The sequence below is a fragment of the Pseudomonas sp. C321 genome (genome assembly GCF_055407105.1).
Map to the genome: position 1 here is coordinate 112,994 of NZ_JBUZRB010000005.1, position 113,343 is coordinate 226,336.

108 protein-coding genes, 1 tRNA gene and 3 pseudogenes (2 of these 112 only partly in view) are annotated in these 113,343 nt (G+C 58.6%); 65 read left to right on the forward strand and 47 right to left on the reverse strand.

All coding sequences use genetic code 11. The features are described from left to right. The 3 genes from uvrC to ACZRJ6_RS16260 all read right to left on the reverse strand — a co-directional run. Positions 1-75: the start of an excinuclease ABC subunit UvrC gene (gene uvrC, locus ACZRJ6_RS16250; RefSeq protein WP_463969531.1), read on the reverse strand. It extends 1,794 nt beyond the left edge of the window; only the first 75 of its 1,869 coding nucleotides appear in the window; the start codon lies at positions 73-75; the stop codon falls past the left edge of the window. A 16-nt stretch (positions 76-91) separates the two neighbouring features. Further along, positions 92-733, reverse strand: coding sequence for a response regulator transcription factor GacA (gene gacA / locus ACZRJ6_RS16255; protein WP_133100139.1), 642 nt, complete (start codon positions 731-733; stop codon positions 92-94). Positions 734-884: 151 nt separating this feature from the next. Then, the gene (locus ACZRJ6_RS16260; RefSeq protein WP_463969530.1) at positions 885-1,250 is read right to left on the reverse strand and encodes a helix-turn-helix domain-containing protein; all 366 of its coding nucleotides are present in this window, start codon (positions 1,248-1,250) and stop codon (positions 885-887) included. A gap of 81 nt (positions 1,251-1,331) precedes the next feature. On the opposite strand from ACZRJ6_RS16260, the pseudogene ACZRJ6_RS16265 reads away from it, so the two are divergent. After that, a pseudogene (locus ACZRJ6_RS16265) lies at positions 1,332-1,528 on the forward strand (helix-turn-helix domain-containing protein). Between the two features lie 64 nt (positions 1,529-1,592). Here ACZRJ6_RS16265 and ACZRJ6_RS16270 read toward each other — a convergent pair. Further along, positions 1,593-2,039 carry a GNAT family N-acetyltransferase gene (locus ACZRJ6_RS16270; protein ID WP_463969529.1) on the reverse strand — a complete coding sequence of 149 codons (447 nt, stop codon included), beginning with the start codon at positions 2,037-2,039 and terminating at the stop codon, positions 1,593-1,595. Between the two features lie 18 nt (positions 2,040-2,057). Next, positions 2,058-2,807, reverse strand: coding sequence for a carbon-nitrogen hydrolase family protein (locus ACZRJ6_RS16275; protein ID WP_463969528.1), 750 nt, complete (start codon positions 2,805-2,807; stop codon positions 2,058-2,060). Between the two features lie 148 nt (positions 2,808-2,955). On the opposite strand from ACZRJ6_RS16275, the gene ACZRJ6_RS16280 reads away from it, so the two are divergent. The 13 genes from ACZRJ6_RS16280 (at position 2,956) to ACZRJ6_RS16340 (ending at position 19,465) form a co-directional block, all read left to right on the forward strand. After that, complete coding sequence (locus tag ACZRJ6_RS16280) at positions 2,956-3,090, forward strand: hypothetical protein (protein WP_463969527.1); 135 nt, start codon at positions 2,956-2,958, stop codon at positions 3,088-3,090. 337 nt (positions 3,091-3,427) lie between these two features. Continuing rightward, positions 3,428-4,516, forward strand: a complete 1,089-nt coding sequence (locus tag ACZRJ6_RS16285; protein WP_463969526.1) for a 3-deoxy-7-phosphoheptulonate synthase — start codon at positions 3,428-3,430, stop codon at positions 4,514-4,516. Positions 4,517-4,565: 49 nt separating this feature from the next. Beyond that, positions 4,566-4,847 carry a peptidylprolyl isomerase gene (locus ACZRJ6_RS16290; protein ID WP_149413954.1) on the forward strand — a complete coding sequence of 94 codons (282 nt, stop codon included), beginning with the start codon at positions 4,566-4,568 and terminating at the stop codon, positions 4,845-4,847. 139 nt (positions 4,848-4,986) lie between these two features. Beyond that, positions 4,987-6,870 (forward strand): extracellular solute-binding protein, encoded by a 1,884-nt coding sequence (locus ACZRJ6_RS16295; RefSeq protein ID WP_463969525.1) that lies wholly within the window; start codon positions 4,987-4,989, stop codon positions 6,868-6,870. Further along, positions 6,870-7,931: a microcin C ABC transporter permease YejB gene (locus tag ACZRJ6_RS16300; protein ID WP_463969524.1), complete on the forward strand. Its 1,062-nt coding sequence runs from the start codon at positions 6,870-6,872 to the stop codon at positions 7,929-7,931. The genes ACZRJ6_RS16295 and ACZRJ6_RS16300 overlap by 1 nt, the downstream gene beginning before the upstream one ends. Beyond that, entirely contained in the window at positions 7,931-8,953 is a 1,023-nt protein-coding gene (locus ACZRJ6_RS16305) for an ABC transporter permease (protein WP_463969523.1), read from the forward strand. Before ACZRJ6_RS16300 ends, ACZRJ6_RS16305 begins: the two co-directional genes overlap by 1 nt. Positions 8,954-8,967: 14 nt before the next feature. Further along, positions 8,968-10,539: an ABC transporter ATP-binding protein gene (locus ACZRJ6_RS16310; RefSeq protein WP_463969522.1), complete on the forward strand. Its 1,572-nt coding sequence runs from the start codon at positions 8,968-8,970 to the stop codon at positions 10,537-10,539. 15 nt (positions 10,540-10,554) lie between these two features. Beyond that, positions 10,555-11,961 carry a sigma-54 interaction domain-containing protein gene (locus ACZRJ6_RS16315; protein ID WP_463969521.1) on the forward strand — a complete coding sequence of 469 codons (1,407 nt, stop codon included), beginning with the start codon at positions 10,555-10,557 and terminating at the stop codon, positions 11,959-11,961. A gap of 298 nt (positions 11,962-12,259) precedes the next feature. After that, on the forward strand, positions 12,260-13,651 hold the full coding sequence (locus ACZRJ6_RS16320) for a GntP family permease (protein ID WP_463969520.1): 1,392 nt from the start codon (positions 12,260-12,262) through the stop codon (positions 13,649-13,651). Between the two features lie 7 nt (positions 13,652-13,658). Then, positions 13,659-14,432 (forward strand): 3-hydroxybutyrate dehydrogenase, encoded by a 774-nt coding sequence (locus ACZRJ6_RS16325; protein WP_463969519.1) that lies wholly within the window; start codon positions 13,659-13,661, stop codon positions 14,430-14,432. A 52-nt stretch (positions 14,433-14,484) separates the two neighbouring features. Next, positions 14,485-16,440, forward strand: a complete 1,956-nt coding sequence (locus tag ACZRJ6_RS16330) for an acetoacetate--CoA ligase (RefSeq protein ID WP_463969518.1) — start codon at positions 14,485-14,487, stop codon at positions 16,438-16,440. Positions 16,441-16,592: 152 nt separating this feature from the next. Beyond that, on the forward strand, positions 16,593-19,130 hold the full coding sequence (locus ACZRJ6_RS16335; RefSeq protein ID WP_463969517.1) for a PAS domain-containing protein: 2,538 nt from the start codon (positions 16,593-16,595) through the stop codon (positions 19,128-19,130). A 59-nt stretch (positions 19,131-19,189) separates the two neighbouring features. Further along, positions 19,190-19,465 carry a peptidylprolyl isomerase gene (locus tag ACZRJ6_RS16340; RefSeq protein ID WP_149413944.1) on the forward strand — a complete coding sequence of 92 codons (276 nt, stop codon included), beginning with the start codon at positions 19,190-19,192 and terminating at the stop codon, positions 19,463-19,465. Positions 19,466-19,515: 50 nt separating this feature from the next. On the opposite strand, the gene ACZRJ6_RS16345 is transcribed toward ACZRJ6_RS16340, so the two are convergent. The 8 genes from ACZRJ6_RS16345 to ACZRJ6_RS16380 form a co-directional block, all read right to left on the reverse strand. Continuing rightward, complete coding sequence (locus tag ACZRJ6_RS16345; RefSeq protein ID WP_463969516.1) at positions 19,516-20,424, reverse strand: sugar kinase; 909 nt, start codon at positions 20,422-20,424, stop codon at positions 19,516-19,518. 150 nt (positions 20,425-20,574) lie between these two features. Further along, positions 20,575-21,783, reverse strand: a complete 1,209-nt coding sequence (locus tag ACZRJ6_RS16350; protein ID WP_463969515.1) for an amino acid deaminase — start codon at positions 21,781-21,783, stop codon at positions 20,575-20,577. A gap of 10 nt (positions 21,784-21,793) precedes the next feature. Further along, positions 21,794-22,558, reverse strand: coding sequence for an IclR family transcriptional regulator (locus tag ACZRJ6_RS16355; RefSeq protein WP_149413941.1), 765 nt, complete (start codon positions 22,556-22,558; stop codon positions 21,794-21,796). 117 nt (positions 22,559-22,675) lie between these two features. After that, positions 22,676-23,065, reverse strand: a complete 390-nt coding sequence (locus ACZRJ6_RS16360) for a RidA family protein (RefSeq protein WP_463969514.1) — start codon at positions 23,063-23,065, stop codon at positions 22,676-22,678. Between the two features lie 23 nt (positions 23,066-23,088). Next, positions 23,089-23,886 (reverse strand): amino acid ABC transporter ATP-binding protein, encoded by a 798-nt coding sequence (locus tag ACZRJ6_RS16365; RefSeq protein WP_463969513.1) that lies wholly within the window; start codon positions 23,884-23,886, stop codon positions 23,089-23,091. Next, a complete protein-coding gene (locus tag ACZRJ6_RS16370; protein ID WP_463969512.1) occupies positions 23,883-24,545 on the reverse strand; it encodes an amino acid ABC transporter permease in 663 nt (220 codons plus the stop codon). The genes ACZRJ6_RS16365 and ACZRJ6_RS16370 overlap by 4 nt, the downstream gene beginning before the upstream one ends. Positions 24,546-24,554: 9 nt before the next feature. Beyond that, entirely contained in the window at positions 24,555-25,217 is a 663-nt protein-coding gene (locus ACZRJ6_RS16375) for an amino acid ABC transporter permease (protein WP_463969511.1), read from the reverse strand. 51 nt (positions 25,218-25,268) lie between these two features. Further along, complete coding sequence (locus tag ACZRJ6_RS16380) at positions 25,269-26,117, reverse strand: transporter substrate-binding domain-containing protein (RefSeq protein WP_463969510.1); 849 nt, start codon at positions 26,115-26,117, stop codon at positions 25,269-25,271. 374 nt (positions 26,118-26,491) lie between these two features. Here ACZRJ6_RS16380 and ACZRJ6_RS16385 point away from each other — a divergent pair, with 374 nt between their 5' ends. After that, positions 26,492-26,833 carry a thioredoxin family protein gene (locus ACZRJ6_RS16385; protein WP_463969509.1) on the forward strand — a complete coding sequence of 114 codons (342 nt, stop codon included), beginning with the start codon at positions 26,492-26,494 and terminating at the stop codon, positions 26,831-26,833. Positions 26,834-26,885: 52 nt separating this feature from the next. Here the strand turns inward: ACZRJ6_RS16385 and ACZRJ6_RS16390 are convergent, their stop codons facing one another. Continuing rightward, positions 26,886-28,448 carry a TerC family protein gene (locus tag ACZRJ6_RS16390; RefSeq protein WP_463969508.1) on the reverse strand — a complete coding sequence of 521 codons (1,563 nt, stop codon included), beginning with the start codon at positions 28,446-28,448 and terminating at the stop codon, positions 26,886-26,888. A 331-nt stretch (positions 28,449-28,779) separates the two neighbouring features. Then, complete coding sequence (gene sohB, locus ACZRJ6_RS16395) at positions 28,780-29,802, reverse strand: protease SohB (RefSeq protein WP_463969507.1); 1,023 nt, start codon at positions 29,800-29,802, stop codon at positions 28,780-28,782. 205 nt (positions 29,803-30,007) lie between these two features. Here sohB and ACZRJ6_RS16400 point away from each other — a divergent pair, with 205 nt between their 5' ends. Then, positions 30,008-30,718: a histidine phosphatase family protein gene (locus tag ACZRJ6_RS16400; protein WP_463969506.1), complete on the forward strand. Its 711-nt coding sequence runs from the start codon at positions 30,008-30,010 to the stop codon at positions 30,716-30,718. Positions 30,719-30,774: 56 nt separating this feature from the next. Next, a complete protein-coding gene (locus ACZRJ6_RS16405; RefSeq protein ID WP_463969505.1) occupies positions 30,775-31,089 on the forward strand; it encodes an SCP2 sterol-binding domain-containing protein in 315 nt (104 codons plus the stop codon). A gap of 54 nt (positions 31,090-31,143) precedes the next feature. On the opposite strand, the gene ACZRJ6_RS16410 is transcribed toward ACZRJ6_RS16405, so the two are convergent. After that, positions 31,144-33,780, reverse strand: a complete 2,637-nt coding sequence (locus tag ACZRJ6_RS16410; RefSeq protein WP_463969504.1) for an MGH1-like glycoside hydrolase domain-containing protein — start codon at positions 33,778-33,780, stop codon at positions 31,144-31,146. A 207-nt stretch (positions 33,781-33,987) separates the two neighbouring features. Between ACZRJ6_RS16410 and hglS the strand changes: the two genes are divergently transcribed. Continuing rightward, positions 33,988-35,370, forward strand: coding sequence for a 2-oxoadipate dioxygenase/decarboxylase HglS (gene hglS, locus ACZRJ6_RS16415; RefSeq protein WP_463969503.1), 1,383 nt, complete (start codon positions 33,988-33,990; stop codon positions 35,368-35,370). A gap of 145 nt (positions 35,371-35,515) precedes the next feature. Here hglS and ACZRJ6_RS16420 read toward each other — a convergent pair whose 3' ends face one another. Then, the gene (locus tag ACZRJ6_RS16420) at positions 35,516-35,743 is read right to left on the reverse strand and encodes a DUF465 domain-containing protein (RefSeq protein ID WP_463969502.1); all 228 of its coding nucleotides are present in this window, start codon (positions 35,741-35,743) and stop codon (positions 35,516-35,518) included. 190 nt (positions 35,744-35,933) lie between these two features. Between ACZRJ6_RS16420 and tkt the strand changes: the two genes are divergently transcribed. Further along, positions 35,934-38,000, forward strand: coding sequence for a transketolase (gene tkt, locus ACZRJ6_RS16425; protein ID WP_463969501.1), 2,067 nt, complete (start codon positions 35,934-35,936; stop codon positions 37,998-38,000). A gap of 114 nt (positions 38,001-38,114) precedes the next feature. Here the strand turns inward: tkt and ACZRJ6_RS16430 are convergent, their stop codons facing one another. Further along, complete coding sequence (locus ACZRJ6_RS16430) at positions 38,115-39,086, reverse strand: Gfo/Idh/MocA family protein (RefSeq protein ID WP_463969500.1); 972 nt, start codon at positions 39,084-39,086, stop codon at positions 38,115-38,117. Positions 39,087-39,227: 141 nt separating this feature from the next. Between ACZRJ6_RS16430 and ACZRJ6_RS16435 the strand changes: the two genes are divergently transcribed. Then, positions 39,228-39,590 (forward strand): NUDIX hydrolase, encoded by a 363-nt coding sequence (locus ACZRJ6_RS16435; RefSeq protein WP_463969499.1) that lies wholly within the window; start codon positions 39,228-39,230, stop codon positions 39,588-39,590. Between the two features lie 52 nt (positions 39,591-39,642). On the opposite strand, the gene ACZRJ6_RS16440 is transcribed toward ACZRJ6_RS16435, so the two are convergent. From ACZRJ6_RS16440 to ACZRJ6_RS16450, 3 genes are all read right to left on the reverse strand, one after another. Next, positions 39,643-39,891 carry a DUF1652 domain-containing protein gene (locus ACZRJ6_RS16440; protein ID WP_463969498.1) on the reverse strand — a complete coding sequence of 83 codons (249 nt, stop codon included), beginning with the start codon at positions 39,889-39,891 and terminating at the stop codon, positions 39,643-39,645. Between the two features lie 245 nt (positions 39,892-40,136). Beyond that, positions 40,137-40,580, reverse strand: coding sequence for a GNAT family N-acetyltransferase (locus ACZRJ6_RS16445; protein WP_463969497.1), 444 nt, complete (start codon positions 40,578-40,580; stop codon positions 40,137-40,139). Between the two features lie 168 nt (positions 40,581-40,748). Next, entirely contained in the window at positions 40,749-41,078 is a 330-nt protein-coding gene (locus ACZRJ6_RS16450; RefSeq protein WP_463969496.1) for a hypothetical protein, read from the reverse strand. Between the two features lie 225 nt (positions 41,079-41,303). Between ACZRJ6_RS16450 and ACZRJ6_RS16455 the strand changes: the two genes are divergently transcribed. Beyond that, positions 41,304-41,849, forward strand: coding sequence for a hypothetical protein (locus ACZRJ6_RS16455; RefSeq protein WP_463969495.1), 546 nt, complete (start codon positions 41,304-41,306; stop codon positions 41,847-41,849). Between the two features lie 57 nt (positions 41,850-41,906). On the opposite strand, the gene ACZRJ6_RS16460 is transcribed toward ACZRJ6_RS16455, so the two are convergent. Next, the gene (locus ACZRJ6_RS16460) at positions 41,907-42,545 is read right to left on the reverse strand and encodes a hypothetical protein (protein ID WP_463969494.1); all 639 of its coding nucleotides are present in this window, start codon (positions 42,543-42,545) and stop codon (positions 41,907-41,909) included. A gap of 337 nt (positions 42,546-42,882) precedes the next feature. Next, complete coding sequence (locus ACZRJ6_RS16465; RefSeq protein WP_463969493.1) at positions 42,883-45,036, reverse strand: TonB-dependent receptor family protein; 2,154 nt, start codon at positions 45,034-45,036, stop codon at positions 42,883-42,885. A gap of 256 nt (positions 45,037-45,292) precedes the next feature. Here ACZRJ6_RS16465 and ACZRJ6_RS16470 point away from each other — a divergent pair, with 256 nt between their 5' ends. The 4 genes from ACZRJ6_RS16470 to ACZRJ6_RS16485 all read left to right on the forward strand — a co-directional run bounded on the left by ACZRJ6_RS16470 (position 45,293) and on the right by ACZRJ6_RS16485 (position 50,288). Next, positions 45,293-46,111, forward strand: coding sequence for a transporter substrate-binding domain-containing protein (locus ACZRJ6_RS16470; protein ID WP_463969492.1), 819 nt, complete (start codon positions 45,293-45,295; stop codon positions 46,109-46,111). Beyond that, positions 46,108-46,938: an amino acid ABC transporter permease gene (locus ACZRJ6_RS16475; protein WP_463969491.1), complete on the forward strand. Its 831-nt coding sequence runs from the start codon at positions 46,108-46,110 to the stop codon at positions 46,936-46,938. The genes ACZRJ6_RS16470 and ACZRJ6_RS16475 overlap by 4 nt, the downstream gene beginning before the upstream one ends. Positions 46,939-46,971: 33 nt before the next feature. After that, on the forward strand, positions 46,972-48,345 hold the full coding sequence (locus tag ACZRJ6_RS16480; RefSeq protein WP_463969490.1) for an LLM class flavin-dependent oxidoreductase: 1,374 nt from the start codon (positions 46,972-46,974) through the stop codon (positions 48,343-48,345). A gap of 395 nt (positions 48,346-48,740) precedes the next feature. After that, complete coding sequence (locus ACZRJ6_RS16485; protein ID WP_463969489.1) at positions 48,741-50,288, forward strand: sensor domain-containing diguanylate cyclase; 1,548 nt, start codon at positions 48,741-48,743, stop codon at positions 50,286-50,288. A 133-nt stretch (positions 50,289-50,421) separates the two neighbouring features. Here the strand turns inward: ACZRJ6_RS16485 and ACZRJ6_RS16490 are convergent. Further along, positions 50,422-50,964, reverse strand: a pseudogene (locus ACZRJ6_RS16490) (LysR substrate-binding domain-containing protein); the annotation flags it as partial. 111 nt (positions 50,965-51,075) lie between these two features. Between ACZRJ6_RS16490 and ACZRJ6_RS16495 the strand changes: the two are divergent. After that, a complete protein-coding gene (locus ACZRJ6_RS16495) occupies positions 51,076-51,627 on the forward strand; it encodes a chalcone isomerase family protein (RefSeq protein ID WP_463969488.1) in 552 nt (183 codons plus the stop codon). A gap of 19 nt (positions 51,628-51,646) precedes the next feature. Continuing rightward, positions 51,647-52,165 (forward strand): DUF3833 domain-containing protein, encoded by a 519-nt coding sequence (locus tag ACZRJ6_RS16500; RefSeq protein WP_463969487.1) that lies wholly within the window; start codon positions 51,647-51,649, stop codon positions 52,163-52,165. 100 nt (positions 52,166-52,265) lie between these two features. Here ACZRJ6_RS16500 and ACZRJ6_RS16505 read toward each other — a convergent pair whose 3' ends face one another. From ACZRJ6_RS16505 to ACZRJ6_RS16515, 3 genes are all read right to left on the reverse strand, one after another. Further along, positions 52,266-52,610, reverse strand: a complete 345-nt coding sequence (locus ACZRJ6_RS16505; protein ID WP_463969486.1) for a hypothetical protein — start codon at positions 52,608-52,610, stop codon at positions 52,266-52,268. A 221-nt stretch (positions 52,611-52,831) separates the two neighbouring features. Next, entirely contained in the window at positions 52,832-53,029 is a 198-nt protein-coding gene (locus tag ACZRJ6_RS16510; protein WP_463969485.1) for a hypothetical protein, read from the reverse strand. A gap of 132 nt (positions 53,030-53,161) precedes the next feature. Further along, positions 53,162-53,395, reverse strand: coding sequence for a hypothetical protein (locus ACZRJ6_RS16515; protein ID WP_463969484.1), 234 nt, complete (start codon positions 53,393-53,395; stop codon positions 53,162-53,164). 300 nt (positions 53,396-53,695) lie between these two features. Here ACZRJ6_RS16515 and ACZRJ6_RS16520 point away from each other — a divergent pair, with 300 nt between their 5' ends. After that, on the forward strand, positions 53,696-53,917 hold the full coding sequence (locus tag ACZRJ6_RS16520) for a hypothetical protein (protein WP_463969483.1): 222 nt from the start codon (positions 53,696-53,698) through the stop codon (positions 53,915-53,917). 109 nt (positions 53,918-54,026) lie between these two features. Then, a pseudogene (locus ACZRJ6_RS16525) lies at positions 54,027-54,710 on the forward strand (tyrosine-type recombinase/integrase); the annotation flags it as partial. Between the two features lie 115 nt (positions 54,711-54,825). Here the strand turns inward: ACZRJ6_RS16525 and ACZRJ6_RS16530 are convergent. Continuing rightward, a tRNA-Ser gene (locus tag ACZRJ6_RS16530) sits at positions 54,826-54,916 on the reverse strand. 152 nt (positions 54,917-55,068) lie between these two features. Between ACZRJ6_RS16530 and ACZRJ6_RS16535 the strand changes: the two genes are divergently transcribed. The 7 genes from ACZRJ6_RS16535 to ACZRJ6_RS16565 all read left to right on the forward strand — a co-directional run bounded on the left by ACZRJ6_RS16535 (position 55,069) and on the right by ACZRJ6_RS16565 (position 59,294). Then, on the forward strand, positions 55,069-55,740 hold the full coding sequence (locus tag ACZRJ6_RS16535) for a Bax inhibitor-1/YccA family protein (RefSeq protein ID WP_133100215.1): 672 nt from the start codon (positions 55,069-55,071) through the stop codon (positions 55,738-55,740). Between the two features lie 102 nt (positions 55,741-55,842). Beyond that, the gene (gene tusD / locus ACZRJ6_RS16540) at positions 55,843-56,235 is read left to right on the forward strand and encodes a sulfurtransferase complex subunit TusD (protein WP_463969482.1); all 393 of its coding nucleotides are present in this window, start codon (positions 55,843-55,845) and stop codon (positions 56,233-56,235) included. A gap of 1 nt (position 56,236) precedes the next feature. Further along, the gene (tusC, locus tag ACZRJ6_RS16545) at positions 56,237-56,587 is read left to right on the forward strand and encodes a sulfurtransferase complex subunit TusC (protein ID WP_463969481.1); all 351 of its coding nucleotides are present in this window, start codon (positions 56,237-56,239) and stop codon (positions 56,585-56,587) included. Next, positions 56,587-56,880 (forward strand): sulfurtransferase complex subunit TusB, encoded by a 294-nt coding sequence (gene tusB / locus ACZRJ6_RS16550; RefSeq protein ID WP_463969480.1) that lies wholly within the window; start codon positions 56,587-56,589, stop codon positions 56,878-56,880. Before tusC ends, tusB begins: the two co-directional genes overlap by 1 nt. Next, positions 56,877-57,212, forward strand: coding sequence for a TusE/DsrC/DsvC family sulfur relay protein (locus ACZRJ6_RS16555; protein WP_463969479.1), 336 nt, complete (start codon positions 56,877-56,879; stop codon positions 57,210-57,212). Before tusB ends, ACZRJ6_RS16555 begins: the two co-directional genes overlap by 4 nt. Continuing rightward, positions 57,209-58,210, forward strand: a complete 1,002-nt coding sequence (locus ACZRJ6_RS16560) for a glycosyl transferase family protein (RefSeq protein WP_463969478.1) — start codon at positions 57,209-57,211, stop codon at positions 58,208-58,210. The genes ACZRJ6_RS16555 and ACZRJ6_RS16560 overlap by 4 nt, the downstream gene beginning before the upstream one ends. 88 nt (positions 58,211-58,298) lie before the next feature. Further along, entirely contained in the window at positions 58,299-59,294 is a 996-nt protein-coding gene (locus ACZRJ6_RS16565) for a glutathione S-transferase family protein (RefSeq protein WP_463969477.1), read from the forward strand. A gap of 33 nt (positions 59,295-59,327) precedes the next feature. Here the strand turns inward: ACZRJ6_RS16565 and cysG are convergent, their stop codons facing one another. From cysG to ACZRJ6_RS16595, 6 genes are read right to left on the reverse strand one after another with little or no spacing between them, the layout of a single operon-like run. Beyond that, positions 59,328-60,722, reverse strand: a complete 1,395-nt coding sequence (gene cysG, locus ACZRJ6_RS16570; RefSeq protein ID WP_463969476.1) for a siroheme synthase CysG — start codon at positions 60,720-60,722, stop codon at positions 59,328-59,330. Beyond that, complete coding sequence (gene serS / locus ACZRJ6_RS16575) at positions 60,723-62,003, reverse strand: serine--tRNA ligase (RefSeq protein ID WP_463969475.1); 1,281 nt, start codon at positions 62,001-62,003, stop codon at positions 60,723-60,725. A gap of 16 nt (positions 62,004-62,019) precedes the next feature. Next, positions 62,020-62,394 carry a fluoride efflux transporter CrcB gene (gene crcB / locus ACZRJ6_RS16580; protein ID WP_463969474.1) on the reverse strand — a complete coding sequence of 125 codons (375 nt, stop codon included), beginning with the start codon at positions 62,392-62,394 and terminating at the stop codon, positions 62,020-62,022. Beyond that, a complete protein-coding gene (locus ACZRJ6_RS16585; RefSeq protein ID WP_463969473.1) occupies positions 62,394-63,716 on the reverse strand; it encodes a replication-associated recombination protein A in 1,323 nt (440 codons plus the stop codon). The genes crcB and ACZRJ6_RS16585 overlap by 1 nt, the downstream gene beginning before the upstream one ends. 27 nt (positions 63,717-63,743) lie before the next feature. After that, positions 63,744-64,367 carry an outer membrane lipoprotein periplasmic chaperone LolA gene (lolA, locus tag ACZRJ6_RS16590; RefSeq protein WP_133100226.1) on the reverse strand — a complete coding sequence of 208 codons (624 nt, stop codon included), beginning with the start codon at positions 64,365-64,367 and terminating at the stop codon, positions 63,744-63,746. Between the two features lie 57 nt (positions 64,368-64,424). Then, complete coding sequence (locus ACZRJ6_RS16595) at positions 64,425-66,830, reverse strand: DNA translocase FtsK (RefSeq protein ID WP_149414852.1); 2,406 nt, start codon at positions 66,828-66,830, stop codon at positions 64,425-64,427. 184 nt (positions 66,831-67,014) lie between these two features. Between ACZRJ6_RS16595 and ACZRJ6_RS16600 the strand changes: the two genes are divergently transcribed. The 4 genes from ACZRJ6_RS16600 (at position 67,015) to infA (ending at position 69,124) form a co-directional block, all read left to right on the forward strand. Continuing rightward, positions 67,015-67,323, forward strand: coding sequence for a hypothetical protein (locus ACZRJ6_RS16600; RefSeq protein WP_463969472.1), 309 nt, complete (start codon positions 67,015-67,017; stop codon positions 67,321-67,323). Between the two features lie 38 nt (positions 67,324-67,361). Beyond that, positions 67,362-68,042 carry a leucyl/phenylalanyl-tRNA--protein transferase gene (aat, locus tag ACZRJ6_RS16605; RefSeq protein WP_463969471.1) on the forward strand — a complete coding sequence of 227 codons (681 nt, stop codon included), beginning with the start codon at positions 67,362-67,364 and terminating at the stop codon, positions 68,040-68,042. A 55-nt stretch (positions 68,043-68,097) separates the two neighbouring features. Then, on the forward strand, positions 68,098-68,805 hold the full coding sequence (locus tag ACZRJ6_RS16610; RefSeq protein WP_149414855.1) for an arginyltransferase: 708 nt from the start codon (positions 68,098-68,100) through the stop codon (positions 68,803-68,805). 100 nt (positions 68,806-68,905) lie between these two features. Further along, positions 68,906-69,124 carry a translation initiation factor IF-1 gene (gene infA / locus ACZRJ6_RS16615; RefSeq protein ID WP_002553999.1) on the forward strand — a complete coding sequence of 73 codons (219 nt, stop codon included), beginning with the start codon at positions 68,906-68,908 and terminating at the stop codon, positions 69,122-69,124. A 223-nt stretch (positions 69,125-69,347) separates the two neighbouring features. On the opposite strand, the gene clpA is transcribed toward infA, so the two are convergent. Together clpA and clpS are read right to left on the reverse strand one after the other, a co-directional pair. Continuing rightward, positions 69,348-71,618, reverse strand: a complete 2,271-nt coding sequence (gene clpA / locus ACZRJ6_RS16620; RefSeq protein WP_463969470.1) for an ATP-dependent Clp protease ATP-binding subunit ClpA — start codon at positions 71,616-71,618, stop codon at positions 69,348-69,350. Between the two features lie 29 nt (positions 71,619-71,647). Then, positions 71,648-72,037, reverse strand: a complete 390-nt coding sequence (gene clpS / locus ACZRJ6_RS16625; protein WP_463969469.1) for an ATP-dependent Clp protease adapter ClpS — start codon at positions 72,035-72,037, stop codon at positions 71,648-71,650. Positions 72,038-72,255: 218 nt separating this feature from the next. Between clpS and cspD the strand changes: the two genes are divergently transcribed. Beyond that, positions 72,256-72,561: a cold shock domain-containing protein CspD gene (cspD, locus tag ACZRJ6_RS16630; RefSeq protein ID WP_463969468.1), complete on the forward strand. Its 306-nt coding sequence runs from the start codon at positions 72,256-72,258 to the stop codon at positions 72,559-72,561. Between the two features lie 85 nt (positions 72,562-72,646). Here cspD and icd read toward each other — a convergent pair whose 3' ends face one another. Then, complete coding sequence (gene icd, locus ACZRJ6_RS16635; protein ID WP_133100233.1) at positions 72,647-73,903, reverse strand: NADP-dependent isocitrate dehydrogenase; 1,257 nt, start codon at positions 73,901-73,903, stop codon at positions 72,647-72,649. Between the two features lie 494 nt (positions 73,904-74,397). On the opposite strand from icd, the gene ACZRJ6_RS16640 reads away from it, so the two are divergent. The 22 genes from ACZRJ6_RS16640 to nuoN all read left to right on the forward strand — a co-directional run bounded on the left by ACZRJ6_RS16640 (position 74,398) and on the right by nuoN (position 100,460). Continuing rightward, the gene (locus ACZRJ6_RS16640) at positions 74,398-76,623 is read left to right on the forward strand and encodes an NADP-dependent isocitrate dehydrogenase (protein ID WP_463969467.1); all 2,226 of its coding nucleotides are present in this window, start codon (positions 74,398-74,400) and stop codon (positions 76,621-76,623) included. 166 nt (positions 76,624-76,789) lie between these two features. Then, entirely contained in the window at positions 76,790-77,236 is a 447-nt protein-coding gene (locus ACZRJ6_RS16645; protein ID WP_463969466.1) for an NUDIX hydrolase, read from the forward strand. A 59-nt stretch (positions 77,237-77,295) separates the two neighbouring features. Further along, positions 77,296-78,420 (forward strand): tRNA 2-thiouridine(34) synthase MnmA, encoded by a 1,125-nt coding sequence (mnmA, locus tag ACZRJ6_RS16650; protein ID WP_463969465.1) that lies wholly within the window; start codon positions 77,296-77,298, stop codon positions 78,418-78,420. After that, the gene (gene hflD, locus ACZRJ6_RS16655; RefSeq protein WP_017137510.1) at positions 78,417-79,040 is read left to right on the forward strand and encodes a high frequency lysogenization protein HflD; all 624 of its coding nucleotides are present in this window, start codon (positions 78,417-78,419) and stop codon (positions 79,038-79,040) included. Before mnmA ends, hflD begins: the two co-directional genes overlap by 4 nt. Positions 79,041-79,166: 126 nt before the next feature. Beyond that, positions 79,167-80,537, forward strand: coding sequence for an adenylosuccinate lyase (gene purB / locus ACZRJ6_RS16660; RefSeq protein ID WP_463969464.1), 1,371 nt, complete (start codon positions 79,167-79,169; stop codon positions 80,535-80,537). An 83-nt stretch (positions 80,538-80,620) separates the two neighbouring features. Then, a complete protein-coding gene (locus ACZRJ6_RS16665; RefSeq protein ID WP_463969463.1) occupies positions 80,621-81,787 on the forward strand; it encodes a ribosomal protein uL16 3-hydroxylase in 1,167 nt (388 codons plus the stop codon). Further along, complete coding sequence (locus ACZRJ6_RS16670) at positions 81,780-82,202, forward strand: GNAT family N-acetyltransferase (protein ID WP_463969462.1); 423 nt, start codon at positions 81,780-81,782, stop codon at positions 82,200-82,202. The genes ACZRJ6_RS16665 and ACZRJ6_RS16670 overlap by 8 nt, the downstream gene beginning before the upstream one ends. A gap of 145 nt (positions 82,203-82,347) precedes the next feature. Next, the gene (locus tag ACZRJ6_RS16675) at positions 82,348-83,073 is read left to right on the forward strand and encodes a secretin N-terminal domain-containing protein (protein ID WP_463969461.1); all 726 of its coding nucleotides are present in this window, start codon (positions 82,348-82,350) and stop codon (positions 83,071-83,073) included. Between the two features lie 482 nt (positions 83,074-83,555). After that, a complete protein-coding gene (gene aceA / locus ACZRJ6_RS16680; protein WP_133100243.1) occupies positions 83,556-84,881 on the forward strand; it encodes an isocitrate lyase in 1,326 nt (441 codons plus the stop codon). A gap of 640 nt (positions 84,882-85,521) precedes the next feature. Next, positions 85,522-85,935 carry an NADH-quinone oxidoreductase subunit A gene (locus ACZRJ6_RS16685; protein WP_133100244.1) on the forward strand — a complete coding sequence of 138 codons (414 nt, stop codon included), beginning with the start codon at positions 85,522-85,524 and terminating at the stop codon, positions 85,933-85,935. 10 nt (positions 85,936-85,945) lie between these two features. After that, entirely contained in the window at positions 85,946-86,620 is a 675-nt protein-coding gene (locus tag ACZRJ6_RS16690; RefSeq protein ID WP_133100245.1) for a NuoB/complex I 20 kDa subunit family protein, read from the forward strand. A 72-nt stretch (positions 86,621-86,692) separates the two neighbouring features. Next, positions 86,693-88,477 carry an NADH-quinone oxidoreductase subunit C/D gene (gene nuoC / locus ACZRJ6_RS16695; RefSeq protein WP_133100246.1) on the forward strand — a complete coding sequence of 595 codons (1,785 nt, stop codon included), beginning with the start codon at positions 86,693-86,695 and terminating at the stop codon, positions 88,475-88,477. Positions 88,478-88,479: 2 nt separating this feature from the next. Then, positions 88,480-88,977, forward strand: a complete 498-nt coding sequence (gene nuoE, locus ACZRJ6_RS16700; protein ID WP_149414138.1) for an NADH-quinone oxidoreductase subunit NuoE — start codon at positions 88,480-88,482, stop codon at positions 88,975-88,977. Then, positions 88,974-90,329, forward strand: a complete 1,356-nt coding sequence (gene nuoF, locus ACZRJ6_RS16705) for an NADH-quinone oxidoreductase subunit NuoF (protein WP_463969460.1) — start codon at positions 88,974-88,976, stop codon at positions 90,327-90,329. The genes nuoE and nuoF overlap by 4 nt, the downstream gene beginning before the upstream one ends. Positions 90,330-90,464: 135 nt before the next feature. Then, entirely contained in the window at positions 90,465-93,179 is a 2,715-nt protein-coding gene (gene nuoG, locus ACZRJ6_RS16710) for an NADH-quinone oxidoreductase subunit NuoG (protein ID WP_463969459.1), read from the forward strand. Beyond that, complete coding sequence (gene nuoH / locus ACZRJ6_RS16715) at positions 93,176-94,183, forward strand: NADH-quinone oxidoreductase subunit NuoH (protein WP_463969458.1); 1,008 nt, start codon at positions 93,176-93,178, stop codon at positions 94,181-94,183. Before nuoG ends, nuoH begins: the two co-directional genes overlap by 4 nt. An 11-nt stretch (positions 94,184-94,194) precedes the next feature. Next, positions 94,195-94,743, forward strand: coding sequence for an NADH-quinone oxidoreductase subunit NuoI (gene nuoI, locus ACZRJ6_RS16720; protein WP_149414135.1), 549 nt, complete (start codon positions 94,195-94,197; stop codon positions 94,741-94,743). Positions 94,744-94,752: 9 nt separating this feature from the next. Further along, on the forward strand, positions 94,753-95,256 hold the full coding sequence (gene nuoJ, locus ACZRJ6_RS16725; protein WP_133100251.1) for an NADH-quinone oxidoreductase subunit J: 504 nt from the start codon (positions 94,753-94,755) through the stop codon (positions 95,254-95,256). A gap of 2 nt (positions 95,257-95,258) precedes the next feature. Then, on the forward strand, positions 95,259-95,567 hold the full coding sequence (nuoK, locus tag ACZRJ6_RS16730) for an NADH-quinone oxidoreductase subunit NuoK (RefSeq protein ID WP_003174727.1): 309 nt from the start codon (positions 95,259-95,261) through the stop codon (positions 95,565-95,567). Beyond that, positions 95,564-97,417 (forward strand): NADH-quinone oxidoreductase subunit L, encoded by a 1,854-nt coding sequence (nuoL, locus tag ACZRJ6_RS16735; protein ID WP_463969457.1) that lies wholly within the window; start codon positions 95,564-95,566, stop codon positions 97,415-97,417. Before nuoK ends, nuoL begins: the two co-directional genes overlap by 4 nt. A 39-nt stretch (positions 97,418-97,456) precedes the next feature. Continuing rightward, entirely contained in the window at positions 97,457-98,989 is a 1,533-nt protein-coding gene (gene nuoM / locus ACZRJ6_RS16740) for an NADH-quinone oxidoreductase subunit M (RefSeq protein WP_463969456.1), read from the forward strand. A gap of 7 nt (positions 98,990-98,996) precedes the next feature. Further along, positions 98,997-100,460, forward strand: a complete 1,464-nt coding sequence (gene nuoN, locus ACZRJ6_RS16745) for an NADH-quinone oxidoreductase subunit NuoN (RefSeq protein ID WP_463969455.1) — start codon at positions 98,997-98,999, stop codon at positions 100,458-100,460. Between the two features lie 178 nt (positions 100,461-100,638). On the opposite strand, the gene ACZRJ6_RS16750 is transcribed toward nuoN, so the two are convergent. The 6 genes from ACZRJ6_RS16750 to ACZRJ6_RS16775 are packed head-to-tail and all read right to left on the reverse strand — an operon-like array spanning position 100,639 to position 106,577. Further along, positions 100,639-102,381, reverse strand: coding sequence for an ABC transporter substrate-binding protein (locus ACZRJ6_RS16750; RefSeq protein ID WP_463969454.1), 1,743 nt, complete (start codon positions 102,379-102,381; stop codon positions 100,639-100,641). Positions 102,382-102,428: 47 nt separating this feature from the next. Further along, positions 102,429-102,701 carry a DUF2160 domain-containing protein gene (locus ACZRJ6_RS16755; protein ID WP_133100256.1) on the reverse strand — a complete coding sequence of 91 codons (273 nt, stop codon included), beginning with the start codon at positions 102,699-102,701 and terminating at the stop codon, positions 102,429-102,431. A 10-nt stretch (positions 102,702-102,711) separates the two neighbouring features. Further along, positions 102,712-103,512, reverse strand: coding sequence for a carbohydrate ABC transporter permease (locus tag ACZRJ6_RS16760; RefSeq protein WP_124387065.1), 801 nt, complete (start codon positions 103,510-103,512; stop codon positions 102,712-102,714). A 10-nt stretch (positions 103,513-103,522) separates the two neighbouring features. Then, on the reverse strand, positions 103,523-104,389 hold the full coding sequence (locus ACZRJ6_RS16765) for a carbohydrate ABC transporter permease (RefSeq protein WP_149414131.1): 867 nt from the start codon (positions 104,387-104,389) through the stop codon (positions 103,523-103,525). Then, the gene (locus ACZRJ6_RS16770; protein WP_463969453.1) at positions 104,386-105,483 is read right to left on the reverse strand and encodes an ABC transporter ATP-binding protein; all 1,098 of its coding nucleotides are present in this window, start codon (positions 105,481-105,483) and stop codon (positions 104,386-104,388) included. Before ACZRJ6_RS16770 ends, ACZRJ6_RS16765 begins: the two co-directional genes overlap by 4 nt. Beyond that, entirely contained in the window at positions 105,483-106,577 is a 1,095-nt protein-coding gene (locus tag ACZRJ6_RS16775) for an ABC transporter ATP-binding protein (RefSeq protein ID WP_463969452.1), read from the reverse strand. Before ACZRJ6_RS16775 ends, ACZRJ6_RS16770 begins: the two co-directional genes overlap by 1 nt. Before the next feature lie 287 nt (positions 106,578-106,864). Here ACZRJ6_RS16775 and ACZRJ6_RS16780 point away from each other — a divergent pair, with 287 nt between their 5' ends. Both ACZRJ6_RS16780 and ACZRJ6_RS16785 read left to right on the forward strand, forming a co-directional pair. After that, positions 106,865-108,691 carry a sigma-54-dependent Fis family transcriptional regulator gene (locus tag ACZRJ6_RS16780; RefSeq protein WP_463969451.1) on the forward strand — a complete coding sequence of 609 codons (1,827 nt, stop codon included), beginning with the start codon at positions 106,865-106,867 and terminating at the stop codon, positions 108,689-108,691. A gap of 388 nt (positions 108,692-109,079) precedes the next feature. Further along, positions 109,080-109,460 carry a hypothetical protein gene (locus tag ACZRJ6_RS16785; RefSeq protein WP_463969450.1) on the forward strand — a complete coding sequence of 127 codons (381 nt, stop codon included), beginning with the start codon at positions 109,080-109,082 and terminating at the stop codon, positions 109,458-109,460. Positions 109,461-109,530: 70 nt separating this feature from the next. On the opposite strand, the gene ACZRJ6_RS16790 is transcribed toward ACZRJ6_RS16785, so the two are convergent. From ACZRJ6_RS16790 to ACZRJ6_RS16805, 4 genes are all read right to left on the reverse strand, one after another. Further along, positions 109,531-110,334, reverse strand: coding sequence for a 2OG-Fe(II) oxygenase (locus tag ACZRJ6_RS16790; protein WP_463969449.1), 804 nt, complete (start codon positions 110,332-110,334; stop codon positions 109,531-109,533). A gap of 82 nt (positions 110,335-110,416) precedes the next feature. Continuing rightward, on the reverse strand, positions 110,417-111,226 hold the full coding sequence (locus ACZRJ6_RS16795; RefSeq protein ID WP_463969448.1) for a glycosyltransferase: 810 nt from the start codon (positions 111,224-111,226) through the stop codon (positions 110,417-110,419). Positions 111,227-111,680: 454 nt separating this feature from the next. Beyond that, positions 111,681-113,063, reverse strand: coding sequence for a cysteine--tRNA ligase (gene cysS, locus ACZRJ6_RS16800; protein ID WP_463969447.1), 1,383 nt, complete (start codon positions 113,061-113,063; stop codon positions 111,681-111,683). A gap of 43 nt (positions 113,064-113,106) precedes the next feature. After that, on the reverse strand, positions 113,107-113,343 hold the end of the coding sequence (locus tag ACZRJ6_RS16805) for a glutamine--tRNA ligase/YqeY domain fusion protein (RefSeq protein ID WP_463969446.1). It continues 1,461 nt past the right edge of the window; 237 of the gene's 1,698 nt are visible here — the last part of the coding sequence; its start codon lies beyond the right edge, outside the window; its stop codon occupies positions 113,107-113,109.

Genomic DNA, 113,343 nt, shown 5'->3' on the forward strand with positions numbered 1-113,343 from the left:
AAAGGCACTCGAATTAAACGGGACACTTATTTCAGAGCTTGGTATTTCAGAGCTTGGTATTTCAGCGCTTGGCATTTCAGATACCGACATTTCAGGCGCTGGCGTCCACCATGCCGTGGCGAACCGCCAGCAGGGTCAATTCAACATCGCTGCTAATAGACAGCTTCTCGAAAATTCGATAACGGTAGGTGTTCACGGTTTTCGGCGACAGGCACAGCTTGTCAGAAATCGACTGAACTTTCTGGCAGCCGACAATCATCAAGGCGATCTGGATCTCCCGCTCCGACAGCGCATCGAACGGCGAGTCACTGGTGGGCTGGAACGATTTGATAGCCAACTGTTGGGCAATCTGCGGGCTGATGTAACGCTGGCCGGCAAACACCAGGCGAATGGCCTGGACCATTTCTGCCAGACCCGCGCCTTTTGTCAGGTAGCCGGCGGCACCCGCTTGTAGAAGCCGCGTAGGAAATGGATCTTCCTCACACACAGTGACTACGACGACCTTGATGTCTGGATGGCTGCGCAACAGCTTGCAAGTGGCGCCAAGACCGCCAATACCGGGCATTTTGACGTCCATCAAAACCACATCAGGCTTCAACTCCCGGGCCTTGATCAGGGACTCCTCCCCTGACTCGGCCTGGCCGACTACTTGTAGGCCATCGATGTCAGCCAGCATTCGTGTAATGCCTGTACGAACGAGATCATGGTCATCGACTACTAGCACCCTAATCAAGCAGACACCTCGCGATATGGTCTTATAGGTTGCTGAACACCTTAGCAAAAAACCAAGGCACAGACCTAGCTGCAAGCGTCATATATATAGAGTTTCAATACACTACGAGCGTCTACCGAGCGGCAGACGGGGTTCTTTCCCAAGCAAAGGCTCAGGAATCCTGGGTCGCCGGCTTGGCTTTTCCATTAAACGCGAATGAATGCTCCGCCAGGGTAGCGGTCAATCGGCGGATTGCGTCCTGGTCTTCCTTGAACATTGCCCGATAGTTGCCCAGCACTTTCTCTTCGATCTGGCTCAAGTTATCCAACTGGATGGGCGTAGGGCTACCTGTCAACACGTACAGGATATCCACACCTCTTTCAGCCACACGGGACAAGTAGTCGGCTTTCGGCGCCCGATCACCGTTTTCATATTTACCTTGCGCGTTCGCTTCTACGCCTCCTATTTCGCCAAAGTTTTTTTGCGACAAGCCAAGTCGCTCTCTTTCCAGCCTTAACCGCGAACCGATTCCACTCATTTGGATGTAATATCCTGTTCTGCACACCCCTAGAGGTGACACACTCATCTCGATTTACACAAACCTGAACGGTTTTGAACTATGCCCGGTACTCGCACTGCTGCACACAAGCCACGGCCTGGCGGGAGCATCAAGGCAAGTCTATTCAAGCGTTCGCCGGGCGCAAAAAGGGATGGCGTGGGGGAGCCCATAAGGTTGTAGTCCTGCTGGGCATGAAAGACGGCATCATCGCGTCAGTGGATGAAACCCCGAAGTACGATCAGGAAGTCGTCTCGTAGAGTCAGTATGCGCTTATTAGAATCGAGTGCCTGTTTTGCTGAAATGAGTGGATTACCCACCTGCTCACCGCACGTTGACGGGCAAACAATCAAGCTCCATGCGCCAGAAACAGTCTTCCTCGCCCACGATAGCCAAGCCCATGCGCTGATAGAGTCTTTTCGCCGGATTGGTCTTGAATACCGTCAGCCGTAGCAGGCCAAGTCCTTCCGTGTGCGCCTTGAGCGTCATTTGCTCCAGGGCCCAGGCACCCGCCCCTTGCCGGCGAAAGGAGTCGAGGATGTGCAATTCGCGAATATAGAGTGCCTCGGCATCCCGACTCAGGCTGATAAAGCCCAATACGGTGTCGTCTCGGCAGATCAGCCAGTTTTCCCGGCCGACCCAGGCGGTATCGAAGCCCTTGTCGGACCACGACAAATCATAGTGACGGTAGTAATTGCCCATCGCCTGATGCGTCAGGGTTCGGGCGAACGCCAGGTACTGATCCGTCGCGACCCGCAGTTGAAACGCCATATGAGTGCGCTCCTTTAATCAAATCACCACCTGCTGCCCGCTCCACCGCCCGGCATTTCTGCGGGCGATCACCAAAACATCACCCACCCCAGGCGCCGCCGCGATCAAACTGCCATCTGCCGCCCAGATGGCGCTGCGCCCGGCACAAGTCCAGCCACCGGTAGGCCCGCCGTGATTGGCCATCAGCACCACCATCGAGTGCTCGGCCGCGTAGCCCTGGAGCAAAGCCGTGTCTGGCGCGTAACCGCCTTCGCTGATCAACACGCCGGCCGCGTAGACGTTGGCCCCAAGCGCGGCCGCCTGACGCGGATGGCTGGCGTGGGAAAAGTCTGCACACACCGCCAGTGCGACCCTGTCGTCACCCCACTCCAGCGCGGCGCCGCCCACTCCGGGGGCAAATGCCACTTCTTCACCGGGATGCAGGTGCTGCTTGCTGTACACCGCCAACGAACCATCCGCCGCCAATACCAGTGCGCCAATCAGCACCTCGGCGCCTGGTGCCAGCCGGATCGGCATGCCGACCACCGCCGTCATGTGCAGCTCACGGGCCATCTCACGCAGCGGCGCCAGCACTGCATCATCCGGGGCAATTGCCAGGTCAGCGGCGAGGGACGGCTCATAACCTGTCAAGGAAAGCTCTGGAAACACCAGCAACTGCACGCCTTGCTCGACTGCACGACGCATGAAGGTCAGATGGCGGGCGATGTTCGCTGGCACGTCACCAGCAATGGAGATGGATTGAGCAGCAGCAAGGGTCAAGGCAGTCATGTGGTCGCGTCCCAGCAATCATCGTGAAGTTTCATGCAGCATATCGGCAGTTGAGCCATAGCCGTAAGTACCCAAGCGCAATAGAAATTACTGATTGAATCCACCCGCACGCCTCAGTTAAGCTCCACCCATCATTTGGAGACACGCCATGTTGCAACTCACCCACACTCAGGTTCGCCCTACAGCCAACGCCCAGCGTTCGGTCGTGGCTACCCGCGTGAACGGTTTGAGCGCACTGGTCAGCTTTTATTTTGGTTATTGGTTTAGCCACTGGCGCGCCTGATACCTGAAATCGGCGCCCACGAATCAAGGGGTCGCCTACCAGAGAAATCTAACCCCCGGTCGGCTCCCCGACCGGGGGTTTTGTTTTTTCGGCCCCTCACTTTTTGCTTGATCCAGAATACTTAAAGGAATCGCAACATGAACTACATCACTTATTACCGCTACGACACTTGCACCGCCTGGCGATTTAGCAAGCTCCGCTCGGGACAGCCTGCCGCCTCCGATCGGTCACCTACAGGTGGCAAGCCAACACACGTAGCCAGTCTGGCCAATTGTCGAACACCCCAGTAGGGCCGAGCGTGCGGGAACAGCCCGCCGCTTGCCCAGGAAGCCCGAATATGAACTCGTCCATCGCCACCCTGCCTGCTTGCACCCTGTCCTGTGCCAATGAAACGCTGACCCAGCGTTTGCCCAGTTCCCTTGAACTCAAGCAGCAACTGCCCCTGAGCCCGTTCCTGACCGAGCAAGTCAGCGCCCATCGCCAGGCCGTGCGCGCCATTCTCGATGGCAAGGACTCGCGCCTGCTGGTCATCGTTGGCCCCTGCTCGATCCACGACCCGGAATCGGCCATGGAATACGCCCGCAACCTGAAGAAACTGGCCAATGAGGTCAGTGACCAGATGCTGCTGGTGATCCGCGCCTATGTCGAAAAACCCCGCACCACCATCGGCTGGAAGGGTCTTGCCTACGACCCGCGCCTGGATGGCAGCGACGACATGGCCGCCGGCCTGACCCTGTCCCGTGAATTGATGCGCGAAATGCTGCGCCTGGGCCTGCCCGTCGCCACCGAGTTACTGCAACCGATGGCTGCCGGCTACTTCGATGACCTGCTCAGTTGGGCCGCCATTGGCGCACGCACCACCGAATCGCAGATCCACCGGGAAATGGCCAGCGGCCTGGGCATCCCCGTCGGCTTCAAGAACGGCACCGACGGCGGCGTCGCCATCGCCTGCGACGCAATGCGCTCTGCCACTCATCCGCACCGCCACTTCGGTGTCGACAGCCAGGGACATCCGGCGATCATCCAGACCCAGGGCAACCCCGACACCCACCTGGTGTTGCGCGGCGGCCACCGTGGGCCGAACTACGACCGCCAGAGCGTGGCCCAGGTGAAAGACGACCTGGCGAAAACCAAGGTAGCCACGCGGATCATGGTCGATTGCAGCCACGCCAACAGTGGCAAGGACCCTTTACGCCAACCGGCAGTGTTCAATGAGGTGCTGGAGCAGCGCTTGCAAGGCGACACATCACTGATCGGCATGATGCTGGAAAGCCACCTGTTCGAAGGCTGTCAACCACTGGGCCCGTCGATGCGCTACGGGGTATCGGTGACAGACGGTTGCCTGGGTTGGAACGGGACAGACCAGTTGCTGCGCGACGCTGCCCATCGGCTGCGTGAACATCATCGGAACTTTGCCGGGAAATAACCGCCTGAATCCGGTACGCTCACCTTTTTTATTCAAGGAGTTACCCCTCATGGCCAAAGCCACCGCCCGCCACATCCTGGTTGCCACTGAAGACAAGTGCAACGAACTGAAGACCCAGATCGAAGGCGGCGCCGACTTCGCCGAAGTTGCCAAAGCCAACTCCTCTTGCCCATCCAGCCGTCAAGGTGGCGACCTGGGCTCGTTCGGTCCAGGCCAGATGGTCAAGGAGTTCGACGCCGTGGTCTTCAGCGCCCCGGTCAATACCGTGCAAGGCCCAGTGAAAACCCAGTTCGGTTATCACCTGCTGGAAGTGACCAGTCGCCAGGACTGATCCCTGTGCACTGATGCATAAAACAACGGCCCGCCTTTTGGTGGGCCGTTGTGTTTGTGCGACAGCATGGCGACTGGCGACGCGTGCGCGGTTAGCGTACAAATCCCCTTCCTTCTTCACCCGGCGCTCAAGGCTGATAATGCGACTGGACTTCTTCACCTTATTTGGCTCGACCCTGCTTTGCTCCACCCTGGCCCTGCTGATGGCGAGCGCGGCCGTTGTCGCCGCGCCGCAACAGGCATTGACCGTCTACGGAGAACCGGCGAAATACCCCGCCGACTTCAGCCACTTTGCCTACGCCAATCCCAAGGCCCCCAAGGGCGGTAGCCTGCGGCGCTCGGCCGTGGAGATCGGCCGTTTCGACCACGTCCTGCCGTATATCGATAAAGGCATCGGCGTCAGCCAACTCGACGGCTGGGTGTACTCGCCCCTGGCCCAGCGCTCCCTGGATGAGCCCTACACCGTCTATGGCCTGGTGGCGGAAAAAATGGAGCGGTCAGACGACGGTCTGTCCCTGCGTTTCTACCTCAACCCCAAAGCCAAGTTTGCCGATAACACGCCGATCACCGCCGAAGACGTGCGCTACACCTTCGACCTGCTGATGACCCAGGGCAGCCTGCGTTACCGAACCCTGTTCGCCGACGTCAAGCACGTCGAAGTGGAAGGCCCTCGGCAAGTGCGCTTCGACTTTTCCAGCAACGAAAACCGCACCCTGCCCCTGGACATCGCCACCCTGCCGGTCTTCCCCGAGCACTGGTGGAAAACCCGTGACTTCGCCAACGGCGGCGGCTACGAAGCGCCACTGGGCAGTGGCCCGTACCGCGTCAGCAAGGTCGATTCGGGCAACACCATCAGCTTCCAGCGCAACCCTGACTGGTGGGGCAAGGACCTCCCCGTCAGCCGTGGTCTGTACAACTTCGATCACCTGAGCCTGGAGTACTTCGGTGACACCGAAGTCGCGCGCCAAGTCCTGCGGGGCGGCGCCTACGATTTCAACCGCGAATTCTCCGCCACCGGCTACTCCATCGGCTACAACGGCCCAGCCCTGGACGACGGCCGCCTGCAACGAGCGCACCTGGCCAAGGACGCGCCGCAACCGGCCCAGGGCTACGTGTTCAACACGCAAAAACCGATATTCCAGGACCGCCGCGTGCGTCAGGCCCTGGCCATGCTCTGGGATTTCGAGTGGGCGAACCGGCAGATGATGCGCAATATGTACATCCGCCAGCAAAGCTATTTCTCCAACAGCCCGCTGGCGGCCACTCAGTTGCCGGACGCTCAGGAGCTGGCGATTCTCGAACCCCTGCGCGGGCAGATTCCCGACGAAGTCTTCACCAAAGTATTCAAGGCGCCGACCACCGACGGCACCGGCATGATCCGCGACAAACAACTGCAAGCCCTGGAACTGTTGGAACAGGCCGGCTGGAAGCCCGATGGCGACAAACTGGTCAACGCCGCCGGCGAACCGCTGGAGTTCACCTTCCTCAATGCCCAAGGCGGCCTTGAACGCCTGTTGTTGCCCTACAAGCGCAACCTGGCGCAGATCGGCATCACCCTCAATATCCGCCGTATCGACTCGTCGCAGTACGTCAATCGCCTGATGGCCCGGGACTACGACATGATCGTCACCGGCTTCCCGGTCACCACCTCGCCGGGGATGGAGCTGTACAACTACTTCGGCTCGTCCGCCGCCTTCGATCCCGGCGCCAACAACTACATAGTGTTGAAAAACCCGGCGGTGGATACTCTGATCACCGGGCTGGTCCGCGCTACCACCCAGGCGCAGATGCTCAGCTATGCCCACGCCCTGGACCGGGTGCTGCAATGGAATTACTACTGGATCCCCAATTACTACCCGCACGGCGCCTCGGCGGCATGGTGGAACCGCTTCGGTCGCCCGGCCGTGGCAGCCAGCAATGACGAAGCCCTGGAAACCTGGTGGGAAGTCAGCCACACACCGCTGACCAATGAGCAAATGGACGCCGAGCTGATCAAGCGCGGCCAGTCGGGAGGTGCCCACTGATGTTTACCTATATCGTGCGGCGCCTGCTGCTGATCATCCCCACCCTGGTGATCATCCTCTTGGTGAATTTCGTCATCGTCCAGGCCGCACCGGGCGGCCCGGTGGAGCAGGCCATCGCCCACCTGCAAGGGATTGGCGGCGGTGGCATTGGCGGCTCGTCCGGCGAAAGCATCAGCAGCGGTTCGCGGGCCAGTCGCGGGCTGGACCCAAAACTGATCAAGGACATCGAAAAACAGTACGGCTTCGACAAGCCAGCGCCGGAGCGCCTGTGGTTGATGCTCAAAAGCTACGCCCAACTGGATTTCGGCAACAGCTTCTTTCGCGGCTCGACGGTGATTGATCTGATTCTGGAAAAAATGCCCGTGACCATTTCCCTGGGCCTGTGGGCGACGCTGATCACCTACCTCGTATCAATTCCCCTGGGGATTCGCAAGGCGGTGCGCCATGGCAGCCAGTTCGACATATGGAGCAGCACGGCCATCGTCATCGGTTATGCAATGCCGGCGTTCCTGTTTGCGATGTTCCTGATCGTAGTCTTTGCCGGAGGCACCTCGCTGAACTGGTTCCCGGTGCGTGGCCTGGTCTCGGAAAACTTCGACCAGTTAAGCACTGTCGGCAAGATCGCCGACTACTTCTGGCACCTGGTGTTACCGGTCAGCGCCCTGGTGATCGGCGGCTTTGCCACCTTGACCATCCTCACCAAAAACTCGTTTCTCAATGAAATCACTCGCCAATACGTGGTCACCGCCCGCGCCAAGGGCCTGAGCGAACGCCGCGTGCTCTACGGCCATGTGTTTCGCAACGCGATGCTGCTGGTGATCGCCGGTATTCCCCAGGCGTTCATCAGCGTGTTCTTCGCAGGCTCCCTGCTGATCGAGGTGATCTTCTCCCTCGACGGCCTGGGCCGCATGAGCTACGAAGCCGCCGTCTCGCGGGATTACCCGGTGGTGTTCGGCTCGTTGTTTATCTTCACCTTGTTCGGCCTTTTGATAAAACTCATCGGTGACCTCTGCTACACCCTGGTGGACCCGCGCATCGACTTCGCCGCGAGGAACGCCTGATGCTCAGACTGTCTCCCGTGGCTCGCCGGCGCTTTGAACGCTTCAAGAAAAACCGTCGCGGCTGGTGGTCGCTGTGGCTGTTTATCGGTCTGTTCATCCTGACCCTGGGCGGCGAGTTGGTCGCCAATGACAAGCCCTTGGTACTCAGTTACCAGGACGAACTGTACTTCCCGGCCTTCAAGCGCTACACCGAACAACAGTTCGGCGGCCAACTGCCGTTCCAGGCTGACTACCGCAGCGACTACGTGCAAAAGCTGATCAAGAAAGACGGCGGCTGGATGCTGTTCCCGCCGATCCCCTTCAGCGACGACACCCCCAACTATGAACTGACCCGCCCTGCCCCAAGCCCACCGTCGACGGTGAACTGGCTGGGCACCGACGACCAGTCCCGCGACGTACTGGCGCGGGTGATCTTCGGTGCGCGGGTGTCAATCCTCTTCGCCCTGGCCCTGACTGTCATCAGCGGCGCCATCGGCATTGCCGCCGGGGCCTTGCAGGGTTACTACGGCGGCTGGGTAGACCTGCTCGGCCAACGAATACTGGAAGTGTGGTCGGGATTACCGGTGCTGTACCTGCTGATCATCCTCTCGGGGTTTGTCGAGCCCAACTTCTGGTGGCTGCTGGGGATCATGGCGCTGTTCTCGTGGCTGGCCCTGGTGGACGTGGTGCGCGCCGAATTCCTGCGTGGGCGCAATCTCGAATACGTCAAAGCCGCACGGGCGTTGGGCCTGAGCGACGGCAAGATCATCCGCCGGCATATCCTGCCCAACGCAATGAATGCCACCTTGAGCTATTTGCCATTCATTCTGACCGGGGCGATTTCAACCTTGAGCGCCCTGGACTTCCTCGGTTTCGGCATGCCGGCGGGCAGCGCCTCATTGGGTGAGCTGATCGCCCAAGGCAAACAAAACCTGCAAGCGCCCTGGCTGGGGCTGACGGCGTTTTTCACCCTGGCGCTGATTCTGTCGCTGCTGGTGTTTATCGGCGAGGCGTTGCGTGACGCCTTCGACCCACGATCATGAAAGGCAGCGAATGTATGACCGACAATCTGATCGAGATCCGCGACCTGTGCGTCGCCTTCAGCGGCCAGGCCGTGGTGCGCAAGCTGTGCCTGGATGTGCGCCCTGGCGAGTGCCTGGCGCTGGTGGGTGAATCTGGTTCCGGCAAGTCGGTGACCGCCCACTCGATCCTGCAACTGCTGCCCGAAGTCGACACTGAAACCACAGGCTCCGTGCGTTATCGCGGCCAGGAGTTGATTGGCGCATCCGCCTCCACCCTGCAAAAGCTGCGGGGCAACCGGATTGCGATGATCTTCCAGGAGCCGATGACCTCCCTCAACCCGCTGCACAGTATCGAAAAGCAGATCGGCGAAATCCTGCTGCTGCACAAGGGCCTGGGCGGCAAGGCGGCGCAAGCGCGCATCCTTGAGCTGCTGGAACTGGTAGGCATCCAGAAACCCCAGGAACGGCTCAAGGCCTATCCCCATCAACTGTCCGGCGGTCAGCGCCAGCGAGTGATGATCGCCATGGCTCTGGCCTGCGAACCGGAACTGTTGATCGCCGACGAACCCACCACGGCACTGGATGTGACGGTGCAGCGCAAGATCCTGGTGCTGCTCAAGTCCCTGCAACAACGCCTGGGCATGTCGCTGTTGCTGATCAGCCACGACCTCAATCTGGTGCGCAGTATTGCCCAGCGAGTCTGCGTGATGCGTGCCGGGGAAATCGTCGAGCAAGCCGACTGCCAAACCCTGTTCAGCGCCCCGCAACATCCCTACAGCCGCCTGTTGCTGGACGCCGAACCGGCTGGCGCCCCGTTGTGCCGCGACGAGTACGAGACCGTGCTGCAGGTCGATGACTTGAGCGTGCAGTTCCAGATCGGCGGCGGCCTATTTCGACGCAAGCAATACCTGCGGGCAGTGGACGGTATCAGCCTGAGCGTGCAGCGCGGCAAGACCCTCGGGATCGTTGGCGAATCCGGCTCCGGCAAGTCGACCCTCGGCCAGGCGATCCTGCGGTTGCTGGATTCCAGCGGCGGCATTCGCTTCCAGGGTGAAGCCCTAGACGGCCTGACCCACAAGCAAATGCGCCCCTGGCGCAAGCAAATGCAAGTGGTCTTCCAGGACCCCTTCGGCAGCCTCAGCCCGCGCATGTCGGTGGAGCAGATCATCAGCGAAGGCCTGGAAGTCCATGCCCCGTGCAGCCTCAAGGACCGCGAGGCGCAGGTGATTCAGGTGCTCGAAGACGTAGGCCTGGACCCCGCCAGCCGCCATCGCTACCCCCACGAATTCTCCGGCGGCCAGCGCCAACGCATCGCCATCGCCCGCGCCCTGGTGCTCAAGCCCGCGTTGATGCTGCTGGATGAACCGACCTCGGCACTTGACCGTACGGTGCAGAAACAAGTGGTCGCTCTGCTGCGCGAACTCCAGGAAAAATACGGCCTGACCTACCTGTTTATCAGCCATGACCTGGCGGTGGTGCGCGCCCTGGCCCATGACATGATCGTGATCAAGGACGGCAAGGTGGTGGAGCGCGGGCCGAGCCATGACGTATTTGAATCGCCACAGCATCCTTACACCCAAGAACTCCTCGCCGCTGCATGCGTGTAAAACGGATTGCCTGACATGAACACCACCGAAAGCCTCAAGGACTACCAACGCGTTCGCGCCCTGGCGATCCGCTCGTTGTTCAAGATCATCGAGCAGTCCAGCGAAGGCACGGTGATTGTCGACAGCGACGCCAATATCGTCTGGATGAACGAGCGCTACGCCAAGCGCTTCGGCCTCAAAAGCGCCGACCAGGCCATCGGTCAACCGTGCGAGCAGGTGATTTCCAACAGCCTGTTGCGCCAGGTGGTGCGCACAGACCTGCCCATCCTGCTGGATATCCAGGACACCCCCAAAGGCCCGCTGGTGGTGATGCGCCTGCCGATCCATGACGATGCCGGCGCGGTGATCGGCGCCATTGGTTTTGCCCTGTTCGATGAGCTGCGCAACCTGTCGCCGCTGATCGAACGTTACCTGAGCATGCAGCAGGAGCTGGCCTCCACCCGCTCGCTGCTGCGCTCACGCCAGAGCAAGTACAACTTCGCGCACTTTATCGGCACCAGCGCCGCCAGCCTGGAAGTCAAACGCCGCGCCCGACGCAGCGCCAGCGCCGAATCCCCGGTGTTGCTGCTGGGGGAAACCGGTACCGGCAAAGAATTGTTGGCCCAGGCCATTCACGGCGCCTCACCGCGCGCCCATAAGGCGTTCGTCAGCATCAACAGTGCGGCGATCCCCCATGACCTGCTGGAAGCCGAATTCTTCGGCACCGCCCCCGGCGCCTTCACCGGCGCCGACCGCAAGGGCCGCCCCGGCAAGTTGCAGATCGCCCAAGGCGGCACGTTGTTTCTCGATGAAATCGGCGACATGCCGCTGCCACTGCAAAGCAAATTGCTGCGGGTGTTGCAGGAGAAGGAGTTCGAGCCGGTGGGCTCCAACGAGATGATCCACAGCGACGTGCGGGTGATCGCCGCGACGTCCATGGACCTGGAAGCCGCGATCAAGCGCGGCGAGTTTCGGGCGGACTTGTATTACCGCCTTAACGTCCTGCCGATCCAGGTCCCGCCCTTGCGCGACCGCCTGGACGACCTGCCGGCGTTGAGTGAGGCAATCCTGGAGGAACTGCGCAGCGAGCATGAACTGGATCGCGAGGCCTTGGCGCTCCTGGCACAGCACGCCTGGCCGGGGAATATCCGCGAGTTGCGCAACGTGCTGGAGCGGGCGGCGCTGCTCAGTGATGACCTGGTGCTTGATGCCCGCGAGATTCGCGCGGCGATTGGCACGTTCAGTCCGGTGGAGCGCAGTGCCGTGGAGTCGGTTGAAGGTGAAACCTTCAGTGCGGCGCGGGAACGATTTGATCGGCAGGTGATTGGGGCGGCGCTTAAGGCGTGTGAGGGGAATGTGGTTGAGGCAGCGAAGCGGTTGGAGCTGGGCAGGTCGACGCTGTACAAGAAAATGGTGGCGTTGGGCATCGAACAATCTCAATAAAGAGATACAAATCCACAAATAGAGACACCCCTTGTAGGAGCGAGCTTGCTCGCGAAAAGCGCAAAGGCACCGCAGGCATCCTGGATGCCAGCGTTATCGTTGACGACCATCGCGAGCAAGCTCGCTCCTACAGTGGGTCAGTACTCGTCTCAAAACAGAGATAACTGCTGAATAAATTTTACTAAAATAAAATAATATTCATATATTTCAACAAGTTAACAACTTGGCACAAATCCCGCTATAGCCCCTTTCCACAGCTTCACCCCCACAAAAATAACAATCCGATTGGAGACACTCCATGAGTGTGATCATTGCCCTCGCAGCCCTCGCGCTGCTGATGCTGGCGGCCTACCGTGGCTACAGCGTCATCCTGTTTGCTCCCATTGCCGCCCTCGGCGCCGTATTGCTCACCGACCCCTCCGCCGTCGCGCCCGCCTTCACCGGGGTGTTCATGGAAAAAATGGTCGGCTTTATCAAACTGTACTTCCCGGTGTTCCTGCTGGGTGCGGTGTTCGGCAAGTTGATTGAGATTTCCGGCTTCTCGCGCTCCATCGTCGCCGCCGCCATTCGTTTGCTCGGCACTCGCCAGGCGATGCTGGTAATCGTGCTGGTCTGCGCCTTGCTGACCTACGGCGGCGTGTCGTTGTTTGTGGTGGTGTTCGCGGTGTACCCGTTTGCCGCCGAGATGTTCCGCCAGAGCAATATCCCCAAGCGCCTGATCCCCGCGACCATCGCCCTCGGTGCATTTTCATTCACCATGGACGCACTGCCTGGCACGCCGCAGATCCAGAACATCATCCCCAGCACCTTTTTCAACACCACCGCCTGGGCTGCCCCGTGGCTGGGCGTGATCGGCGCCATCTTCGTGTTCTGCGCCGGCATGCTCTACCTGGCCCGCCAGCGCAACAAGGCCCAGCGTGCCGGTGAAGGCTACGGCACCGAACTGCGCAACGAGCCGGAAACTGCTGAAGACATCAAGCTGCCCAACCCGTGGATCGCCCTGTCGCCGCTATTGCTGGTGGGGGTCATGAACCTGCTGTTCACCCACTGGATTCCCCTGTGGTACGGCAAAACCCACAGCCTCAGCCTGCCGGGCATGAGCGTGCCGGTGCAGACCGAGATCGCCAAGCTCACGGCAATCTGGGCAGTGCAAGCGGCGCTGTTGGTGGGGATCATCATGGTGCTGGTGTTCGGCTTTTCGGCGATCCGCAGCAAGCTGGCCGAAGGCAGTAAAAGCGCGGTCAGCGGTGCGCTGCTGGCGGCGATGAACACCGCTTCGGAATACGGCTTTGGCGCGGTGATCGCCTCCTTGCCGGGCTTCCTGGTGCTGGCAGACTGGCTCAAGGGCATCCCCGACCCGCTGGTCAACGAAGCGATTACCGTGACCCTGCTGGCCGGCATCACCGGTTCTGCATCCGGCGGCATGAGCATCGCCCTGGCGGCGATGTCCGAGAGCTTTATTTCGGCAGCACATGCGGCCAATATCCCCCTTGAAGTGCTGCACCGGGTCGCGGCCATGGCCAGCGGCGGCATGGACACCCTGCCCCACAACGGCGCCGTCATCACGCTGCTGGCGGTGACCGGGCTGACCCACCGCGAAGCCTATAAAGATATTTTCGGCATCACCATCATCAAGACCCTCGCGGTGTTCGTGGTGATCGGTACTTTCTATGCCACCGGCATTGTGTGAGGTTTTCATGACGACATTGAACGGCAAGACCGCCCTGGTCACCGGCTCCACCAGCGGTATCGGTCTGGGGATTGCCCTGAGCCTGGCCAAGGCCGGCGCTAACCTGATCCTCAATGGCTTCGGCGACGCCAGTGCGGTGATCGCCCAGGTGCAAGCGTTCGGCGGCAAGGTCGGCCATCACCCGGCGGATGTCAGTGACCCGGCGCAAATCGCCGAGATGATCGCCTATGCCGATCGCGAGTTCGGCGGCGTCGACATCCTGGTGAACAACGCCGGCATCCAGCACGTAGCCGCCGTGGAAGATTTCCCGGTGGAACGCTGGGATTCGATTATCGCCATCAACCTGTCCTCGGTGTTTCACAGCACACGCCTGAGCCTGCCGGGCATGAAGACCAAGTGCTGGGGACGGATCGTCAACATCGCCTCGGTGCACGGCCAGGTCGGCTCGGTGGGTAAGGCGGCTTACGTGGCCGCCAAGCACGGGGTAATCGGCCTGACCAAGGTGGTGGGCCTGGAAACCGCCACCAGCAACGTTACCTGCAACGCCATTTGCCCAGGCTGGGTACTGACCCCGCTGGTGCAGAAGCAGATTGATGATCGTATTACCGCCGGGGTTGATCCGCAGCAGGCGCAGCATGATTTGCTGGCCGAAAAGCAGCCGTCCCTGGAGTTTGTGACGCCGCCACAGTTGGGCGAGTTGGTGCTGTTCTTGTGCAGCGAAGCCGGCAGCCAGGTGCGTGGTGCGGCGTGGAATATTGATGGTGGTTGGCTGGCCCAGTAAAACCGGCCATGACAAAAGCACTGCACTATCAAAAAATAACAATAGGCCGATCATGTCCAACATCCTCTGGCAACCCAGCCCCGAACGCATCCGCACCACCCGAATGGACCAGTTCCGGCGCTTTATCAATGAGCGCCACGGCGTGCAGATCAATGACTATCCGGCCCTGCACCAATGGAGCATCGATGAGCGCCCGGACTTCTGGCGCGCGATTGTCGCATTCTTCGACGTGCAGTTCCGTACCCCGCCCAGCGCGGCACTGATCGAAGACGCACAAATGCCCAGCGCCCATTGGTTTCCCGGCGCCACCCTGAACTTCGCCGAGCACCTGCTGCGCCGTCGTGATGATCATCCGGCGGTGGTGGCCATCAGCGAAGATGGACAGCGCGAACAACTGACCTACGCCGAACTGGCCCAACACGTCGCCGGCCTGCAATACAGCCTGCGCGCGGCCGGTGTTGGCACCGGGGATCGGGTTGCCGCCTGCATGCCCAACACCTGGCAAACCCTGGTGGGCATGCTCGCCACTACCAGCCTGGGTGCGATCTGGTCCTGCTCTTCGCCGGACTTCGGCACTCAAGGGGTGATCGACCGCTTCGGCCAAATAGAACCCAAGGTGCTGATCACCTGCGCCGGTTACCGCTACGCCGGCAAGGTCATCGACCAGAGCGCCAAGCTCAATGAAATCCTCGAACGCCTGCCGTCCCTGCAACAACTGATCATCGTGCCTTACGCCCGGCCCGAGGCACGCGCTGAGGATTATCGGACCCAGGCCAAGGTTGCGCTGTGGGAGGAGTTCTACGCCGTCGGCGGCGAGCCCGAATTCGTCGCCGTACCCTTCGATCACCCGCTGTACATCCTCTATTCCAGCGGCACCACCGGCGTACCCAAGTGCATCATCCACGGCACCGGCGGCGTGCTGCTGACCCACCTCAAGGAACACGGCCTGCACGCCGACCTGTCCAGGGACGACTGCCTGTTCTACTACACCACCTGCGGCTGGATGATGTGGAACTGGCTGGTCTCGGTGCTGGCCATCGGCGCCACGGCAGTGCTGTATGACGGCTCGCCGTTTCATCCGGGGCCGGAGCGGTTGATTGACCTGATCGACCAGGAAAAAATCAGCGTCTTCGGCACCAGCCCGAAATACCTCGCGACCCTGGAAAAGGCCGGCCTCAAGCCGCGCCTGAGCCACGACCTGAGTAGCCTCAAGGGCCTGATTTCCACCGGTTCGCCACTGTCGCCCCAGAGCTACGACTACGTGTACCGCGAGGTCAAGGAAGAACTGTGCCTGTCATCCATGTCCGGCGGCACCGATATAGTCTCCTGCTTTGTGATTGGCAACCCTGTGCTGCCCGTACGGCGCGGCGAAATGCAGTGCAAAAGCCTGGGAATGTCCATCGAAGTGTGGGACGACCAGGGACGCCCCCTGATCGGTGAAAAGGGTGAACTGGTGTGCACCCGACACTTCCCGGCGATGCCCATCGGCCTGTGGAACGACCCGCACCAGGAAAAGCTGCGTGCCTCTTATTTCAGCCAGTTTCCCGGTGTCTGGGCGCAGGGCGACTATGCCGAGCAACGGCCCAACGGCAGCCTGCTGATCCATGGCCGCTCCGACGCAGTGCTCAACCCCGGCGGCGTGCGCATCGGCACGGCAGAGATTTACCGCCAGGTGGAGAAAGTACCCCAGGTACTGGAAAGCCTGGCCATCGGTCAGCGCTGGCAGGACGATGTGCGGGTGGTGCTGTTTGTCCGCCTCAATGACGGGATAGAGCTGGATGAGGCGCTGCAACAGCAGATCCGCGAGGTGATCCGCGCCAACACCACGCCCCGCCACGTGCCAACGAAGATCCTCGCAGTGACGGACATTCCGCGCACTATCAGCGGCAAAATCGTCGAACTGGCGGTGCGCAACGTGGTGCATGGCGAGGCGGTCAAGAACACCGACGCCCTGGCCAATCCTGAGGCGCTGGAGCAGTTTCGCAATCGCCAGGAGCTGACCACCTGACCTGACAGAAAGGTAAAACGCTTTAGCCTTGGCGCACTCATTTGAAGACAAACCCCTCAAGCATGCTATTTTTCGAGGGTAGAAAGCCTTTCCCGACTCGCGGGATAATCGGTTTTTGTCATTCTTCAAAGCGTTACGCACAGGGCTTTTACATGAGCGGATCACCCACCGGCAGCGAGGCCGCAGCACTGATTACCCGGCTGGATTGGGCCAAAAACCCCCTCGGTGATGCCAGCGATTGGCCACAAAGCCTGCGCACTGCCGTCGACATCGTGATCCACTCGCCCATGCCAATGCTGTTGCTATGGGGCCCGTCACTCACCCAGATCTACAACGACGGCTTCGCCCTGCTGGCCGGCAACAAGCACCCTGCTGCCTTCGGCCAGCCGGTGGACTTGGTCTGGCCGGAGATGAAACCGTTTACCGACCCGATCTACAGTGCGGTACTCGCCGGCCAGGTACGCGCGTTCACCGAGCAGCGCTTCGTCCTGCAACGCAACCACCGCGACACCGATATCTGGCTGGACCTGACCTATAGCCCGATCCGCGACGAGCGCGGCAACGTCGCCGGCATTTTGGTCACCGCTATCGAGACCAACGAGCGCCGGCGTATCGCCCTGGAGTTGCAACAACGCTCCGAAGAAAGCCTCAAGTCCCAGCACAACACCGAACAACGCCTGCAACTGGCCCTGGCGGCCACCGATGCCGTGGGCACCTGGGACTGGGACATCGGCGAAGACCGCTTCATCGCCGACGCCCACTTCGCGCAACTGCACGGGGTCGACCCCCATGAGGCGAGCCTGCTGCCCATCAGCGACTACCTGGACGGCGTACACCCTGAAGACCGCGGCATGGTCGCCCGCAGCATCAAGCATTGCATCACCCACGGCACCGAGTACGCCGAGGAATACCGCCTGCTGCAGGCCGACGGCCAGGTGCGCTGGGTGTTCGCCCGTGGCCGCTGCTACAAGGATCATCATGGCCGCCCGGCGCGTTTTCTCGGCGCCGCCCTGGACCTGACTGAACGCAAACACACCGAACAAGCGCTGCGCCAAAGTCAGACCGAGCTGCAACTGATCATCAACGCCATGCCGGTGCTGATTGGCTACGTCGACCACGAACAACGCTTTCGCCTGAACAACAGCGCCTACCTGGACTGGTACGGCAAAACCCCGCAAGAGCTGTATGGCAAGACCATTCGCGAAGTACTCGGTGAGGAGGTCTATGCCGGGCGCGCCGATAAAATTGCCGCCGCGCTCAAGGGCAAGGCCTGCAGCTTTGTCACCGTCACCCCCCATCGGGATGGCCGGCCACGGCATGCGCTGATGAAATATTTGCCGCGTTTCAGCGGCGACGGTTCGGTGAATGGCTTCTACATTTTTGTGATCGATGAAACCGAACGCAAACTCACCGAAGAGGCGTTGCGCCACCTCAACGATAACCTCGAAGAGCGGGTCAGCCAGCGCACCCAGGCCCTGGCCGAGGCCAACCAGCGCCTGCAAAACGAGATGTACGAACGCGAACGCGCCGAGGACGCCCTGCGCCATGCGCAAAAAATGGAAGCGGTCGGCCAGCTCACCGGCGGTATCGCCCATGACTTCAACAACATGCTCACCGGCATCATCGGCAGCCTGGACTTGATGCAGCGCTACATCGCCGCCGGGCGCAGCGATGAGATTGGCCGTTTCACCGACGCCGCCGTGTCCTCGGCCCATCGGGCGGCAGCGCTGACCCATCGCCTGCTGGCCTTCTCCCGGCGCCAATCGCTGGACCGACGGCCTATCGACCCCAACCAACTGGTCGCCTCCCTGGAAGAGCTATTTCGCCGCACCAAGGGCGCCCATATCGAACTCAAGGTGCGGCTGGGCACCGATATCTGGCCGGTCAATACCGATGCCAGCCAACTGGAAAACGCCCTGCTCAACCTGGTGATCAACGCTCGCGACGCCATGCCCGATGGCGGCGAACTGTGCATCGAGACCGCCAACAGCTACCTGGATGGCACCGACATTTCCACCCCGGAGCCAGTCAAGGCCGGTGACTACGTGATGCTCGGTGTCAGCGACAACGGCGCCGGCATGAGCGCGAAGATCCTGGCCAAGGCCTTCGATCCATTCTTCACCACCAAGCCCATCGGCCAGGGCACAGGCCTTGGGCTGTCGATGATTTATGGCTTTGCCCAGCAATCCGGCGGCCACGTAACGATTCAAAGCGAGCCAGGCCAGGGCACTTGCGTGCGCCTGTACATGCCGCGCCTGCATGGCACCGCGCTTGAAAAAACCGTGCCCACCAACCTCGGGGAAGCCCCAGTGGCCCTGGCTGGCGAAGCTGTGGTAGTGGTCGAGGACGATCCGGCGGTGCGCATGCTGGTGGTCAATGTGTTGGATGAACTGGGTTACACCGCCCACCAGGCCGCCGATGCGCGGGCGGCGTTGCCGTTGCTGGAATCCGACCTGCGGGTGGACTTACTGGTGACCGATGTCGGGTTACCGGGGATGAATGGCCGGCAATTGGCGGAGATCGCCCGTCAGCATCGCCCCGGGCTCAAGGTGCTGTTCATGACCGGTTATGCCGAGATGGCCGCCGAGCGCCAGGGCTTTCTGGAAGAAGGCATGGACATGGTGGCCAAGCCGTTCTCCATTGACCTGCTGGCCAATAAAATCCGCAGCATGATCAGCACCCATAAATGAGTTCAGGCATAATCGCGCGCCTTAAGCCTTACGACATAAGCAAGCCAGGTAATTGATCAATGAAAGCCCAAGCCCGTCACATCCTGGTGAAGACCAGCGAAGAAGCCGAACAGCTCAAGCAGCGTATTGCCAAGGGCGAAGCCTTTGATGTGCTGGCGAAGAAGTACTCCACCTGCCCGTCCGGCAAGCGCGGCGGCGACCTGGGTGAAGTGCAACCTGGGCAGATGGTCGGGGTGATTGATGCGGTGATCTTCAAAAAGCCTCTGCGGGTAGTGCATGGGCCGATCAAGAGCAAGTTTGGCTATCACCTGGTGCAGGTGTTTTACCGCGATTGATGAGCCTTTATGGCGAGCGGACTTGCCCGCTCGCCACAGGTCAGGTCGTTCTATTCCATTGGGATAAGCGCTCCAGGCACCTGAATCACCCGGCTCGCCAAGCGATGCCCGGCCAATGCTGCCTGCTGCGGCGTGCCGCCCTTGAGTCGACTGGCCAGATACGCCGCACTGAACGAATCCCCCGCCGCCGTGGTATCCACCACCTTCTCGACCACCAAGGCCGGGACGGTAAAACGCTCGCCGTCACAGCGAATCAGACACTCATCAGCGCCGCGCTTGAGCACCACTTCGCCAATCGCCGGGTAAGCGGCAAACACCTGCTCGCTGTCCTCATAGCCAAACAGTGCCCGCTCGTCATCCTCGGTCAACAAGGCGATATCTACCTGCGCCAACACCGGGTGATAAGCCGTTCTCGCCACCTCGGCACTGGCCCACAAGCGCGGCCGGTAGTTGTTGTCGAACACCACCTTGGCACCACGCTTGCGGGCCTCGATCAGGGTTTCCAACAGACGCTCGCGCCCCACTTCGCCCAATACCGCCAGGGTGATGCCGCTGAAATACAGCACATCGTAAGCCGGTAATGCGGCCAGAATAGGTTCCGCCGCCGCCGTGGTGAAACAGTCGCGCACCGCCGCTTCGTTGCGCCAGTAGAGAAACTTGCGCTCGCCGCGGGCGTCGGTCTGGATGCAGTACAAGCCCGGCAGACGACCCGGCAAGCGCTGGACCATGCCCAGCCCCAAGCCCTCTTCAGCCCACTGTTTGCACATGGCGTCGCTAAAGCTGTCATCGCCCAGGGCCGTGACGTAATCAACACTGGCGCCTTCGCCCAGTTCGCGTCGCAGGTAAACAGCGGCGTTCAGGGTGTCGCCCCCGAAGCTTTGTTGCAGGCTTCCGTCGGCGCGGTGTTGCAGTTCGATCATGCATTCGCCGATCAGGGCGATGCGAGGGGTTGTGTTCATGCCTTGGTTCTCATGGTGTGCTTTAGGCTGCTTTTCTGTAGGAGCGAGCTTGCTCGCGAAGAACTGGCAGGCGCCGAGTGCATTCAGGATGCCAGCGTTATCGTTAACGACCATCGTCGGAACGCCGCCCGGAGCAAGCTCGCGCCTACATTAGAAGCAGGTACGCAGGGACTCGATCACCTGCAATTGCTCATCCACCAGATTACCCACTTGCCATTTGTCGAAGGTCAGGCACGGATGGGAAGTGCCGAAGGAGATGATGTCGCCGATACGCAACTCAACCCCAGGCGCTACAGTCATGAACGCATGCTGGTCCATCACTGCCGTGACCTTGCAGGCGCTGACATCATCGCCCACCGCGGGTACCACGCCAGCTTTGTAACGCAGCAGCGGCACCGGCAACCCGGCGTCGTAGGCCACGTCGCGCTTGCCCAGGGCTATCACCGCAAAGCCTGGTTCCGGCAACGACTGCACGTGCGCCCAGACTTCCAGCGCCGGGCGCAGGCCTTCATTGAGGTCACTGCGACGGTCGAGCACGCAGCATTGCGCCTCTTTGTAGATGCCATGGTCGTGCGCCACGTAGCTGCCCGGACGCAGCACACTGAGGAAGCGACCGGCAGCGTTTTGCGCTTCGAATGATTCGGCAATCAGGTCGTACCAGGCCGAACCCGACGCGGTAATGATCGGCTTGCCGAGGTCGAAAGAACCACTGTTTTGCAGGTCCACCGCCAGGCGCACCAGCGAGGCGGCGAATTCACGGATGCCGCTGACAGCCTGGTCGCCGTGGATCACACCTTCATAGCCTTCAATACCGGTCAACGCCAGGGCTGGCTGCGCCTTGATCGCGCTGGCCAGGTTCAATACTTCCTGCTCGCTGCGGCAGCCACAACGCCCGCCGACCACGCCGTATTCGATCATCACGTTCAGGCGCAGGCCGCGTGCAGCGAAGAAGGCGCCCAGGTCGGCAACGTTGTCCGGGTGATCGACCATGCAGTGGAAGTCGAACTCAGGGTTGGCCAGCAACTCGGCGATCAGCGCCATGTTCGGCGCGCCCACCAATTGGTTGGCCATCAGCACCCGCCGCACGCCACCGGCATAGGCGGCGCGAGTCTGCACCGCAGTGGCCAGGGTGATACCCCAGGCGCCCTGCTCAAGCTGACGCTGGAACAGTGCCGGCATCATGCTGGTCTTGCCGTGTGGCGCCAGTTGCGCGCCACTGCTGCTGACGAATTCCTGCATCCAGCGAATGTTGTGCTCCAGGGCGTCGCGGTGCAGTACCAGGGCTGGCAGGCTGACGTCGCGCACCAGGTGGGCACCGATTTGAGCGGCGCCTTTTTCGACAGCATTGAAGGCAGTCATGGACAATCTCCTATTCATTGATGCGACGGGCCAGGTTGTTGGCGCTTTCAATCAACACCCGGCGATAGTCGTTGTAATTGTTCTTGGCATCGGCCCGCGGGGCAACGATGCACAGGGTCGCAATGCTGATGCCCTGCGCGTCCCGTACCGGGGCGGCAAAGCAATGGGTAAAGGTGTCGGCCACACTGTCGAAGGAGAAAAAACCATCGACGCTGGCCTGACGGATTTGCCCAAGGAAGGTCTCCAGGGGCAGGCGCTGACCGTCCGGCAAAATGAAGTCGTCATGGTCGATCAGGTCGATGATTTGCTGGTCACTCAGATGCCCCAGCAACAAACGTCCGGAGGCGGTCCAGGGGATCGGCGCGTTCTCGCCGATGTCCGAGGAAATGCGAAAATGCCGCTCGCCTTCACGCATCAGCGCCACGGTGTATTTGCGCCCGTTAAGCAGGCACATCTGCGCGGTTTCGTGGGTCTGGCTGACGATTTCCTGCAAGGCGTGATCGGCCTCGCGGGTCAGGTCGAAATGACGCAAATGCGCCTGGCCAAGGAAGTACAACTGACGGCCGAGGTAGACGTGACCGTCCTTGCCCACGGTTTCGAGAATCCGTCGTTCCAGCAGTGAAGCGACCAGTTCGTAGACCGTGGATTTCGGGCTGCCGATGCCGCTGGCAATATCGTTGGGGCGCAGGGGCTGGCCAACTTCCTTGAGAAAATCGAGGATATCGAACGCCCGGTCCAGGCCTTTGGCGCGGCGTTTGATGGTGTCTTCGGTCATGGCAGTGTCGGGTCCCGTCAGAGGCTTAATGTGTGCATGGGCATCTACACATCTTTGAAAACTGGCAAAACCTTGTGGGTAAGGGGCTTGCCCCCTGTCCACAGGTCAACCGGGCATTTAGCCTTTTTTCCTGTAGGCCACGCAATCAATCTCAACCTTGCAATCGACCATCATGTTCGCCTGCACACAGGCCCGTGCCGGGGCGTGTTCCGGGCTGAAGTACTCGCCGAACACCTTGTTGAAACTCCAGAAATCCCGTGGGTCTTCCAGCCACACACCAACACGCACCACATCCTTGAGCTCATAGCCGGCCTCTTCGAGAATGGCGACGACGTTGCGCATGGTCTGGCGAGTCTGTTCGATAATCCCGCCCTGGATGATTTCGCCATCCACCGCCGGCACCTGGCCCGACACATACAACCAGCCATCCGCTTCTACGGCGCGGGCGAAAGGGCGCGGCTGGCCACCGCCAGCGGTACTGCCGGCGCCGTAACGAGTAATGCTCATAATGGTTCTCCTGATTAAAACAATTAAAAACGAATGTTCTTGAGAAATTCCGCCAGGCGTGGCGATTGCGGGCGCTCAAAGATGTCCTTCGGCGGCCCCTGCTCTTCAATGCGGCCCTGGTTCATAAAGACGATCTTGTCTGAGACTTCATAGGCAAAACGCATTTCGTGGGTGACCAGCAACATGGTCATGCCCTCCTCCGCCAGGCCCTTGATGACGCTGAGCACTTCGCCAACCAATTCCGGATCGAGGGCCGAGGTCACTTCGTCGAACAGCATCAGGCTGGGATTCATGGCAATCGCTCGGGCAATCGCCACACGCTGTTGCTGGCCGCCAGATAACTGACCAGGAAAGTAGTTACGGCGTTCCAGAAGACCTACACGCTCCAGCCATTTTTCCGCCAGTGCCACCGCCTCGTCCTTGCCCATTTTCTTGACCTTGAGCAGTCCCAGGGTGACGTTTTGCAATGCGCTTAAATGCGGAAACAGGTTGAACTGCTGGAACGCCATGCCAGTCATCGCGCGATGCTGGGCGATGACTTTCTCGGCGTGGCGCACGCGCTTGCCGTTGACTTCGTTGTAACCGATGGACTCACCGTCGAGAGTGATCTGCCCACCCTGGAACTCTTCCAGCAGGTTGACGCAACGCAATAGCGTGGTCTTGCCCGAGCCACTGGAACCGATCAGTGTCACCACATTGCCACGGTCCATGGCCAGGTCGACGCCCTTGAGCACTTCCACTGGGCCGTATTGTTTACGCAGGCCGCGAATGTCCAGCAGCGGTTGGCTATTGTTTACTGCAGTTGTGTTAGAAGGAGTCATGGCAAGGCCACCCGCTTTTCAATGTAGCGCCCGAATAACTCGATGGCGTAGTTGATGACAAAGAACAGAAAACCGGCGAACAGGTAGAACTCCAGGGTCATGAAGGTCCGGGCGATTACCTGTTGCGTACTGAGCAGCAACTCGGCGACGCCGATCACCGACAGCAGTGTGGAGGCCTTGACGATTTCCGTGGACGAGTTGACCCAGGTCGGCAGGATCTGCCGCAATGCCTGGGGTAACAGCACATAACCGAGGGACTGGTAGAACGTCAGTCCGATGGCCTTGCCCGCTTCCAGTTGTCCACGAGGAATAGCCTGCAGCGAGCCACGGACGATTTCGGCAACGTGTGAACCGCAAAGCAGCGTCAGGCCCAATGCGCCGGCCTGGAACGCGCTGATCTGCCAACCCAGGGCCGGAGCCATGTAGAAGCAGGCCAATACCAGTACAAACACCGGCGTGCCACGGATCAGGTCGACATACAGACGAAACGGCGCGCGCATCCAGAACTTGCCGTAGGTCAGCACCAGCCCGGCGACGATGCCGATCAGCGTGCCAAAAATAATCGCCAGTACCGAGCAATAAACGCTGGTCTGGAACCCCGCCCAGAGGGTTTCCCGGGCGATCCACAACTCATGCAGCCAGCTGGGGGATTCGTACATGGGGCCTCCTTAGCGGCGAATTGCCAGACGCTGTTCCAGGTAACGGAGCAGCATGGCGATGAGGTAACAGGCGGCCACGTAGAGCGCGGTCGTGACCATCCAGGTTTCAATCACCCGGTAGCTTTCGACGTTGATCTTGCGGGCGTAATAGGTCAGCTCCGGCACCGCGATTGCGGCCGCCAGGGAGGTGTCCTTGAACAGCGAGATGAAGTTGTTCGACAGCGCCGGCAGCACGTTGCGCAGCATCACCGGCACGGTGATGTAGGCACGAATACGCCACTCGCCCAGGCCGATGGCCAACCCCGCTTCACGCAAACCCTTGGGAATATTCAACAGCCCGGCGCGGAACACTTCGGTCAGGTAGGCACCGGCGTACAGCGACAGGGTGATGATGAACGAGGGGATTTTATCCAGGCGAATCCCCAGGCTCGGCAAGGCAAAGTAGATCAACAGGATCAGCACCAGGATCGGCGTATTGCGGACCACCGTCACATACACCGACGCCAGGATTCGCAGCGCACGGTGTTTGGACAGCAGGGCAAAGGCCGCCAGCAGGCCGATCACGCAACCAATGGCAATCGACAGCAATGCCAGTTGAAGGCCCAAACCGAGCCCCACCAGCAAACTGTCAAAATCGCGCCATACGGCGGCAAAATTCAACTGATAATTCATGGTCAGCAGTACCTTAATCGGGGCGCCAGCAGCAGCGCCCCGCGCTCACGATCATTTGAATTCGACGGGAAAACCAATTGCTGGCGTTGGCAGGTCAACACCGAACCACTGCTTGAAAGACGCCGCGTACATCGGGAACTCGACGCCAGTCATGGCCTCATGCAGCGCGGTGTTGACGAAGTTCAGCCAGTCCTGGTCGCCACGCTTGACGGCACAGCCGTAGGTCTGCGGGCTCCAGGCGTAGGCTGGGCTGCGGTAGCGGCCGGGGTTCTGCACCATCAGGTACTTGACCGAAGACTGGTCGGTGGCGGCGGCGTCGGCACGACCGGAGTTCACGGCCTGGTACATCAGGTCGACGCTGTCGTACTGGTCGACCTTGGCCTTGGGCAGCGCCTGGTGCACCAGTTCTTCGGCGTAGACGTTTTGCAGCACGGCCACGGTGACGTCGTCGCCTGCGGCTTGCAGGTCTTCGATTTCCTTGTATTTGCTGTTGGTCGGCAGCAGCAGGGCGACGCCCTCGCGGTAGTACGGCAGGGTGAACGCCACTTGCTGCGCACGGCTGGCGGTGATGGTGATGAATTGGCAGCTCATGTCGACCTTGTCGGTCAGCAGGTTGGGAATCCGCGCGTCGGAGGACTGCACCACAAACTCGACCTTACTGGGGTCGTTGAACAACCCCTTGGCCACGATTCGGCCGATGTCGATATCAAAACCTTGCAACTTGCCATCCGCTCCCTGGAAGTGCCACGGCGCATTGGTACTGCCTGTACCCACGATCAGATGCCCACGGGAGAGCACGCTGTCGAGCTTGCTGTCCGCCGCTTGCACAACGTTTGCGAGGGAAGCCGATGCGGCGAAGAGAAAAGCACACGCTTTGAATACGGAAGGTCGCTGATGCATGACAAGCACTCCAGGAGTTGTATATTCCGCTATACCGGAACTTGGTATGTAACAACGGAATAGACAGCAGAAAGTGTGCCACAGGCTGTAGCAGAAAAACATTGAAGGCTTAAATTTGTTGTAAATCAGATAGATAGAAATTTATGAACAAAGCGTCATTAAGCCAATAACGAAACCCAGATTGCTACCGATGGCCCCACGTATCGGTGACAAGTCACATTTGGGTGCACGCGTGAGTCTTTTACGCGCACAAAAGAGATGCAGGCATAGCAGCCGGGATCATTGGCTACCTGTGAGTTCTGACAGTAGACCGTATCCACTTCCTGGCTTAGCTTGAGTGCAGGAGCTATCGGGCTTTCGAGAAGGAGATCATCATGGGGATTGCCACCGCAGTTATTGCCAGTAACGAGGATTACCAGCGGGTCCTGAAGACGCCAAAAGCGGTCTTCATGCTGTTTGTCTCACAGCACTGTCCGGCGTGCGAGGAAGCCGTGCCACTCTTTATGCGCATTGCCGGAAAATATACCGAAACCGTGGAAAGCCTGGTGCTCGACACCGCCCAAACCCCCAGGCATCCGGAGGTGACTGGCACCCCCACCCTACTGATTTTCCAGAATGGCGAAATGATCGAGAAGCTTAAAGGGTTCGGCACCTGGGGGACCCAGGTGCCGACCTTGGAGCAGATATTCAGCCGCTACGGCGGGCTGCCTGAATAAACGTGGCGCCCTACCGCTTTTCGCGAGCAAGAACTAGGCGTCCCCCTCGCTCCTACATGGAGTCGGTGGGCGCCAGCAGCACTTGGGTCACCCGCCGCTCCGCCACCGTCGCCACCGTCAGGCGCCAGCCTTCATGCTCCAGGCTGTCGCCCACCACCGGCAGGCGATCCAGCAGGCTCATGACCAGGCCGGCCAGGGTCTGGTAATCCTCGGTCGCCTGCGCCTGAAAGCCGGTGCGCTGGCGGATCAGGTTGAGATTCAAGGCACCGTTGACGCGGAAATCGCCTTGCTCTTCGACGATGTCCGGACCTTCGACTTCACTGGCGTCGGGCAATTCACCGGCAATGGATTCAAGAATATCGGTCATGCTCAACACGCCCATGAAGTCACCGAATTCGTTGATCACGAAGGCAATGTGGGTCGATTCCTGACGCATTTGCTCCAGGGCGTTGAGGATCGAAAAGCTTTCCAGCAGGTTGATCGCCCGGCGCGCCAGGTGCTCCAGGTTCGGCTCGTTGCCGGCCAGGTATTCCTTGAGCAATTCCTTCTTGTGCACAAAGCCCAAGGGCTCGTCGATAGCGCCATTGCGGATCAACGGCAGCCGCGAGTAGGACGAATGCATCAGTTTCAAGCGAATGGTGTCGGGATCGTCCGCCAGATCGATATAGTCGACATTGGCTCGCGGCGTCATCAAGGTGCGGATAGGCCGCTCGGCCAGCTGCAACACACCACTGATCATCACCCGCTCACGGCGGTCGAACAACGGGCCTTCGTTGGCCTGAGCATCACCCAGCAGGTCGCTGACATCTTCACCCACCTCTTCCAATGCCAGGTTTCGCCCGCCCAACAAGCGCATCACCGCATGGGCAGTACGCTCGCGGATCGGCCGCGCACCTTGCGCAGATTTCTTGCGCCGGGCCCGGGCGATCTGGTTGAACACCTCGATCAGGATCGAGAAGCCAATAGCCGCATAGAGGTAGCCTTTAGGAATATGGAAGCCCAGGCCTTCGGCGGTCAGGGCGAAGCCGATCATCATCAAGAAGCCCAGGCACAGCATGATCACCGTCGGGTGCGCGTTGACGAAGCGGGTCAGCGGCTTGCTGGCAATGATCATCACACCAATGGAGATGATCACGGCGATCATCATCACCGCCAACTCATCCACCATGCCCACGGCGGTAACTACCGCATCAAGGGAGAACACGGCGTCCAGCACCACGATCTGCGCAACAATGGGCCAGAACATCGCATAGGTGGCGTTGCCGGTGCGCTGGGCGATGTGGCCTTCCAGGCGCTCATGCAGTTCCATGGTGGCCTTGAACAACAGGAACACACCACCGAACAACATGATCAGGTCTCGTCCGGAGAAGCTCTTGTCGAACACCTCGAACAACGGCTGGGTCAGGGTCACCAGCCAGGAAATACTCGCCAGCAGGCCCAGGCGCATCAACAGCGCCAGGGACAAACCGATCAAGCGCGCACGGTCGCGCTGCTCCGGCGGCAACTTGTCCGCCAGGATCGCGATAAACACCAGGTTGTCGATACCCAGAACCAGTTCCAGCACAATCAAGGTCAACAGGCCGAGCCAGGCCGTTGGATCCGCTAACCATTCCATATAAAGATCTCTATCTCGTTATTGATTTCAGAATGCCAGGCACGGCAAGGCACGACCAGAAGGCCGGGAAACAGTGGGCAATCGAAAAACGGGATGTTTGGCCTGGAGGCAGGCGTTCAGCGGGAACAGCGGCAGCGAATGTCCTGGAGAAAGACGACTGGGGGGCTCCGAGAGGGTGTTCATGCAAGTCCTATAGCGGAAAAAGGACTTGAATCCTACAACCGAAAGCCAAATTCCCTACCACGTAAAACTATTACAAAATTTGTAACAGTCCGAGCAGACACCGCTTGACAATGTGGAGCGAGGGGGACGCCTCGCTCCTACAGAGGTATTACCAGAAGCGCTGCTGGGTCAACCGGCTCCACCAGGTCAGCAGCACCCGGTCTACTGAGCCGCTGGCCGCCAGTCCAACCCGCTCTTGCAGGCTTTTGCGCTCGGCATAGTGCAGGTGATACAGCTCGGCAGTCTTGGCCCGAGTGGACAGGTATTCGTCGCTGGTTTGCAGCTCGTCCACCAGTTGTTTGTCCAGCGCCGCGACGCCGAGCCAGACTTCGCCGGTGGCCACGTCATCAATGGCCAGTTGCGGGCGGTAGCGGGAAACGAAGTTCTTGAACAGTTGGTGGGTGATGTCCAGGTCTTCCTGGAACTTTTCCCGGCCCTTCTCGGTGTTTTCGCCAAACACCGTCAAGGTGCGTTTGTATTCGCCGGCAGTCAGCACTTCGAAGTCGATGTCGTGCTTTTTCAGCAAGCGGTTGACGTTGGGCAACTGCGCTACGACGCCAATGGAGCCAAGGATGGCAAACGGCGCGCTGATGATCTTCTCGCCGATGCACGCCATCATGTAACCGCCGCTGGCCGCAACCTTGTCGATACACACGGTCAACGGCACGCCCGCCTGGCGGATTCGCGCCAGTTGCGAAGAGGCCAGGCCGTAGCTGTGGACCATGCCGCCGCCGCTTTCCAGGCGCAGCACCACTTCGTCCTTGGGCGTGGCCAGGCTCAACAGCGCGGTGATTTCATGACGCAGGTTTTCGGTGGCCGAGGCCTTGATGTCGCCGTCAAAATCCAGCACGAACACCCGAGGTTTGTCTTCAGGCTTTTTCTTGGCCTTCTTTTCAGCCTTGCTTTCAGACTTGCGCAGGGCCTTGAGTTGATCCTTATCCAGCAAGGTCTGCTCCAGGCGCTCACGCAGGCCCTTGTAGAAATCATTGAGCTTGCTGACCTGCAACTGGCCGGCATTCTTGCGCCGGCCTTTGCTGCGCAGCGCAGCAAAACTGATCAAGACCACCAGAATGGCGATCACCAGGGTGACGGTTTTAGCCAGAAAACTTGCGTACTCGGCAAGGAAATCCACAGCAACTCCTTAAATGCGGCGCGCCCTCTGTCAAGTGCGGGCGCGGATTGCCCAAGCATACCGACGGGACTGCCGGGGAGCCAGTGATGAAACCGCTTGTAGCGGGCCTCTAACGAGCTTTTAAAACAAGCGTATGTTTTTTCATTGACAGCTTCTCGGCATCCTCATAACCTCGCCAGACTTTCAACGTACCGGGTGAACGGACGTGGGCAGCATCTATTTGATTCGACATGGCCAGGCCTCCTTCGGTGCAGACGACTATGACGTGCTGTCGCCCATTGGTGTGCAGCAGGCGCAAGTATTGGGCAGCCACCTGGCAGAACTGGGGCTGACCTTCGACCGCTGTGTGTCGGGTGACCTGCGCCGCCAGCAGCACACCGCGACCAGTGCCCTCGAACAATTCAGCACCCTCGGCCTTTCAGTTCCTTCCCTGGAAATCGATAGCGCCTTCAACGAATTCGACGCCGACGCCATCATCCGCGCCCTGCTCCCTGACCTGCTCAACAGCGAACCCGAAGCCCTGGATATCCTGCGCAATGCCGCGCAAAACCGCAGTGAATTCCAGCGCATCTTCGCCCTGATCATCGAACGCTGGCTCGCCGGCACTTATGATCCACCGGGCCTGGAAAGCTGGCTGGGGTTTATCGAACGCGTCCAGGGCGGCTTGCAACGCATCCTTGAAGCCGCCGATAACCGCGACAAAATCGCTGTGTTTACCTCCGGCGGCACCATCACCGCCCTGCTCCACCTGATTACCCGAATGCCTGCCACCCAGGCCTTCGAACTGAACTGGCAAATCGTTAACACCTCGCTCAACCACTTGAAGTTCCGTGGTCGCGAGGTGGCACTCGCTTCCTTCAACAGCCATACCCACTTGCAACTGTTGAAGGCGCCGCAGCTCATCACTTTCCGATGAGCTGCGGCCAACCGTGACCCCTGGGTCGCTGGAATCACCCATAAAAGGATCGAACCATGACTGACGTAGCTAAAGCCGTAGAAGCAATGAAAGCCAAATTCAACCCAGCCGCTGCTGCCGGGCTGGACCTGGTGTTCGGTTTCCGTGTCGACGAGACCGAAAACTTCTCGCTGATCGTCAAAGACGGCACCTGCGAACTGAAAGCAGGCGTAAACCCTGACGCCCAAGTGACCTTGGTCATGGACGGCGAAACTATGCAAGGCATCGTCGACGGTTCCACCGACGGCATGCAGGCCTTCATGGGCGGCAAACTGCGCGCCGAAGGCGACATGATGCTGGCGATGAAGCTGAGCGAGCTGTTCCCGGCCTGATCCAAGGGGAAACCCTGGATAGACCAATCCCGCCTTCTGGCGGGATTTTTCATTTCAGACCCTGGGCTGCAACAGCAACGCCACCAACGCACTCCACCCCGTCTGATGCGAAGCCCCCAAGCCACGCCCGGTCTCGCCATGAAAGTACTCATGAAACAACACCAGGTCACGACTGTGCGGGTCTGCCTCCAATTGCGGGTAACTCGCCATCGACGGGCGCAAGCCATTTTCGTCCCGCAAAAACAGTCGCGTCAGGCGTTGGCTGAGGCTGTCGGCCACCTCCTCCAGAGAGGATAGATAACCGCTGCCCGTCGGGTATTCCACGGAAAAATTGTCATCGTAATAGCGGTGAAATTCGCGCAGCGACTCAATCAACATGTAGTTGACCGGCATCCACAACGGCCCGCGCCAGTTGGAGTTACCGCCGTACAGCCGCGAGTCGGACTCCGCCGGTTCATAGCGGGCACACAACGTATCGCCATTCATCTTCAGCGCCAGCGGCTGCTCGGCGTATGCCTTGGACAGTGAACGCACGCCAAAAGCCGAGAGGAACTCCGAGTCATCGAGCATGCGCTTGAGCAAATCCTTGGTCCGCTCACCCCGCAGCAACGCCAGCAACAGGCGATTGCCCTGTCCCGGCTCGTTCCAGCGCGACACCAGCTTGGCCAAATCCGGCCGATGCTTCATAAATCCCAGCAAGCGCTCGCGCAACCCTTCCAGCCCTTCATGCTCGTGCTGCTCCAGCACCAGCACGGCAAACAGCGGCATCAAGCCGACGATGGAGCGCAAGCGCACCGGCTCGCTGTGGCCGTCGGGGCGATGCAGCACGTCGTAAAAAAACTGGTCCTGCTCATCCCACAGGCCTTCAGCGCTGTCATCAACCCGATTAATGGCGCCAGCGATGTAAAGGAAGTGCTCGAAGAACTTCACTGCAATGTCGACATACACGCCATTGCGCTTGGCCAGCTCCAGGGCGATGCGCATCAGGTCCAGGGCATAGGCGGCGACCCAGGCGGTGCCGTCGGCCTGATCCAGTTGATAGCCGGGGGGCAACGTGGCCGAGCGGTCGAACAAGGCGATATTGTCCAGCCCCAGGAACCCGCCCTGGAACAGGTTGCGGCCCTCGGCGTCCTTGCGGTTGACCCACCAGGAAAAATTCAGCAGTAGCTTGTGGAAGATCCGCTCCAGGAAGTCCAGGTCGCCGACGCCGGTCAACGCCTTGTCCTGCTGATACACCCGCCAACTGGCCCAGGCATGGACCGGCGGGTTGGCATCGTCGAAACGCCACTCGTAGGCCGGCAATTGGCCGTTGGGGTGCATGAAGCGATCTTTCACCAGTAGTAATAATTGCTGCTTGGCGTAGCCCGGATCGATCAGGGCAAAGGCCACCGCCTGGAAACCCTGGTCCCAGGAGGCGTACCACGGGTACTCCCAGGTGTCGGGCATGGAGACGATGTCAAAGTTGGACAGGTGCCGCCAATGGATATTACGGATATGCAGGCGCTCGGGCGGCGGTGCGGGTTGGGCGGGATCGCCATCAAGCCACTGTTTGACGTCGAAGTAATACAGCTGCTTGGACCACAACAGCCCCGCCAGGGCCTGGCGCTGAACATTGCGTGCGTCATCGTCGGCTATGCCCTGTTGTAGCGTCGCGTAGAAATCGTCGGTCTCCTGGCGGCGCTGCTCGAACAGTTTGCGCGCGTTGACCTGTGGCGCATCCACCGGGGCAAAGCGCAGGTATAAGGTTTTGCTTTCCAGCCCCGCTAACTCAAGGATAAAACGGGCAGCGACCTTGGTCCCCGCATCCCGGCGAATCGCCGTCTCAGCGCCGGCCACCACGTAATCGTTGATCCCGTCCTTGAACGGGCCCGACGCCGGTTGCCCGTCAAGTATGGGGAAGTTGCTTTCGTTCTCGCAAAACAGCCATTCGACGCCGTCCTGGCCCCAGGCACTGAGGTGGCGGTCAAGCAACTCAGGGTGACGCGCCAACACCCGCTCGCCCTCAAGGCGCAGTTCGGGCTTGGGTACATCAGCCGTCCAACTCCAGTCATTGCGCGCCCACACCTGCGGCATCACCTGCAAGCGCGTCGGCTGATCGGAACGATTGTGCACGGTCACCCGCATAAACAGGTCGTCGGGCTGGTGCTTGGCGTATTCGACGCTGACGTCGCAATAGCGATTGTCTTCGAACACCCCGGTGTCGAGGATTTCGTATTCGGCATCCGCCAAGCCACGGCGGGCGTTTTCGCTGATCAGGTCGTCATAGGGAAAGGCGGCGTGAGGGTATTTGTAGAGCATGCGCATGTAGGCATGGCTGGGAACGCCATCAAGGAAAAAGTACAGTTCCTTGACGTCTTCGCCGTGGTTGCCCTCGGCATTGTTGAGGCCGAACAGGCGCTCCTTGATGATGCCATCGCGCTCGTTCCACAGCGCCAGGCCCAGGCACCAGCGCTGGGCCTTGTCGCTGAAACCCGCCAGGCCATCCTCGCCCCAGCGATAGGCGCGGCTGCGTGCGTGTTCGTGGGGGAAGTAGCGCCAGGCATCGCCATCGGCGCTGTAATCCTCGCGCACCGTGCCCCATTGCCGCTCACTGAGGTAGGGGCCCCAGTTGCGCCAGCGCTCGGCGTCATCTTTAGCTAAGCGCTGGCCTTCAATCGTTTGCAGAATGTTCGTCAAAGGCTTGGCCGTCATCGAGTCTTCCATCGCGCACTGAGGTAAGGGCCAGTGTAGAGCCCACGGTCGATCAGATGCACGGGAACACAATCAAGTTCAGCGCGGGTTCAGCTCATTCATTTGCAGAATGAAGTCCAGAGGAATCTTCGTTTGCAAGGCATCGCAGCGCCCAACAAAATCAGCGCAAACGGCCAAGCCCTTCTAACAGCTGCCAGGAATTTTTCTATGCCAACCGCCCGCCATGTCAGCCCTGACGACATCCGCAAAGGCTTCTCCAAGGCCATGTCCGACATGTATCGCGATGAAGTGCCGCTGTATGGCGCGTTGATGGAACTGGTAGCCGAGACCAATGCACGGGTGCTGGCGACAGACACCGGCCTGGCGCGGCAACTGCAGCGCACCGGGGAAATCCAGCGCCTGGACATGGAACGCCACGGCGCCATCCGCCTGGGCACCGCCTTCGAACTGGCGACCATCAGCCGTCTGTTTGCAGTGATGGGCATGCAGCCGGTGGGTTACTACGACCTGACCCCGGCCGGGGTGCCGGTGCATTCCACGGCCTTTCGCGCCGTGCATGAAAGCGCGTTGCAGATCAGCCCGTTTCGGGTCTTCACCTCGTTACTGCGCTTGGAGCTGATCGAAAATCCCGAACTGCGCGCCTTTGCCCAGGCGGCACTGGCCAAGCGCTCGATCTTCACCCCGCGCGCACTGGCGCTGATCGAGCAGTGCGAAGCCGACGGCGGCCTTGAGCAGGCAGACGCCGACCAGTTTATCCAACAAGCCCTGGAAACCTTTCGCTGGCACCACACCGCCACCGTCAGCGCTGCCCAGTACCAGCAGTTGAGCAATCAGCACCGGCTAATCGCCGATGTAGTGGCGTTCAAGGGCCCGCACATCAACCACCTGACACCGCGCACCCTGGACATCGACCAGGTGCAGGCCGCCATGCCCGGCAAAGGCATCACGCCAAAGGCCGTGATCGAAGGCCCGCCACGGCGCCAATGCCCGATCCTGTTGCGCCAGACCAGTTTCAAGGCATTGGACGAAGCCATTACCTTTACTGACGCCAAAGGTAGCCACAGCGCACGCTTCGGCGAGATCGAACAGCGCGGCGTGGCGCTGACGCCCAAGGGCCGGGCGCTGTACGACCAACTACTGAATGCTGCACGCGATGACTTGGGGGCATTTCCTAATGAAGCCAATGCCTCACGCTACACCGAGCTGATGGCGCAGCACTTCGAGGCCTTCCCGGATGATCATCGGCAGATGCGTGAGCAAGGGTTGGCGTTCTTTCGCTACTTCGTCACCGACAAGGGTCGCGGGGCACAAGCTGATCCGTCACGCAGCCTCAGCGAACTGATCGCCACCGGTCATGTGGATGTGGAGCCGTTGGTGTATGAGGATTTCCTGCCGGTGAGTGCCGCGGGAATTTTCCAGTCGAACCTGGGGGATGCCGCACAAACTCACTATGCGACCAACTCCAATCAGGCGGAATTTGAAAAGGCCCTGGGACGCCGGACTATTGATGAGTTGCAGCTGTATGGCGAGACCCAACAACGCTCGCTCGCTGAGTGCGCCACGGCGCTGGGGTTGCCGGCGCTGGCGTGAAGGGAAAGAGTTCGCCCGACGCCACAACGCATTCCATGCGCAGTCAACGTGCCCCAGGGTCGGGCGAACGGTTGGCATGATAGGCAGCGGTATCGCCGCTGTCCTTCAAACAATTCTGAACAAATCTTTGCGGTCCCCCTGGCCCTCAGGAACCGAGTTGGTTAACGATCTTGTCTTTGACCAACAAGCGTTTCTTCTTCAGTTTCTCCAGCTCTTCATCTACGCCGCCGGATGACTCAAAGTCCACCACCTCTTTGTCGGCACTGTCGTATTGGTGGAGCAGCGAATCCAGATACTTGTCGTCCACCCTGCGTTTTTGAATGTCTTCCTTGGTGAAATCCAGGTCCTGATACAGGTCGTGTTTCACTGGCATGGAGTACCTCCGCAAGTTGATTAATGACTGAGTACACTTTGAAGCTAGCCCATCCGAGGGGCTTTTGTCATGTTTGAGATTAAGCCTGTCGTGTTTGCGTTCCCGTTCGTCGCGGCACAGGTTGATGGATAAAACCTTTACTCCCCAGCGGCCTCCACTGTAGATCGCCACCCGAGGGAGAACCGGTTCAATGAATCACGCCGCCAACGCTTGCGACACCCAATGCATCAACACCATTCGCACCCTGGCCATGGACGCCGTGCAAAAGGCCAACTCCGGCCACCCCGGCACGCCCATGGGCCTGGCGCCGGTGGGTTACACCCTCTGGAGCCGCTTCCTGCGCTACCACCCCGAACACCCCGACTGGCCCAACCGCGACCGCTTCGTGTTGTCGGTGGGTCATGCCTCGATGCTCCTGTATTCGTTGCTGCACCTGGCCGGCGTGGTGGAGATTGACGAGCACGGCAAACGCTCTGGCCTCCCGGCCATCAGCCTGGATGACATCAAGCAGTTCAGGCAGATGGATTCCAAGACCCCGGGCCACCCCGAATACCGCATGACCACCGGCGTCGAAACCACCACGGGCCCGTTGGGCCAGGGCTGCGCCAACAGCGTCGGCATGGCCATGGCCGAGCGTTGGCTGGCCCGGCGTTTCAACCGCGCTGACCAGGTGCTATTCGACTACAACGTCTACACCCTGTGCGGCGACGGCGACATGATGGAAGGCATCAGCAGCGAAGCCGCGTCCATGGCCGGCCACCTGAAGCTGGACAACCTGTGCTGGATCTACGACAACAACACCATCAGCATCGAAGGCCATACCGAGCTTGCCTTCAGCGAGGACGTGATCAAGCGCTTCCAGGCCTACGGCTGGCACACCTTGCACGTGACCGACGCCAATGACCTGCAGGCCCTGAGCAACGCCCTGCAAACGTTCCAGCGCAATACGGGCTCACCGACCTTGATCGTGGTCGATAGCGTTATCGGCTATGGCTCGCCCCACAAGCACAACACCGCCGCGGCCCATGGCGAGCCCTTGGGTGACGAGGAAATCCGCCTGACCAAGGCCGTCTATGGCTGGCCCCAGGATTCCAGTTTCCTGGTGCCTGATGAGGCGCGCACCGTGTTGCGTGATGCGCTCGTGGAGCGCAGCCAGCCTTTGTACAAGCACTGGACACAAACCCTGGCCCATCTTGAACAGCACGAACCAGAACTGGCCGACGAACTGCGCCGGATGCGCACTGGGGAAATGCCTGAGCATTGGCAGGAGGGCTTGCCCCGTTTTGCCAGTGATGCCAAAGGCGTCGCCAGCCGCGCTTCGGGTGGCGAGGTGCTGAACGCGTTCGCCCAGCAGATCCCCTGGTTGCTGGGCGGTTCGGCAGACCTGTCGCCGTCCACCAAGACCAACCTGACCTTCGACGGTGCCGGACGGTTCAGTGCCGAGGACTACAGTGGACGCAACCTGCACTTCGGCATTCGTGAGCACGCCATGGGTGCCATTGCCAACGGCATGGCGCTGTCCTATCTGCGCCCGTACACCTCGACCTTCCTGGTGTTCAGCGACTACATGAAGCCACCGATTCGTCTGGCAGCGATCATGGAACTGCCGGTGATTTTCGTGTTTACCCATGACTCCATCGGCGTCGGCGAAGACGGCCCGACCCACCAGCCCATCGAGCACCTGAGCCAGCTTCGCGCCACGCCGGGGCTACTGACCCTGCGTCCGGGGGATGCCAATGAAACCCTGGAGGCCTGGGCAATCGCCCTGGCCCAGACCCATCGGCCCAGTTGCCTGGTGTTGTCGCGCCAGGCCTTGCCGACCCTGGACCGCACGAAATACGCAGCGGCGTCGGGTACGGCCCGTGGCGCCTATGTGCTGGCCGGTGCCGGGAAGCCCGAAGTCATCCTGATCGCCACCGGCAGCGAAGTGAGTCTGGCAGTGGACGCCTATGAACAGCTGACGGCTGGTGGCGTGACAGCGCAGGTGGTGTCGATGCCCAGTTGGGAGCTGTTTGAAGAGCAGGACCAAGCCTATCGCGACAGTGTCTTGCCGCCCGCGGTAAAAGCGCGGGTGGTCGTAGAACAGGCTGGGCCCCTGGGATGGGATCGTTATGTCGGGCAGACCGGGGCCAAGGTGGTGATGAATAGCTTCGGCGCCTCGGCACCGCTGGCCATGCTGCAGGCCAGGTTCGGATTTACCGTGGAAAACGTGGTGAAGATGGCTAAAGAGCAGATTCAACACGCTATGGCTGACTAGCCCCTATGTTCGGGTGCCTGCCTTGGTGGGTGACTGTAGCATCTGTCGATGCTTAAGCGAGGCTGCGTCAGGAGCAACTCGATTGATGGCCGTGTTGCAGCCAACCTAGCCTCGCTAGGCCACACTACGCCCCAGAATCCGATCCATGATCCTATCCGTCTTCAAGGCCTCGATCGCCACCGCCGGATGCTGCGTCTCGCCCCGGATATGCGCATTCATCCCCAGCACGTGATGCCACTGGATATGCGCATGATTAGGCACCTCCAGGGTCAGGTTGAACGCCCCCTCAAGCCGCAACGGTTGCTCATCGAACACCGAAAACGTAATGCGCCCCTTGCTGCCGATCAACTCGACCCGATCCTCCCGCCGATCCGCAACAAAGTTCCAGCAACCCATTCCCAGGGCCCCCGAAGCAAAACGCCAACTGGCGGTCACGGCATCTTCAGCCGCATAGCGCCCAGCCTGGTGGGCACTAAAACCGGCGACATCGACAATGTCCCCCGCCAGGAACTGAAACAGATCAAAGCCATGGCTGGCCAGGTCAGCAAAATAACCGCCGCCGGCGACCTGAGGGTCTATGCGCCAATTACCGGCGCTCTCATCAGCCGGGGATGGCGGCTTGCACAACGTCCAGGTGAGATGACGCAACTCGCCGATTTTCCCGTCCAGCAGCCAGTCCCGCACTTGCTGAAAACGCGGCAGCGACCGCCTGTAGTAGGAGACAAACAAATGCAGGCCTGCCCGCTCGAACGTGCGCTGCATCAGCACACTCTGCTCGGCGTTCAACGACATGGGCTTTTCGACACAGCAATGCTTGCCAGCGGCGGCCACCAGCAGGCTGTATTCAAGGTGACTGTCGGGCGGTGTGGCGATATACACCGCATCCACCTCGGGATCATCGATCAGCGCCTGGGCAGTGGTGTAGAACCGGGTAATGCCATGGCGTGCCGCATAATCGCGCACCGCCTCCTCCCGGCGCCCCATCACGGCCACAAGGGCAGAACCTGGCGCTTTGTAGAATGCCGGTCCACTCTTGATCTCAGTGACACTGCCACAGCCGATCATGCCCCAGCGTACGGTGTTCATCTGCATCCCTCTTCGTCGTGTTTTTTCCAGTGGGGCAGTATCTGTGTTTTCCCACGCCCTCTCCAGCCTGCGCCTTAAACATCATGCATGACAATTGCATTACACTTTTGTGACAATCATCCAACTGCAGGGGCACAGACGATGAAAATACGGGCAACCGTCATTTGCGAACACGAAGGGCACATTCTCTTCGTGCGCAAGGCCAGATCGAAATGGGCGCTGCCGGGCGGCAAGGTCGAGCGTGACGAGCTGCCGGTCGGCGCGGCCGCCCGTGAGCTGGAGGAAGAAACCGGACTGAACGTCGATGGCTTGCTGTATCTGCAGGAGTTGACGGCGGACAACACCGTCCATCACGTGTTTGAGGCTTCAGTGGTGAACATCGACGAAGCCCAGCCACGCAGCGAAATCATCGACTGTCAGTGGCACGCCTATGGTGCCCTCGAGCAACTGGACACCACCGAGGCCACCAAGCGTATTGTCAGGTCCTTTCTGCGTCGTCTCTAGGCGCCGCCAGGCACACGCTACGGAAGTATTGCCCTGGAACGCTCTGCGTCCCCTACCCCACCGCCGCAAAGCCCCGGCGACCGGCCTTGATTTCGGTACGCAACTCGCCAATCAAATTGGAGATGGAGCGGATGCTGTCCAGGCCGTTGGTGGACACCCCCGTCAGCAGCAAGTCCACCCGGCCAGACTCGGGTTCAAAGATGCAAATCCGCAGCGAGCCGTCCTTGCCCAGGGTGCAGTCACACGAAAGCGGCAGGAAGCCGGACTCCATGATGCGACTGAATTCAACGATCGAGATCATGCTGGACACCCTTCCCGGGACCTGACTCGGCGGATTTGATCCGTCTAGATTAGATGAGCTTTTACACCGTGCGCGGGCAATTAGTACGAAAGTGTTAGCTACCCCACAATTTCGCAAAACTGCCTGCCCAATGGCGCCAAAAAACCACGTGACAACCTCTCATCCGATGCCGTTGGAAGCTTGATTCCTGACGATGACGGCCAGCGGCAGATCGAACATGGGCACTGAGCGGTATCGCCGCTGCTTCAGGCCCTGCGCTTCTGGTAACGCACGTCGTCACCGTCGACGTCATCGATGACCGACCAACCGAGTCGCTGGTAAAACCCGTTGGCCCTGACGTCACCCCGGCCATCGGTGATGAGGAAAATCTCCTCGTGGTGTTCGAACAACGCCTGCTCGGCCACGGCCATCAACAACCGGCCCAGCCCGCGATTCTCATAAGCAGGCAAGACAAACATGGCAAATACCTCACCCTCGGCGAGATCCACCATGGAAAACGCCGCAGGCTTGCCTTGAACCTCGGCGATCCAGGCACAGGGCGCCTCATTGATGCTGTCCGCCAGTACTTGCGGGGTTATGCCCAACCCCGTCATTTGCTCACGGCTCAAATGGTTCTGCACCACTGAGGTGCGGATCTCGAAGAGCGCTTCAATATCCCCAACCGTTGCCACCCTGACGACCGACGTCATAGCCACCTCCTCCATTGAAACGCTGGATTGTAGGGAGTGGCGCAAGGGCAAATAAACACAATGATTGTGGTTGTTTTGTAAGGGGCGAGGCTGAATACGCAGTGAGTCATAACATCTGCCTCTTCGATTAGCTGCGATTCTGCACTGGCCGGTGCAAAGCCGGCCGGGTCATTTACGCGCCAGTTTGTACCGGACGCACTCCTCATAAAAACTCTTGCGAATTACCGGTGGCTTAAGGCGCGAGGGGCTGTCGTAGGTCTGCTCGGTAATGCCCATGGCCATCATGTGCATCCAGGATTTGTTGAATTTGTACGTTTGAATCTTCTGCCGGGCGGCATACAGCGAAACACCCAACAACTTGAGTTCCTGGGCCCTTGCCGCCGTGCCCGCCCCCCAACTGCACATGAAACGATCGCTCTCGCGCAGCTCTTTTGCCTGGGCAGACACAGCCCCGCCCGCCAGGGACAAGGCGATCAGCGTGCTTGTTACAATGCGCATTTAAATCCCACCTAACCACCTGAAAATAAAAGTGATTTTGGCGATTATCTTGTAACAGCGGGGCCAGCAAATTGCCTTGTTGGTTAATTTATCAAGAAGGGGTTCAGCCGATGACGCAGGCCAGCACCCGCACAATGCTGAGAACCTAGAACGGCCCGGTGTTGCCGTCCAGCCATAGTCTGACGATAATCGCGGCCCTCTCCTCCCCTCACGCAAGGAAATGCCGTGAAAAAGCTTCTACTGTTGGCCCCGTTGTTCGCACTGTTGCTGCAAGGTTGTGGCGTGACCATGACGCAATATGAGCCGAGCTTTGACAACGTCCAGCGCCTTAAGCAAACACCGCCATTGCAGCCCATCAGCCAGGCCAAGGTCACGGCGGCGTCCGGCCAGGGTTCGTTGATGGTACGGGCCAATCCCATCAGTTCGCCCACCGGCAGCATTCCCGCACATATCCAGGCAGCCATCACCCAGGAACTCTCACGGGCTGGCCTGCTGGACCCACAGGCGCCCCGTCACCTGGACGTCTTGCTGGTCAAGAATGAGCTGACTGCCGGGGTGGGCTCGGGCAACGGCACGATCGCCGCGCGGTTTACCCTGTTCAAGGGCAATGACGTGGTGTACGACGGGACCAAGGAAGTGAACAGCACATGGTCCAGTTCTTTCTTCGGCCCCATTGCCATCCCGAATGCGGCGAACGCCTACAACCCGTTGGTGCGTGACTTGCTCAAGTCGTTGTACAACGACCCGCTGTTCATTCAGGCGCTTAAATAAGGCAAAAAAAGTGGGAGCCGGGTACACCCCGGCTCCCACTTTTTTTGGAGCGTTCTATCAGACCCGTGGCACGCCGGCATCCAGTGCCGAGTACTTGAGGTTCTTGTCTTCCACCATTTTCTTGAGCAGCGCATTGACCTGGCGGGTGAAGGTATCGGTTACCGCTTCTTTCGGCGTATTAGCCATTAGCGGGATAAACCAGATACCAATCCAGGTATTGATCGCATCATGGTTGCTGGCTTTGCTCAGCGCCTGGCCTTGTGGGTCCAGGGCCTCAAGGCTCATGGTGTATTGATCGGTACCCAGCGACGGAATAACGGTGAGGGTTAAGCCGCTGATAAACCCCCAAACCATCTGACCGCCACCCGGCGGATGGTTGTACACCTTCAGGCGCAAGCTATAGTCGCCTGGTTGCTTCTGGAATTCGTCGAGGGTGATGCGACCAAACAGGCCGGAATCAGTGAGGATCTTTTGCAGTTGTGGACGCAGCATGTCCCGCGCTTGCACAACCTCGATGGCACCGGACTTGGCCGGCTCGCCTTGATAGAAATCAAAGTCCACGTAGACGTTCGGTTTGTTGGCGAAGCTGGCCATCGATGGCAGGCTAACTGGCGCGACTTCGTCCTTGGTGAAGCTGGCGCAGCCACTCGTTGCCAACATGATCAGGGCCAACCCCAGCATTTTTCCAATGTGCATTACGACTTCCTTAATTGATGGAGCGTCTCCTTGGCCGGAGTTGCTGGGAGCGGATGATAGAGAGTGAGTGGCCTTGATAAAAGGCCATCATTCAAGAAAGGTACGAAATAGAGGTGAGCGAGCTAGCGCTTGTGCAAAACCACCGTCAACGATTAGTTACTGGTGAGCGTGACCATCATCTATGTGAGGCCGTAGATCCATGGCCCATCAGCACCTGGGAACTGGCAACAAGCCCGCTCGCCACAGGTTATGAGTTGTCCATTTTATCTCTTAACTTTCCGGCATTAGGGCTTGCCACAGATATCAGCACTCTCAAAAAACGGGTTCAGGCCTAGCCTTAACGCAAACTCCATGAAACCCCGGCGTACACGCCCATGCCGTCACCGGGCGTGGAGCGCGCAACGTCGCGGCCCTTGTCGTCATAACCCGGCGTTATCGTATTGGCATAACGCTTGTTGGTGAGGTTGCGCAGGTCGACCCAGGCTTGCCAGTCCTGCTTGGGCGCGTCGTAGCCGACGGTTGCACCCAGCAGCGTGTAGGCCGCCGCGTAGTAGGAGTTGGCATAGTCCACTGCAACTCGCGACGAATGCTCGCCATTGAGGCTGGTGTAAAAACCGGTGGGATGGCTGTAGCGCAGTTGCGCCTGGTAATAGTGCTTGGGGATACCCGGCAGCATGTTGTCGCCAAAACGGTCGTCGTTACGATAGTGGAAATCGCTGTAGGTGTAGGCCTGGCGCAGGGCAAGCTTGCCAGTGTTGCCACCGTCCCACAGCGGGCTGATCAGGCTCAGTTCCATGCCTTGGTGAATCGTGGGGCTGGCATTTGACTCGGCGAGCACCTGAGATTGGGTGGGGCTCGCGGCCTGGGTTTCCACGGTAAGCAACTCGTGGCGCACCTCGGAGTGATACAGCGCCAGGTCCCATTGCCCAAACCATTCTTCGCCGCGCCCGCCCACTTCCAGGGTGGTTGCGGTCTGGTTCTGCAGGTCCACGCCTTCACGCGCCAAGCCGCTGGCCGGACCACTTTTATCCGGGAAAAACTTGTTGGAACCCCAGATCATCGACCACGCATGGGGCGGCTCAACCGAGCGGCTGAGGTTGCCGTACACCTGTAGTTGCGGGTTGAAGTCGTAGCGCAAACCGACGCGCGGGGCGTAGTCCCAGTCGTGCTTGCTCAAGGGCGCATGGGTATCGGGGTAAGTAACCTCGGTTTCCCGGCGGGTATAGATCGCCGCAAGGCCGGTGGTCAGCCAAAGGTCCGGCACCAGCTCAAGGTCATTCCCGATATGCAGCACGGTGTCGGAACCCAGGTAGCTGTAGTCGCGGGTCTTGGTGCCGGGAGCATAGCCAGCCGTATTGCCGGGCGGCACCCGCACATATTCAGAAGCGCCGTTATTGGGCATGCCTTGGGTAGTACGCAGGCCGACGGTGGTCTTGCTGTCGCGACCGAACAGGGTGTCCTGGCGAATGTAATTCAGGGTGCCGCTGATATCGGTATAGGCAACTTTGAGCCGGTTGGGGCCTTCACGCAGGTCCATCGGGTAATCGTGATAAACCAGTCCGGCCTCGATCCTGGCGTTGTCATCCAGGCGCAAGGTGGTCTTGTTGGCGATCCAGGTCGAGCCCGGTTGCAGGCGTTTGGAGTCCCGGGCCTGGTTGAGGGCGTTAGCCGCGCGAGGATCATGGTTGATCTGCTGGCGGGTCAACTTGCCGGGGCTATCGTTGGCGGTTTCCCGGTAGCGCAAGTAGAAACGGGTTTCCAGGTCGGGATTGAAGCGGTAGCCAACGTTGGCCGCCACGCCCTTGCCACTGCCCGCGCTCTGGTGTTGAAAACCGTCGTATTCGGAGTCGGTCAGGCTAATGTAATAGTCGGCATCGCCCAGCACCTGCCCGGAACTGATCTCCCGCTGAGCGTAACCATGGCTGCCGGCCTCATAGCGCACTTGCAACTTGGGTGCATCGTAGCCAGTGCGAGTGACATAGTTGACCGCCCCGCCTAACGCCAGCGCCCCGCGATCAAAACCGTTGGCGCCCCGCAGCACTTCGACCCGGCTGAGCCACAACGGGTCCTTCAGCTCATAAGGCGTGCCGCCAGGGCCGGTCAGTGGCAGGCCGTCGAAGGTCTCGTACAGCCCGGACGCATGGCCACCAGGGCCGCGATTGATCCCCGAACCACGAATGGAAATCTTCACCCCCTCGTTGTTCGCCGCCTTGGCGTAGACACCAGCCTGGTATTTGAGTACGTCTTCGTTGGTGCTCACCCGGCCTTGCTTGACGCTATCGAGATCGATGTAGTTGGTACCGCCCGGTACATTTTTCAGTTGCGCCTGGGCCGCTTCGCCCTCGCTGATTTCGGTGCTGGTCACTTCGACCGGGGCCAGTTGGAGAGTCCCTGTAGAGTCTTGGGCCGTGGCCAGTTGGCTGAGGGTCATGGCCGCACCGAAGCCGAGCAAGCGTGGGCAGAGAAAAAGCAAAGGTTGTCGCAGGCGCATGTGCCTATCCTTGATGAGGTCTGTGCTTGGAAGACCCGGTTGATCGGCAGGTCACGCAAGCCCACGCCAAGCCCAGAATCGAATTAACAAATGCACACTCAGTATTTATCGGTTGCTTATGGTCACTGTTGGCTGAGCAACAGTTTAAAAAACATATAACTAAAACCCTACTCAACAGCACATAAAATCATTAAACATAAATCGGTTATCGCGTTTTAATATAAAAAAACGCCTATTAACTTGCCTTGGTGTCCATATGAATTTACGCACTGTTGTGCCCCTGGGCCTGGCCCTTCTATTGGCGAGCCCGGCAGTATTTGCCGGGCCGACGCTGGACCGCATCACCCAATCCAAACAGTTGATCGGCGTACTGATGGAGAACTACCCGCCCTTCTCTTTCCTCAACGAACAAAACCAACTGGATGGATTCGACGTCGATGTTGCCAAGGCCGTTGCCGAGAAACTTGGGGTCAAGTTGAAGTTGGAAACGCCGTCCTGGGAAGTGATCGCGGCAGGACGCTGGCAAGGCCGTTATGACGTGTGTATCTGTTCCATGACCCCCAGCGCCGCACGGGCACAAGTGTTCAACTTTCCGGTCGAGTATTACGCCTCCCCGGCGGTGGTCGTGGTCAACGCCGACGAACAATCGATCAAGTCGGCTGCCGACCTTTCCGGGAAAAAGGTCGGTGTTGGCAGCGCATCGACCTATGAGGCCTATCTGAACAAGGACCTAGTCATCGAGGGTGCCAATACGCCTATCGACTACCCGTTCAATACCGTTCAAGCCGTGCCGTATGACAATGAAACCGTGGCCTTCCAGGATTTGGCTCTGGGTACTGGCAAACGCCTGGATGCCATGGTCACCAACCTGGTGACGGCCAAGGAGCGTATTGATCACGACCCACGTTTCAAGATTACCGGTGCTGCGCTTTACGCCGAGCCCAACGTGGTGGCCACCGAGAAAGGTGACCCGCAGTGGGACACCAAGCTGACGCAGGTGCTGGCCGAGCTTAAAAGCGATGGCACGTTGGCAAAGATCTCTCAAAAATGGATCGGTTCAGATATCAGCCAATGAGTGTATTTCCAACACCTCCCTCTCTGCTCAAACCACCGCCCATAAAGCGTCAGTGGCTGTCATTCCAGGTTCGCCTATGGCTGACCTGGGGCGTGATGCTGTGCCTGTTCGCCGGGCTGTTCATGAGCTTCGACCTGAAGTTTGCGATTGTTGCCGCCAAGTGGCAGAACCTGGTGGGACTGCACTTGTCACCCAGCGGGTTTGTGCAAGGTGCGGCGCTGACGCTGTTCTTGTGTTTTTGCTCGATCTGGCTGTCCCTGGCCTTGGGCTTCGCCACGGCCCTGGCGCGCCTGTCGAAAAGCGCGGTGGCTTTTGGCATTGCCAGTTTCTACGCCTCGTTCTTTCGGGGTACGCCGCTGCTGATACAGATTCTGTTGATCTACCTCGGTCTGCCGCAGCTGGGCGTGGTTCCGGGCGCCATCAGTGCCGGAATCATCGCGCTGTCGCTCAATTACGGGGCGTACCTGAGCGAGATCTTTCGCGCCGGCATCATCGGCGTTTCGCCGGGCCAACGTCAGGCAGCGGCAGCCCTGGGCATGAGCCCGGCGGTGACGTTCTGGCAGATCATCCTGCCCCAGGCGATGCGCACCATCATTCCACCGACCACCAGCCAATTCATTTCCATGCTCAAGGATTCTTCGCTCGTCTCGGTCATGGGGGTCTGGGAGGTGATGTTCCTGGCGCAGTCCTACGGACGCTCGTCATATCGCTACATCGAAATGCTCACCACCGCCGCCGTCATCTACTGGCTGATGTCCATTGGCCTGGAGCTGATCCAGGCACGACTGGAACGGCACTACGCCAAGGCCTACCTTCACGGGCGATAGTGCATCGCCCACACTTTGCATGCAGGAAGCACCATGTCAGATCCAAAACCGCTGTTATTCGGACTCTACGAACAAGCCAGTGTCGGCTGCGGCGGCGCGCCCAGCTTGTGGACCCATCCGGCCGACGAAAGACTGGGCATCAACACCCTGAAATACTGGTCAAACCTGGCACGCACCGCTGATGAAGCCAATCTCGACCTGATGTTCTTCGGCGACGTCCTGGGGTTCTACGACGTGTTCGGCGCCAGCGAAGCGATGGCGCTGAAGTGGGCCGTCGAGGCGCCGGCCAACGATCCGCTGACGATCATTCCCGCACTGGTTGCCCTGACCGAAAAGCTGGCCTTCGGCGTCACCGTCACCACCAGCTACGAACATCCGTTTACTCATGCCCGACGCTTCAGCACCCTGGATCATTTGTCCGATGGGCGCATCGGCTGGAACATCGTCACGTCTTATCTGTCCAGCGCCGCGCGCAACTTTGGTCTTGAGCAAATGATCAAGCACGACGACCGCTACGAGCGCGCCGAAGAGTTTCTCGACGTGGTGTACAAACTCTGGGAAGGCAGCTGGGCCGATGATGCTGTGGTGGCCGACAAGCTCACACAGACCTATGCCAATGGCTCACGGGTGCGGCCCATCCACCATGCCGGCGAGCATTATCGGGTGGCCGGGCCGCACCTGACATCACCCTCGCCGCAACGCACACCGCTGCTGATCCAGGCGGGCTGGTCAGCGCGGGGGCGTCAGTTCGCTGCCAAGCACGCAGAGCTGGTGTTTATCGCCAAATCCAACCCACTGGAAATACGCGCGGGGCTGGAAGATATCTGGCGCCAGGCCCAAGCCCGTGGTCGCAGGGCAGAGGACGTCAAGTCGCTGACCGTACTACGGATCGTCACCGCCGCCACCGCCATCGAGGCACAGAAAAAGTACGAAACCCTGCAAAGCAACTATCACCTGCAAGCGCAATTGGTGAGCTATGCGGGCGACACCGGCATTGATATCAGTCGCTATGCCGACAATGAGGCGCTGTCCACCCATACCGAAGGCATGACCTCCTACGTCATGAAACCCGATGGCAGCGGCAAGCCGCTGACCGCCGGCGAGGTCAGGCAACGCTTCGCCAACGTGACCCGCGGCAGCGACCTGATCCTGGTCGGCACACCGGAACAGGTGGCGGCACAGATCGAGGAACACGCAAGAATCTCCGGCACCAGTGGCTACATGCTTAACCCGCTGATCAGTCCCGGTTCACTCGATGACTTTGTCGAATGGGTGATCCCGGCGCTGCAAAAGCGCGGGCTGTATCGCAGCGGACCGCAGGGCGGCACGTTGCGCTCGCGCCTCAGCGTCGATGGCGGTGATCGCCTGCCAGGCTCGGCCTACGGCGCCTCGTTTCGTTTCGATTGAGCGGGACTCAATCTACGGCCGCGCCAACGAGCGCGCCGATCAGCACCAGTGGCAACATGACACACCGACCTCACGAGCGCGCCCCTCAGTGTTGGGCGGACGGGCCGTGGCGTTGTGGCGTGTTACACGACTGCGCATCGAACTCAGCCTGGCATTCACTCGGGCTGACGAAGGCACGATTGTTCTTGCTGATCAGCCCTGGGCGATTCTGGCGGTCGATAAATACCTTCAGCCTCCTGGGATCATGAATCTACCGTCCAATTCGCCACACTAAGGCCGCATGTAGGCCGAATACAACCCACCCAACTAATCCACCCGCCACTTTTTTTAAAAAATTTTCCTCAGAAAAAATCGGATATGCTCAAAATTATTAGAAAGGAAGCATGGAGGATTTTATGTTAAAAAAAATCACCACCATTTTTCACGTCGAATGGGCTAATGCCAAACTCAAAGTCAGTCATATCGTCCTCTTTATTGCCGCAGTATGCCTCTCACTGATAGTGATAAGTATTTGGGGCGTTTTTAGCTCTCTAGAGAGGCACCTACACAACAAAACAACCGAGATGTCAAATCTTTCCAAGACCTTGTCATCCAGTATAGGGTCTACTCTAACTGAAGCTGACATAGTGATTTTAGGGGTCAAGGAACAGCTGGAAGCAGAAGGTACCAGCGCGGAGAATTTAAAAAGCCTGGGAGGGATACTAAAAATACAACAAAAACACCTACCTCAAATACATGGTTTCTTTATTTATGACGAGCATGGGAGCTGGCTGTTTAACTCAAACGGTATAATACCAGCGGGCGCAAACAACTCAGACCGCGATTATTTTATTTACCACCGCGACCACACCGACCCGACCACTTTCATTGGCCCATCTATACGCAGCCGATCAACAAACGAATGGATCACAACAGTATCGCGACGAATCAATCATCCTGACGGCAGCTTTGCCGGTGTCACGATAGCTACGATTTATCTTAAATATTTCATCACCCTTTACGATGACATAGACATGGGGAACAATGGCATTATTAACCTTGCATCCTCAACGGGGAAAATTTTAGTCCGCAAACCGTTTCGTGACGCTGACGTCGGCACGGACATCTCAAACGGACAAGTGTTCTCCCTATTAGTCCCTTCGGTAAATTCGGGAGCCGCAACAACAAAATCAGTTGTCGATGCCGTAGAGCGAGTCGTCAGCTTTCGCCGCATCAATGGTTACCCCCTTGTAGTTATTACTGCATTTGATAAAAATGAAATACTTGCGAATTGGCGTAGCGAGTCCCTCGATAGCATATTTATATCATCCCTATTATTGGTGGTACTGAGCCTTCTGGGATATCGACTAATAAAACTCATGAGCCAACAAATCCAGGCACAAAAAGAATTACAGCTCTCACAAAAAACTTATATCGAAGCTAACAAAGCTCTTGGCCTACTTGCTCTTGAAGATGGATTAACGGGACTTTCCAATCGCCGTCAATTCGACTTTTTTATCGAAGCCGAAATCAGCAGAAAAAACCGAAAATCAGATGACACAGCACTCATCATGATCGATGTGGATTTTTTCAAAAAGTACAATGACCATTACGGTCACGTACAAGGCGATGAATGCCTCAAAATCGTGAGCACCATAATAAAAAAGAATGTCACTCGAGCAGGTGATCTTGCTGCAAGATACGGCGGAGAAGAATTTGCCATCGTACTTCCAGGCACAGATTACGTTGGCGCCTTCCTCGTAGCCGAAAAAATTCGAACTGAATTAGAGCGAAATGCAATTCAACACACTGAATCTCCTATGGGAGTAGTGACCATTAGCATTGGCATTAGCGCATTGTCAGGCACAATGACTGAGACGCCTAAAGACCTGGTCGACATTGCTGACAAGGCACTCTATATCGCCAAATCCAGCGGAAGAAACAGGACTGTTATTTCCGATTAACTGTCCAACACGCCTTACGAACAGAACCTGTCTCTGCTCTCTTTTCAGCCTTAATTATTCACCGTCGAATCAGCCTACGTGCGCAGTTTAATAAGCATTGAACCAGTTGGGGTGTAGCACGGGGAAATGCTCTTTCAACCAAATCTCCTGTTGCGAGGAATGTCTCAACAGTGATTCCCGGAGCTTGAACAATGCCGAAACCTGCAACACCGCATTGCACGTAGGCATTCGGCTGATTCACGGTGATACCTCCATGAGGCGTATGAGGACGATCTTCGCCGTTCACCGAGAAATGCCAAGGCAGCGGTCTGTTATTTTGACCGGAGATGAAGCTGACGCATCGGTGATCTTTTAGATCTTGTGGGGTTTTGGGTACCCCACACGCCTGGAGATAACCTGCAGATGCACAGGTCACCATGGTGGCGGTGCCAATTTCTCTCGCTACCATGCTTGAGTCCGGGAGTTCGCCAATTCGCAGTGCACAATCGATGCCCTCGGCTACGAGATCTACCCTGCGGTCCGTCACGCCCAGCGCAAGCTCGATTTCGGGAAATGCCTCCGTAAATCTTCTCAGGCTTTCCACGAAACTGTGCTGGGCAAATGCAGTGGGAATGTCAATGCGAAGCCGTCCACGCAACGTCGATCCACTACGGTCGAACATGGACGTTGAATCGCTTCTGGCGAGCCCGTTTTAAGGGGAGAGTCCGGTTTTGAGGTATTAGCTGTACAAAATAATAATTTGGTATAACTTTTAAAGGCGTCTATTGAGTCTTAACGAGGTCTTTGCATGGCTATGCAGACGGACCGCTTAATCCGCCACCTTATCTGTCTTGTTTTGATGCTCCCAAGTGCAGATCTATTTGCTGATTGGCGCGAGGCGTTACCCGATGCTCGTCGGTTGGGTAGCGGGGAGATGCGCGTGTTCGGTTTCTCTATCTACAACGCGCAATTCTGGAGCCCTCGCCTGACTGCCCGTGAACCGCTGGATGCGGATGTGCCTTTTGCGCTAGAGCTGACCTACAGTCGCGCTATTAGTCGCGATGATATGGTTGAGGCCAGCATCAAGGAAATGCGTCGCCTTTCACCCAACTCCCTGAATTCAACGCTGATGGCCCGCTGGGAGTGGGAGATGCAGCAGGCGTTTGTCGATGTGCGCGCCGGTGACCGCATCACCGGAGTCTATATGCCTGGAGAGGGCGCACGTTTTTACTTCGGCGAGAACCTACAGCATGTAGTTAGGGATGATGCGTTCGCCAAAGCCTTTTTTTCCATCTGGCTTGACCCCCGAACACGCAACCCGGAGCTACGCGCCCAATTGTTGGGTGTAGCTAAACCCTGAGACCGTTGAGGAAATGCACATGTTGAAGATATGGATACTGCTGCTATGCATTGGCCTTGCAAGTTGCAGTCGGGTGGATGTGCACACCTACAATCATGAGAAGCCCACGCTTGAGTTGCGAGAATTCTTCGAGGGGCGGGTCGAAGCCTGGGGTATGTTTCAAAATCGTTCTGGTGAGGTCACTAAGCGCTTCCACGTGGAGATCAATGGCCATTCCGAAGGTAGCAGGCTGATCCTCGACGAGTCATTTACTTATAGCGATGGTACTAAGCAAAAACGGGTGTGGACGCTAACTCCAGTTGGTTCTAGCCAATGGAGCGGAACCGCTGGCGACGTGGTAGGCGAGGCGCTTGGTGAGGTGGCAGGCAATACACTGCGCTGGAGATATGTGCTGAGCCTGCCGGTGGATGGAAAGGAATATCAGGTTCAGTTGGACGACTGGATGTACCTAATGGACAAAAACACCATGATCAATCGCTCGTTCATGACCAAGTTCGGGGTGGAGGTAGGCCAGATCACCTTGTTCTTCCGCAAGTAGTCTTGAGTCCACAAGCATGCTGTCCGGCTATCCGGTGCAGCGCCGGCATCAACATCACCCATATCAATGCGATTAGCAGAGCGCTAGGCCCTAGAGGTACTTAATGCAGGGGGCGTTGATGGCGTTGAAGGTTTCGCGTCAGCGTCCGGCACAGCCAGACCTTCACCCGCTGCCAGTACGTGACCATGAAGATGTGCCGGGCGCCTGCAAGGGCCAGAGATACATGCAGCGTCAGGCCGGCAGTGGTCGGGCCGAAGAAGATGTTCTGGCTACGCACCATCACAACGAAACCGGTGATGGCGATAGTCGAGTAGATCAGCTTGCCGAGGATGCCGTCCCTCACCTTCCCACTCAGTACGCACCAGGCCGCCCACAAAGCAATCAGGCCTGCGATCAGCAATTCAAACCTGTCGATTTTGTCGAGCAGGCGCTGTAGATACTCCATGCGCTCGACTCCGTGGGGCATGACTTGAATTGAATCAGCCCCAACAGCACTCCCAGCCATAGCGATGGGTGTGGTGGGGCCGAAAGCGAAAAGGCCTCGATCAATGTCGAGGCCCTGAATGGGGCCCTCATCAGCGTGACGAGTCAGAGGCTCTGAGGGTCTGGGAAACTGGAGACGCAAAAAACCCGACTCGGCGGCCGGGTTTTTAGCTGAGCTGTGTGTCAGTTGTCTGGATGTTCGCTCGCTACTGAATCGGCAGCCTCGACATCCGACATGTCTTCTTCAAGAGGCGCTTCGTCATCCGGCGGCAGAGGGATTGCATCCATATCACGCTTCGGATCGTGCCCTGTTTCGTTATCTGTCCCGCGGGTCACTTCCTGCTGTGAAATGTTCCCAGGGGCTTTCTCACTGATTTCCATGCTGGCTCTCCGTTCTAACGCTCGGAATATCCGCGCTTAAACATGAGAGTCGGCAGGTTCCAGTGAGTGCCGAACACTAGACGAACGGCGAAAAGCAAAAAGCCCCGTTCTAGGCGGGGCTTAATGAAAACTTTAGTCGTTTGAGGCTTGAGGGACTGGGGCCTCGTCGATGCTAATGCAGTGCTCAATGTCCGTTATTTTCTGCAGCGCAAGCTCCGCCGTTGAATAAGCCCCGAACATTCGGGCCTGATAAAAAACAACCCACGCAAACTGAATATCCGCGTTGCCGGCCTGCCCTACAACCAACTTCTTGAACCGTTCCGCCAAGTCGTCGACATGCATCTGTGCCATGCCACGCAAAACCATGACGCTCTCCCAGTTTATAGTCGGAAGCTCTATTTTCGACCTTGCACAAACTGAGCGCAATAAAAAGCCCGACATATAAGCCGGGCTTTGCAGTGCCAACCCCTAACGCGCAAGATCGACATAATGGGCAAATACTCTCTCACTTTCTCACTCATTGCAATGGCTATTTGCTACGCCGCGCAACTTTCGATAAGTCCCTCGGCATCAAACAGTTCCTGAGCAGCGGTAAGCGCCTCATTCACCTGATCATCCAACGCCTTGCGAATCGACGAACGCCACCGGTACCGGGTTGATTCCGGCTTGCCATCGTTGTCCCAATTAGTGATGTCGTACCAGGCAGCGGGCAACACCGCCGTCGAGCGCTTGCCCGATGCCGAGGTTCAGCAGTTGATGCAGTTCTACAGAGTGAAAGACATTCGCAGCTTGATCGACCAGCAGGCCGAACACGTTAAGAAGCTGCAACTGCGGCTTTCTCCATTCCTGAATGAACTCAACCCAATGGTAAGGGTTCGCGAGGGCTGAACAACCAGCGCCACGACAGCTTGTCGTTAACTGCCCGGTCACCTGCGTGCCGAGCCTACCGCGACGGCGATGATCAGGAAGCTCGCCGAGCGCACCAAGACCTTCTACGAAATCAGCAAAAGTTCGCGCCACCCGGGAGATCGCTCTCCTGTCCCACGTGTTCAACATGGCCAGGGAGTGGGGGCTCACCGAGCGGGAGAACCCATGCCAGGGCATCCGGAAGAACAAGGAAACACCGCGCGACTATTACGCCAATGCAGCCGTCTGGGATGCGGTCTACGCAGTTGCAGAGCAGGAACTCAAGGAAGCCATGGACCTGGGTTACTTGACCGGGCAGCGCCCGGCGGACGTGCTGATCATGCGCATGGACGATATCGAGGGTGACTACTTCCTGGTGACGCAGGGAAAGACCGGGCAGAAGCTCAGGATACTGATGCGCACAGAGGCAGGGGAAAACAGCTTGGGGAACTTGGTGAGGGAGATTGCAGAAAGGAATTCCAACCACCCTTCTAAGTACCTACTCATCAACAGACACGGAAAAAGAATGACGAAAGGAATGTTGCGCTTACGCTGGGAAAGGGCAAGGGAAAAGGCTCGGCAAAAAGCAATCAACCAGGGCGACCCCATGCTCGCGGCCAAGATTGGTGGGTTTCAGTTTCGCGACATCAGGCCTAAGGCGGCCTCGGAAATCATCGATATTGGCGATGCAAGCCTATTGCTGGGGCATAGCAAACAAGAAATTACCAAGCGGGTTTACAGGAGAATCGGTGCTACCGCAAAGCCATCAAAATAGGATAGTTGTGGAACACCTTCCCAATAGTTATGGAACGCCTACCGAAAACCGCCTCTCTCTACCCAAACCCCAGAAACACAAAAGCCCCGCATTAACGGGGCTTTCGTATGAATCTTGGCGGGAAACCAGGGATTCGAACCCTGGGAACGCTATTAACGTTCGCCGGTTTTCAAGACCGGTGCATTCAACCACTCTGCCAATTTCCCTTATGCAACACAGGATTATAGTAGTCCATCCTGTCTCAGCGGGCGCCATAATACCCGAATGAAACACACTGTCAAACTCTCTGCGTAGCTTGTTACAGGACGTCTGTTATGATCTTTGCGACTGAACGTTTCAAAACTGAAGGAGTGTCGCCATGCGCGAACAGGATTACGCAGTTAATAGCAACGTGCAGGCTGAGCAGCTAGAGGTTAGCCGCGTCCTGCGCAACACATACGGCTTGCTCGCTCTCACCCTCGCGTTTAGCGGCGTGATGGCGTTCGTGGCCCAGCAAATGCGCGTCGGCTACCCGAATATCTTTGTGGTACTGATCGGCTTCTATGGTCTGTTTTTCCTGACCAACAAGCTGCGTGACTCGGCCTGGGGCCTGGTGTCGGCGTTTGCCTTGACCGGTTTCATGGGTTTCCTGCTGGGCCCGATCCTTAACCGCTACCTCGGCATGCAGGGCGGCGCGGAAGTGGTCAGCTCGGCGTTTGCCATGACCGCACTGGTGTTTGGTGGTCTGTCGGCCTATGTACTGATTACCCGTAAGGACATGAGTTTCCTTGGTGGTTTCATCACTGCTGGCTTCTTCGTGTTGCTGGCGGCGGTGCTGGCGAGCATGTTCTTCCAGATCAGCGGCCTGCAATTGGCAATCAGCGCGGGTTTTGTGCTGTTTTCCTCGGTCTGCATTCTGTTCCAGACCAGCGCCATCATCCATGGCGGCGAGCGTAACTACATCATGGCGACCATCAGCCTGTATGTATCGATCTACAACCTGTTTATCAGCCTGTTGCAGATCTTCGGCATCATGAGCCGCGACGACTGATCGTAGCCTCATGCAAAAAGCCCGCTTCGGCGGGCTTTTTGTTGTCTGCGGCTTTATCATTGGCCCAGGTTTGCCGACAGTCTGTTCCATAAAGAGTGTTCCATGAAGTTCGCGATTGCGCTTTTCTCCGCCGCCCATGCGCCCTCCTCGCGCCGCGCCCTGCTGTTCGCCCAAGCGGCGCTGGCTGGTGGGCATGAGATTGTGCGGCTGTTTTTTTATCAGGATGGCGTCTACAGCGCGTCCAACTCGGTTGTGACACCGCAGGATGAGCAGGACATCGCCCAGCAATGGCGGACGTTTGTCAGTGAACACCAATTGGATGGCGTGGTGTGCATCGCCGCAGCTTTGCGTCGCGGGGTGCTGAACGCCGAAGAGGCTTCGCGCTATCAACGTAGCGCGGTGAGTCTGGATGCACCTTGGGCGTTATCGGGCCTTGGGCAGTTGCACGACGCCGTGCAGGACGCCGACCGCCTGATCTGTTTTGGAGGCCCATAAGATGTCTAAATCCTTACTGGTTATCAGCCGTCAGGCGCCGTGGTCCGGGCCGAGCGCGCGGGAAGCGCTGGATATTGTTCTGGCCGGTGGCGCGTTTGATTTGCCAATTGGCCTGCTGTTTCTGGATGACGGAGTGTTTCAACTGGCAACGGGCCAGGACGCCAAAGCCGTGCAGCAGAAAGACCTCAGCGCCAATCTGCAAGCGCTGTCTCTGTTTGGCATTGATGAGGTGTTCGCGTGCAGCCAGAGCCTTGCCGAACGTGGACTAACATCTGCCGGCAGTGCGCAGCCGCTGAACAGCGAAGAGATTTCCCGGATGATTGACCGTTACAGTCAGGTGATTACCCTCTGATGTCGACCTTACATGTAGTGTCCCACTCGCCTTTTACCGATAGTCGCCTGGACAGCTGCCTGCGCCTTTGTGGCGTCCAGGACGCGATCCTGCTGTGCGGTGACGCAGCCTATGCCCTGCAGGCCGGCAGCGCACCCTTTGAGGCCCTGCAAGCCAAGTCGCTAAAGGTATTTGTCCTCGTCGAAGACAGCCAGGCTCGCGGCCTGCCCGTACCAGACTGGGCCAAAAGTGTCGATTATCCGGCTTTTGTCCAACTGTCGATCGACCATGACAAGGTCAACACCTGGCTATGAACACCCTGACCGTGGGCGAACACACCCTTGAGCTGGACAAGGACGGCTACCTGGTTGACCTGAGCGATTGGTCAATCGAGGTGGCCAACACCCTGGCCGCCGCCGAAGCGCTTGAGTTGACCCCTGAACACTGGGAAATCCTCAACGTGCTGCGTGGTTTTTATCAAGAGTTCCAGCTGTCGCCCGCCACCCGCCCGCTGATCAAGTACACCGCCTTGAAGCTGGGCCCGGAAAAAGGCAACAGCCTGCACCTTAACCGACTGTTTAAAGGCACTCCCGCCAAACTCGCCGCCAAGCTGGCGGGCCTGCCCAGGCCGACGAATTGCTTATGACCGATTTTTCCCCGCTGATCACCGAAACGCCTGCCGAGCATCCGTTTGCGCCGTTCGTGCGCATCCTGGGCAAGGGCAAACGTGGCGCCCGCAGCCTGACCCGCGAAGAAGCGCGGGAAGCCATGGGTATGCTGCTCGATGAAAAAGTCGAAGACACCCAGCTCGGTGCGTTCCTGATGCTGTTGCGGCACAAGGAAGAAAGCCCGGAAGAGCTCGCCGGCTTTACCGAAGCGGTACGCGAACGACTCAACGCCCCTGCCTTACAAGTAGATGTTGACTGGCCTACCTATGCCGGGAAAAAACGCCACCTGCCCTGGTACCTGCTGGCGGCCAAGTGCCTGGCACAAAACGGCGTGCGCATTTTTATGCATGGCGGCGGCGCTCATACAGCGGGTCGGCTCTACACCGAGCAGTTGCTGGAAGGCTTGCAGATCCCGCTGTGCCGCACTTGGCAGCAAGTCGAGACCGCCCTTGAACAGGGCAACCTGGCCTTTATGCCCCTGGACGACTGGGCGCCGCAGCTGCAGCGCATGATCGATCTACGCAACACGCTGGGCCTGCGTTCACCAATCCACTCCCTGGCGCGCATCCTCAATCCGTTGAACGCTCGCTGCGGCCTGCAAAGCATCTTCCATCCGGGCTATCAGGGTGTGCATCGCGATGCCAGCGGCCTGCTCGGCGACAATACCATCGTGATCAAGGGCGATGGCGGCGAGATCGAGATCAACCCGGACACGATCAGCCACTTGTACGGCACCACCGGCGGCGAAAACTGGGATGAAGAGTGGCCCGCCCTCTCCCCCCAGCGCCACGTCAAGCCGGCGACCCTCGACCCCGAGCATCTGAAGGCGCTGTGGCGCGGCGAGGTAGAGGACAGCTATCCGCAACTGGCCTTAATAGCCACCATGGCTCTGGCGTTGCGCGGCCTTGGCCACCCACGGGAACAGGCGTTCGAGCTGGCCCAGCAGTACTGGGACGCCCGGGACAAATCGATTTAGTCGATCATTAACCCCCAGCCTTTGCGCTATTTGTTCGAACTCAGACCTTTAGACTGGACTCCAACGCTTATTAGCCAAGGAGTCAGTCATGGGTTTGCTGATCGAAGGACGCTGGCATGACCAGTGGTACGAAAGTAGCGCAGATGGCGCCTTCCAACGGGAACAGGCGCAACGCCGCAACTGGGTAACCGCCGACGGTCAGCCCGGCCCTACCGGCGATGGTGGCTTCGCTGCCGAAGCGGGTCGCTACCACTTGTACGTTTCCCTTGCCTGCCCCTGGGCACACCGCACACTGATCCTGCGCAAACTCAAGGGCCTGGAAAGCCTGATCGACGTCTCGGTGGTCAGTTGGCTGATGCTGGAGAACGGCTGGACCTTCGACAAGGCTCATGGCTCCAGCGGCGACAAGCTCGACGATTTCACCTACATGCATCAGCGCTACACCGCCGATACGGCCAGTTACACAGGACGCGTCACCGTGCCAGTGCTATGGGACAAGAAGCTGAAGCAGATTGTCAGCAATGAATCGGCGGAGATCATCCGCATGTTCAACAGTGCGTTTAATGGGCTGACGGGTAACGAACTGGACTTCTATCCCGAGGCGCTGCGCTCAACCATCGATGCACTGAACGATCGGATCTACCCCGCCGTGAACAATGGAGTCTACCGCGCAGGCTTTGCCACGTCGCAAAATGCCTATGAGGCGGCTTTCGACGATGTGTTTGCCGAGCTGGATCGACTGGAGCAGCACCTGGGTGAGAATCGCTACCTCGCCGGCAAATACCTCACCGAAGCTGATGTGCGCCTGTTCACCACGATGATTCGGTTTGATGCGGTGTACTACAGCCACTTCAAATGCAACCTGCGGCGGATTGCCGATTATCCGAATTTGTCGAATTGGCTAAGAGAGCTGTATCAGTGGCCGGGGATTGCCGAGACGGTGGATTTTGCTCACATCAAGGGGCACTACTACGCCAGTCACCGGACGATTAATCCGACGGGGATTGTACCGAAGGGGCCGTTGCAGGCGTTTGATGCGAAGCATGATCGGGAGAGATTGAGCGCAAAAAGGGTTTGGGCTTAATCACTGTAGGAGCGAGCAAGCTCGCTCCCACACCTAGACTTGCGACTGAGCGCCTTCAAACCACTTCAGCTTCTCACGCAGCAGCACCACTTCCCCGACAATCACCAGTGTCGGCGCATGAACCTCATGCTCCGCCACCATGCGTGGCAGGTCAGCCAGCGTGCCCGTGAACACCCGCTGGTTGGACGTAGTGCCCTGCTGGATCAACGCCGCCGGCGTATCCGCCGAACGCCCATGCTGGATCAGCTGTTCGCAGATGATCGGCAAACCAATCAAGCCCATGTAGAACACCAGGGTCTGTGATGGCCCCACCAGATCACTCCAGGGCAGGTCCGACGTACCGTCCTTCAAGTGCCCGGTAATGAAGCGAACTGATTGCGCATAGTCGCGGTGAGTCAGCGGAATACCGGCATACGCAGCACAACCACTGGCCGCAGTAATACCTGGCACGACCTGGAACGGGATGCCATGGGCCGCCAGTTCTTCGATCTCTTCGCCACCACGGCCGAAGATGAACGGATCGCCACCCTTGAGTCGCAATACACGCTTGCCCTGCTTGGCAAGGTCCACCAGTTGCTGGTTGATCTGGTCCTGAGGCACAGCGTGATCGGCACGACGCTTGCCAACGTAAACCCGCTCGGCATCACGGCGACACAGTTCAAGAATCGCCGGCGCCACCAGACGGTCATACAGCACCACATCGGCTTGCTGCATCAAGCGCAAGGCACGGAAGGTCAGCAGGTCCGGATCACCAGGGCCTGCGCCCACCAGATAAACCTCACCCGGCGCATGAGGCGGCGCACCGTTGATCTTGTCCACCAGCAGCCGCTCGGCTTCGGCACCCTGCCCGGCCAGCTGCCGATCCGCGATTGGCCCCTGAAAGACTTCCTCCCAGAACGCCCGACGTTGCTGCACGTCCGCAAACAAGCCTTTGACCTGGGTGCGAAAGCGCGCAGCCAACCCGGCCAGCTGGCCATAAGTCGACGGAATCCAGGTTTCCAGCTTGGCTCGGATCAACCTCGCCAGCACTGGCGCATCGCCGCCACTGGAGACAGCAATCACCAAAGGTGAACGATCGACAATCGCCGGGAAGATCACGCTGCACAAGGCAGGTGCATCCACCACATTGACCGGCACACAACGGCGCCGGGCATCACTGGATACTTGCGCGTTCAGCGGTTCGTCATCCGTAGCCGCGATGATCAGGGTGCAACCATCAAGGTCCACTTCCTGATAACCGCGCACAATCAGTTCTCCGCCACTGCCCTGCACCAGTTCACGCAACTGGTCTTCAATCTGGGGAGCAACCACCCGCAACAACGCGCCGGCGTCGGCCAGCAGCCGGGATTTGCGCAAGGCAATCTCCCCGCCACCGACGACCAACACACGACTGCCGCGCAGGTTATGAAACAGCGGCAGAAATTCCATTTAGCCGATGACCTCAATGCCCGCCATGTACGGCTTGAGCACATCTGGCACACGAATCGAACCGTCGGCTTGCTGGTAGTTTTCCAGCACCGCGACCAAGGCCCGACCCACTGCCAGACCAGAACCGTTCAAGGTGTGGACCAGTTCCGGCTTGCCGGTTTCCGGATTGCGGAAACGCGCCTGCATGCGACGGGCCTGGAAATCACCACAGTTGGAGCACGACGAAATCTCGCGGTACTTGTCCTGGCTCGGCACCCAGACTTCCAGGTCGTAAGTCTTGACCGCGCTGAAACCCATGTCGCCGGTGCATAGCGCCAGCACTCGATACGGCAGTTCCAGCAATTGCAGGACACGCTCGGCGTTGGCAGTCAGGCCTTCCAGGGCTTGCATGGAGGTCGACGGCTCGACGATCTGTACCATCTCTACCTTGTCGAACTGGTGCTGGCGGATCATGCCGCGAGTATCGCGACCGGATGCACCGGCCTCGCTACGAAAGCACGGCGTGTGGGCGACGAACTTCAATGGCAACTGCTTGGCGTCGAGAATTTCCCCGGCGACGATGTTGGTCAGCGACACTTCGGCGGTAGGGATCAGGTACAGATCGGCTTCGCCTTCGCGGCTGATCTTGAACAGGTCCTCCTCGAACTTGGGCAACTGGCTGGTACCAACCAACGCCGGCGCCTGTACCAGGTAAGGCGTGTAGGCCTCTTCGTAGCCGTGTTCGCCGGTGTGCAGGTTGACCATGAACTGCGCCAGGGCACGGTGCATACGGGCAATCGGGCCACGCAGCAAGGCAAAACGGGCGCCGGACAGCTTGGCGGCGGTTTCGAAATCCAGGCCGCCACTCAGTTCGCCGAGGGCGACGTGGTCCTTGACCTCGAAATCAAAGGCCTTCGGTGTGCCCCAGCGGCGCACTTCGACGTTGCCGTCTTCGTCGGCACCGACCGGCACCGACTCGTGCGGCAGGTTAGGGATGCCCAGCAGGATCGAATCCAGCTCGGTCTGAATCGCGTCCAGCTCCACTTTACCGCTGGCCAGTTCACCCGCCATGCGCTCGACATCTGCCATCAACGGCGCGATGTCTTCGCCACGCTGCTTGGCCTGACCGATGGATTTGGAACGCGCATTACGCTCAGCCTGCAGTGCTTCGGTGCGGGTCTGGACGGTCTTGCGCTGTTCTTCCAGCGCTTCGATGCGCGCAACATCCAGGGCAAAGCCACGGGATGCCAGGCGGTCCGCTACGTCCTGAAGGTTGCTACGTAACAGTTTGGAATCGAGCATGTCGGTCTCTCGTTTATCAAAGTTTGGTCAAGGACAGGCCAGCCCAGGTGGCGAGCAGCCCGCCGAACACGCTGATGGCCAGGTACCCGAAGGCGACCGGTGCCTGCCCGCTTTCCAGCAGGCGTAACGTATCCAGTGAAAAGGATGAAAAGGTCGTCAGACCGCCTACAAAGCCGACAATCAAACCGGCGCGAATTTCAATTGGCACTTCCGGGCGCAACAAAAACAGCCCGTACAACACGCCAATGATCAAACACCCCACCAAGTTGACCGCCAGGGTCGCCGCATAAAAATGTCGCGGCCAGTTGGCACTCACCCAGTTGCTTGCGGCGAAACGCAATAATGTACCAGCGATGCCGGCCACGGACACGGCAAGAATCATTCTAAACACTACTTTCTCCGCTGTTTCGGGCTAAGTCGGTCGAGTTGGGCGAGGTGATTGAGTTTCTCACCGATCTTCAGCTCCAGGCCACGAGGCACTGGTTGGTAGAACGGCTGAGGCTCAAGCTCATCGGGAAAATAGTCTTCACCGGCCGCATAGGCATCCGGCTCATCATGGGCGTAACGGTATTCGTCGCCATAACCCAGCTGTTTCATCAGTTTGGTCGGCGCATTGCGCAGGTGCAGCGGCACCTCCAGCGAACCGTGCTCGGCGGCAGCGCGCAACGCGGACTTGAACCCCATATAAACCGCGTTGCTTTTCGGCGCACAGGCCAGGTAGGTAATGGCCTGGGCCACCGCCAACTCGCCTTCCGGGCTGCCGAGGCGCTCTTGCACTTCCCAGGCGGCGAGGCACAGGCTCAGGGCGCGCGGGTCGGCGTTGCCAATGTCTTCGCTGGCCATGCGCACCACACGCCGAGCCAGATACAGCGGGTCGCAACCACCGTCGATCATGCGGGCGAACCAGTACAGCGCGCCGTCGGGGTTGGAGCCTCGTACCGACTTGTGCAGCGCCGATATCTGGTCGTAAAACGCTTCGCCGCCCTTGTCGAAACGGCGGCGGGTATCGCCCAAAAGGCTTTGCAGCAGGTCGACACCGATTTCACTAGCATCTTCAGCCAGGTCGGAAGCGTTCTCCAACAAGTTGAGAAAACGTCGCCCGTCTCCGTCAGCGGCGCTTAGCAGAATCTTGAAACCTTCTTCACTGAGAGTCAGCTGGCGCTTACCCAGGCCCTTGTCTTCACTCAACGCTCTCTGCAGCAGCTTTTTCATGGCTGCTTCGTCGAGGCTTTTGAGCACATAGACCCGCGCCCGAGACAACAGCGCGTTGTTCAGCTCAAAGGAGGGGTTTTCGGTGGTGGCACCAATAAAGATCAGCGTGCCGTCTTCGACATAGGGCAGGAACGCATCCTGTTGCGACTTGTTGAAGCGGTGCACTTCGTCGACGAACAAGATGGTGCGCTTGCCGTATTGACCGGCCTGCTGCTTGGCGATTTCCACAGCCTGGCGGATTTCCTTGACCCCGGCCAGTACCGCCGAGACCGTTTCGAAGTGTGCGTCCGAGACCTTTGCCAGCAGCCGCGCCAGAGTGGTTTTACCCACGCCCGGCGGCCCCCAGAAAATCATCGAGTGCAGGGCACCCTGCTCCAGGGCTTCGCGCAAGGGTTTGCCGCGAGCGAGCAGGTGTTCCTGCCCGACGTACTCGTCCAGGTTGGTCGAGCGCAGGCGCGCCGCCAAAGGTTGAGCAATCGGGTCACTTCGAAACAGGTCCATGGGCAGCGTTTATAACCTCTAGGCAGTTTATTCCTGGATCACATCGGCACCCTTGGGGATGTCGAACTTGAACTTGGAAGCGGCGACAGGCTCATTGGCCTTGACCCCGGTGAACAGGATATTGGTGCGCTGGCCGACACTGTCGATCAACTGCATGTCGTTAATCATGCCATTTCGAAACGACAGGCGCAGGCTGTCAAACAGCGTGTCCTTGGATTTCGGCTTGAGGGTGAAGTCGATCACGCCGCTGGCCTGCTTGGACGTAATATCAAAGCTCTCACTGATTTGCGACACATTGCCAGACAGCAGCAAGGCCGGGGTCTGGCTCAGGCGCGGATCAAGTGTCTTGATGGTCGCCTGCTCCAGATCCGGATCCCACAGCGTCACCTTCTTGCCATCAGAGACAATGGTTTGCTCGGCGGGTGCGTCGGTATGCCAGTAGAAAAGCCCTGGACGCTGCACTGCCATTTCGCCAGCGGTTTCCTGCAGCTGGGTACCACCACCATCCAGGGTCAACTGGGAAAAGCGTGCGGTCAGTGTCTTGGATTTTTCCAGCAAGTTGGTCAGGCTCGCAACGGAGGCCGGATCAGCGTGAGCAGAAAGAGCGGTCAAAGCCAGCGCTGGCAGCAACAGCATGCGGATAAGACGCATGGGAGTCCTCATAGATTTCGGTTGAAAGGCGAGCCGCGCGTGGTCACGCGGCACATATCAGTCGCGCACCGGCCCCGGCGCAAGAACTTCGCGGGAACCGTTGGTGTTCATGGACGTCACCACACCAGCCATTTCCATGGATTCGATCATGCGGGCGGCGCGGTTATAGCCGATCTTCAGTTTGCGCTGAACAGCAGAGATCGAGGCACGACGACTTTCCAGGACGAACTGTACGGCTTCGTCATAGAGCGCATCGGTTTCGGCATCATCATCGCCACCACTGCCGCCGTCGAAGCCGCTGCCGGCCTCTTCGACGCCTGCGAGGATATCGTCGTTGTATTCCGGGGCGCCGCGCAGTTTCCAGGCTTCCACCACGCGGTGTACTTCATCATCGGAGACGAACGCACCGTGGACCCGGATCGGCAGGCTCGTGCCTGGCGGCATGTAGAGCATGTCACCGTGGCCCAGCAACTGTTCAGCGCCACCCTGGTCGATGATGGTCCGTGAGTCGATCTTGCTCGACACCTGGAACGCCATGCGGGTTGGGATGTTGGCCTTGATCAGTCCGGTGATCACATCCACCGACGGCCGCTGGGTCGCCAGAATCAAGTGAATACCGGCAGCACGAGCCTTCTGGGCAATACGAGCGATCAGCTCTTCGACCTTCTTGCCAACGATCATCATCATGTCGGCAAATTCGTCGACCACCACCACGATGGTCGGCAGCTTGATCAGCAATGGTGCTTCGTCGTGAATACTTTCGCGCTTGTACAGCGGATCGGTCAGCGGCGTGCCGGCGTCCTGGGCTTCCTTGACCTTGGCGTTGAAGCCAGAGAGGTTACGCACGCCCATCTTCGCCATCAACTTGTAGCGCCGCTCCATCTCGGCGACGCTCCAGCGCAGGGCGTTGGCGGCGTCCTTCATGTCGGTTACCACCGGGCACAACAGGTGCGGAATGCCTTCGTAGATCGACAGTTCAAGCATTTTCGGGTCGATCATGATCAGTTTGGCGTCTTCCGGGCCAGACTTGAACAGGATCGACAGGATCATCGCGTTCACACCCACCGACTTACCTGAACCGGTGGTACCGGCTACCAGCAGGTGAGGCATTTTCGCCAGGTCAGTGATGACCGGCCTACCACCGATGTCATGGCCCAGGGCCAAGGTGACCGGCGACTTGAAGTTGTCGTACTCCGGTGTCGACAGCACTTCGGAGAAGCGCACGATCTGCCGGTCTTCGTTGGGAATCTCGATACCGACGGTAGTCTTGCCCGGAATCACTTCCACCACCCGCACACTGGTCACGGCCAGGGAACGCGCCAAGTCTTTAGCGAGGTTGGAAATGCGGCTGACCTTCACACCGGCGGCCGGCTGGATTTCGTAACGAGTGATCACGGGGCCTGGGTGAATCGAGTCCACCGAGACTTCGACGCCGAACTCCTTGAGTTTAATTTCCAGCAAATGGCCAACGGCCGCCAGGGACTCAGGGGAATAGTTGAGTTTTTTCTTCTCGGCTGGATCAAGAATCGAGATCGGCGGCAAGGTCCCTTCCACGGCGCTGTCGACAAACAATGGAGCCTGTTTCTCTTTCTGCACGCGCTTGCTCTGCTCCGCAGCCATGGTCGGCGCGGGGGCAATCACCGGCGGTACTTGCTTCTCGCGGTCAGACATGTGCTTGGTCAGCGCCTGCTCGCGCTCGATCAGCCGCTCCTTGACCTTGGCCTGTTCACGCCGGTCCGGCGTGCTGGGGGCAACCACTTCGCTGACGCGGGTGTCGACCTCACGCAGCTGCGCGACCATGCGCTTGCGATCCACGCGAGCTGACCACCAGCGGTTGGCGGCGCTCTGGAACAGTTCGAGCAGGTCCAGGGTGATCTTGCCGGTCACGTCCATGACCTTGAACCAGGACAGGTCGGTAAATACCGTCAAGCCGAACAGGAACAAGGCGATGAACATCAGGGTGCTGCCCTGGATGTTCAGGCTCTTGCGGGCCAGGTCACCTAGGCTTTCGCCCAAGGCGCCGCCCGCTCCAGCCGGCAAGCCGGTAGGTGCGTGAAAATGGATATGCGCCAAGGCCGCGCCCGACAACACCAGGAACACCAGGCCGATCAAGCGCCAGGAAAACAGCCAGCCGCTCCACTGCCAGGGTTCATGACGCTGCCGGAAAATCTGCCAGGTCTTGATTGCCAGCAACAACGGGAAGATATAAGCGAAATATCCCAGGATCATGAACAGGATATCGGCGCTGTAGGAGCCGGCAGGACCACCGAAGTTCTGCACATCGTCGATCTTGCTGTTATGGCTCCAGCCCGGATCATCCTTGCCATAGGTCAACAAGGCCATCATCAGGAACAGGCATAAAGCGCCGATGGCAATCAGCGCACCTTCCTTGAGCCGGTAGTGCAGATGCTGGCGCCAGGCCGGAACTACTGCTGTTTTAGGTGTTACGGTGGATTTCTTCAAAACTGGTCTTTTCCTGCGCCTGTAGCGCGTCCAACTGTTGAATGACTACAAAAACACTGCCCAATCCGGACAGGTAAAAAGTGAACCCGCGTCGTTGATACTTCTTTTAACACTCTGTGCCGGGATCATGAAACGGCGATAACGCCTGAACACAAGGATATAGCGCCGCATTGTACGGGTTTGTGTGCCCGTTGCCACGCAGTTGGCTCACCAATACAGCCTAGCCAATGGCAATTTTCATGCAATTCAATTTGAGCATGCATTGTCTTTGCTGACAAAGGCTTATGAGCTGTTGTTATCAGACTGGACAAGCATCGAAAGCGATCATCCTGCGCCATCCGCCCAGCGGATCATCACTGAACCCGATTACGACCACACCTCTGTCTTAGAGTTGCAGAAACACTCGCTTATGCATCCGGGCACTGATTACGCGTTCGGGGTAGCCGAGCTGCGTCCCGTCGACAATAATCACTGCCTGATGCGGCGGGCCTAGACCTGTCACCGCCCTCCCCTTCCCTAAGTCTGAATACCATGCTGACCTGGCTGCAACGCAACACCCTGACTTTTCCGCCGCTGGCAAAAGCCATGCGCGAACCCAATGGTCTGCTTGCGGCCGGTGGCGACCTGTCTGCCGACCGCCTGATCAAGGCCTATCGCCACGGCTGCTTTCCCTGGTTTTCGGAAGGCCAGCCGATTCTCTGGTGGTCGCCCGACCCACGCACCGTGCTATTTCCCGCCGAACTGCACGTATCCCGCAGCCTGGGTAAATTACTGCGTCAGCAACGCTATGAGGTTACCTTCGACAAGGACTTCGCCGCAGTCATCCAGGCCTGCGCCGCCCCCCGAAGCTACGCCGACGGCACCTGGATCACCGACGCCATGCAGAGCGCCTACCTGCAACTGCATCAACGCGGTTATGCCCACTCAGTGGAAGTCTGGGACCAGGGCGAACTGGTCGGCGGCCTCTACGGCCTGGCGATGGGCCAGTTATTTTTCGGTGAGTCGATGTTCAGCCGCGCCGACAACGCCTCGAAATTCGGCTTTGCTACCCTGGTCAAGCAATTGCAGGCCTGGGGGTTTGTGCTGATTGACTGCCAGATGCCCACCGACCACCTGCACAGCCTCGGCGCCCGCGCCATACCCCGCAGCGACTTTGCCGGTTATCTGCGCGACCATCTGGACCAACCCAGCGCCGCACCGTGGGTTTCCTAGGCGACTTCGTCGCACCTGGCTTACACTTATTTCAAAGCTTATCCGAGGGTTGATCATGACCGAGTTGGCGCGCTTGAAGTTTTATGCCACTCAACCCCACTCTTGCAGCTATCTGCCCGATGAGCAGGCCACCACGCTGTTCCTCGACCCCAGCCAGCCAATGGACGTGCACGTCTATGCCGATCTGTCGGAGATGGGCTTTCGGCGCAGCGGCGACCACCTGTACCGGCCCCACTGCCAGAACTGCAATGCTTGTGTGCCGGCACGCATTCCCGTGGCGCAATTTTTGCCAGATCGTAATCAGAAACGCATTCTCAAGCGCAATGCCGACCTGACGGTGACACCGGCCAAACCGGGCTTCAGCGAAGAATATTTTGATCTCTACCAGCGCTACATCGAACAACGCCACGCCGATGGCGACATGTTCCCGCCCAGCCGCGACCAGTTCTCCACGTTTCTGGTGCGCGAGCTGCCGTTCTCACGCTTCTACGAGTTTCGCCTTGAGGGACGGCTGGTGGCCGTTGCCGTCACGGACCTGCTGCCCAACGGCCTGTCTGCGGTCTACACCTTTTACGAACCTACCGAAGAACGCCGCAGCCTGGGACGCTTTGCAATCCTCTGGCAAATCGGCGAAGCGTTGAGGCTGGAATTGGAAGCGGTATACCTCGGATACTGGATCAAGAACTGCAAAAAAATGAACTACAAGACCCAATATCGGCCCATTGAGCTGCTAATTAATCAAAGATGGGTCACTCTGAACTAGAACCCCTTGGCTTAAACCCCATTTTTCGGGCACAATGCACGCCGCTTTTGCCTGGAGCAGTTGCACCGGGCCATTCATTGGATACCGAGGGCTTTACTGCATGTCGAAAGAAGACAGCTTCGAAATGGAAGGCACTGTCGTCGACACCCTGCCCAACACCATGTTTCGTGTGGAGTTGGAAAATGGGCACGTCGTAACCGCGCATATTTCCGGCAAGATGCGCAAGAACTACATTCGTATTCTTACCGGCGACAAAGTGCGCGTCGAGCTGACGCCCTATGACTTGAGCAAAGGGCGCATCACTTACCGCGCTCGTTAATCAAGTCAATACAAAACGCCCGGTTATGCCGGGCGTTTTTGTGCGCGCAGTATTTAGCAGCACCCTTGAGCCATTGTGGAGCGAGCTTGCTCGCGAAGGTGGTTAACCATAACGCAGGGCACCTGGCAACTAAGGGCGCCCTTTCGTTTTTCGCGAGCAAGCTCATTCCTACACACAGCAAAAAGGCGCCTCTCGGCGCCTTTTGCTTTATTGCAGTCAGCTATCAGGCCATTTCAGCCGTGGTTTCGAACTCGAAGGTCAGTTCATCATCCTTCAGATCGATGTGCACCACGCCACCATGGTCAGCCAGCTCGCCAAACAGGATCTCTTCGGCCAGTGGACGCTTGATCTTGTCCTGGATCAACCGCGCCATCGGCCGCGCACCCATTGCCGCGTCGTAGCCACCCGCTGCCAGCCAGCTGCGTGCCGCGTCCGTCACTTCCAGCTGCACGCGCTTGTCTTCCAACTGCGCCTGAAGCTCGGTAAGGAACTTGTCCACCACGTTCTTGATGACCTCATGACTGAGGCGACCAAACTGGATAATGGTGTCCAGACGGTTGCGAAACTCTGGCGTAAAGCTCTTCTTGACCACTTCCATCGCATCGGAAGAGTGATCCTGATGAGTAAAGCCAATGGAAGCCCGCGCGGCCGTTTCGGCACCGGCGTTGGTGGTCATGATCACGATCACGTTACGGAAGTCTGCCTTGCGCCCGTTGTTGTCGGTCAGGGTCCCATGGTCCATGACCTGCAGCAGCAGGTTGAAGACTTCCGGGTGGGCCTTCTCGATTTCATCGAGCAGTAACACGCAATGCGGCTGCTTGGTGATCGCCTCGGTCAACAGACCGCCCTGGTCGAACCCGACATAGCCCGGAGGCGCACCGATCAGGCGCGACACAGTGTGCCGCTCCATGTACTCGGACATGTCGAAACGCACCAGTTCGATACCCATGGCCTTGGCCAACTGGCGTGCCGCCTCGGTCTTGCCGACACCGGTAGGCCCTGCGAACAGGAACGAGCCGACTGGCTTGTCCGGTGACTTGAGGCCAGCCCGGGACAGTTTGATCGCAGTCGACAGCGAATCAATCGCCGCATCCTGACCAAACACCGTCAGCTTGAGGTCGCGCTCCAGGTTACGCAGCAGCTCCTTATCGGAACTGGTGACGTGCTTTGGCGGAATTCGTGCGATTTTCGCCACGATATCCTCGACCTGAGGCACTTCAATGCGCTTCACACGCTTCTCGACCGGTTGCAGGCGCTGATAGGCCCCTGCTTCGTCGATGACGTCGATGGCCTTGTCCGGCATATGCCGATCATTGATATAGCGCGACGCGAGCTCAGCAGCAGCACGCAGGGCTTCATCGCTGTATTCGATGCCATGGTGCGCTTCGAAACGCCCCCTGAGACCGCGCAGAATGCCGATGGTGTCTTCGACCGAAGGCTCGGACACGTCGACCTTCTGGAAGCGACGTGCAAGGGCACGGTCTTTTTCGAAGATCCCGCGAAACTCCTGGAACGTGGTCGAACCTATGCAACGGATATCACCCGATGACAGCAGCGGCTTGAGCAGGTTCGCGGCATCCATCACGCCGCCGGAGGCTGCACCGGCACCGATGATGGTGTGAATTTCATCGATAAACAGGATCGCCTGCGGGCGTTTTTTCAGCTCGCCGAGCAACGCCTTGAAGCGCTTCTCGAAATCGCCACGGTACTTGGTCCCGGCGAGCAACGCGCCCAGATCAAGGGAGTAGACGACGCTGTTGGCCAGCAGATCGGGAACCTGATTATCAACGATACGCTTGGCCAGGCCTTCGGCAATCGCGGTTTTACCCACGCCCGCCTCGCCTACCAACAGCGGATTGTTCTTGCGACGACGAGCCAGGATCTGCGCGACGCGCTCGACTTCCAGCTCACGCCCCACCAGCGGATCGATCCGCCCTTGGCGCGCCAGCTCGTTGAGGTTACTGGCATAGGCATCCAGTGGGTTGCTTGAAGAAGAAGACTCACCGCCCTCGTCGTCCTGCATATCCTGCTCACCCTCGGAGTGATCGCCATGCCCAGGCACTTTCGAGATGCCGTGGGCGATGTAGTTGACGACATCGATCCGGGCAACGCTCTGCTGCTTGAGCAGAAACACCGCCTGGCTTTCCTGTTCGCTGAAGATGGCGACCAGCACGTTGGCGCCAGTGACTTCGCGCTTCCCGGAGCTCTGTACGTGGAAGACGGCACGCTGAAGCACCCGCTGGAAGCCCAGGGTTGGCTGGGTTTCGCGGTCCTCGTCGTGAACGGGGATCAGTGGCGTGGTGGAGTCGATAAACTCTTGTAGATCATGCTTGAGCTTGTCGAGGTTGGAGCCGCACGCACGCAAAACGGTGGCGGCAGCTTCGTTATCCAAAAGTGCCAGCAGCAGGTGTTCGACGGTCATGAATTCATGACGCTTCGAACGGGCCTCCTTGAAGGCAAGATTGAGGGTGACTTCGAGCTCGCGGTTTAACATAGCTTCACCTCATACCCAAGTGGTCGGAGTTAACCGTCCTTCTCGATTTCACAGAGTAGCGGATGCTGGCTTTCCCTGGCGTACTGGTTGACCTGCATGGCCTTCGTCTCGGCGATGTCGCGGGTAAACACTCCACATACTGCCCGTCCTTCTGTGTGAACGGCCAGCATTACCTTGGTCGCCAACTCGCGGTTCAGGCTAAAAAACACCTCGAGTACTTCGACGACGAAATCCATCGGCGTGTAGTCATCATTAAACAAAACCACCTTGTACATCGGCGGTGCCTGTAAAGCAGGCTTAGCCTCCTGGACAGCAATACCTGCAGAACCGTCGTCGCCCTCGTGACCATCCGGATGATCCTTATGGAGAGTCGGGCGGTCCTGATTGAATGTTAGTCGAATCTGGCTGATTGCATGCATGGAAAGAAAGGTTCGTCAGTTGTGCAAATACAGTGGTGGGGGCGGCCTGTCAGATTTTCAACTCTGGCCGACTGGTCGCCTTGACTATCGGCAAATCGGTGTTACAACCAATAGAACCCACAGTGGGTAAAAAAGGTCCGCGCAGTCAACCTTATTTGTTCGGGTTAGGACGGATAAACTGGATGATACTCCAGTGATGGAGTCTGGTGCAGAGGGATATGGGCATGGCTAGCGGTAAGGTCAAGTGGTTCAACAATGCCAAGGGGTACGGCTTCATTAATGAAGACGGCAAGGATGAAGACCTTTTTGCGCACTTTTCGGCCATCAGCATGGATGGCTATAAAACGCTCAAGGCCGGACAACCTGTAACCTTTGAAATCATTCAAGGGCCAAAGGGGCTTCACGCGGTGGAAATTCGTGCGCATGTCACGGAGAGTACCAGCACACAGACTGAAACCCCCGATCTGAGCGCAACCGCCTGCGAAAGACCCATGACTCAAAAATCAAAAAAACAAACGGCTTGATTCGCCGCCGAGTAAACGCCCCACGATAAAAAACCGACCCCCCAATGACTTGGCCGGGTCGGTTTTTTCTTTTCGGGTTGTCGACTTACATATGAGAAATCAATGCATCACCAAACGCCGACGAAGACAGCAACTTGGCACCCTCCATCAAGCGATGGAAGTCATAGGTCACAGTCTTGGCCGAGATTGCGCCGTTGGTGCCCTTGATGATCAAGTCAGCCGCTTCGGTCCAGCCCATGTGACGCAGCATCATTTCTGCCGAAAGGATCAGCGAACCCGGGTTGACCTGATCCTTGCCGGCGTATTTCGGCGCGGTACCGTGGGTGGCTTCGAACATCGCTATGGTGTCGGACAGGTTGGCGCCCGGTGCAATGCCGATACCGCCCACTTCTGCCGCCAGGGCATCAGAAAGGTAGTCACCATTGAGGTTCAGGGTAGCGATCACATCGTATTCGGCTGGGCGCAGCAGAATCTGCTGAAGCATGGCGTCGGCAATGGCGTCCTTGACCACGACGTTCTTGCCGGTGCGCGGGTTCTTGAATTGCATCCACGGACCACCGTCAAGCAGGGTCGCGCCGAACTCTTCGGCGGCCACTTCGTAGGCCCATTCCTTGAAGGCACCTTCGGTGAACTTCATGATGTTGCCTTTATGCACGATGGTCAGCGAGTCGCGGTCATTGTCGACCACATACTGCAGGGCCTTGCGCGCCAGGCGCTTGGTGCCTTCCAGAGATACCGGCTTAATGCCAATGCCGCAGTTTTGGTCGAAGCGGATCTTGGTAACACCCATTTCCTCTTTCAGAAACTTGATGACCTTGATCGCTTCCGGGGAACCGGCTTTCCACTCGATACCCGCGTAAATGTCCTCGGAGTTTTCACGGAAGATGGTCATGTCGACATCGCCAGGTTTCTTGACCGGGCTTGGCACACCTTCGAACCAGCGCACCGGGCGCAGGCACACATACAAATCGAGCTGTTGACGCATGGCCACGTTCAACGAACGGATGCCGCCACCGACCGGAGTGGTCAGCGGGCCCTTGATGGAAACCACGTAATCCTTGACCGCGTCCAGGGTTTCCTGGGGCAACCAGGTATCCTGGTCGTAAACTTGAGTCGCCTTCTCGCCGGCATAAACCTCCATCCAGGAAATCTTGCGCTTGCCGCCGTAGGCCTTGTTAACAGCTGCATCGACAACCTTGATCATCACCGGGCTGATGTCGACGCCAATACCGTCACCTTCAATGAAGGGAATGATCGGGTTGTTAGGAACATTGAGAGAATGGTCTGCATTGACGGTGATTTTGTCGCCGACTGCCGGAACCTGAATCTTCTTGTATCCCATGCTGAACTCCGTTTGTGGATTGAACATCTGGCTGCGCTCGAGCGTACTCCAGTTGCCTGGCAACGGGAACCTCAGCCCCCGCCCATTCGCTGCGAAAACAGCACATTTAGCTGCCTACAAGCTTGAAATAAAAGGGAAAAACGCCAAACTTGAGCACATCGTGCGACTTTAGGCGTAGCCCGGCACCTGCGACCTTTAGACCAATGGACGAGACACCTTTTGTATGAAGGCTCGGCGTAAGCATAGCGACCTATGTATAATGCCGCCGCTGACCACAGAGTCACGACGGCTGGCCTCTCTATTACGAGACTTTCCGCCCAAAAAGCCGGGCTGCCACAGCAGTCCACCCGCCTGACGCTCGACTGATGCAACCCAACATCATCGCGAAGAAACATCGACATTCGGCTCATGGATGACTTTGAACGAACGCGCTTTACCCGGCGCATCTCGAGTTTCCGCGCACGCTTTCAGTAAAGAAGAGAGTTAATCCGAATATGCCCACCCGCTCGAAGATCATCTATACCTTCACCGACGAAGCCCCAGCCCTCGCCACCTATTCACTGCTGCCTATCGTAGAGGCCTTCACCGCTTCCGCTGATATTGCTGTGGAAACCCGCGACATCTCCCTCGCAGGGCGCATCCTCGCAAGCTTCCCCGAGCAACTGGGCGCCAAGGCCGTACCGGACCACCTCGCCGAACTGGGCGCCCTGGCCGTCACCCCTGAAGCCAACATCATCAAGCTGCCAAACATCAGCGCCTCGACGCCTCAGTTGCAGGCCGCGATCAAGGAACTGCAAGCCCAGGGCTTCGACCTGCCGGACTACCCGGAAACCGTAACCACCGACGCGGAAAAAGAAACCCGTGCACGTTACGACAAGATCAAAGGCAGCGCCGTGAACCCGGTACTGCGCGAAGGTAACTCGGACCGCCGCGCACCGCTGTCGGTCAAGAACTATGCACGCAAGCACCCGCACAAAATGGGCGCCTGGGCTGCGGACTCCAAGTCCCACGTTGCCCACATGAGCACCGGCGACTTCTACGGCAGCGAAAAAGCCGTACAGATCGAAGCTGCTGACGCTGTCAAAATCGAGTTGATCGCCAAAGACGGCACCACCACCGTCCTGAAAGAAAAAACCACCGCCCTGGCGGGTGAGATCCTCGATTGCGGCGTACTGAGCAAAAACGCCCTGCGTAGCTTCATCGCCGCTGAAATCGAAGACGCCAAGAAACAAGGCGTGCTGCTGTCGATTCACCTGAAAGCCACCATGATGAAGGTTTCCGACCCTGTCATGTTCGGCCAGATCGTTGCCGAGTTCTATAAAGACGCCCTGACCAAGCACGCTGATGTGCTCGCGCAGATCGGCTTCAATCTGAATAACGGCATCGCTGACCTGTACGCTCGCATCAAGGCCCTGCCGGCCGATCAGCAAGCGCAGATCGAAGCCGACATCCAGGCGGTGTACGCCGCTCGTCCGTCCCTGGCCATGGTCAACTCGGACAAAGGCATTACCAACCTGCACGTACCGAGCGACGTTATCGTCGACGCCTCGATGCCTGCGATGATCCGTGACTCCGGCAAGATGTGGGGCACTGACGGTCAACTGCACGACACCAAGGCCGTGATCCCGGATCGCTGCTACGCCACCATCTACCAGGCGGTGATCGAAGACTGCAAGCAACACGGCGCCTTCGACCCAACCACCATGGGCAGCGTGCCAAACGTTGGCCTGATGGCGAAAAAAGCCGAAGAGTACGGCTCCCACGACAAGACCTTCCAGATCAAGGCTGACGGCGTAGTTCGCGTCACCGACAGCAAGGGCAACCTGCTGATGGAACAGACCGTCGAAGCCGGCGATATCTTCCGCATGTGCCAAACCAAGGACGCGCCAATCCAGGATTGGGTCAAGCTGGCCGTCAACCGTGCCCGCGCCAGCAACACCCCGGCGATCTTCTGGCTGGACCCACTGCGCGCCCACGACGGTGTAGTGGTCGAGAAAGTTCAGGCATACCTGAAGGATCACGACACCAGCGGCCTGGACATCCGCATCATGGCGCCTGTTGACGCGATGAAGTTCACCCTGGACCGCACCCGCGAAGGCAAAGACACCATCTCGGTGACCGGCAACGTACTGCGCGACTACCTGACTGACCTGTTCCCGATCATGGAACTGGGCACCAGCGCCAAGATGCTGTCGATCGTGCCGTTGATGAACGGTGGCGGCCTGTTCGAAACCGGCGCTGGCGGTTCGGCACCGAAACACGTGCAGCAGCTGCTGGAAGAAAACTTCCTGCGCTGGGATTCCCTGGGCGAGTTCCTGGCCCTGGCAGCCTCCCTTGAGCATTTGGGTGTGAACTACAACAACCCGAAAGCCCTGGTACTGGCCAAGACCCTGGACCAGGCCACCGGCCAGTTCCTCGACAACAACAAGTCGCCATCGCGCAAAGTCGGCAACATCGACAACCGCGGCAGCCACTTCTACCTGGCGCTGTACTGGGCTCAGGCCCTGGCTGCCCAGACCGAAGACAGCGCACTGCAAGCGCAGTTCGGAGAACTGGCCAAGACCCTGGCCGCGAACGAGGCAACTATTGTTGCCGAGCTCAACGCCGTACAGGGCAAGCCGGTGGACATCGGCGGTTACTACCACGCCAATACCGACCTGATCAGCAAGACCATGCGCCCAAGCAACACCTTCAACGCGGCGATTGCTGCGCTGGTGTAAGGTTGTAAGGATGCAAAGAAGCCCCGGCCTTGTGCCGGGGTTTCTGCGTCTGGACACGGCACAATCACTGAAAAACCGAATTAAAATGTGGGAGCTGGCTTGCCAGCTCCCACATTGACCGTAATCCTCAGCAAAGATAGCGCCACTCCTTGAATCGAGGCTCTCCATGACCTGGCAACCCCACATCACCGTCGCCACCATCGTCGAAGACAATGGCCGCTTCCTGATGGTCGAAGAACTCAAGGGCGGCCGCGCCGTGCTCAATCAGCCCGCCGGCCACCTCGATCCGAATGAAACCTTGATCGAGGCCGCCGTGCGCGAAACCCTCGAAGAGACCGGCTGGGACGTCGAAGCTACCGGCATCGTCGGGATCTACCTGTACACCGCCCCCAGCAACGGCGTGACCTACCAGCGGGTCTGCTTCATCGCCAAAGCCCTGAAACACCATCCGGACTATCAACTGGACGACGGTATCGTGCGCGCCTGCTGGCTGACCCGTGACGAACTGATGGCGCTGCGCGAGAACTGGCGCAGCGAGCTGATCATCCGTTGCATCGATGATTATCTGGCAGGCTTTCACCACAGTCTCGAATTGATCCGCCCTTCTCTTTAGCCTTGCAGGCTCGGGCCTGCTAGAATCGCGTCCTTTTTAAAGACACCCGTTGAAATCCTATGCGTGATCCAGCCCCTTCTGACACACAAAAGAAGCGCGTCATCGTCGGTATGTCCGGCGGCGTGGATTCTTCCGTTTCCGCCGTCCTGCTGATGGAGCAGGGTTATGAGGTGGAAGGCCTGTTCATGAAGAACTGGGAAGAAGACGATGGAACGGAATATTGCACCGCCATGGACGACCTGGCTGATGCCCAGGCCGTCTGCGACAAGATCGGCATCAAGCTGCACACCGCCAACTTTGCCGCCGAGTACTGGGACAACGTGTTCGAGCACTTCCTGGCCGAATACAAGGCCGGTCGCACGCCGAACCCGGACATCCTGTGTAACCGCGAGATCAAGTTCAAGGCGTTCCTTGACTACGCCATCATCCTCGGCGCTGACCTGATTGCGACTGGCCACTACGTGCGCCGCCGCGATGTAGACGGCCGCACCGAACTGCTCAAGGGCCTGGACTCGAACAAGGACCAGAGCTACTTCCTGCACGCTGTTGGCGGTGAACAAATCGCCAAGACGCTGTTCCCGGTCGGCGAACTGGAAAAGCCCGAAGTGCGCAAGATCGCCGAAAAACACGAACTGGCGACCGCCAAGAAGAAAGACTCCACCGGGATCTGCTTTATCGGCGAGCGCCGCTTCAGTGACTTCCTCAAGCAATACCTGCCAGCGCAACCGGGCGAGATCAAGACCACCGAAGGCGAAGTCATCGGCCAGCACCACGGCCTGATGTATCACACCATCGGCCAGCGCCAGGGCCTGGGCATTGGCGGCCTGAAAGACGCCAGTGACGAGCCGTGGTACGTGTTGATCAAGGACCTGGAGCACAACGAACTGATCGTTGGCCAGGGCAATGACCACCCGTACCTGTTCTCCCGCGCCCTGCTCGTCTCGGACATCTACTGGGTCAACCCGGTGGACCTGAGCACGCCGCGCCGCCTGACCGCCAAGGTGCGCTATCGCCAGAGCGACCAGCCGTGCACCCTGGAAAAAACCGCCAACGGCTACCGCGCCACCTTCGACGACCCGCAACGCGCGGTCACACCAGGGCAATCGGTGGTGTTCTATGACGCAGAGATTTGCCTGGGAGGCGGCGTGATTGAAGTCGCCGAACCCTGGAGCAGCAAGGCATGAGCCCGACCCAGGAGCAATTGACGGCATTGGGCGGCGTATTTCTTGCCGCCGTGCTGGTGGATAAAATCGCCAAGACCGGCCAGGTTACCGAAGCGGGCCTGACCTGCATGCTTGGCAGCCTGCTGATCCGCGACCCAAAAGACACCCTGGAAGTCTACGGCGGTGACGATCTGGCCCTGCGCGAAGGTTATCGCGCCCTGATCGGCGCCCTAGAGCGCGACCCAAGCACCCTGCAGCGCGAGCCACTGCGCTACGCCCTGTCGATGCTCGGCCTGGAGCGGCAACTGGCCAAGCGCGACGACCTGCTGGAAACCATCGGCAAGCGCCTGCCGCAGATTCAGTCCCAGGTCGAGCACTTCGGCCCGGCCCACGAAAATGTGATCGCAGCCTGTGGCGCGCTGTACCAGGACACCTTGAGCACTTTGCGCCAGCGCATCCAGGTCCACGGCGACATGCGCAACCTGCAACAACCGAACAACGCCTCGAAAATCCGCGCCCTGCTGTTGGCCGGTATTCGTTCGGCGCGGTTGTGGCGGCAATTGGGCGGTCATCGTTGGCAGTTGGTTATTAGCCGTCGCAAATTACTTAAAGAGCTTTACCCGTTGATGCGCAACGAATAAGTCGCAGATACAGGCCCCTTTTCACCTCGTTACGCGTAATACGCCGGTCAGTTGGCAGCGGGCCGGCGAATTTTTTCATGTATGATACGCGCCCCATTTCGTTGCCCGACTGTCCGAGAGCACCCCATGCAGCTTTCTTCGCTCACTGCGGTTTCCCCTGTTGACGGCCGCTACGCCGGCAAAACCCAGGCCCTGCGCCCTATTTTCAGCGAGTACGGGCTGATCCGTGCGCGCGTTCTGGTTGAAGTGCGCTGGCTCCAGCGCCTGGCTGCTCACCCTGCCATCAGCGAAGTGCCGGCGTTTTCAGCCGAAGCCAACGCTGTACTGAACACCCTGGCGGAAAACTTCTCTCTGGAGCACGCCGAGCGTGTCAAAGAGATCGAGCGCACCACCAACCACGACGTCAAAGCCATTGAGTACCTGCTCAAGGAACAAGCGGCCAAACTGCCAGAGCTGGCCCAGGTCAGCGAATTCATCCACTTTGCCTGCACCAGCGAGGACATCAACAACCTGTCCCACGCCCTGATGCTGCGTGAAGGCCGTGATGACATCATGCTGCCTCTAATGCGCCAGACCGCCGAAGCCATTCGTGAACTGGCTATCCGCTTTGCCGACGTGCCAATGCTGTCGCGCACTCACGGTCAACCGGCCTCGCCGACCACCCTGGGTAAAGAGCTGGCCAACGTGGTATACCGCCTGGAGCGTCAAATCGCTCAAGTCGCTGCTGTACCGCTGCTGGGCAAGATCAACGGCGCCGTCGGCAACTACAACGCACACATTTCTGCCTACCCTGAGATCGACTGGGAAGAAAACGCCCGCGCCTTCATCGAAGACGAGCTGGGCCTGGGCTTCAACCCCTACACCACGCAGATCGAGCCGCACGACTACATCGCCGAGCTGTTCGACGCCATTGCGCGCTTCAACACCATTCTGATCGACTTTGATCGCGATATCTGGGGCTACATCTCCCTGGGCTACTTCAAGCAGCGCACCATTGCCGGTGAAATCGGTTCGTCGACCATGCCCCACAAGGTCAACCCGATCGACTTCGAAAACTCCGAAGGCAACCTCGGTATCGCCAACGCCCTGTTCCAGCACCTGGCCAGCAAGTTGCCAATCTCCCGCTGGCAGCGCGACCTGACCGACTCCACCGTACTGCGCAACCTCGGCGTGGGCTTCGCTCATAGCGTGATCGCGTACGAAGCCAGCCTCAAAGGCATCAGCAAGCTGGAACTCAACGCGCAGAAAATTGCCGCTGAGCTGGACGCTTGCTGGGAAGTCCTGGCCGAGCCGATCCAGACCGTGATGCGTCGTTACAACATCGCAAACCCTTACGAGAAGCTCAAAGAGTTGACTCGCGGCAAGGGCATCACCTCCGACGCACTGCAAACGTTCATCGACGGCCTGGACATGCCAGCCGCCGCCAAGGCTGAGCTGAAACTGCTCACCCCGGCCAACTACATCGGCAACGCTGTGGCACAAGCAAAACGCATCTGATTGCTGCAAGACCCTTGAGACGCCCGGCAGCGCCGGGCGTTTTTATTCCCGTCTTAAAAGTATTTTTTTTCAATAGGTTACACATGAATCCTGATATTCCTCTTCAACTTCTGGGCGGCATCACTGCACGGGAATTCCTGCGCGACTACTGGCAGAAAAAACCACTGCTGATCCGCCAGGCCATTCCCGATTTCGAAAGCCCGATCGATGCCGATGAGTTGGCCGGTCTGGCCCTGGAAGAGGAAGTCGAGTCACGCCTGGTGATCGAGCACGGCGAGCGTCCGTGGGAGCTGCGTCGCGGCCCGTTCGCCGAAGATGCCTTCAGCGCCTTGCCCGAGCGTGACTGGACTCTGCTGGTACAGGCTGTCGACCAGTTCGTCCCGGAAGTTGCCGAGTTGCTGGAAAACTTCCGTTTCCTGCCGAGCTGGCGCATCGACGACGTAATGATCAGCTATGCCGCCCCTGGCGGTAGCGTTGGCCCGCACTTCGACAACTACGATGTGTTCCTGCTACAAGGCGCCGGCAAGCGCAACTGGAAAATCGGCCAGATGTGCGACTCCGAAAGCCCGCTGCTGCAGCACGCCGACCTGCGCATCCTCGCCAACTTCGACGCCACCGAAGAATGGGTGCTGGAGCCGGGAGACATGCTCTACCTGCCACCGCGTCTGGCCCACTGCGGTGTTGCCGTGGATGACTGCCTGACCTACTCGGTAGGCTTCCGCGCCCCGAGCGCCGCTGAAGTACTGACCCACTTCACCGACTTCCTCAGCCAGTACCTGCCGGATGAAGAGCGCTACACCGACGCCGACGCCCAGCCCGTGAGTGATCCGCACCAGATCCAGAGCGACGCCCTTGACCGCCTCAAGGGGCTGCTGGCCGAGCACATGAGCGACGAGCGCATGCTGCTGACCTGGTTCGGACAGTTCATGACCGAGCCGCGCTATCCAGAACTGGTAGTAGGCCCGGAACTGGAAGAAAACGACCTGCTGAGCAGCATGGAGCAGGGCGCCGTGCTGATTCGCAACCCAAGCGCACGCCTGGCATGGTCGGAAGTGGATGACGACCTGCTGCTATTCGCCAGTGGCCATAGCCGTCTGTTGCCGGGCAAGCTGCGGGACCTGTTGAAAATGGTTTGCGCCGCCGATTCGCTGCACGTCGACAACCTCGGCCCTTGGTTGGCGGATGAAGACGGCCGCGATCTGCTCTGTGAACTGGTCAAGCAAGGAAGCCTGGGGTTTGCCGATGAATAAGATTCGCGTACGTGTCGCGGACTGGCTAAAGGACAACGCCGAGATTCGGCGTATTCGTGAAGCGGTGTTTATCGCCGAACAATCAGTTCCGCCTGAGTTGGAATGGGATGCTGACGACGCTGGCGCAGTGCATTTCCTCGCGCTGGAAGGCGACTTTCCTGTCGGCACCGCCCGCTTGCTGCCCAGTGGCGAGATCGGCCGCGTGTCGGTCCTCAAGGACTGGCGCGGACTGAAGGTCGGCGATGCACTGATGGATGCGGTGATTGGTGAGGCCCAGAAGCGCGGCCAGGCCAAACAGATCCTTAGCGCCCAGGTTCATGCAGCGCCGTTTTATGAGCGGCTGGGCTTCAAGATTGTCAGCGAAGAGTTCCTGGAAGTCGGGATTCCTCATGTTGATATGGTGCGTGAGGGCTGATCCAAGCCTCTAAGCCCCAATAAGCAACACCACAAAATGCCCCGCTATCATGTCGATAGCGGGGCATTTTGCTATGGTGGCCCATCGCAGCCTCGTTTCACTCGACAGCGCCTACGGGCTTCATTTATTCGCAGAGATAACGGACATGTCCCTACGCACCCTACTCACCGCCCTGCTCCTGGCCACCAGTTTCTCGGTGATGGCCGCCACCGAAGTCGTGCCCCTGAGTAATCGCACCAGCGCCGACCTGCTGCCAGTGGCACAGAGCTTTATCGGCAAGGACGGCACCGTCAGCGCCTATGGCAATCAATTGATTGTCAACGCCGAGCCAGACAAGATCCAGGGCTTGCGCGCCCTCCTCGCGCAACTGGACATACCGTCCAAGCGCCTACTGATCACCGTCGACACTAACGAAAACAATCAGCAAACCAACAACCAAGTCATTACCTACAGCACTGAAAGCCGCGACGGCGGTATCCAGCAGATCCAGGCCAGCGAAGGCGTGCCGGCGTTGATCCAGGTGGGCCAGAGCGTGCCCCTCACCACAACCCAGCCCGACACCTACGGCCGCCCGCAAAACCAGACCCAATATCGCAACGTCACCCAGGGTTTCTACGTCACTGCCAGCGTCACCGGCGAAACCGTCCACCTGAGTATCAGCACCAATCGTGACCGCATGAGCCAGGAACGTCCCGATGTAGTGAACGTGCAAAGTGCCGACACAACCGTCAGCGGCCGCCTGGGCGAGTGGATCACCCTGGCCGGGATCAATCGTCAGACCCAGGCCGACAAACAGGGCGCAACCCGCACCTACTCGACTCAGGGCAGGGATGACCTGACCTTGCGGGTCAAAGTCGACACATTGAACTGAAGCACCGAAAACTGACTGATTAGTCGTCTTAGACTAAAGATGTAGTGCTTAAAAAAAAGCACTACAAAACATTTGACGATCCAAAAAAGCATGGGCATGATGGCCTCGCTCCCGCTAATCAGAGGCCCTGGCAAGGGCCTTCGGATCGCAGCTCTTAGCTACCCACTTGAGCCGATTCGTGTCTGTACCCGCCCACAAGGTGTGTTTGACGAGGTTGCGACTGGAACGAAGTTGTCCCGAGGGACGGAAGCTAACCAGGTAACCCGGCAATACACTGATGGATCGTACAAAGGCCCACGATGCCCGAAGACTGTTCTCGGTTCGCCTCTACCTGCTCACTTCCCCCTTGAGCCCATCGTTCATCCCGTCGCAGTCCCCGCCAAGCCTAAGCCTCTGGTTAGCGAGCAGCCACGCCCACGCACTGAATGCGCGGCTGGCAACAGGATTTTTCCACCCAGACCTATGCGACGAGGTTTATCTCCATGGCACTGACACGCGAACAGCAAATTGCAGCCCTCGAAAAAGATTGGGCTGAAAACCCACGCTGGAAAGGCGTGACACGCGCTTACTCCGCTGCTGACGTCGTCCGCCTGCGCGGCTCGGTTCAACCTGAGCACACCTTTGCAAGACTGGGCGCCGAGAAGCTGTGGAACCTGGTGACACAGGGCGCCAAGCCGTCCTTCCGTCCCGATAAAGATTTCGTCAACTGCATGGGCGCCCTGACCGGCGGCCAGGCTGTGCAACAAGTCAAGGCCGGTATCCAGGCGATCTACCTGTCTGGCTGGCAAGTGGCTGCGGACAACAACTCCGCAGAATCCATGTATCCAGACCAATCGCTGTACCCGGTGGACTCCGTACCAACTGTGGTCAAGCGCATCAACAACTCGTTCCGCCGCGCCGACCAGATCCAGTGGAAAGCCGGTAAAGGCCCGGGCGATGAAGGCTACATCGACTACTTCGCGCCAATCGTAGCTGACGCCGAAGCCGGCTTCGGCGGCGTACTGAACGCCTACGAGCTGATGAAGAGCATGATCGAGGCAGGCGCTGCCGGCGTTCACTTCGAAGACCAACTGGCTTCCGTGAAAAAATGCGGCCACATGGGCGGCAAGGTACTGGTTCCTACCCAGGAAGCCGTACAGAAGCTGACCGCTGCCCGTCTGGCGGCTGACGTTGCCGGTACACCGACCATCATCCTGGCCCGTACCGACGCCAACGCAGCAGACCTGCTGACTTCGGATTGCGACCCGTACGACCTGCCATTCGTAACTGGCGAACGCACCCAGGAAGGCTTCTACAAAGTACGCGCCGGCCTTGACCAGGCTATCGCTCGCGGCCTGGCCTACGCGCCGTACGCCGACCTGATCTGGTGCGAAACCGCCAAGCCAGACTTGGACGAAGCTCGTCGCTTTGCTGAAGCGATCAAGAAGGAATACCCGGACCAACTGCTGTCCTACAACTGCTCGCCTTCCTTCAACTGGAAGAAAAACCTGGACGACGCGACCATCGCCAAGTTCCAGCGCGAACTGTCCGCCATGGGCTACAAGCACCAGTTCATCACCCTGGCCGGCATTCACAACATGTGGCACAGCATGTTCAACCTGGCGCACGACTACGCCCGTAACGACATGACTGCCTACGTGAAGCTGCAGGAGCAGGAATTCGCTGATGCCTCCAAGGGTTACACCTTCGTGGCGCACCAGCAGGAAGTGGGCACTGGCTACTTCGACGACATGACCACCGTGATTCAGGGCGGCTCCTCGTCCGTGACCGCGCTGACCGGCTCGACCGAAGAAGAACAGTTCCACTGAGTAACCTGAGTACACGGCCATTGCGGACTCGATAAAAAGCTAACCGCAGTGCCGCACAATCTGACGCCCCGACTGGTTCGGGGCGTTTTTTTTTGCCTGCGAAAATCCCCCTGGCGCACCGAAGCTCAAATGTGTGGCTTGCTCATAAGTACCTACCCAACTTTTGATGGCTGTCGGATTCCCTGTGGCGAGCCCGACGCCCACTGGAAATACGCCCAGCGCCAGCACTTTCGCAAAACATTGATCTAGAGCGGTATTCGCTTTGGAAGATTCGGTTAAAAGATCCCCCTTACCAACTTGGGCCAAACGGGCAAGTAACAACAACTTCTCCCGCGGCACACCCAACACCCGTTTAAAACCCACACAAACGATAGTCATTATCATTTGTAGAGCAAAAACTTCATTACACGTTAAACAAAACATAATTGATGAAAATCAAGCTAATGCCCGTAGCGTCTGGGCTGCAGACCCACAAAGGTGCACTATGTCCTTATTCCATCGAATAAATTCGCTCTCGGAATTTTACTTGCCCGGTGTTTAGCCATAAAATCACCGCGGTTGATTGCTCTGCGACATATCGTCACTGCTTTATTTCTTTATCAAGCTCAGAGACCCTTGCTCTCTGTTAAGGATTACCAGCATGCCCGAAGCGACAGGACTCATGGCCCACAACTGGGGCTTTGCCATTTTCCTTTTGGGTGTCGTCGGCCTTTGCGCCTTCATGCTCGGTGTATCCAGCCTCCTGGGGTCAAAAGCCTGGGGTCGCAGCAAAAACGAACCGTTCGAGTCCGGCATGCTACCTACAGGTGGCGCCCGTTTGCGGTTCTCAGCCAAATTCTATCTGGTCGCGATGCTCTTCGTGATCTTCGATATCGAAGCCCTTTTTCTCTTTGCCTGGTCTGTGTCCGTCCGCGAAAGCGGCTGGACCGGATTCGTCGAAGCTCTCGTTTTCATAGCAATTCTGTTGGCAGGCCTTGTCTACCTATTTCGAGTGGGCGCCCTTGACTGGGCTCCGGAAGCTCGTCGCAAGCGGCAAGCGAAGCTGAAACAATGAGGCTTTGGCGATGCAATACAATCTCACCAGGATCAACCCGGATGCTCCTAACGAGCAGTACCCCATCGGCGAGCGGGAAACCGTTTCCGATCCGTTAGAAGACCAAGTCCACAAAAACATCTACATGGGCAAGCTGGAAGACGTGCTGAACGGCGCGGTCAACTGGGGGCGTAAAAACTCCCTGTGGCCGTACAACTTCGGCCTTTCCTGCTGCTACGTGGAAATGACCACCGCCTTCACGGCGCCCCACGACATCGCGCGCTTTGGCGCCGAAGTTATCCGGGCATCGCCGCGCCAGGCGGATTTCATGGTTATCGCCGGTACCTGCTTTATCAAGATGGCGCCGATCATTCAGCGTCTCTACGAGCAAATGCTCGAACCAAAGTGGGTTATCTCCATGGGTTCGTGCGCCAACTCCGGTGGCATGTACGACATCTACTCCGTTGTTCAGGGGGTGGACAAGTTCCTGCCCGTGGACGTCTACGTGCCTGGCTGCCCGCCCCGCCCTGAAGCATTTCTGCAAGGCTTGATGCTGTTGCAGGAATCGATTGGCAAGGAGCGTCGCCCACTTTCCTGGGTTGTCGGAGATCAAGGCGTATACCGCGCCGAGATGCCGTCACAAAAGGAACAGCGCCGCGAACAGCGTATTCAGGTCACCAACCTGCGCAGCCCCGACGAAGTCTGATCCAGAGCCGCTTCTTTTATAGAACGAAAACCTGGCTTCATTCTTTACGTTGACCGAAAGCGATAAAAAACCATGACTACAGGCAGTGCTCTGTACATCCCGCCTTACAAGGCAGACGACCAGGATGTGGTCGTCGAACTCAATAACCGTTTTGGCCCTGACGCCTTCACCGCCCAGGCCACGCGTACCGGTATGCCGGTGCTGTGGGTGGCGCGTGCCAAGCTTGTCGAAGTCCTGAGCTTCCTGCGCAACCTGCCCAAGCCGTACGTCATGCTCTATGACCTGCATGGCGTGGACGAGCGCCTGCGTACCAAGCGCCAGGGGCTGCCGAGCGGCGCCGACTTCACCGTGTTCTATCACCTGATGTCGCTGGAACGTAACAGCGACGTGATGATCAAGGTTGCCCTGTCCGAGAGCGACTTGAGCATTCCGACCGTGACCGGTATCTGGCCAAACGCCAACTGGTACGAGCGTGAAGTGTGGGACATGTTCGGCATCGATTTCCCCGGGCACCCGCACCTGTCGCGCATCATGATGCCGCCGACCTGGGAAGGTCACCCGCTGCGCAAGGACTTCCCTGCCCGCGCCACTGAATTCGATCCGTACAGCCTGACCCTGGCCAAGCAGCAGCTTGAAGAAGAAGCCGCACGCTTCCGTCCGGAAGACTGGGGCATGAAACGCTCCGGCACCAACGAGGACTACATGTTCCTCAACCTGGGCCCGAACCACCCTTCGGCTCACGGTGCCTTCCGCATCATTCTGCAACTGGACGGCGAAGAAATCGTCGACTGCGTGCCGGACGTTGGCTACCACCACCGTGGTGCCGAGAAGATGGCCGAGCGCCAGTCCTGGCACAGCTTCATCCCGTACACCGACCGTATCGATTACCTCGGCGGCGTGATGAACAACCTGCCGTACGTGCTCGCGGTCGAGAAGCTGGCCGGCATCAAGGTGCCGGACAAAGTCGACACCATCCGCATCATGATGGCCGAGTTCTTCCGGATCACCAGCCACCTGCTGTTCCTGGGTACCTATATCCAGGACGTTGGTGCGATGACGCCGGTGTTCTTCACCTTCACCGACCGCCAGAAGGCGTACACGGTGATCGAAGCCATCACCGGTTTCCGTCTGCACCCGGCCTGGTACCGCATCGGCGGCGTTGCGCATGACCTGCCGCGCGGCTGGGAAAAACTGGTGAAAGACTTCGTCGAGTGGCTACCAAAACGCCTCGACGAGTACCAGAAAGCCGCCCTGGACAACAGTATCCTCAAGGGTCGGACCATCGGCGTCGCTGCCTATAACACCAAAGAGGCCCTGGAATGGGGCGTCACGGGTGCCGGCCTGCGTTCCACCGGTTGTGATTTCGATCTGCGTAAAGCACGCCCGTACTCCGGCTACGAGAACTTCGAATTCGAAGTCCCGCTGGCGGCCAATGGTGATGCCTACGACCGTTGCATCGTGCGCGTCGAAGAGATGCGCCAGAGCATCAAAATCATCGACCAGTGCATGCGCAACATGCCGGAAGGCCCGTACAAGGCTGATCACCCGCTGACCACGCCGCCGCCTAAAGAGCGCACCCTGCAGCACATCGAAACCCTGATCACGCACTTCCTGCAAGTCTCGTGGGGCCCGGTGATGCCGGCCAACGAGTCCTTCCAGATGATTGAAGCGACCAAGGGTATCAACAGTTATTACCTGACGAGCGATGGCGGCACCATGAGCTACCGCACCCGGATTCGCACCCCAAGTTTCCCGCACCTGCAGCAGATCCCTTCGGTGATCAAAGGCAGCATGGTCTCGGACTTGATTGCGTACCTGGGTAGTATCGATTTCGTTATGGCCGACGTGGACCGCTAAGCATGAATAGCACGCTTATCCAGACAGACCGTTTCACCTTGAGTGAAACCGAACGCTCGGCCATTGAGCACGAGCTGCATCACTACGAAGACCCGCGCGCGGCGTCGATCGAAGCCTTGAAGATCGTCCAGAAGGAACGTGGCTGGGTGCCAGACGGCGCCATCTACGCCATCGGCGAGATACTGGGCATCCCCGCCAGCGACGTTGAAGGCGTGGCTACGTTCTACAGCCAGATCTTCCGCCAACCGGTGGGCCGCCACATCATTCGCGTGTGCGACAGCATGGTCTGCTATATCGGCGGCCACGAGTCCGTGGTCGGCGCAATCCAGAGCAAGCTGGGCATCGGCCTGGGCGAGACCACCGCTGACGGCCGGTTTACCCTGCTGCCGGTGTGCTGCCTGGGCAACTGCGACAAGGCGCCGGCGTTGATGATCGACGACGACACATTCGGTGACGTGCAAACTGCTGGCGTCGCCCAATTGCTCGAGGGCTACCCATGACCCTGACTTCCTTCGGTCCTGCCAACCGCATCAAGCGTTCGGCCGAGACTCACCCGCTGACCTGGCGCCTGCGTGACGATGGCGAAGCCGTTTGGCTCGACGAGTACCAGGCCAAGAACGGTTACGCTGCCGCGCGCAAAGCCTTTGCCGACATGGCCCAGGACGACATCGTCCAGACCGTGAAAGACGCAGGCCTGAAAGGCCGCGGCGGTGCAGGCTTCCCCACGGGTGTGAAGTGGGGCCTGATGCCCAAGGACGAATCCATCAACATCCGCTACCTGCTGTGCAACGCGGATGAAATGGAGCCCAACACCTGGAAAGACCGCATGCTGATGGAGCAACTGCCCCATCTGCTGATTGAAGGCATGCTGATCAGTGCCCGCGCGCTGAAAACCTACCGTGGCTACATCTTCCTGCGTGGCGAATACACCACCGCCGCCAAGCACTTGAACCGTGCAGTGGAAGAAGCCAAGGCAGCCGGCCTTTTGGGCAAGAACATCCTGGGCAGCGGTTTTGATTTCGAACTGATCGTCCACACCGGCGCAGGGCGTTACATCTGCGGTGAAGAAACCGCACTGATCAACTCCCTCGAAGGCCGCCGCGCCAACCCGCGCTCCAAGCCGCCCTTCCCTGCCGCCGTCGGTGTGTGGGGCAAGCCGACTTGCGTAAACAACGTTGAAACCCTCTGCAACGTGCCGGCGATCATTGCCGACGGTGTGGACTGGTACAAATCGTTGGCCCGCGAAGGCAGTGAAGACATGGGCACCAAGCTCATGGGCTTCTCCGGCAAGGTCAAGAACCCTGGCTTGTGGGAGTTGCCATTCGGCATCACCGGTCGCGAGTTGTTCGAAGACTACGCCGGCGGCATGCGCGACGGTTACACCCTCAAGGCCTGGCAGCCAGGCGGCGCCGGTACCGGTTTCCTGTTGCCCGAGCACCTGGACGCACAAATGTATGCCGGCGGCATCGCCAAGGTGGGCACCCGCATGGGTACCGGCCTGGCCATGGCGGTGGACGACAGCGTCAACATGGTCTCCTTGCTGCGCAACATGGAACAGTTCTTCTCCCGCGAATCCTGTGGCTTCTGCACGCCTTGCCGCGATGGTTTGCCATGGAGCGTCAAGCTCTTGATGGCCATCGAGAAAGGCGAAGGTCAGCCCGGTGATATCGAGACCCTGCTGGGTCTGGTCGGCTTCCTCGGCCCAGGCAAGACCTTCTGTGCTCACGCACCGGGCGCCGTGGAGCCATTGGGCAGCGCAATCAAATACTTCCGTTCGGAGTTCGAAGCCGGCATCGCGCCCACCAGCGCCGCCATCCCACCTCTGGCGAGGCCGATCGTAGTCGGCGCGTAACGCTTAACAAGGCGAAAGGTCCGTGCCCTTCGCTTTCTCATGTGATGACGCCTTTAAGGCTGTGTTGATTCCCATGAATAACAAGATTCCATTAGCCACGCCCGCTGACACCGGGCCAACGAAGAACTTTGAACCATGGCCACTATCCACGTAGACGGCAAAGAGCTCGAAGTCGATGGGGCAGACAACCTGTTACAGGCGTGTCTGTCGCTAGGCCTCGATATCCCTTATTTCTGCTGGCACCCCGCCCTTGGCAGCGTTGGCGCTTGCCGCCAGTGCGCGGTCAAGCAGTACACCGACGAGAACGACAAGCGTGGTCGGATCGTCATGTCCTGCATGACCCCCGCCACCGACGGCAGCTGGATTTCCATCGACGACGAAGAAGCGAAAGTGTTTCGCGCCAGCGTCGTTGAATGGCTGATGACCAACCACCCGCACGACTGCCCGGTCTGCGAGGAAGGCGGTCACTGCCACCTGCAAGACATGACCGTGATGACTGGCCACAATGAGCGCCGTTATCGCTTCACCAAGCGTACTCACCAGAATCAGCAACTGGGCCCGTTCATTTCCCACGAAATGAACCGTTGCATCGCTTGCTACCGCTGCGTGCGCTTCTACAAGGACTACGCCGGCGGCACCGACCTCGGTGTGTTCGGCGCCCACGACAACGTGTACTTCGGTCGCGTTGAAGATGGCGTGCTGGAAAGCGAGTTCTCCGGCAACCTCACCGAGGTCTGTCCGACCGGTGTGTTCACCGACAAGACTCACTCCGAGCGCTACAACCGCAAGTGGGACATGCAGTTCTCGCCGAGCATCTGCCATGGCTGCTCCAGCGGTTGCAACATCTCCCCTGGCGAGCGCTATGGTGAACTGCGTCGTATCGAAAACCGCTTCAACGGTTCGGTCAACCAGTACTTCCTGTGCGACCGTGGCCGTTTCGGCTATGGCTACGTCAACCGCGAAGACCGTCCACGCCAACCGCTGCTGGCCGATGGCGCCAAGCTGAGCCTGGACCAGGCGCTGGATAAAGCCGCTGACCTGCTGCGCGGTCGCAACATCGTCGGTATCGGTTCGCCCCGCGCCAGCCTCGAAAGCAACTACGCGTTGCGCGAACTGGTAGGCGCCGAGCACTTCTACTCGGGTATCGAAGCCGCTGAACTGGAACGCATCCGCCTGGTCCTGCAAGTGCTGAACGACAGCCCGCTGCCTGTGCCAAACATGCGCGACATCGAAGACCATGACGCGATCTTCGTCCTCGGTGAAGACCTGACCCAGACCGCCGCCCGCATGGCCCTCGCCCTGCGCCAGTCGGTCAAAGGCAAGGCTGAAGACATGGCCGACGCCATGCGCGTCCAGCCATGGCTCGACGCTGCGGTGAAAAACATCGGCCAGAACGCGCTGAACCCGCTGTTTATCGCAAGCCTGGCTGAAACCAAGCTCGACGATATCGCCGAAGAGTGCGTTCACGCCGCGCCTGACGATCTCGCCCGCATCGGTTTTGCCGTAGCCCATGCCATCGACGCCAGCGCGCCTGCCGTTGAAGGCCTGGACGCCGAAGCCCTGGAACTGGCTAAGCGCATCGCCGACGCCCTGCTGGCGGCCAAGCGCCCACTGATCATCGCCGGTACCTCCCTGGGTTCCAAGGCGTTGATCGAAGCCGCGGCCAACATCGCCAAGGCCCTCAAGCTGCGCGAGAAGAACGGTTCCATCAGCCTGATCGTGCCAGAAGCCAACAGCCTCGGCCTGGCCATGCTGGGTGGCGAGTCCCTGGACGCCGCCCTGCAAGCCGTGATCGACGGCAGCAGCGATGCCATCGTGGTGCTGGAAAACGATCTGTACACCCGCACTGACGCAGCCAAGGTTGACGCTGCGCTGAACGCGGCCAAAGTGCTGATCGTTGCCGACCACCAGAAAACCGCCACCAGCGACCGTGCCCACCTGGTACTGCCAGCGGCAAGCTTCGCCGAAGGCGACGGTACTCTGGTCAGCCAGGAAGGCCGCGCCCAGCGCTTCTTCCAAGTGTTCGATCCGAAGTACCTCGACGCGAGCATCCTGGTTCACGAAGGCTGGCGCTGGCTGCATGCCCTGCGCGCCACCTTGCTGAACCAGCCAATCGACTGGACCCTACTGGACCACGTCACCGCAGCCTGCGCTTCCAGCACACCGCAATTGGCCCGAATCGTCGACGCTGCACCGTCCGCCTCGTTCCGCATCAAGGGCATGAAACTGGCCCGTGAACCGTTGCGCTATTCCGGTCGTACCGCCATGCGCGCCGACATCAGCGTGCACGAACCGCGTACTTCGCAAGACAACGACACCGCGTTCGCCTTCTCCATGGAAGGTTACTCGGGCTCGGTCGAGCCTCGCCAGCAGGTGCCGTTCGCCTGGTCGCCGGGCTGGAACTCGCCGCAAGCCTGGAACAAGTTCCAGGACGAAGTCGGTGGTCATATCCGCGCTGGCGACCCAGGTACCCGCTTGATCGAAAGCCAGGGTGACTCGCTGAACTGGTTCGCCAATGTTCCACGCGCCTTCAACCCGGCCCAAGGCACCTGGCAGGTCGTGCCGTTCTTCCACCTGTTCGGCAGCGAAGAGAACTCTTCCAAGGCCGCGCCGGTTCAAGAGCGCATCCCGGCTGCTTATGTAGCCTTGGCCAAGTCGGAAGCCGATCGCCTGGGTGTCAACGACGGTGCCCTGCTCAGCTTGAACGTAGGCGGCCAGACCCTGCGTCTGCCGCTGCGCATCAACGAAGAGCTGGGCGCCGGTCTGGTGGCATTGCCAGCAGGTATCGCCGGTATCCCGCCGGCAATTGCAGGCTTTATCGTTGACGGTCTGCAGGAGGCAGCGCAATGACCTGGTTCACCCCTGAAGTGATCGACGTGATCATTGCGGTCGTCAAGGCCATCGTGATCCTGCTGGCCGTGGTGGTCGCGGGCGCCCTGCTCAGCTTCGTCGAACGTCGCCTGCTGGGCTGGTGGCAGGACCGTTACGGTCCGAACCGCGTTGGCCCGTTCGGCATGTTCCAGATCGCCGCCGACATGCTGAAAATGTTCTTCAAGGAAGACTGGACCCCGCCGTTTGCCGACAAGGTGATCTTCACCCTGGCACCGGTCGTGGCCATGAGCGCCTTGCTGATTGCCTTCGCAATCATCCCGATCACCCCGACCTGGGGCGTGGCGGACCTGAACATCGGTTTGCTGTTCTTCTTCGCCATGGCCGGTCTGTCGGTCTATGCAGTGCTGTTCGCCGGTTGGGCCAGTAACAACAAGTTCGCCCTGCTGGGCGCCTTGCGGGCCTCGGCCCAGACCGTGTCCTACGAAGTGTTCATGGGCCTGGCCCTGATGGGCATCGTGGTGCAGGTCGGCTCGTTCAACATGCGCGACATCGTCGAGTACCAGGCGCAGAACCTGTGGTTCATCATTCCGCAGTTCTTCGGCTTCTGTACCTTCTTCATCGCAGGCGTAGCCGTGACTCACCGTCACCCCTTCGACCAGCCGGAAGCGGAACAGGAACTGGCCGACGGTTATCACATTGAATACGCCGGCATGAAATGGGGCATGTTCTTCGTCGGTGAGTACATCGGCATCATCTTGATCTCGGCGCTGCTGGTGACCTTGTTCTTCGGTGGCTGGCACGGTCCGTTCGACATCCTGCCGCAACTGGCTTTCCTCTGGTTCGTCTTGAAGACCTCGTTCTTCATCATGCTGTTCATCCTGCTGCGCGCTGCCATCCCGCGTCCACGGTATGACCAGGTGATGGATTTCGGCTGGAGATTCTGCTTGCCGCTGACCCTGATCAATTTGCTGGTGACTGCTGCCGTTGTGTTGTTGAACACGCCAGCGGGCGCGGTTCAGTGAGGATTTGACCCATGTTCAAATATATTGGCGACATCGTTAAGGGTACCGGTACCCAGTTGCGAAGCCTGGTGATGGTGTTCGGTCACGGCTTTCGCAAACGCGACACCCTGCAATACCCGGAAGAAGCGGTGTACCTGCCGCCGCGCTATCGCGGCCGTATCGTCCTGACCCGCGACCCCGACGGCGAAGAGCGCTGCGTGGCCTGCAACCTGTGCGCCGTGGCGTGCCCGGTGGGCTGCATCTCCCTGCAGAAAGCTGAAACCGAAGACGGTCGTTGGTACCCGGAATTTTTCCGTATCAACTTCTCGCGCTGCATTTTCTGCGGCCTCTGTGAGGAAGCCTGCCCGACCACCGCGATCCAGCTGACACCGGATTTCGAAATGGCCGAGTTCAAACGTCAGGACCTGGTGTACGAGAAAGAAGATCTGCTGATCTCTGGTCCCGGTAAAAACCCTGATTACAACTTCTATCGTGTTGCAGGTATGGCCATTGCCGGTAAGCCAAAAGGCTCCGCGCAAAACGAAGCCGAGCCGATCAACGTGAAGAGCTTGCTGCCTTAAGGAAGAAAGATGGAATTCGCTTTCTATTTCGCATCGGGTATTGCAGTAGTGGCCACGCTTCGCGTGATCACCAACACGAACCCCGTGCACGCCCTGCTCTACCTGATCATTTCGCTGATCGCCGTGGCCATGACCTTTTTCAGCCTCGGCGCACCGTTCGCCGGTGTGCTGGAAGTGATCGCCTACGCTGGCGCCATCATGGTGCTGTTCGTGTTTGTGGTGATGATGCTCAACCTGGGCCCGGCTTCGGTCGCCCAGGAGCGCGTCTGGCTCAAACCCGGCATCTGGATCGGCCCGGTGATCCTGGCAGCCCTGCTGCTTGGCGAACTGCTGTATGTGCTGTTCGCTCACCAGAGCGGCCACGCCATCGGCCACACCACCGTAGACGCCAAGGCCGTGGGCATCAGCCTGTTCGGCCCGTACCTGCTGGTGGTCGAACTGGCTTCGATGCTGCTGCTTGCCGCAGCCATCACCGCCTTCCACTTGGGCCGCAACGAAGCCAAGGAGCAATGATGATGCCTGCTATCCCTTTGGAGCATGGTCTGGCGGTCGCCGGCATCCTGTTCTGCCTTGGCCTGGTCGGCCTGATGGTGCGCCGCAACATTCTCTTCGTGTTGATGAGCCTGGAAATCATGATGAACGCCGCTGCACTGGCGTTCATCGTGGCAGGTGCACGGTGGGGCCAGCCGGATGGACAAGTCATGTTTATCCTGGTGATCAGCCTGGCAGCCGCCGAGGCCAGTATTGGCCTGGCGATTCTGCTGCAACTGTATCGTCGCTTCCACACGCTTGATATCGACGCTGCCAGTGAGATGCGCGGATGAACATGATCTTTCTGACTTTCGTATTTCCCCTGATCGGTTTTCTGCTGCTGTCGTTCTCCCGTGGACGTCTCTCGGAAAATCTCTCGGCCCTTATCGGCGTCGGGTCCATTGGCTTGTCGGCGATTGTCGCTGCTTATGTGATCTGGCAATTCAACGTCGCGCCGCCCGAGGGTGGTCACTACACCCTGGTGCTGTGGCAGTGGATGTCGGTGGAGGGCTTCAAGCCCAACTTCGCCCTCTACGTCGACGGCCTGTCGATCACCATGCTTGGCGTGGTGGTGGGCGTGGGTTTCCTGATCCACCTGTTCGCCTCCTGGTACATGCGCGGTGAAGCCGGTTACTCGCGCTTCTTCGCCTACACCAACCTGTTTATCGCCAGCATGCTGTTCCTGGTGCTGGGCGATAACCTGTTGTTCCTGTACTTCGGCTGGGAAGGTGTAGGCCTGTGCTCGTACCTGTTGATCGGTTTCTACTACAGCAACCGCAACAACGGTAACGCGGCACTCAAGGCCTTTATCGTCACCCGTATCGGCGACGTATTCATGGCCATCGGCCTGTTCATCCTGTTCCAACAGTTGGGCACGTTGAATATCCAGGAACTGCTGGTGCTGGCGCCGCAGAAATTCCAGGTCGGTGACTTCTGGATCACCCTGGCGACCCTGATGCTGCTGGGCGGCGCTGTCGGTAAATCCGCGCAACTGCCGCTGCAAACCTGGCTGGCGGACGCGATGGCCGGTCCTACTCCGGTTTCGGCACTGATCCACGCCGCGACGATGGTAACCGCCGGTGTCTATCTGATCGCCCGTACCCATGGCCTGTTCACCCTGGCGCCGGACGTCCTGCATCTTGTCGGCATCGTCGGTGGTGTGACCCTGGTGCTCGCCGGTTTCGCCGCACTGGTTCAGACCGACATCAAGCGTATCCTCGCCTACTCGACCATGAGCCAGATCGGCTACATGTTCCTGGCCCTGGGCATCGGTGCCTGGGAAGGCGCGATCTTCCACCTGATGACCCACGCCTTCTTCAAGGCCCTGCTGTTCCTTGCCTCCGGTGCGGTGATTGTTGCCTGCCACCATGAGCAGAACATCTTCAAGATGGGCGGCCTGTGGAAGAAACTGCCACTGGCCTACACCAGCTTCATCGTCGGCGGCGCGGCCTTGTCGGCCTTGCCATTGGTGACTGCAGGCTTCTATTCCAAAGACGAAATCCTTTGGGAAGCCTTTGCCAGCGGTAACCAGGGACTGCTGTATGCAGGCCTGGTGGGCGCATTCATGACCTCGTTGTACACCTTCCGCCTGATCTTCATCGCGTTCCACGGTGAAGCGAAGACCGAAGCCCACGCGGGCCATGGCATCTCCCACTGGCTGCCACTGTCGGTACTGATCATCCTGTCGACCTTCGTCGGCGCCATGATCACCCCACCGCTGGCTGGCGTGTTGCCACAAAGCGTCGGCCATGCCGGCGGCGACGCCAAGCACAGCCTGGAAATCGCTTCGGGCGCCATCGCCCTGGCCGGTATCCTGCTGGCGGCACTGCTGTTCCTCGGCAAGCGTCGCTTCGTCACCGCCGTTGCCAACAGTGGCATAGGCCGCGTCCTTTCGGCCTGGTGGTTCGCTGCCTGGGGCTTCGACTGGATCTACGACAAACTGTTCGTCAAGCCTTATCTTGCGATCAGCCACGTACTGCGCAAAGACCCGTTCGACCAGACCATTGGTTTGATCCCGCGTGCTGCCAAGGCCGGTCATAACGCCCTGAGCCGCACCCAGACAGGCCAGTTGCGCTGGTATGCAGCTTCCATGGCGGCCGGTGCCGTGCTGGTGATCGGCGCCATCGTTGTGGTAGCGGTCTGATATGAACTTTGCGAACTTGCGAAAGGAAACGAGCCCGTCATGATTCTGCCCTGGCTAATCCTGATCCCCTTTATCGGCGGCCTGCTCTGCTGGATGGGCGAGCGCTTCGGCGCTACCCTGCCCCGCTGGATTGCGTTGCTGACCATGTCCCTGGAACTCGCTCTCGGCCTCTGGCTGTGGGCCCATGGCGACTATTCATTTGCTCCGGCGCCTGGCGCAGATCCGACCTGGGCGCTTGAGTTCAAGCACATCTGGATCCCGCGTTTTGGCATCAACGTGCACCTGGCCCTCGATGGCCTGTCGCTGTTGATGATCCTGCTGACCGGCCTGCTGGGTATCCTCTCGGTACTCTGCTCCTGGAAAGAGATTCAGCATCGCGTGGGCTTCTTCCACCTGAACCTGATGTGGATTTTGGGCGGTGTTGTCGGCGTGTTCCTCGCCCTCGACCTGTTCATGTTCTTCTTCTTCTGGGAAATGATGCTGGTGCCGATGTACTTCCTCATCGCGCTCTGGGGTCACAGTTCTTCGGACGGCAAGAAAACCCGGATCTACGCGGCGACCAAGTTCTTCATCTTCACCCAGGCTTCCGGCCTGATCATGTTGGTGGCGATCCTCGGCCTGGTACTGGTTAACTTCAACAGCACCGGGGTAATCACGTTTGATTACGCCACGCTGCTGAAAACCAAGATGTCCCTGACCACCGAATACATCTTGATGCTGGGCTTCTTCATCGCCTTCGCGGTGAAGCTGCCGGTGGTGCCGTTCCACTCCTGGTTGCCTGACGCTCACGCCCAGGCGCCGACCGCCGGCTCCGTGGACCTGGCCGGCATCCTGTTGAAGACTGCGGCCTACGGCTTGCTGCGTTTCGCCCTGCCGCTGTTCCCGAATGCCTCGGCCGAGTTTGCGCCGATCGCCATGACCCTCGGTCTGATCGGGATTTTCTACGGTGCGTTCCTGGCCTTCGCCCAGACCGACATCAAGCGTCTGATCGCCTTCTCGTCCGTTTCCCACATGGGCTTCGTACTGATCGGCATCTACTCCGGCAGCCAGGTGGCATTGCAAGGTGCAGTGATCCAGATGTTGGCTCACGGCGTTTCGGCGGCGGCACTGTTTATCCTCAGTGGCCAGTTGTATGAGCGTCTGCACACCCGTGACATGCGTGAGATGGGCGGCCTGTGGTCGCGTATCGCCTACCTGCCGGCCATCAGCCTGTTCTTCGCCGCCGCATCCCTGGGCTTGCCGGGTACCGGCAACTTCATTGGCGAATTCCTTATCCTGATGGGTGCGTTCGTCAATACACCGTGGGTCAGCGCTATCGCTACCTCCGGCCTGGTGTTCGGTTCGGTCTACTCGCTGATCATGATCCACCGTGCCTACTTCGGTCCGTCCAAGTCGGACGCCGTGTTGCATGGCCTGGATGCTCGCGAACTGATCATGGTGCTCGGCCTTGCAGTGCTGCTGATCTACATCGGCGTGTACCCGCAGCCGTTCCTCGATACCTCTGCCGCAACGATGCATGGCGTGCAGCAATGGTTCGGCACCGCCTTCACTCAACTCGCTTCGGCCCGGTAAGAGCGCTATGGAATTCACGATCCAACATTTTATCGCGCTTGCGCCGCTGCTGATCTCCAGCCTCACCGTTGTAACGGTGATGCTGGCGATCGCCTGGCGCCGCAACCACTCGCAGACCTTCCTGATTTCGGTGGCGGGTCTGAACCTGGCCTTGCTGTCGATCATCCCGGCACTCAAGGTCGCGCCACTGGCGGTCACCCCGCTGTTGATGGTCGATGACTTCGCGCTGCTGTACATCGCGTTGATCCTCGTCGCCACTCTGGCCTGCGTCACCCTCGCCCACGCCTACCTCGGCGAAGGCGGCACTGGTTACCCAGGCAACCGCGAAGAGCTGTACCTGCTTATCCTCCTGGCTGCCACCGGCGGTATTGTCCTGGTCAGCGCGCAACACCTGGCCGGCTTGTTCATCGGCCTGGAACTGCTGTCGATCCCGACCTACGGCCTGGTGGCCTACGCCTTCTTCAACAAGCGCTCCCTGGAAGCCGGCATCAAGTACATGGTGCTGTCGGCGGCTGGTTCCGCGTTCCTGTTGTTCGGTATGGCGCTGCTCTACGCCGAAGCTGGCAGCCTGAGCTTCAGCGGTATCGGTCACGCCCTGGCAGCCACCAGCATGCCTGCGCCAATTGCCCAGTTGGGCCTGGCAATGATGTTGATCGGCCTGGCGTTCAAGCTGTCGCTGGTGCCGTTCCACCTGTGGACCCCGGACGTGTACGAAGGCGCCCCGGCGCCAGTCGCTGCTTTCCTGGCTACCGCCTCGAAAGTCGCGGTGTTTGCGGTGATGGTGCGTTTGTTCCAGATCTCGCCTGCTGCCAACACCGGTGTACTGAGCGACGTGCTGACCATCATCGCCATCGCGTCGATCCTGTTCGGTAACCTACTGGCCCTGACCCAGAACAACCTCAAGCGTCTGCTGGGTTATTCGTCCATCGCTCACTTTGGCTATCTGTTGATCGCCTTGGTGGCAAGCAAGGGCCTGGCGGTGGAAGCCATCGGCGTCTATCTGGCCACCTACGTGATCACCAGCCTTGGCGCGTTCGGCGTGATCACCCTGATGTCCTCGCCTTACAAAGGCCGCGACGCCGACGCCCTGTACGAGTATCGCGGCCTGTTCTGGCGCCGCCCGTACCTGACCGCCGTGTTGACCATGATGATGCTGTCCCTGGCCGGTATCCCACTGACCGCTGGCTTCATCGGCAAGTTCTACATTGTGGCTACCGGTGTTGAAGCGCACGAATGGTGGCTGGTGGCTTCGCTGGTATTGGGCAGCGCCATCGGCGTTTTCTACTACCTGCGCGTGATGGTGACGCTGTACCTGATCGAGCCAAACCTGCGCCGTGTTGACGCCGAACTGCACTGGGAACAGAAAGCAGGCGGCGTAATGCTGCTGGCGATCGCCCTGTTGGCGTTCTTCCTCGGCGTCTACCCACAACCGTTGCTCACCTTGGTGCAGCATGCGGTGATGGCGGGTTGATCGTTTAGGCGATTGCAGTAAATAGAACGGCACCTTCGGGTGCCGTTTTGCGTTTCTGGGAATAGATCCAAGAGGGGCGGCGCGGCGTCTATTGCTATCGCGAGCAAGCCCGCGATAGCGGTAGCACAAACACCACAAAAAACGGCACCTTACGGTGCCGTTCTACTAACGCCCCCTCTTACTTACGCGCCGCCTCCCACGACTTGAGCAACTCGTTGTAGTTGACCGTTTCACCCTTGGGCTTCTCGTTCGCCAGTTTCGGCTTCGGCGCCCCAGGCTGATCAAACCAGTATTGCGCATCGCGCTCCGGGTTCATCTTCGGCCCGCAGATCGGCTGCACCTTGGAGCGCTCCAGGCGCGTCATGATGGCGTCCTGGTCCTTGGCTAAACCATCCAGCGCCTGTTGCGGGGTTTTCTCGCCGCTGGCGGCTTCCGAAATGTGGCTCCACCACAGTTGGGCCAGGCGTGGATAATCCGGCACGTTGGTCCCGGTCGGTGTCCATTGCACACGGGCCGGGCTGCGATAGAACTCCACCAGCCCGCCAAGCTTCGGTGCCAGGTCGGTCATGGCCTGGGAGTTGATGTCAGACTCGCGGATCGGCGTCAGGCCGACGATGGTTTTCTTCAGCGACACGGTTTTCGAGGTCACGAACTGGGCATAGAGCCAGGCCGCCAGTTTCTGTTTCTCCGGTGTCGACTTGAGGAAGGTCCAGGAACCCACGTCCTGATACCCCAGTTTCATGCCCTCCTCCCAATACGGCCCACGCGGCGATGGCGCCATGCGCCACTTCGGCGTGCCGTCGGCATTCATCACCGGCAGGCCGGGCTTGGTCATGTCGGCAGTAAAGGCGGTGTACCAGAATATCTGCTGTGCGATGTTGCCCTGGGACGGCACCGGCCCGGATTCGGAGAAGGTCATGCCCGCTGCTTCCGGCGGCGCGTAGGCGCGCATCCAGTCGACATACTTCTGCGTGGCAAAGACCGCAGCCGGGCCATTGGTGTCGCCGCCCCGGGTGACGCTGGAGCCCACCGGATGGCAATCCTCGACGCGGATGCCCCATTCGTCCACTGGCAAGCCATTAGGCAAGCCTTTGTCGCCACCACCAGCCATGGAGAACCAGGCATCGGTGAAACGCCAGCCCAGAGACGGGTCTTTCTTGCCATAGTCCATGTGCCCGTAGACGCGCTTGCCGTCGATTTCCTTGACGTCTTCGGTGAAGAACTTGGCAATGTCTTCATAGGCCGACCAGTTCACCGGCACGCCCAACTCGTAGCCGTATTTTTCCTTGAACTTGGCTTTCAGGTCCGCACGCTCAAACCAGTCGGCGCGGAACCAATACAGGTTGGCGAACTGCTGGTCGGGCAACTGGTAGATCTTGCCGTCCGGCGCGGTGGTGAAGGAAATGCCGATGAAGTCCTTGAGGTCCAGGGTCGGCGAGGTGAAGTCCTTGCCTTCGTTGGCCATAAGATCGGTGATGGATTCGGTCTTGCCGTAGCGAAAGTGCGTACCGATCAAATCCGAGTCGTTGACCCAACCGTCATAGATGTTCTTGTCGGACTGCATCTGGGTTTGCAGCTTCTCCACCACGTCGCCTTCCTGCAACAGGTCGTGGGTCAGCTTGATCCCGGTGATTTCGTTGAAAGCCTTGGCCAGCACCTTGGATTCATACTCGTGGGTGGTGAGGGTTTCCGACACCACGTTGATCTTCATCCCACGAAACGGCTCGGCCGCCTTGATAAACCACTTCAACTCTTCGAGCTGCTGGGCTTCGGTCAAGGTGGACGGTTTGAACTCACTGCCGATCCATTTTTTCGCCGCGTCCTCGTAGGCATCGGCCCAGGCTGCAGCGCTCAACCCGCTGAGCGCCAGCACGGCCGCCAATGAAATGCTATGTCGCAGCTTATTGTTTTTGTCGAACATAGAGACCTCCTGGTTAAGTACAGAGTGGGGGTGCCAAGACCTGGCAGCTAGCCCCAGCGCATCACAGCCAACAGCCACACCAGGGACAGCGCGGACGCCACCCAGATGCTCCAGCCGGTCACGCCAATCACCAGCAAATGCAGGTAGGCGCTCCCGAGAAGACCAATAAACAAACGATCACCACGGGTGGTGCTGATCGGTAAAAAGCCGCGCCGGGGGATACTCGGCGAGCGCAGTTCCCAGGTGGTCATGCCCGCCAGCAGCAGGGCAATGGCCGCAAAGAACAGCGCAGTCGGGGTGGTCCAGGCCATCCATTCCATCATCGACTCCTCAGACCCGGCCCAGGGCAAAGCCCTTGGCCACATGGTTGCGAACAAACCAGATCACCAGCATGCCCGGCAGAATGGTCAACACTCCCGCCGCCGCCAGTACACCCCAGTCAATGCCGGAGGCCGAGACCGTACGGGTCATCACCGCCGCGATAGGCTTGGCGTTGACCGACGTCAGCGTGCGCGCCAGCAACAGTTCGACCCAGGAAAACATGAAGCAAAAAAACGCCGTCACGCCGATCCCCGAGCCAATCAAGGGGATAAAAATCTTTACGAAAAACTTGGGAAAACTGTAGCCATCGATGTAGGCGGTTTCGTCGATTTCCTTGGGCACCCCGGACATGAAGCCTTCAAGAATCCACACCGCCAGCGGCACGTTGAACAGGCAATGAGCCAGGGCCACCGCGATATGGGTATCGAACAGGCCGATAGACGAATACAGCTGGAAAAACGGCAGCAGAAACACTGCCGGCGGCGCCATACGGTTGGTCAGCAGCCAGAAAAACAGATGCTTATCCCCCAGGAAACGGTAGCGGGAAAACGCATAGGCTGCCGGCAACGCCACGCTTAGGGAAATCACCGTATTCAGGCTGACGTAATACAGCGAGTTCAGATAGCCGGTGTACCAACTGGGGTCGGTGAAGATCACCTTGTAGTTAGCCAGGGTGAAATCCTGGGGAAACAGCGTCAGGCCGCCGAGGATTTCGGTGTTGCTCTTGAAGGACATGTTCAGCAGCCAGTAGATCGGCACCAGCAGGAACAGGATGTAGATCAGCAGCGGCACAAGCTTGCGTTTGCTCATGATAGCGGCCTCAGCGATTGGCGTCGGAGTGGGTCATGGCGGTATAGAACAGCCAGGACACCAACAGGATGATCAGGAAATACACCAGGGAAAATGCCGCCGCCGGGCCCAGGTCGAATTGCCCTACGGCCATCTGGGTCAAGGTCTGGCTCAGAAAGGTGGTGGCATTGCCTGGTCCCCCGCCGGTCAGCACAAACGGCTCGGTGTAGATCATGAAACTGTCCATAAAGCGCAGCATCACCGCGATCAGCAGCACGCTCTTCATCTTTGGCAACTGGATATGCCGGAATACCGCCCAGGCTGATGCGCGATCAATACGCGCCGCCTGGTAATACACATCCGGGATCGCCCGCAGCCCCGAATAGCACAGCAGTGCCACCAGTGAGGTCCAGTGCCAGACGTCCATCACCAGCACCGTGACCCAAGCGTCCATGGTGTTGGCGGCATAGTTGTAGCTGATGCCCATCGCATTGAGGGTCGAGCCCAACAAGCCGATATCGGCCCGACCGAAGATCTGCCAAATGGTGCCGACCACGTTCCACGGGATCAGCAACGGAATCGCCATGACGATCAGCACCAGGGACGACCAGCGGCCCTTGGTGGGCATGGTCAAGGCAATGGCTATCCCCAAGGGAATCTCGATCAGCAGCACGCAGGCGGAATAAATGAACTGGCGCAGCAACGAGTCATGCAATCGCGGGTCCAGCAGCACCTGCTTGTACCAGTCGGCGCCGACAAAGTAGCGGCTGGACTGGTCGAAAATGTCCTGCACCGAATAGTTGACCACCGTCATCATCGGAATCACTGCGCTGAAGGCCACCAGCAGAAACACCGGCAGCACCAACCACCAGGCCTTATTGTTCTGCACCTTATTCATGGCTGCATCTCCAGCAGGTAATCGTCGGCATAGACCATCAACCATTGCGCGGGAAAGCTGATGGACGCCCGGCCCTCTGGCACCGGTTTGTCCTCGGCCAGACGCACTTTCAGCGGCGCGCCATCGAGGTTCAGGGTCATGATCTTGTAGGTACCAAGGTCTTCGACATGGACCACATCAGCCTGCAACGCATCGGGGTTGGGCTCATCCCAGACATGGATAAACTCCGGGCGGATGCCGACCTGCAGTTTTTTGTAGTCCATTTGCGCGATCCGCTGTTGCAGCACCTCGGACAACGCCAGGTGCGTCCCGGCAAAGCACACGCCACCGGCGTCCGCCTGCACTTCGATCAGATTCATCCCAGGGCTGCCGATGAAATAGCCGACAAAGGTATGACTGGGTCGCTCGAACAACTCCCGTGGCGTGCCGAATTGCACGATCTGCCCGCCGTACATCACCGCAATCTTGTCGGCAAAGGTCGAGGCTTCCAGTTGGTCGTGAGTGACGTAGACCATGGTGATGTTGAACTGCTCGTGGATCTGCTTGAGCTTGCGCCGCAGTTTCCATTTCAGGTGTGGGTCGATCACCGTCAACGGCTCGTCGAACAGGATCGCTGACACGTCATCGCGCACCAGCCCACGGCCCATGGAGACCTTCTGCTTTTCATCGGCAGTGAGGTTACGAGCCTTTTTGCTCAGCAGGGCCTGCAGGTCGAGGACCTCGGCAATTTCCTGCACCTTGCTGTGAATTTTCGCGGGTGCCATGCCCTGGTTGCGCAAGGGAAAGGCCAGGTTGTCGAACACCGTCATGGTGTCGTACACCACCGGAAACTGGAACACCTGGGCGATGTTGCGCTTTTCCGGGGTCAGCTCGTTGACCACCTTGCCGTCGAACATCACTTGGCCTTCCGACGGGCTGAGCAGGCCGGAGATGATATTGAGCAAGGTGGACTTGCCGCAGCCTGAGGGGCCAAGCAACGCGTAGGCGCCACCCTGTGCCCAGACGTGGTTCATTTCGCGAATGGCGTAGTCCTCAGGGCCTGTTGGCGTAGGACTGTAGCTATGAGCCAGGTTCTGCAAATGGATTTCGGCCATCAGGCAATCCTCGCGACACGTCGACCGGGGGCCTGGACTAACCGTCCCTGACCATCGAACACAAACAATTTGTGGGTGGGGATATAGATCCGGATCGGCGCATCGACGTCGTATTCGTGAACCCCAGGCAGATGCAAAACCAGCAGGAAATGTTCACTGCGCACATGCAGGAACGTTTCCGAGCCGCTGATTTCCGCGACTTCCACGGTTACCGCCAGCTCCAGGTCATCATCATTGCTGGGCACCAGGCTGATATGGCTGGGGCGCACGCCAAAGCGGAACTCACCTTCACCGATGGGCCGCAGGTCGACGTTCAGCGGGAAATGCACGAAGTTGGCGAAACTCACTTCATTACCACTAATCCGTCCCGGCATCAGATTGATCGGCGGTTCGGAAAACAACTCGGCAGCCAGCACCGTTTGCGGCTGGTGGTACACCTCGGCGGCCTTGCCGCTCTGGATCACCCGGCCTTCGTGGAGGATCGTGGTGGTACCGCCCAAGGCCAGTGCTTCGTTGGGTTCAGTGGTGGCGTAAATGGCGATGGTGTGGCGCGCCTTGAACAGTTCGCGCATTTCCTGACGCAGTTCTTCCCGAAGTTTGTAGTCCAGGTTCACCAGCGGCTCATCGAACAGGATCAACTCGGCGTCCTTGACCAGCGCTCGAGCCATGGCCGTGCGCTGCTGCTGGCCACCGGATAGCTCCAAGGGATGGCGTTGCAGAAACTTCTCGATGCGCAGCATCTTCGCGGTTTCCAGTACCTTGCTCTGGATCTGCTCGGCCGAGACACCGGCCTGGCGCAACGGCGAGGCGATGTTCTCGTAGACGGTCATGGTCGGGTAATTGATGAACTGCTGGTAGACCATCGACACGTTGCGCAACCGCACCGATTGTTGGGTGACATCAACACCATTCATCAGGATGCGACCGCTGCCTGGCTTGTCCAGGCCGGCCATCAGGCGCATCAGGCTGGTCTTGCCGGACAGGGTGCGGCCCAGCAGAACGTTGAAGGAGCCGGCTTCAAAGCGCAGATTGACATCATCGATCCAGGTCTGGCCTTCGACAACGCGGGTGACATGTTCCAGGGTCAATGACATGACACGACCTTTTTATTATTGGAGTTGTTCTATCGAAATGTCAGAGCGAGTTTCGTGCCAAAAGCCAATAGCCAGCGCAGGCCCTTGATAAGTAAGGTATTTTGTCAATGGAAGGCAAACCCAGCGTTCACTGCTGAACAGAAATGAACATCCCGCACTGAACAATTGAACAACCTCCAGGTTGACAATGAACAGTTCTGAACAACACTGAATGAGCCTCTGTAGGAGCGAGCTCGCTCTTATGAAGTGAGCCCCATAAAAACAACAATAAAAAGAAGGTCACAGAAATGGCCGCACCTGCCCCACTGCTGACTCACGACACCATCATCCAGGACTCCTGGCGCCGCTGCCGCGCCTTTGGCCTGGATCATCAGAGCACGCCGAGCTTCGATCAACTGCCCGCCGAGGGCATCAGTCAACTGCTGGAAAGCCAGCATTCCCTGGTGCAGACCACCCACCAGGAAGTCCTGCCCTATTACGAGAACATCCTCAGCAACTCCAACTGCCTGATCATGCTCGCCGACAACCAGGGCCAGGTGCTGACCTCCTGGGGCACCCAACGTTTTATCGAGCCTAAACTGGCCCGAGGCTTCAGCGCCGGCGCCAGTTGGATGGAGCGCTCCAGTGGCACCAACGCCATCGGCACCGCCCTGGCCTGTGCCCAGGCAGTACATATCGAGCACGATGAACACTTCCTCAAGGCCAATCGTTTCATGACCGGCTCGGCGGCGCCGATCTTCGACGCCAAGCGCGAGATCATCGCGGTACTGGACGTGTCCAGCGACAGTTACCTGCCGCCGTCCCACACCCTGGGCATGGTCAAGATGATGAGCCAGACGGTGGAAAACCGGCTGATCCTCAACCTGTTTCGCGGCGAACATTTCCAGTTAACCTTCAATACCGGCCTGAGCAACCTCGACAGCCAGTGGGCCGGCTTGCTGATTTTTGATGAAAGCGGCCAGGTGCTATCGGCCAACCGCCGTGCCGACAACCTGCTGGGTATCAGCCTGTCGCGGGTGATGATCGACAGCCTGTTCAAGGTGTCGCTGCTGGAACTGCTCAACCAACCCGAAGGCTTGCCCTTCGCCCTGCAAGCCGCCGGGCGCAACCGCTTCCAATGCCTGTTGAAGCGGCCCAAACAAACGCCGATCCAGGCCCGCGTGTTTAGCGATCCAACGCCCGTCGTAGCCACCTCTATCAGCCTCAAGACCCTGCACTTTGGCGACAGCCGTGTGGAAAAGGCCGTGCGCCAGGCCGAGCGGCTGCTGGAAAAGGATATTCCGCTGCTGATCCACGGTGAAACTGGCGTCGGCAAAGAAGTGTTCGTCAAAGCCCTGCACCAGGCCAGCTCCCGCAGCCAACAAGCATTTATCGCCGTTAACTGTGCGGCGATTCCTGCCGAGCTGGTGGAATCGGAGCTGTTTGGCTACGAAAAAGGCGCGTTCACCGGCGCCAATCAGAAAGGCAGCATCGGCCTGATCCGCAAGGCCGACAAAGGCACTCTGTTTCTTGATGAGATCGGCGATATGCCCCTACCAACCCAGGCTCGACTGCTGCGGGTATTGCAGGAACGCTGCGTGCAGCCAGTGGGCAGCAGCGAGTTGTTCCCGGTGGACTTGCGGATCATCTCCGCCACCAACCGCTCGTTGCGCGAACAGGTACAGATCGGCCGCTTTCGCGAAGACCTCTATTACCGCATCGGCGGCCTGACCCTGGAACTGCCGCCCTTGCGCGAGCGCAGTGACAAGCAGGCGCTGTTCAAGCAATTGTGGCAACAACACCGTGAACCGACCCAATGGGCCGGGCTGAGCGCCGAAGTACTGGCGCTGTTCGATCAACATCCGTGGCCGGGCAATTTGCGCCAGGTCAGCAGCGTGATGCAGGTGGCGCTGGCCATGGCTGAAGATCAGCCTATCCGGATGGAGCACTTGCCGGATGATTTCTTTGTGGACCTCAACGTAGCGGCGCCGCTCCCCGCCAATGAAGTTCTGGATGACAACCTGGACCTCAATCAACGGCTAAAAGCCTTGGGTGGCAACATTTCCCTTCTTGCCCGTGAGTTGGGCGTAAGCCGCAACACCTTGTACAAGCGTCTGCGCCAAGGTGGCAGCTGACTCCTACGCTGAAGCGCAGATGTAGTCGATGATTTGACGAAACGTCCTATCAGCACTGACGAATAAGTCCGACTTCTTTCTCTTACAAACCTCTCCAAAGTCTCTCGCCTGATCACACAGCGCGAGGGACCGCCGATGTTGCAACCAACTAATGTTCTGGCCCATCTTATGCCTTCAAGGATGGCCTCTCAAATGAGCGCGGGACTTGTCGCATACGAACTAACCATGGGAAAACGTCCTACACGGGAAGATATGGTTCATATATTTGATCATGAAGAACACAACCTGACAAACAACCCACAAGAACAGACGGAATTCTATAAAGACTGGCTAGCGTCAGTAGGCGCCGAGAGAAATACACACGGCTAAACGCCAACAGAGGACAACCATGAAATCAATAGAAATCATCACCATCAAAAATAATACTCGTGGAAGTTCGACAATAGAATATGAGGGTGGCAAACCAGCTCTAACCCTATTACTAGATAACGGACTCAAGAAAACTTATACAGCCAGCGATTTGTATGACTGCCTTGGCCTACTAAGAGCGGACTTTAAAGACACAAAATTTTTATGCAAAAGAGCTAAAGTCAACGTGCATACTTCTGGAATGTCATCGCACATGTCAAACGGGCTTGTTGCATATGAACTGAAAATGGGCCAACCGGACGGGAAGCTGGTCTATATTTTTGATTATGATGAAAATAACATAACCAACAACATCCAGGAGCAACATGATTTTTGTGCACGCTGGGCTGCCTCTTTATAGTAGCCAGCCCCTAAACGGGACAACTATATTTGCCCCTACCCACACCTCAGACCTTCCTTAGCGATATAGATTAGTTCTTTTTCTTGACTAGCTTGTTAATATAATATTTGAGACTTAATCGATCTTTTGGCCTCGGCTTGTAATGGGTTTTGTTTCTTTGTGCGGGATCGACCGCCATGGCTTGTGCTGTATAGTAATAAAGTGCAATAGACCTGCGCGTGATGTGCTCCGGAGTCGTCAATGGCTCTGGGTGCCCATGATTGCTATCTTTGTCTGTGTTAAAAATGACGCAGCGGTTATAAATTGGCAGGATCTTTTCAAGACACATTTTCATGTCGACATCCCAAAGCTCCAGATTACCGCCGTATTCCTCTTGCCAGTCCTCATTCAGGTAAATTATGACATTCAGCCTGCGTTCAACATTAAGTTTCTTGTTGAGCCTGAAATCTGAGTGCACCCCTAGGAAACCACCACTTTTTGTTTCATGCAGCCCACCACCGGTGAAATAGGGATCGGGGATCAAACCTTCGATGCCCGTGAGCTTTTCAAGAAACTGCAACATGGGGGCTGAGTTAAAAGCGTTGAAAAGAATCTTCAAAAATGGGGAGCATTCGTTGGGACTTATTTGACGTTTACGTTGGCCTTTATAGCCGCGCTCGTAGAGCATTTCGTTGTTAGTCGGCTCGACTGGGAAGTGCGAGCAGATACTCGCAATCAGGTCTGCCTGTAAAAAATCATCGATTACTATATGCGGAAATGGCGTAGCCTGGACATAGCGACTGGCAAGTGAACAACCAAAAGCGCTGGCGGCGTTCTGGTCGAAATCAAGCTCCGGGGAGAGGGTGACGGGTAGTGTTTGAGTGATGGGTGCCATTACCGCTCCAATAACTTAATATAAAGGTCTGTGGATGACACTCAAACAGTGTCGCACACTACTCGCCGTGCGGCTTCGAAGCTTAACTATTGCTGTCTTTCTTGTTCATACGCTTAAGGATACTGTTGTACATATTGGTTCGTCTATGAGTCTCTCCATAGCCGCCAGCTGCTGCGACAGTACCGGCCTGAATGTGATCTAGGTAGCTGAAAATTTTACGTGGCGATAACATTTCAATGACATAGCCAAGCTCGGTCATGCGGTCTTGGAGGGTATAGCCAGGCACACGATCATCCATCGAAAAATGCATGCCGTGCTGCTTGATAAGTTTGCAGTTCCACAACGTACAAAAACTCTTCAAGTAGACTTCTTTGTACGGCTTTGGTTCTCTGGATCGTAATCCCAGGGAAATTTTCAGGTGTCTGAAATGGTGTTTGAAGAGTCGCGAGCTAAAGCGCCAAATGGTTCTCGCGGCGCCACGATTTAATTGTTCTACACAGCCGACGGCTACGACTTTTGGGTTTTTAATGCATTTATTTAGCATCATCGAGAAAACGTTTTTATCAAAAACAAACGTATCAGTGTGCATCAGGAATAAATAATCAGTTTCAATCCGTTCCAAAACCATGTCAAGTGCTTTGCCATGCGCGATATGGCCCGGCTCTGGTTCAAGAGCAGTACGCTCGATTAAGTTGATCCAGTCAAGTGTCCGCAAATACTCGGTACTCTCATCGGCGGAGTAGTTGTCAACCACCCATATTGGGACGTTGCTGTCACCCACATGCTTTCGCAATAAGTCCAAGCATATTCTGGTAATTTCTGGCGTCTTGTAATTTACTATAACTATGCTGAATAGTTTAGAACTGTCGACTAGTAAATCAGTACTACTCATCGCTCAGACACTCAATAGTATTATATGTAAGTATAGAAATGATCGGACCCGCATACAGCTGCGCTGCTTATGTGCCTGCGCGATATTTTGTGCAACTACAAAACACCACTTATTAAGTCGCCTTGCCATACACTGAACAACCTTAGTTTGTTCCGACCCGATGGAGAGCAGTAGAGTCAGCCGTCATCGTATAAGGATCTACTCTGTAGGTAAATATCCGTGAATTAGTTTGTTACATCAGAAGGCTGGCTAGGCGAGCTTCTTGGGAATGCGTGAGCCGAGCGTACATAAGCCATCCAGGAGCAAAAACGACTCGGCGCGCGCTGGGAGCGCCTCATCCTAATTGAGCCCAACATCCAGGTCGCCACAAGAAAAGCCACGGGTAAGTCCCCCAAAACTCACACAAAAACGCCCCGAACCAGTCGGGGCGTTTTCATTCAGCGGGCAATCAACCCTAATCAGCCAACCGCCAAGTCGTCCCACCCTTCCCGTCTTCCAACACCACACCCATCGCAGTAAGTTGGTCACGAACTCGGTCAGACTCAGCCCAGTCCTTGTTAGCCCGGGCAGTCAAACGCGCCTGAATCAGCGTATCCACTTCAGCGGCATCAACGCGCCCTTCAGCACCCGCTTGCAGGAAGTCATCGGCTTCCATTTGCAGGACGCCCAGCACACTGGCCAGTTCTTTCAAGCGCGCCGCCAAACCAGCCGCCGCATCAAGATCACTCTCGCGCAGTCGGTTGATCTCACGCACCATTTCGAACAGCACCGCGCAGGCTTCTGGCGTACCGAAGTCGTCGTTCATCACCTGGGTGAAACGCTCAACGAACGTTTCGCCGCCAGCAGGAGCAACGGTCGGCAGGCCTTTCAACGCGTGGTAGAAACGCTCCAGGGCGCCCTTGGCATCCTTGAGGTTGTCTTCCGAGTAGTTGATGGCGCTGCGGTAGTGGCTCGACACCAGCAGGTAACGCACAACTTCCGGGTGGTACTTTTCCAGCACATCGCGGATGGTGAAGAAGTTGTTCAAGGACTTGGACATCTTCTCGCCATTGATGCGAATCATGCCGCAATGCATCCACGCGTTGGCGTAGGTCTTGCCGGTGGCCGCTTCGCTTTGGGCGATTTCGTTTTCGTGGTGCGGGAACTCCAGATCGCTGCCGCCGCCATGAATGTCGAAGGTCTCGCCCAGGCAGCAGGTGGACATCACCGAGCATTCGATGTGCCAGCCTGGACGCCCGGCGCCCCATGGTGACTCCCAGCTCGGCTCGCCGGGCTTGACGCCTTTCCACAGGACGAAGTCCAGTGGGTCCTGTTTGGCTTCGTCGACTTCGATCCGCGCACCGATACGCAGGTCTTCAATTTTCTTGCGCGACAGCTTGCCGTAGCCCATGAACTTGGCGACGCGGTAGTACACGTCGCCATTGCCCGGGGCGTAGGCGTAACCCTTGTCGATCAGGGTCTGGATCATGGTCAGCATGCCAGGGATATGATCCGTGGCGCGAGGCTCCATGTCCGGCTTGAGGATGTTGAGGCGCGCCTCGTCCTCGTGCATCGCGGTGATCATGCGCTCGGTCAGCACGTCGAACGGCTCGCCGTTCTCGCGGGCCCGATTGATGATCTTGTCTTCGATGTCCGTGATGTTACGTACATACGTCAGGTCATAACCGCTGAAACGCAACCAGCGGGTCACCAGGTCAAAGGCAACCATGCTGCGGCCGTGGCCGATATGGCAGTAGTCGTACACGGTCATGCCGCAGACGTACATGCGCACCTTGTTGCCATCCAAAGGCTTGAAGACTTCTTTGCTCTTGCTGAGCGTGTTGTAGATCGTTAGCACAACAATTCCTTCTCTCTATGCAAAGCCGGTCAGGCCTGCATGATCACTGGCCCCACGAATCACGCAAGGTCACGGTACGATTGAATACCGGCTGACCAGGTTTCGAGTCCTTGATATCCGCGCAGAAGTAACCTTCGCGCTCGAACTGGAAACGGTCTTCCGGTTGTGCATTGCCAAGTGATGGCTCAGCACGACAACCTGTAAGAACTTGCAGCGAGTCAGGGTTGATGTTGTCCAGGAAACTGGCGCTGTCTTCGGCCTTCTCAGGGTTGGCCGAACG

Bases quoted from the DNA above. Each gene is read 5' to 3' on its own strand.
- nuoH (WP_463969458.1), top strand. From the start codon at position 93,176: ATGACCTGGTTCACCCCTGAAGTGATCGACGTGATCATTGCGGTCGTC.
- ACZRJ6_RS16360 (WP_463969514.1), bottom strand. From the start codon at position 23,065: ATGAGCATTACTCGTTACGGCGCCGGCAGTACCGCTGGCGGTGGCCAG.
- mnmA (WP_463969465.1), top strand. From the start codon at position 77,296: ATGCGTGATCCAGCCCCTTCTGACACACAAAAGAAGCGCGTCATCGTC.
- ACZRJ6_RS16450 (WP_463969496.1), bottom strand. From the start codon at position 41,078: ATGCGCATTGTAACAAGCACGCTGATCGCCTTGTCCCTGGCGGGCGGG.
- cysG (WP_463969476.1), bottom strand. From the start codon at position 60,722: ATGGAATTTCTGCCGCTGTTTCATAACCTGCGCGGCAGTCGTGTGTTG.
- ACZRJ6_RS16640 (WP_463969467.1), top strand. From the start codon at position 74,398: ATGCCCACCCGCTCGAAGATCATCTATACCTTCACCGACGAAGCCCCA.
- ACZRJ6_RS16295 (WP_463969525.1), top strand. From the start codon at position 4,987: ATGCGACTGGACTTCTTCACCTTATTTGGCTCGACCCTGCTTTGCTCC.
- aceA (WP_133100243.1), top strand. From the start codon at position 83,556: ATGGCACTGACACGCGAACAGCAAATTGCAGCCCTCGAAAAAGATTGG.
- nuoC (WP_133100246.1), top strand. From the start codon at position 86,693: ATGACTACAGGCAGTGCTCTGTACATCCCGCCTTACAAGGCAGACGAC.
- ACZRJ6_RS16790 (WP_463969449.1), bottom strand. From the start codon at position 110,334: ATGGCACCCATCACTCAAACACTACCCGTCACCCTCTCCCCGGAGCTT.
- ACZRJ6_RS16435 (WP_463969499.1), top strand. From the start codon at position 39,228: ATGAAAATACGGGCAACCGTCATTTGCGAACACGAAGGGCACATTCTC.
- ACZRJ6_RS16280 (WP_463969527.1), top strand. From the start codon at position 2,956: ATGTTGCAACTCACCCACACTCAGGTTCGCCCTACAGCCAACGCCCAG.
- ACZRJ6_RS16585 (WP_463969473.1), bottom strand. From the start codon at position 63,716: ATGGACCTGTTTCGAAGTGACCCGATTGCTCAACCTTTGGCGGCGCGC.
- infA (WP_002553999.1), top strand. From the start codon at position 68,906: ATGTCGAAAGAAGACAGCTTCGAAATGGAAGGCACTGTCGTCGACACC.
- ACZRJ6_RS16405 (WP_463969505.1), top strand. From the start codon at position 30,775: ATGACTGACGTAGCTAAAGCCGTAGAAGCAATGAAAGCCAAATTCAAC.
- ACZRJ6_RS16500 (WP_463969487.1), top strand. From the start codon at position 51,647: ATGTTGAAGATATGGATACTGCTGCTATGCATTGGCCTTGCAAGTTGC.
- ACZRJ6_RS16370 (WP_463969512.1), bottom strand. From the start codon at position 24,545: ATGTACGAATCCCCCAGCTGGCTGCATGAGTTGTGGATCGCCCGGGAA.
- ACZRJ6_RS16345 (WP_463969516.1), bottom strand. From the start codon at position 20,424: ATGAACACAACCCCTCGCATCGCCCTGATCGGCGAATGCATGATCGAA.
- ACZRJ6_RS16270 (WP_463969529.1), bottom strand. From the start codon at position 2,039: ATGGCGTTTCAACTGCGGGTCGCGACGGATCAGTACCTGGCGTTCGCC.
- hflD (WP_017137510.1), top strand. From the start codon at position 78,417: ATGAGCCCGACCCAGGAGCAATTGACGGCATTGGGCGGCGTATTTCTT.
- ACZRJ6_RS16315 (WP_463969521.1), top strand. From the start codon at position 10,555: ATGAACACCACCGAAAGCCTCAAGGACTACCAACGCGTTCGCGCCCTG.
- ACZRJ6_RS16645 (WP_463969466.1), top strand. From the start codon at position 76,790: ATGACCTGGCAACCCCACATCACCGTCGCCACCATCGTCGAAGACAAT.
- cspD (WP_463969468.1), top strand. From the start codon at position 72,256: ATGGGCATGGCTAGCGGTAAGGTCAAGTGGTTCAACAATGCCAAGGGG.
- ACZRJ6_RS16770 (WP_463969453.1), bottom strand. From the start codon at position 105,483: ATGGCCGAAATCCATTTGCAGAACCTGGCTCATAGCTACAGTCCTACG.
- purB (WP_463969464.1), top strand. From the start codon at position 79,167: ATGCAGCTTTCTTCGCTCACTGCGGTTTCCCCTGTTGACGGCCGCTAC.
- ACZRJ6_RS16355 (WP_149413941.1), bottom strand. From the start codon at position 22,558: ATGACCGAAGACACCATCAAACGCCGCGCCAAAGGCCTGGACCGGGCG.
- ACZRJ6_RS16385 (WP_463969509.1), top strand. From the start codon at position 26,492: ATGGGGATTGCCACCGCAGTTATTGCCAGTAACGAGGATTACCAGCGG.
- ACZRJ6_RS16420 (WP_463969502.1), bottom strand. From the start codon at position 35,743: ATGCCAGTGAAACACGACCTGTATCAGGACCTGGATTTCACCAAGGAA.
- ACZRJ6_RS16560 (WP_463969478.1), top strand. From the start codon at position 57,209: ATGACCGATTTTTCCCCGCTGATCACCGAAACGCCTGCCGAGCATCCG.
- ACZRJ6_RS16325 (WP_463969519.1), top strand. From the start codon at position 13,659: ATGACGACATTGAACGGCAAGACCGCCCTGGTCACCGGCTCCACCAGC.
- tusB (WP_463969480.1), top strand. From the start codon at position 56,587: ATGTCGACCTTACATGTAGTGTCCCACTCGCCTTTTACCGATAGTCGC.
- ACZRJ6_RS16480 (WP_463969490.1), top strand. From the start codon at position 46,972: ATGTCAGATCCAAAACCGCTGTTATTCGGACTCTACGAACAAGCCAGT.
- clpA (WP_463969470.1), bottom strand. From the start codon at position 71,618: ATGTTAAACCGCGAGCTCGAAGTCACCCTCAATCTTGCCTTCAAGGAG.
- ACZRJ6_RS16275 (WP_463969528.1), bottom strand. From the start codon at position 2,807: ATGACTGCCTTGACCCTTGCTGCTGCTCAATCCATCTCCATTGCTGGT.
- ACZRJ6_RS16610 (WP_149414855.1), top strand. From the start codon at position 68,098: ATGACCGAGTTGGCGCGCTTGAAGTTTTATGCCACTCAACCCCACTCT.
- ACZRJ6_RS16510 (WP_463969485.1), bottom strand. From the start codon at position 53,029: ATGGAAATCAGTGAGAAAGCCCCTGGGAACATTTCACAGCAGGAAGTG.
- serS (WP_463969475.1), bottom strand. From the start codon at position 62,003: ATGCTCGATTCCAAACTGTTACGTAGCAACCTTCAGGACGTAGCGGAC.
- ACZRJ6_RS16795 (WP_463969448.1), bottom strand. From the start codon at position 111,226: ATGAGTAGTACTGATTTACTAGTCGACAGTTCTAAACTATTCAGCATA.
- ACZRJ6_RS16485 (WP_463969489.1), top strand. From the start codon at position 48,741: ATGTTAAAAAAAATCACCACCATTTTTCACGTCGAATGGGCTAATGCC.
- ACZRJ6_RS16690 (WP_133100245.1), top strand. From the start codon at position 85,946: ATGCAATACAATCTCACCAGGATCAACCCGGATGCTCCTAACGAGCAG.
- tkt (WP_463969501.1), top strand. From the start codon at position 35,934: ATGAATCACGCCGCCAACGCTTGCGACACCCAATGCATCAACACCATT.
- ACZRJ6_RS16760 (WP_124387065.1), bottom strand. From the start codon at position 103,512: ATGAGCAAACGCAAGCTTGTGCCGCTGCTGATCTACATCCTGTTCCTG.
- ACZRJ6_RS16460 (WP_463969494.1), bottom strand. From the start codon at position 42,545: ATGCACATTGGAAAAATGCTGGGGTTGGCCCTGATCATGTTGGCAACG.
- nuoN (WP_463969455.1), top strand. From the start codon at position 98,997: ATGGAATTCACGATCCAACATTTTATCGCGCTTGCGCCGCTGCTGATC.
- ACZRJ6_RS16350 (WP_463969515.1), bottom strand. From the start codon at position 21,783: ATGACTGCCTTCAATGCTGTCGAAAAAGGCGCCGCTCAAATCGGTGCC.
- ACZRJ6_RS16785 (WP_463969450.1), top strand. From the start codon at position 109,080: ATGAAATCAATAGAAATCATCACCATCAAAAATAATACTCGTGGAAGT.
- ACZRJ6_RS16505 (WP_463969486.1), bottom strand. From the start codon at position 52,610: ATGGAGTATCTACAGCGCCTGCTCGACAAAATCGACAGGTTTGAATTG.
- ACZRJ6_RS16390 (WP_463969508.1), bottom strand. From the start codon at position 28,448: ATGGAATGGTTAGCGGATCCAACGGCCTGGCTCGGCCTGTTGACCTTG.
- ACZRJ6_RS16380 (WP_463969510.1), bottom strand. From the start codon at position 26,117: ATGCATCAGCGACCTTCCGTATTCAAAGCGTGTGCTTTTCTCTTCGCC.
- lolA (WP_133100226.1), bottom strand. From the start codon at position 64,367: ATGCGTCTTATCCGCATGCTGTTGCTGCCAGCGCTGGCTTTGACCGCT.
- nuoF (WP_463969460.1), top strand. From the start codon at position 88,974: ATGACCCTGACTTCCTTCGGTCCTGCCAACCGCATCAAGCGTTCGGCC.
- clpS (WP_463969469.1), bottom strand. From the start codon at position 72,037: ATGCATGCAATCAGCCAGATTCGACTAACATTCAATCAGGACCGCCCG.
- nuoG (WP_463969459.1), top strand. From the start codon at position 90,465: ATGGCCACTATCCACGTAGACGGCAAAGAGCTCGAAGTCGATGGGGCA.
- tusD (WP_463969482.1), top strand. From the start codon at position 55,843: ATGAAGTTCGCGATTGCGCTTTTCTCCGCCGCCCATGCGCCCTCCTCG.
- ACZRJ6_RS16475 (WP_463969491.1), top strand. From the start codon at position 46,108: ATGAGTGTATTTCCAACACCTCCCTCTCTGCTCAAACCACCGCCCATA.
- ACZRJ6_RS16665 (WP_463969463.1), top strand. From the start codon at position 80,621: ATGAATCCTGATATTCCTCTTCAACTTCTGGGCGGCATCACTGCACGG.
- ACZRJ6_RS16285 (WP_463969526.1), top strand. From the start codon at position 3,428: ATGAACTCGTCCATCGCCACCCTGCCTGCTTGCACCCTGTCCTGTGCC.
- ACZRJ6_RS16765 (WP_149414131.1), bottom strand. From the start codon at position 104,389: ATGAATAAGGTGCAGAACAATAAGGCCTGGTGGTTGGTGCTGCCGGTG.
- ACZRJ6_RS16465 (WP_463969493.1), bottom strand. From the start codon at position 45,036: ATGCGCCTGCGACAACCTTTGCTTTTTCTCTGCCCACGCTTGCTCGGC.
- ACZRJ6_RS16515 (WP_463969484.1), bottom strand. From the start codon at position 53,395: ATGGTTTTGCGTGGCATGGCACAGATGCATGTCGACGACTTGGCGGAA.
- ACZRJ6_RS16775 (WP_463969452.1), bottom strand. From the start codon at position 106,577: ATGTCATTGACCCTGGAACATGTCACCCGCGTTGTCGAAGGCCAGACC.
- ACZRJ6_RS16290 (WP_149413954.1), top strand. From the start codon at position 4,566: ATGGCCAAAGCCACCGCCCGCCACATCCTGGTTGCCACTGAAGACAAG.
- ACZRJ6_RS16320 (WP_463969520.1), top strand. From the start codon at position 12,260: ATGAGTGTGATCATTGCCCTCGCAGCCCTCGCGCTGCTGATGCTGGCG.
- ACZRJ6_RS16555 (WP_463969479.1), top strand. From the start codon at position 56,877: ATGAACACCCTGACCGTGGGCGAACACACCCTTGAGCTGGACAAGGAC.
- ACZRJ6_RS16410 (WP_463969504.1), bottom strand. From the start codon at position 33,780: ATGACGGCCAAGCCTTTGACGAACATTCTGCAAACGATTGAAGGCCAG.
- tusC (WP_463969481.1), top strand. From the start codon at position 56,237: ATGTCTAAATCCTTACTGGTTATCAGCCGTCAGGCGCCGTGGTCCGGG.
- ACZRJ6_RS16310 (WP_463969522.1), top strand. From the start codon at position 8,968: ATGACCGACAATCTGATCGAGATCCGCGACCTGTGCGTCGCCTTCAGC.
- ACZRJ6_RS16430 (WP_463969500.1), bottom strand. From the start codon at position 39,086: ATGAACACCGTACGCTGGGGCATGATCGGCTGTGGCAGTGTCACTGAG.
- nuoI (WP_149414135.1), top strand. From the start codon at position 94,195: ATGTTCAAATATATTGGCGACATCGTTAAGGGTACCGGTACCCAGTTG.
- nuoJ (WP_133100251.1), top strand. From the start codon at position 94,753: ATGGAATTCGCTTTCTATTTCGCATCGGGTATTGCAGTAGTGGCCACG.
- ACZRJ6_RS16445 (WP_463969497.1), bottom strand. From the start codon at position 40,580: ATGACGTCGGTCGTCAGGGTGGCAACGGTTGGGGATATTGAAGCGCTC.
- ACZRJ6_RS16340 (WP_149413944.1), top strand. From the start codon at position 19,190: ATGAAAGCCCAAGCCCGTCACATCCTGGTGAAGACCAGCGAAGAAGCC.
- ACZRJ6_RS16670 (WP_463969462.1), top strand. From the start codon at position 81,780: ATGAATAAGATTCGCGTACGTGTCGCGGACTGGCTAAAGGACAACGCC.
- ACZRJ6_RS16260 (WP_463969530.1), bottom strand. From the start codon at position 1,250: ATGAGTGGAATCGGTTCGCGGTTAAGGCTGGAAAGAGAGCGACTTGGC.
- aat (WP_463969471.1), top strand. From the start codon at position 67,362: ATGCTGACCTGGCTGCAACGCAACACCCTGACTTTTCCGCCGCTGGCA.
- ACZRJ6_RS16755 (WP_133100256.1), bottom strand. From the start codon at position 102,701: ATGGAATGGATGGCCTGGACCACCCCGACTGCGCTGTTCTTTGCGGCC.
- ACZRJ6_RS16675 (WP_463969461.1), top strand. From the start codon at position 82,348: ATGTCCCTACGCACCCTACTCACCGCCCTGCTCCTGGCCACCAGTTTC.
- nuoM (WP_463969456.1), top strand. From the start codon at position 97,457: ATGATTCTGCCCTGGCTAATCCTGATCCCCTTTATCGGCGGCCTGCTC.
- icd (WP_133100233.1), bottom strand. From the start codon at position 73,903: ATGGGATACAAGAAGATTCAGGTTCCGGCAGTCGGCGACAAAATCACC.
- ACZRJ6_RS16330 (WP_463969518.1), top strand. From the start codon at position 14,485: ATGTCCAACATCCTCTGGCAACCCAGCCCCGAACGCATCCGCACCACC.
- nuoK (WP_003174727.1), top strand. From the start codon at position 95,259: ATGCCTGCTATCCCTTTGGAGCATGGTCTGGCGGTCGCCGGCATCCTG.
- ACZRJ6_RS16305 (WP_463969523.1), top strand. From the start codon at position 7,931: ATGCTCAGACTGTCTCCCGTGGCTCGCCGGCGCTTTGAACGCTTCAAG.
- hglS (WP_463969503.1), top strand. From the start codon at position 33,988: ATGCCAACCGCCCGCCATGTCAGCCCTGACGACATCCGCAAAGGCTTC.
- ACZRJ6_RS16685 (WP_133100244.1), top strand. From the start codon at position 85,522: ATGCCCGAAGCGACAGGACTCATGGCCCACAACTGGGGCTTTGCCATT.
- ACZRJ6_RS16535 (WP_133100215.1), top strand. From the start codon at position 55,069: ATGCGCGAACAGGATTACGCAGTTAATAGCAACGTGCAGGCTGAGCAG.
- ACZRJ6_RS16335 (WP_463969517.1), top strand. From the start codon at position 16,593: ATGAGCGGATCACCCACCGGCAGCGAGGCCGCAGCACTGATTACCCGG.
- nuoL (WP_463969457.1), top strand. From the start codon at position 95,564: ATGAACATGATCTTTCTGACTTTCGTATTTCCCCTGATCGGTTTTCTG.
- ACZRJ6_RS16375 (WP_463969511.1), bottom strand. From the start codon at position 25,217: ATGAATTATCAGTTGAATTTTGCCGCCGTATGGCGCGATTTTGACAGT.
- ACZRJ6_RS16565 (WP_463969477.1), top strand. From the start codon at position 58,299: ATGGGTTTGCTGATCGAAGGACGCTGGCATGACCAGTGGTACGAAAGT.
- nuoE (WP_149414138.1), top strand. From the start codon at position 88,480: ATGAATAGCACGCTTATCCAGACAGACCGTTTCACCTTGAGTGAAACC.
- ACZRJ6_RS16300 (WP_463969524.1), top strand. From the start codon at position 6,870: ATGTTTACCTATATCGTGCGGCGCCTGCTGCTGATCATCCCCACCCTG.
- ACZRJ6_RS16470 (WP_463969492.1), top strand. From the start codon at position 45,293: ATGAATTTACGCACTGTTGTGCCCCTGGGCCTGGCCCTTCTATTGGCG.
- ACZRJ6_RS16440 (WP_463969498.1), bottom strand. From the start codon at position 39,891: ATGATCTCGATCGTTGAATTCAGTCGCATCATGGAGTCCGGCTTCCTG.
- ACZRJ6_RS16365 (WP_463969513.1), bottom strand. From the start codon at position 23,886: ATGACTCCTTCTAACACAACTGCAGTAAACAATAGCCAACCGCTGCTG.
- ACZRJ6_RS16495 (WP_463969488.1), top strand. From the start codon at position 51,076: ATGGCTATGCAGACGGACCGCTTAATCCGCCACCTTATCTGTCTTGTT.
- ACZRJ6_RS16750 (WP_463969454.1), bottom strand. From the start codon at position 102,381: ATGTTCGACAAAAACAATAAGCTGCGACATAGCATTTCATTGGCGGCC.
- ACZRJ6_RS16780 (WP_463969451.1), top strand. From the start codon at position 106,865: ATGGCCGCACCTGCCCCACTGCTGACTCACGACACCATCATCCAGGAC.